General features: G+C 49.9%; 113 protein-coding genes, 1 other RNA gene, 2 pseudogenes and 1 other annotated feature (1 of these 117 running past the window's edge). Of the genes and pseudogenes, 47 read left to right on the forward strand and 69 right to left on the reverse strand.

The genetic code is table 11. From position 1 onward, the window contains the following. The 7 genes and pseudogenes from D9738_RS06895 to fumD form a co-directional block, all read right to left on the reverse strand. Positions 1–265: pseudogene (locus tag D9738_RS06895) on the reverse strand (hypothetical protein); the annotation flags it as partial. 3 nt (positions 266–268) lie between these two features. Next, positions 269–1,054, reverse strand: a complete 786-nt coding sequence (phsC, locus tag D9738_RS06900) for a thiosulfate reductase cytochrome B subunit (RefSeq protein ID WP_130259825.1) — start codon at positions 1,052–1,054, stop codon at positions 269–271. Continuing rightward, a complete protein-coding gene (locus D9738_RS06905; RefSeq protein ID WP_130259826.1) occupies positions 1,051–1,719 on the reverse strand; it encodes a 4Fe-4S dicluster domain-containing protein in 669 nt (222 codons plus the stop codon). Before D9738_RS06905 ends, phsC begins: the two co-directional genes overlap by 4 nt. Positions 1,720–1,782: 63 nt before the next feature. Further along, complete coding sequence (locus D9738_RS06910; RefSeq protein WP_130259827.1) at positions 1,783–2,433, reverse strand: YdhW family putative oxidoreductase system protein; 651 nt, start codon at positions 2,431–2,433, stop codon at positions 1,783–1,785. Between the two features lie 12 nt (positions 2,434–2,445). Beyond that, positions 2,446–4,632, reverse strand: a complete 2,187-nt coding sequence (locus D9738_RS06915) for an aldehyde ferredoxin oxidoreductase (protein ID WP_240730967.1) — start codon at positions 4,630–4,632, stop codon at positions 2,446–2,448. Beyond that, entirely contained in the window at positions 4,569–5,195 is a 627-nt protein-coding gene (locus D9738_RS06920; RefSeq protein WP_130208224.1) for a ferredoxin-like protein, read from the reverse strand. The genes D9738_RS06915 and D9738_RS06920 overlap by 64 nt, the downstream gene beginning before the upstream one ends. Before the next feature lie 459 nt (positions 5,196–5,654). Continuing rightward, complete coding sequence (gene fumD / locus D9738_RS06925) at positions 5,655–5,864, reverse strand: fumarate hydratase FumD (RefSeq protein ID WP_000528337.1); 210 nt, start codon at positions 5,862–5,864, stop codon at positions 5,655–5,657. A gap of 350 nt (positions 5,865–6,214) precedes the next feature. Between fumD and D9738_RS25395 the strand changes: the two genes are divergently transcribed. The 3 genes from D9738_RS25395 (at position 6,215) to lpp (ending at position 8,376) form a co-directional block, all read left to right on the forward strand. Continuing rightward, on the forward strand, positions 6,215–6,409 hold the full coding sequence (locus D9738_RS25395) for a hypothetical protein (protein WP_242664678.1): 195 nt from the start codon (positions 6,215–6,217) through the stop codon (positions 6,407–6,409). Positions 6,410–6,416: 7 nt separating this feature from the next. Next, positions 6,417–7,829 carry a pyruvate kinase PykF gene (gene pykF, locus D9738_RS06930; protein WP_064530058.1) on the forward strand — a complete coding sequence of 471 codons (1,413 nt, stop codon included), beginning with the start codon at positions 6,417–6,419 and terminating at the stop codon, positions 7,827–7,829. A gap of 310 nt (positions 7,830–8,139) precedes the next feature. Continuing rightward, positions 8,140–8,376 (forward strand): murein lipoprotein Lpp, encoded by a 237-nt coding sequence (lpp, locus tag D9738_RS06935; protein ID WP_000648420.1) that lies wholly within the window; start codon positions 8,140–8,142, stop codon positions 8,374–8,376. A 64-nt stretch (positions 8,377–8,440) separates the two neighbouring features. Here the strand turns inward: lpp and ldtE are convergent, their stop codons facing one another. From ldtE to D9738_RS06985, 10 genes are all read right to left on the reverse strand, one after another. Further along, the gene (ldtE, locus tag D9738_RS06940) at positions 8,441–9,445 is read right to left on the reverse strand and encodes a L,D-transpeptidase LdtE (protein ID WP_130259828.1); all 1,005 of its coding nucleotides are present in this window, start codon (positions 9,443–9,445) and stop codon (positions 8,441–8,443) included. A gap of 148 nt (positions 9,446–9,593) precedes the next feature. After that, positions 9,594–10,010, reverse strand: coding sequence for a cysteine desulfuration protein SufE (gene sufE, locus D9738_RS06945; RefSeq protein ID WP_130208228.1), 417 nt, complete (start codon positions 10,008–10,010; stop codon positions 9,594–9,596). Positions 10,011–10,022: 12 nt separating this feature from the next. Further along, positions 10,023–11,243 (reverse strand): cysteine desulfurase SufS, encoded by a 1,221-nt coding sequence (gene sufS, locus D9738_RS06950; protein WP_130259829.1) that lies wholly within the window; start codon positions 11,241–11,243, stop codon positions 10,023–10,025. After that, positions 11,240–12,511 (reverse strand): Fe-S cluster assembly protein SufD, encoded by a 1,272-nt coding sequence (gene sufD / locus D9738_RS06955; protein ID WP_130259830.1) that lies wholly within the window; start codon positions 12,509–12,511, stop codon positions 11,240–11,242. Before sufD ends, sufS begins: the two co-directional genes overlap by 4 nt. Further along, a complete protein-coding gene (sufC, locus tag D9738_RS06960; RefSeq protein WP_000948872.1) occupies positions 12,486–13,232 on the reverse strand; it encodes a Fe-S cluster assembly ATPase SufC in 747 nt (248 codons plus the stop codon). Before sufC ends, sufD begins: the two co-directional genes overlap by 26 nt. Before the next feature lie 9 nt (positions 13,233–13,241). Further along, positions 13,242–14,729, reverse strand: coding sequence for a Fe-S cluster assembly protein SufB (sufB, locus tag D9738_RS06965; protein WP_044191421.1), 1,488 nt, complete (start codon positions 14,727–14,729; stop codon positions 13,242–13,244). 8 nt (positions 14,730–14,737) lie between these two features. Continuing rightward, on the reverse strand, positions 14,738–15,106 hold the full coding sequence (gene sufA / locus D9738_RS06970) for a Fe-S cluster assembly scaffold SufA (RefSeq protein WP_130208234.1): 369 nt from the start codon (positions 15,104–15,106) through the stop codon (positions 14,738–14,740). Between the two features lie 553 nt (positions 15,107–15,659). Then, positions 15,660–15,848, reverse strand: a complete 189-nt coding sequence (locus D9738_RS06975; protein WP_088376204.1) for a YdiH family protein — start codon at positions 15,846–15,848, stop codon at positions 15,660–15,662. Between the two features lie 98 nt (positions 15,849–15,946). Further along, positions 15,947–16,357, reverse strand: coding sequence for a 1,4-dihydroxy-2-naphthoyl-CoA hydrolase (gene menI, locus D9738_RS06980; protein WP_130208236.1), 411 nt, complete (start codon positions 16,355–16,357; stop codon positions 15,947–15,949). Continuing rightward, complete coding sequence (locus tag D9738_RS06985) at positions 16,354–19,410, reverse strand: FAD-binding and (Fe-S)-binding domain-containing protein (protein WP_130259831.1); 3,057 nt, start codon at positions 19,408–19,410, stop codon at positions 16,354–16,356. Before D9738_RS06985 ends, menI begins: the two co-directional genes overlap by 4 nt. A 388-nt stretch (positions 19,411–19,798) precedes the next feature. Here D9738_RS06985 and ydiK point away from each other — a divergent pair, with 388 nt between their 5' ends. The 9 genes and pseudogenes from ydiK to D9738_RS07030 all read left to right on the forward strand — a co-directional run bounded on the left by ydiK (position 19,799) and on the right by D9738_RS07030 (position 29,073). Beyond that, positions 19,799–20,911, forward strand: coding sequence for an AI-2E family transporter YdiK (gene ydiK, locus D9738_RS06990; RefSeq protein WP_000248636.1), 1,113 nt, complete (start codon positions 19,799–19,801; stop codon positions 20,909–20,911). A 186-nt stretch (positions 20,912–21,097) separates the two neighbouring features. Continuing rightward, an RNA gene (gene rprA, locus D9738_RS06995) (antisense sRNA RprA) lies at positions 21,098–21,205 on the forward strand. 134 nt (positions 21,206–21,339) lie between these two features. Continuing rightward, complete coding sequence (locus tag D9738_RS07000) at positions 21,340–21,696, forward strand: YdiL family protein (protein WP_130208240.1); 357 nt, start codon at positions 21,340–21,342, stop codon at positions 21,694–21,696. 97 nt (positions 21,697–21,793) lie between these two features. Beyond that, positions 21,794–23,008: an MFS transporter gene (locus tag D9738_RS07005; RefSeq protein WP_130259832.1), complete on the forward strand. Its 1,215-nt coding sequence runs from the start codon at positions 21,794–21,796 to the stop codon at positions 23,006–23,008. A 226-nt stretch (positions 23,009–23,234) separates the two neighbouring features. Then, positions 23,235–24,501 (forward strand): annotated as a pseudogene (locus D9738_RS07010) (MFS transporter). 11 nt (positions 24,502–24,512) lie between these two features. Continuing rightward, positions 24,513–25,379, forward strand: coding sequence for a quinate/shikimate dehydrogenase (gene ydiB / locus D9738_RS07015; protein ID WP_130208246.1), 867 nt, complete (start codon positions 24,513–24,515; stop codon positions 25,377–25,379). A gap of 30 nt (positions 25,380–25,409) precedes the next feature. Beyond that, positions 25,410–26,168 (forward strand): type I 3-dehydroquinate dehydratase, encoded by a 759-nt coding sequence (gene aroD / locus D9738_RS07020; RefSeq protein ID WP_130218927.1) that lies wholly within the window; start codon positions 25,410–25,412, stop codon positions 26,166–26,168. A 144-nt stretch (positions 26,169–26,312) separates the two neighbouring features. Beyond that, on the forward strand, positions 26,313–27,908 hold the full coding sequence (locus D9738_RS07025) for an acyl CoA:acetate/3-ketoacid CoA transferase (protein ID WP_130259833.1): 1,596 nt from the start codon (positions 26,313–26,315) through the stop codon (positions 27,906–27,908). Between the two features lie 13 nt (positions 27,909–27,921). Next, a complete protein-coding gene (locus tag D9738_RS07030; RefSeq protein WP_000347861.1) occupies positions 27,922–29,073 on the forward strand; it encodes an acyl-CoA dehydrogenase in 1,152 nt (383 codons plus the stop codon). 43 nt (positions 29,074–29,116) lie between these two features. Here the strand turns inward: D9738_RS07030 and D9738_RS07035 are convergent, their stop codons facing one another. Then, positions 29,117–30,028, reverse strand: a complete 912-nt coding sequence (locus tag D9738_RS07035; protein WP_130208252.1) for an AraC family transcriptional regulator — start codon at positions 30,026–30,028, stop codon at positions 29,117–29,119. A gap of 315 nt (positions 30,029–30,343) precedes the next feature. On the opposite strand from D9738_RS07035, the gene D9738_RS07040 reads away from it, so the two are divergent. From D9738_RS07040 to fadK, 5 genes are read left to right on the forward strand one after another with little or no spacing between them, the layout of a single operon-like run. After that, positions 30,344–31,108, forward strand: coding sequence for an electron transfer flavoprotein (locus tag D9738_RS07040; protein ID WP_130259834.1), 765 nt, complete (start codon positions 30,344–30,346; stop codon positions 31,106–31,108). Positions 31,109–31,127: 19 nt separating this feature from the next. Beyond that, a complete protein-coding gene (locus tag D9738_RS07045) occupies positions 31,128–32,066 on the forward strand; it encodes an electron transfer flavoprotein subunit alpha (RefSeq protein WP_130259835.1) in 939 nt (312 codons plus the stop codon). 54 nt (positions 32,067–32,120) lie between these two features. After that, positions 32,121–33,410, forward strand: coding sequence for an FAD-dependent oxidoreductase (locus tag D9738_RS07050; protein WP_130259836.1), 1,290 nt, complete (start codon positions 32,121–32,123; stop codon positions 33,408–33,410). Next, the gene (locus D9738_RS07055) at positions 33,407–33,700 is read left to right on the forward strand and encodes a ferredoxin family protein (protein ID WP_000081086.1); all 294 of its coding nucleotides are present in this window, start codon (positions 33,407–33,409) and stop codon (positions 33,698–33,700) included. Before D9738_RS07050 ends, D9738_RS07055 begins: the two co-directional genes overlap by 4 nt. Positions 33,701–33,756: 56 nt before the next feature. Beyond that, positions 33,757–35,397: a medium-chain fatty-acid--CoA ligase gene (fadK, locus tag D9738_RS07060; RefSeq protein ID WP_130259837.1), complete on the forward strand. Its 1,641-nt coding sequence runs from the start codon at positions 33,757–33,759 to the stop codon at positions 35,395–35,397. Positions 35,398–35,447: 50 nt separating this feature from the next. Here the strand turns inward: fadK and D9738_RS07065 are convergent, their stop codons facing one another. The 5 genes from D9738_RS07065 to ppsA form a co-directional block, all read right to left on the reverse strand. Further along, positions 35,448–36,191, reverse strand: a complete 744-nt coding sequence (locus D9738_RS07065; protein ID WP_130208262.1) for an SDR family oxidoreductase — start codon at positions 36,189–36,191, stop codon at positions 35,448–35,450. A gap of 12 nt (positions 36,192–36,203) precedes the next feature. Further along, a complete protein-coding gene (locus D9738_RS07070) occupies positions 36,204–36,683 on the reverse strand; it encodes a YhcH/YjgK/YiaL family protein (RefSeq protein ID WP_130259838.1) in 480 nt (159 codons plus the stop codon). 10 nt (positions 36,684–36,693) lie between these two features. After that, positions 36,694–37,653 carry a 2-hydroxyacid dehydrogenase gene (locus D9738_RS07075; protein ID WP_130208266.1) on the reverse strand — a complete coding sequence of 320 codons (960 nt, stop codon included), beginning with the start codon at positions 37,651–37,653 and terminating at the stop codon, positions 36,694–36,696. Positions 37,654–37,688: 35 nt separating this feature from the next. Beyond that, on the reverse strand, positions 37,689–39,089 hold the full coding sequence (locus D9738_RS07080) for an anion permease (protein ID WP_130259839.1): 1,401 nt from the start codon (positions 39,087–39,089) through the stop codon (positions 37,689–37,691). 488 nt (positions 39,090–39,577) lie between these two features. Then, complete coding sequence (gene ppsA / locus D9738_RS07085) at positions 39,578–41,956, reverse strand: phosphoenolpyruvate synthase (protein ID WP_130208268.1); 2,379 nt, start codon at positions 41,954–41,956, stop codon at positions 39,578–39,580. 332 nt (positions 41,957–42,288) lie between these two features. Here ppsA and ppsR point away from each other — a divergent pair, with 332 nt between their 5' ends. From ppsR to hemP, 3 genes are all read left to right on the forward strand, one after another. Beyond that, positions 42,289–43,122 carry a posphoenolpyruvate synthetase regulatory kinase/phosphorylase PpsR gene (gene ppsR, locus D9738_RS07090; RefSeq protein WP_000368046.1) on the forward strand — a complete coding sequence of 278 codons (834 nt, stop codon included), beginning with the start codon at positions 42,289–42,291 and terminating at the stop codon, positions 43,120–43,122. Positions 43,123–43,277: 155 nt separating this feature from the next. After that, positions 43,278–44,324, forward strand: coding sequence for a 3-deoxy-7-phosphoheptulonate synthase AroH (gene aroH / locus D9738_RS07095; RefSeq protein ID WP_130259840.1), 1,047 nt, complete (start codon positions 43,278–43,280; stop codon positions 44,322–44,324). 131 nt (positions 44,325–44,455) lie between these two features. After that, positions 44,456–44,647: a hemin uptake protein HemP gene (gene hemP / locus D9738_RS07100; protein WP_130208717.1), complete on the forward strand. Its 192-nt coding sequence runs from the start codon at positions 44,456–44,458 to the stop codon at positions 44,645–44,647. Positions 44,648–44,650: 3 nt separating this feature from the next. Here the strand turns inward: hemP and selO are convergent, their stop codons facing one another. From selO to thrS, 14 genes are all read right to left on the reverse strand, one after another. Beyond that, positions 44,651–46,087, reverse strand: a complete 1,437-nt coding sequence (selO, locus tag D9738_RS07105) for a protein adenylyltransferase SelO (RefSeq protein WP_130259841.1) — start codon at positions 46,085–46,087, stop codon at positions 44,651–44,653. Positions 46,088–46,149: 62 nt separating this feature from the next. Continuing rightward, on the reverse strand, positions 46,150–46,863 hold the full coding sequence (locus tag D9738_RS07110) for an EAL domain-containing protein (RefSeq protein ID WP_130259842.1): 714 nt from the start codon (positions 46,861–46,863) through the stop codon (positions 46,150–46,152). 246 nt (positions 46,864–47,109) lie between these two features. Then, entirely contained in the window at positions 47,110–47,574 is a 465-nt protein-coding gene (locus D9738_RS07115; RefSeq protein ID WP_130259843.1) for an NlpC/P60 family protein, read from the reverse strand. Positions 47,575–47,651: 77 nt separating this feature from the next. Next, positions 47,652–48,401, reverse strand: coding sequence for a vitamin B12 ABC transporter ATP-binding protein BtuD (gene btuD / locus D9738_RS07120; protein WP_130259844.1), 750 nt, complete (start codon positions 48,399–48,401; stop codon positions 47,652–47,654). Continuing rightward, positions 48,401–48,952 (reverse strand): bifunctional thioredoxin/glutathione peroxidase, encoded by a 552-nt coding sequence (gene btuE, locus D9738_RS07125; protein ID WP_130208280.1) that lies wholly within the window; start codon positions 48,950–48,952, stop codon positions 48,401–48,403. Before btuE ends, btuD begins: the two co-directional genes overlap by 1 nt. A 62-nt stretch (positions 48,953–49,014) precedes the next feature. Continuing rightward, complete coding sequence (btuC, locus tag D9738_RS07130) at positions 49,015–49,995, reverse strand: vitamin B12 ABC transporter permease BtuC (protein WP_130259845.1); 981 nt, start codon at positions 49,993–49,995, stop codon at positions 49,015–49,017. A gap of 100 nt (positions 49,996–50,095) precedes the next feature. Further along, on the reverse strand, positions 50,096–50,395 hold the full coding sequence (gene ihfA / locus D9738_RS07135; RefSeq protein ID WP_002440155.1) for an integration host factor subunit alpha: 300 nt from the start codon (positions 50,393–50,395) through the stop codon (positions 50,096–50,098). Between the two features lie 4 nt (positions 50,396–50,399). Continuing rightward, positions 50,400–52,787, reverse strand: a complete 2,388-nt coding sequence (gene pheT / locus D9738_RS07140; RefSeq protein WP_130259846.1) for a phenylalanine--tRNA ligase subunit beta — start codon at positions 52,785–52,787, stop codon at positions 50,400–50,402. A gap of 14 nt (positions 52,788–52,801) precedes the next feature. Beyond that, positions 52,802–53,785, reverse strand: a complete 984-nt coding sequence (gene pheS / locus D9738_RS07145; RefSeq protein ID WP_000018588.1) for a phenylalanine--tRNA ligase subunit alpha — start codon at positions 53,783–53,785, stop codon at positions 52,802–52,804. A gap of 209 nt (positions 53,786–53,994) precedes the next feature. Beyond that, positions 53,995–54,119, reverse strand: a sequence feature (Phe leader region). Then, positions 54,069–54,113, reverse strand: coding sequence for a pheST operon leader peptide PheM (gene pheM, locus D9738_RS07150; protein ID WP_001386830.1), 45 nt, complete (start codon positions 54,111–54,113; stop codon positions 54,069–54,071). Its footprint overlaps the feature before it by 45 nt. 116 nt (positions 54,120–54,235) lie before the next feature. After that, a complete protein-coding gene (gene rplT / locus D9738_RS07155) occupies positions 54,236–54,592 on the reverse strand; it encodes a 50S ribosomal protein L20 (protein WP_000124850.1) in 357 nt (118 codons plus the stop codon). 53 nt (positions 54,593–54,645) lie between these two features. Then, on the reverse strand, positions 54,646–54,843 hold the full coding sequence (gene rpmI, locus D9738_RS07160) for a 50S ribosomal protein L35 (RefSeq protein WP_001124225.1): 198 nt from the start codon (positions 54,841–54,843) through the stop codon (positions 54,646–54,648). Between the two features lie 92 nt (positions 54,844–54,935). Continuing rightward, the gene (infC, locus tag D9738_RS07165) at positions 54,936–55,478 is read right to left on the reverse strand and encodes a translation initiation factor IF-3 (RefSeq protein ID WP_001700733.1); all 543 of its coding nucleotides are present in this window, start codon (positions 55,476–55,478) and stop codon (positions 54,936–54,938) included. A 3-nt stretch (positions 55,479–55,481) separates the two neighbouring features. After that, on the reverse strand, positions 55,482–57,410 hold the full coding sequence (thrS, locus tag D9738_RS07170) for a threonine--tRNA ligase (protein ID WP_130208286.1): 1,929 nt from the start codon (positions 57,408–57,410) through the stop codon (positions 55,482–55,484). A gap of 301 nt (positions 57,411–57,711) precedes the next feature. On the opposite strand from thrS, the gene yniD reads away from it, so the two are divergent. Further along, positions 57,712–57,819 (forward strand): small membrane protein YniD, encoded by a 108-nt coding sequence (gene yniD, locus D9738_RS07175; protein ID WP_064529152.1) that lies wholly within the window; start codon positions 57,712–57,714, stop codon positions 57,817–57,819. A gap of 60 nt (positions 57,820–57,879) precedes the next feature. Here yniD and D9738_RS07180 read toward each other — a convergent pair whose 3' ends face one another. Beyond that, positions 57,880–58,638 (reverse strand): YdiY family protein, encoded by a 759-nt coding sequence (locus tag D9738_RS07180; protein ID WP_130208288.1) that lies wholly within the window; start codon positions 58,636–58,638, stop codon positions 57,880–57,882. Between the two features lie 286 nt (positions 58,639–58,924). Here D9738_RS07180 and pfkB point away from each other — a divergent pair, with 286 nt between their 5' ends. The 3 genes from pfkB to D9738_RS07195 all read left to right on the forward strand — a co-directional run bounded on the left by pfkB (position 58,925) and on the right by D9738_RS07195 (position 61,208). Next, on the forward strand, positions 58,925–59,854 hold the full coding sequence (gene pfkB / locus D9738_RS07185) for a 6-phosphofructokinase II (RefSeq protein ID WP_130208719.1): 930 nt from the start codon (positions 58,925–58,927) through the stop codon (positions 59,852–59,854). Positions 59,855–59,955: 101 nt separating this feature from the next. Then, positions 59,956–60,243: a type V toxin-antitoxin system endoribonuclease antitoxin GhoS gene (ghoS, locus tag D9738_RS07190; RefSeq protein ID WP_130218889.1), complete on the forward strand. Its 288-nt coding sequence runs from the start codon at positions 59,956–59,958 to the stop codon at positions 60,241–60,243. A 104-nt stretch (positions 60,244–60,347) separates the two neighbouring features. Continuing rightward, on the forward strand, positions 60,348–61,208 hold the full coding sequence (locus D9738_RS07195; protein ID WP_130208292.1) for a fructosamine kinase family protein: 861 nt from the start codon (positions 60,348–60,350) through the stop codon (positions 61,206–61,208). A gap of 40 nt (positions 61,209–61,248) precedes the next feature. On the opposite strand, the gene D9738_RS07200 is transcribed toward D9738_RS07195, so the two are convergent. Further along, entirely contained in the window at positions 61,249–61,785 is a 537-nt protein-coding gene (locus D9738_RS07200) for a YniB family protein (protein ID WP_130208294.1), read from the reverse strand. A 146-nt stretch (positions 61,786–61,931) separates the two neighbouring features. Here D9738_RS07200 and hxpB point away from each other — a divergent pair, with 146 nt between their 5' ends. The 3 genes from hxpB to tcyP all read left to right on the forward strand — a co-directional run bounded on the left by hxpB (position 61,932) and on the right by tcyP (position 64,876). Next, positions 61,932–62,600: a hexitol phosphatase HxpB gene (gene hxpB / locus D9738_RS07205; protein ID WP_130259847.1), complete on the forward strand. Its 669-nt coding sequence runs from the start codon at positions 61,932–61,934 to the stop codon at positions 62,598–62,600. 161 nt (positions 62,601–62,761) lie between these two features. Further along, on the forward strand, positions 62,762–63,352 hold the full coding sequence (locus tag D9738_RS07210; protein WP_064529159.1) for a metal-dependent hydrolase: 591 nt from the start codon (positions 62,762–62,764) through the stop codon (positions 63,350–63,352). Positions 63,353–63,484: 132 nt separating this feature from the next. After that, positions 63,485–64,876 (forward strand): cystine/sulfocysteine:cation symporter, encoded by a 1,392-nt coding sequence (gene tcyP / locus D9738_RS07215; RefSeq protein ID WP_064529160.1) that lies wholly within the window; start codon positions 63,485–63,487, stop codon positions 64,874–64,876. Positions 64,877–64,922: 46 nt separating this feature from the next. Here tcyP and cedA read toward each other — a convergent pair whose 3' ends face one another. Beyond that, entirely contained in the window at positions 64,923–65,186 is a 264-nt protein-coding gene (gene cedA, locus D9738_RS07220) for a cell division activator CedA (protein ID WP_130208300.1), read from the reverse strand. 182 nt (positions 65,187–65,368) lie between these two features. On the opposite strand from cedA, the gene katE reads away from it, so the two are divergent. Further along, positions 65,369–67,630 carry a catalase HPII gene (gene katE / locus D9738_RS07225; RefSeq protein ID WP_130259848.1) on the forward strand — a complete coding sequence of 754 codons (2,262 nt, stop codon included), beginning with the start codon at positions 65,369–65,371 and terminating at the stop codon, positions 67,628–67,630. Positions 67,631–67,769: 139 nt separating this feature from the next. Here katE and chbG read toward each other — a convergent pair whose 3' ends face one another. The 7 genes from chbG to osmE all read right to left on the reverse strand — a co-directional run bounded on the left by chbG (position 67,770) and on the right by osmE (position 73,665). Continuing rightward, positions 67,770–68,528 carry a chitin disaccharide deacetylase gene (gene chbG, locus D9738_RS07230; protein ID WP_130259849.1) on the reverse strand — a complete coding sequence of 253 codons (759 nt, stop codon included), beginning with the start codon at positions 68,526–68,528 and terminating at the stop codon, positions 67,770–67,772. 12 nt (positions 68,529–68,540) lie between these two features. Beyond that, positions 68,541–69,893: a 6-phospho-beta-glucosidase gene (celF, locus tag D9738_RS07235; RefSeq protein ID WP_130259850.1), complete on the reverse strand. Its 1,353-nt coding sequence runs from the start codon at positions 69,891–69,893 to the stop codon at positions 68,541–68,543. 119 nt (positions 69,894–70,012) lie between these two features. Continuing rightward, entirely contained in the window at positions 70,013–70,855 is an 843-nt protein-coding gene (chbR, locus tag D9738_RS07240; RefSeq protein WP_171021378.1) for a transcriptional regulator ChbR, read from the reverse strand. Positions 70,856–70,862: 7 nt separating this feature from the next. Then, positions 70,863–71,213, reverse strand: a complete 351-nt coding sequence (chbA, locus tag D9738_RS07245; protein ID WP_064529165.1) for a PTS N,N'-diacetylchitobiose transporter subunit IIA — start codon at positions 71,211–71,213, stop codon at positions 70,863–70,865. A 53-nt stretch (positions 71,214–71,266) separates the two neighbouring features. Continuing rightward, positions 71,267–72,625, reverse strand: coding sequence for a PTS N,N'-diacetylchitobiose transporter subunit IIC (gene chbC, locus D9738_RS07250; RefSeq protein ID WP_130208308.1), 1,359 nt, complete (start codon positions 72,623–72,625; stop codon positions 71,267–71,269). An 81-nt stretch (positions 72,626–72,706) separates the two neighbouring features. Then, positions 72,707–73,027: a PTS N,N'-diacetylchitobiose transporter subunit IIB gene (gene chbB, locus D9738_RS07255; RefSeq protein ID WP_000412160.1), complete on the reverse strand. Its 321-nt coding sequence runs from the start codon at positions 73,025–73,027 to the stop codon at positions 72,707–72,709. Between the two features lie 299 nt (positions 73,028–73,326). Next, on the reverse strand, positions 73,327–73,665 hold the full coding sequence (gene osmE, locus D9738_RS07265; RefSeq protein WP_064529167.1) for an osmotically-inducible lipoprotein OsmE: 339 nt from the start codon (positions 73,663–73,665) through the stop codon (positions 73,327–73,329). Positions 73,666–73,865: 200 nt separating this feature from the next. Here osmE and nadE point away from each other — a divergent pair, with 200 nt between their 5' ends. Further along, positions 73,866–74,693 carry an ammonia-dependent NAD(+) synthetase gene (gene nadE, locus D9738_RS07270; protein ID WP_130259851.1) on the forward strand — a complete coding sequence of 276 codons (828 nt, stop codon included), beginning with the start codon at positions 73,866–73,868 and terminating at the stop codon, positions 74,691–74,693. Between the two features lie 234 nt (positions 74,694–74,927). After that, a complete protein-coding gene (cho, locus tag D9738_RS07275) occupies positions 74,928–75,815 on the forward strand; it encodes an excinuclease Cho (protein WP_130259852.1) in 888 nt (295 codons plus the stop codon). On the opposite strand, the gene ves is transcribed toward cho, so the two are convergent. The 7 genes from ves to astC form a co-directional block, all read right to left on the reverse strand. After that, positions 75,775–76,350 (reverse strand): environmental stress-induced protein Ves, encoded by a 576-nt coding sequence (ves, locus tag D9738_RS07280; protein ID WP_130259853.1) that lies wholly within the window; start codon positions 76,348–76,350, stop codon positions 75,775–75,777. The two genes, cho and ves, sit on opposite strands and share 41 nt — an antisense overlap. A gap of 197 nt (positions 76,351–76,547) precedes the next feature. After that, complete coding sequence (gene spy, locus D9738_RS07285; protein WP_130208314.1) at positions 76,548–77,033, reverse strand: ATP-independent periplasmic protein-refolding chaperone Spy; 486 nt, start codon at positions 77,031–77,033, stop codon at positions 76,548–76,550. A gap of 328 nt (positions 77,034–77,361) precedes the next feature. Next, a complete protein-coding gene (astE, locus tag D9738_RS07290) occupies positions 77,362–78,330 on the reverse strand; it encodes a succinylglutamate desuccinylase (protein ID WP_130259854.1) in 969 nt (322 codons plus the stop codon). Continuing rightward, positions 78,323–79,666: an N-succinylarginine dihydrolase gene (gene astB, locus D9738_RS07295; protein ID WP_130208318.1), complete on the reverse strand. Its 1,344-nt coding sequence runs from the start codon at positions 79,664–79,666 to the stop codon at positions 78,323–78,325. The genes astE and astB overlap by 8 nt, the downstream gene beginning before the upstream one ends. Then, positions 79,663–81,141, reverse strand: a complete 1,479-nt coding sequence (gene astD / locus D9738_RS07300; protein WP_130259855.1) for a succinylglutamate-semialdehyde dehydrogenase — start codon at positions 81,139–81,141, stop codon at positions 79,663–79,665. Before astD ends, astB begins: the two co-directional genes overlap by 4 nt. Beyond that, positions 81,138–82,172, reverse strand: coding sequence for an arginine N-succinyltransferase (astA, locus tag D9738_RS07305; RefSeq protein WP_130259856.1), 1,035 nt, complete (start codon positions 82,170–82,172; stop codon positions 81,138–81,140). The genes astD and astA overlap by 4 nt, the downstream gene beginning before the upstream one ends. Beyond that, the gene (gene astC / locus D9738_RS07310; RefSeq protein ID WP_130259857.1) at positions 82,169–83,389 is read right to left on the reverse strand and encodes a succinylornithine/acetylornithine transaminase; all 1,221 of its coding nucleotides are present in this window, start codon (positions 83,387–83,389) and stop codon (positions 82,169–82,171) included. Before astC ends, astA begins: the two co-directional genes overlap by 4 nt. A gap of 445 nt (positions 83,390–83,834) precedes the next feature. On the opposite strand from astC, the gene xthA reads away from it, so the two are divergent. The 9 genes from xthA (at position 83,835) to ynjE (ending at position 92,181) form a co-directional block, all read left to right on the forward strand. Then, a complete protein-coding gene (xthA, locus tag D9738_RS07320; protein WP_130259859.1) occupies positions 83,835–84,641 on the forward strand; it encodes an exodeoxyribonuclease III in 807 nt (268 codons plus the stop codon). A 167-nt stretch (positions 84,642–84,808) separates the two neighbouring features. Continuing rightward, the gene (locus D9738_RS07325) at positions 84,809–85,519 is read left to right on the forward strand and encodes a TVP38/TMEM64 family protein (protein WP_130259860.1); all 711 of its coding nucleotides are present in this window, start codon (positions 84,809–84,811) and stop codon (positions 85,517–85,519) included. Positions 85,520–85,523: 4 nt separating this feature from the next. Beyond that, entirely contained in the window at positions 85,524–86,201 is a 678-nt protein-coding gene (ydjY, locus tag D9738_RS07330; RefSeq protein ID WP_130259861.1) for a lipoprotein YdjY, read from the forward strand. Between the two features lie 13 nt (positions 86,202–86,214). Further along, positions 86,215–86,922 (forward strand): TVP38/TMEM64 family protein, encoded by a 708-nt coding sequence (locus D9738_RS07335; protein ID WP_130259862.1) that lies wholly within the window; start codon positions 86,215–86,217, stop codon positions 86,920–86,922. Next, positions 86,922–87,470: a carboxymuconolactone decarboxylase family protein gene (locus D9738_RS07340; protein WP_130259863.1), complete on the forward strand. Its 549-nt coding sequence runs from the start codon at positions 86,922–86,924 to the stop codon at positions 87,468–87,470. Before D9738_RS07335 ends, D9738_RS07340 begins: the two co-directional genes overlap by 1 nt. A 9-nt stretch (positions 87,471–87,479) precedes the next feature. Next, positions 87,480–88,646: an ABC transporter substrate-binding protein gene (locus D9738_RS07345; protein WP_130260041.1), complete on the forward strand. Its 1,167-nt coding sequence runs from the start codon at positions 87,480–87,482 to the stop codon at positions 88,644–88,646. Beyond that, entirely contained in the window at positions 88,619–90,154 is a 1,536-nt protein-coding gene (locus D9738_RS07350) for an ABC transporter permease subunit (RefSeq protein WP_130259864.1), read from the forward strand. The genes D9738_RS07345 and D9738_RS07350 overlap by 28 nt, the downstream gene beginning before the upstream one ends. Beyond that, positions 90,154–90,807, forward strand: coding sequence for an ATP-binding cassette domain-containing protein (locus tag D9738_RS07355; RefSeq protein WP_130259865.1), 654 nt, complete (start codon positions 90,154–90,156; stop codon positions 90,805–90,807). The genes D9738_RS07350 and D9738_RS07355 overlap by 1 nt, the downstream gene beginning before the upstream one ends. Positions 90,808–90,873: 66 nt before the next feature. After that, complete coding sequence (ynjE, locus tag D9738_RS07360) at positions 90,874–92,181, forward strand: thiosulfate sulfurtransferase YnjE (protein ID WP_130259866.1); 1,308 nt, start codon at positions 90,874–90,876, stop codon at positions 92,179–92,181. An 8-nt stretch (positions 92,182–92,189) separates the two neighbouring features. Here ynjE and D9738_RS07365 read toward each other — a convergent pair whose 3' ends face one another. Next, the gene (locus D9738_RS07365) at positions 92,190–92,810 is read right to left on the reverse strand and encodes a CDP-alcohol phosphatidyltransferase family protein (RefSeq protein WP_130208343.1); all 621 of its coding nucleotides are present in this window, start codon (positions 92,808–92,810) and stop codon (positions 92,190–92,192) included. A gap of 87 nt (positions 92,811–92,897) precedes the next feature. Between D9738_RS07365 and D9738_RS07370 the strand changes: the two genes are divergently transcribed. After that, the gene (locus D9738_RS07370; protein ID WP_130259867.1) at positions 92,898–93,305 is read left to right on the forward strand and encodes a pyrimidine (deoxy)nucleoside triphosphate diphosphatase; all 408 of its coding nucleotides are present in this window, start codon (positions 92,898–92,900) and stop codon (positions 93,303–93,305) included. Here the strand turns inward: D9738_RS07370 and D9738_RS07375 are convergent. Beyond that, on the reverse strand, positions 93,271–93,543 hold the full coding sequence (locus tag D9738_RS07375) for a YnjH family protein (protein ID WP_130259868.1): 273 nt from the start codon (positions 93,541–93,543) through the stop codon (positions 93,271–93,273). The two genes, D9738_RS07370 and D9738_RS07375, sit on opposite strands and share 35 nt — an antisense overlap. 296 nt (positions 93,544–93,839) lie before the next feature. On the opposite strand from D9738_RS07375, the gene gdhA reads away from it, so the two are divergent. Next, the gene (gene gdhA / locus D9738_RS07380) at positions 93,840–95,183 is read left to right on the forward strand and encodes an NADP-specific glutamate dehydrogenase (RefSeq protein ID WP_130259869.1); all 1,344 of its coding nucleotides are present in this window, start codon (positions 93,840–93,842) and stop codon (positions 95,181–95,183) included. Positions 95,184–95,285: 102 nt separating this feature from the next. Here the strand turns inward: gdhA and topB are convergent, their stop codons facing one another. The 3 genes from topB to D9738_RS07395 form a co-directional block, all read right to left on the reverse strand. Continuing rightward, positions 95,286–97,247 (reverse strand): DNA topoisomerase III, encoded by a 1,962-nt coding sequence (gene topB, locus D9738_RS07385; RefSeq protein WP_130259870.1) that lies wholly within the window; start codon positions 97,245–97,247, stop codon positions 95,286–95,288. A gap of 4 nt (positions 97,248–97,251) precedes the next feature. After that, the gene (gene selD, locus D9738_RS07390; RefSeq protein WP_001295485.1) at positions 97,252–98,295 is read right to left on the reverse strand and encodes a selenide, water dikinase SelD; all 1,044 of its coding nucleotides are present in this window, start codon (positions 98,293–98,295) and stop codon (positions 97,252–97,254) included. A gap of 116 nt (positions 98,296–98,411) precedes the next feature. Continuing rightward, positions 98,412–98,963 (reverse strand): NAD(P)H nitroreductase, encoded by a 552-nt coding sequence (locus D9738_RS07395; RefSeq protein ID WP_130259871.1) that lies wholly within the window; start codon positions 98,961–98,963, stop codon positions 98,412–98,414. Between the two features lie 161 nt (positions 98,964–99,124). On the opposite strand from D9738_RS07395, the gene sppA reads away from it, so the two are divergent. From sppA to pncA, 4 genes are all read left to right on the forward strand, one after another. After that, entirely contained in the window at positions 99,125–100,981 is a 1,857-nt protein-coding gene (gene sppA, locus D9738_RS07400; protein ID WP_130259872.1) for a signal peptide peptidase SppA, read from the forward strand. A gap of 115 nt (positions 100,982–101,096) precedes the next feature. Then, positions 101,097–101,807, forward strand: coding sequence for an SIMPL domain-containing protein (locus tag D9738_RS07405; RefSeq protein ID WP_130208358.1), 711 nt, complete (start codon positions 101,097–101,099; stop codon positions 101,805–101,807). A gap of 131 nt (positions 101,808–101,938) precedes the next feature. After that, entirely contained in the window at positions 101,939–102,955 is a 1,017-nt protein-coding gene (ansA, locus tag D9738_RS07410) for an asparaginase (protein WP_130208360.1), read from the forward strand. A gap of 10 nt (positions 102,956–102,965) precedes the next feature. After that, positions 102,966–103,607: a bifunctional nicotinamidase/pyrazinamidase gene (pncA, locus tag D9738_RS07415; RefSeq protein WP_130259873.1), complete on the forward strand. Its 642-nt coding sequence runs from the start codon at positions 102,966–102,968 to the stop codon at positions 103,605–103,607. Between the two features lie 99 nt (positions 103,608–103,706). On the opposite strand, the gene D9738_RS07420 is transcribed toward pncA, so the two are convergent. The 10 genes from D9738_RS07420 to msrB form a co-directional block, all read right to left on the reverse strand. Continuing rightward, positions 103,707–105,065 carry an MFS transporter gene (locus D9738_RS07420; RefSeq protein ID WP_130259874.1) on the reverse strand — a complete coding sequence of 453 codons (1,359 nt, stop codon included), beginning with the start codon at positions 105,063–105,065 and terminating at the stop codon, positions 103,707–103,709. A 119-nt stretch (positions 105,066–105,184) separates the two neighbouring features. After that, on the reverse strand, positions 105,185–105,943 hold the full coding sequence (locus D9738_RS07425; RefSeq protein WP_130257697.1) for a DeoR/GlpR family DNA-binding transcription regulator: 759 nt from the start codon (positions 105,941–105,943) through the stop codon (positions 105,185–105,187). Positions 105,944–106,079: 136 nt separating this feature from the next. After that, complete coding sequence (gene ydjG / locus D9738_RS07430; RefSeq protein WP_130259875.1) at positions 106,080–107,060, reverse strand: NADH-dependent methylglyoxal reductase; 981 nt, start codon at positions 107,058–107,060, stop codon at positions 106,080–106,082. 9 nt (positions 107,061–107,069) lie between these two features. Next, positions 107,070–108,017: a sugar kinase gene (locus D9738_RS07435; RefSeq protein ID WP_130259876.1), complete on the reverse strand. Its 948-nt coding sequence runs from the start codon at positions 108,015–108,017 to the stop codon at positions 107,070–107,072. Between the two features lie 4 nt (positions 108,018–108,021). After that, complete coding sequence (locus tag D9738_RS07440) at positions 108,022–108,858, reverse strand: ketose-bisphosphate aldolase (protein ID WP_130223455.1); 837 nt, start codon at positions 108,856–108,858, stop codon at positions 108,022–108,024. Between the two features lie 20 nt (positions 108,859–108,878). Further along, the gene (locus tag D9738_RS07445; RefSeq protein ID WP_130259877.1) at positions 108,879–109,922 is read right to left on the reverse strand and encodes an NAD(P)-dependent alcohol dehydrogenase; all 1,044 of its coding nucleotides are present in this window, start codon (positions 109,920–109,922) and stop codon (positions 108,879–108,881) included. 16 nt (positions 109,923–109,938) lie between these two features. Beyond that, entirely contained in the window at positions 109,939–111,318 is a 1,380-nt protein-coding gene (locus D9738_RS07450) for an MFS transporter (protein WP_130259878.1), read from the reverse strand. A 26-nt stretch (positions 111,319–111,344) separates the two neighbouring features. Then, positions 111,345–112,421 carry a zinc-binding dehydrogenase gene (locus D9738_RS07455; RefSeq protein WP_130259879.1) on the reverse strand — a complete coding sequence of 359 codons (1,077 nt, stop codon included), beginning with the start codon at positions 112,419–112,421 and terminating at the stop codon, positions 111,345–111,347. Positions 112,422–112,780: 359 nt separating this feature from the next. After that, positions 112,781–113,053, reverse strand: a complete 273-nt coding sequence (locus tag D9738_RS07460) for a YeaC family protein (RefSeq protein WP_130208380.1) — start codon at positions 113,051–113,053, stop codon at positions 112,781–112,783. A 41-nt stretch (positions 113,054–113,094) separates the two neighbouring features. Then, positions 113,095–113,508 carry a peptide-methionine (R)-S-oxide reductase MsrB gene (gene msrB / locus D9738_RS07465; RefSeq protein ID WP_130259880.1) on the reverse strand — a complete coding sequence of 138 codons (414 nt, stop codon included), beginning with the start codon at positions 113,506–113,508 and terminating at the stop codon, positions 113,095–113,097. A 341-nt stretch (positions 113,509–113,849) separates the two neighbouring features. Between msrB and gapA the strand changes: the two genes are divergently transcribed. Beyond that, on the forward strand, positions 113,850–114,845 hold the full coding sequence (gene gapA / locus D9738_RS07470) for a glyceraldehyde-3-phosphate dehydrogenase (RefSeq protein ID WP_000153502.1): 996 nt from the start codon (positions 113,850–113,852) through the stop codon (positions 114,843–114,845). An 83-nt stretch (positions 114,846–114,928) separates the two neighbouring features. Next, positions 114,929–115,343, forward strand: the start of a protein-coding gene (locus D9738_RS07475) for a D-hexose-6-phosphate mutarotase (RefSeq protein ID WP_130259881.1). It continues 470 nt past the right edge of the window; 415 of the gene's 885 nt are visible here — the first part of the coding sequence; its start codon is at positions 114,929–114,931; its stop codon lies beyond the right edge, outside the window.

Raw genomic sequence — 115,343 nt, forward strand, 5'->3', positions numbered from 1 at the left:
TCCTTAACTGATCGGCATTGATCTCTACGGGGCCTTTGGCCAGTTTTTGCATTGAGGAAACTTCCTGACGGGCGAAATTTTCGTCTGCCAGCCATTTTTTCCAGGCGTACTCAACCAGACTTTCCGCCCAGTCAGTAAATCCTTCGCCAATCAGGGCGTGGTGAATATCGGCATAAATTCCACCTTGCGGAAAACGGCGCAGAAACCAGCGGTACATAACCGCGCCTACACGCCACTCTCGCAGATCAGCTCGTGTAATGATCATTCGTTAATGCCGGTGATAGCCATCGACCATACATTTAAAAGTTTCGTGCGGAGTACGCCCCGTGGTGCAAAGATAGAGATGGCCGAAGATAAAAAAGAGGCTTATAACTGCCAGAGCAAAATGCGCCTGCAATAACCAGTATCTTACGCCAGGGAACACGTCCCCCACGGTTTGCGGGTAAAGGCATAGCAGCCCCGTCAACAATAACAGCGGCAGCAATCCATACATCACACCAACATAGGCGGCCTGCTGCAATGGATTGAATTTAGACTGTGTTGTTGCAGGAAATGGATGATCTTCCCCTTGCATAATTCCAAGCAGATAAAACCGCGTTTGTTTAGCCGCTCGCCCCAGCCAGCCCTGACGACGGATAATGTAGTGATGACCATTACCCCCAACGGCATTAATGAGAACAAAGCCAAGCCAGCATGCCAGTAGCAGGAATCCACAAACTTCATGTACGGCAACCAGACTTTTGACTGCAGCAACGCCCACCAGCGCAAAGTGATTGATTAGCCCACTTGCCAGCAACAAGACAAAGAGTAACGCATTCGACCAGTGCCATAATCTCACCGCCTTGCTGTAGAGATAAACCTTCTCGCCATGACCAGTGGAGGATTTCTTTTTACCACGAGCGCGAAGTAAGGCGTGAAGCCCCAACACTAACCACATCCCGACCAGCAGCAGCCCGGCAATGACCAACCACACAGGCCAAAATTCGGGAGAAAACTGCGGTACATAGTTTGCCAACTGGTTATGAAATTGTTCAGCATTTTGCGACGGGTTCATACATTTTCCTTTTTAATCAAATGTTGACCGAACCGGCGATACAGATGCGGTTTCCCGGCACCAGTCAGCTGATATTGATAGTATTTATTTTCCTGTAACCACGCCTGAATTTCTGGGCTATCTTCGCGACCAAAGATCAACGCATGTTCCGGACAGGCGCTAACGCAGATGGGCGGAAAACCTTTTGCCAGCCGTGACTCAGCACAGAAATCACATTTATCCGCCACTTTGGTAAGTGGATTAAGGTAACGAACCTGATACGGGCATGCGCCGATGCAGTAGCTACAGCCAATGCATTGTGATTTTTCTACCCGCACGATCCCCTGTTCATCACGCCACGATGCCCCTGTGGGGCAAACGTCGATGCAAGGAGCATCTTCACAGTGCTGGCATGACTGGCGAAAAAAGTGATACAGCGTTTCGTTATTGTTATCGGTGACCGGGATATGCGCGATAGACAAACGACTTCCCTGTGCCGGTACATGGTTAGTTTTACGGCATGCTCTGGCGCAAATATTACAGCCATTGCACCGTGATTCATCGTGAATCATGGCATATCGAACTTCCTTTCCTTGTCTGGTGTTCGCTAACAAAGAAGGTGCTGAACCGGTAAAAAAGATTACCGTTCCCATCCCCAGAACAAATTTGCGTCGAGTGAAGGACATCTTATTATCCTCTAATGCTGTGGCTGCGACTGTCCACCCTATCCATGATATCTCCCTGAAACTTCAGGGATTCTGAAACTGCTCAACCTCGAACCATTCACATAAGCCATAAGCTTTGCCATAGCTCATAAAACGCTCGCTAAACAGGTACAACACAGCCGTCGATGACGTCACCTGGCGTATATCGGCATACTCAGGAGCGATATCCATCGCGGCGAGCGCGGCTTCAATCTGCGCTTCCTGGTAGTAATATGGCGCTTGCGTCAGCATGGCGACCTTATAAGGCCGGGGATACGTCTGGCATTCAAAGCGAACGGCGTGTGCAATAGCCCGACAGATGTCCTGCTCAACAACCTGCAAAGACATAGCGGCATAGTTTTCGCTCATGGTTTGCGTTGAGTAGTAATAATCATCTTTACTGCCCGTCATACAGGCGATATCTGCGAAATCTGAACTCTGCCGTATGCTTTCCAGCAATGCAGAAAGATCCTCTTCAGCAACCGTATATGGCGGCGACAGGAACACGGCGCGTGCAACCAGTTGACCCGCCGTCGAATGCTGGCGGATAAACTCCGCCAGAATTTCAGCCGGTTCAGGCCCTGTAACCGCATCGTTCGCAGTGTCATCGGGCTGACGCATACTGTGCAACCATTGACGCTTAGTCACGTCAATATCAGGTGCTTCCAGTTGTGTCATTTCCTCCTGCTGGCTCATTACGCCGGTTCCTTATGCTGGTAGCAGGTTATGTGTCGCCAGATCGGCGGCAATATCTTCCAGCCCGAGTCGATGAAGCGTTTCTCGCGTTGGACAACCAAGCTGTGGGTCCCAGCCCATTTCCTTGTAGAAAAGCGTGAGTGACTGGTGCATATCATCGCGATCCATTTTGTCAGTACCTTCACTGAAGACCGGAATCTGCGGATCTTTATCAAATACCCAAGAGCAGATCAGGTCATGCTCATTGCGCATATCTTTTGTTTGCATCAGTTTTACCGTGTAGGCACGATGTAACGTAAAGATACGCTCAGCAGCTAAATCTAATTTTTCCTGCGTCATATCTTCGCCAGTGATTGCTTTAAAGAATTTGGCTTCTAGCGCAAGGTCGCCACGATAATTGCGGCTTTTCAGTGGCGAAACGGTCATTGGCCAGACCCAGTTGCACAGGGTGACGGCGTTATGCAAACAAACCCGCAACAGCGACCATTTGGCATATTTAATTTTTGCGTCATTGATCGGCGTGTAGTTTTTGGTTTCATCGTAAGCATCTTCAGAGCCAAAAAGCTCTTTTGCCACTTCACGCTGCAGTTTCAACGGCAAACCGGAGCCGATAAAGTTGATGTGCGTATGCGTCATACAGTCACGGTTGAACATGCAGTTAACGATAGAGCCGACCTGTGCCGATGCTTCATTGGCATGGTGAACCGGATAACCAAACGGCGACCAGAGTTTATTTTTTGCGTAGCCCCAGTACTCTTCACCCAAATTCCAGCGTTCAGCAATGGCATACGAGCCATCAGCCAGGTGACTCAACTCACCCACGCGGTGCGCCAGACGATAGTAAAAATCTTTAATGAAATTAACGTCACCAGCTTCCAGTTGATCCCAGCGAATTTCCGCATACTCTTCAGCAGGCAGAACGCGCTTAAACACGCCTTTGCTGTAACAATAGGTAAAGTCGCGATGCAACTGCCCGTAGTTACACCACAGCCCGTAGTCATCGAACAGATTCAGACCGACCAGATTACCAATTACCCGGCCATCATCTTTATCTTCAAAATCTTTCGGCCCGTTCGGGAAGATAGTGGTATGGACAAAGTTAGCGACACAGGTGTTACCACCTGTACTGGGTACACCAAACTCTTTAACCCGAGGAATGTTCATCTGGGTCATACAACGAATTGGACATGAGTGGCAGCCACTCATTTTGACGGTGTATTTCTCTGCTGCCGGACCTAAATCAAAGACAGATTTATAGGTGCGGAAACCGACCGTGTTTTGATTGCCAGGCGGGATTTCTCCTGTTTCAATCGGGCCGCCTTCCGCTGCGCCCCAAAACAGCCCTTTACGAGCTGTCCAGCGCGACTTGGGATCAGAGTACTCTGCCCACGATTGCGGCGTACTTGGCACGACATGATTGTTATTAGCGCCAATAAGTTCGGTCATCATATAGTCATTGAGTCGTTTCATCTCCTGGCGATCGGCAATGTTGACTCCTTTTGTCCCTTCAACCGCAATCGCTTTCAGGTTTTTGGAGCCCATTATTGCGCCAGTTCCCGCGCCGCCACTGTGGTTACGACTATTCAGCATGCCAGAGAGAGGCACAAGATTTTCACCCGCCTGACCAATAGCCGCTACACAGGTTTCAGGGCTGGTTAAACGGCAAATTTCTTCCGTGGTTGCACGCGTCCCTTTTCCCCACAAGAAATCGGCTTTCTCCAGGCTAACTTTGTCATCTTTTATATTTAGCCAGACCGGTGATTTCGCTTTACCCTCGATAATAATGACGTCGTATCCGGCGAATTTCATTTGTGCAGCAAAAAAACCGCCCATATGGGCGTCGACGACTAAATTTCCTTTGGTAAATGTGGAAAGTGATGTGATATTTACGCGAGAACTACAGGGTGCACCAGACCCTGTCAACGGCCCCGTAGCAAAAACTAATTTATTTGCTTCATCGAAAGGTTTGGTGCCTGGAGGTACTTCGTCATACATAATTTTGTAGCCAAAGCCCATACCGCCGACAAAATCTTTAAACTTACTGGAATCTTCGAGGGTAATATTTCCTGTCGTAAGATTGACTCTTAATATATTACCAGTCCAACCGTTAGCCATGATTTTTTCCTTTGCAAGATTCACACAGTAATATCTTTCCACTCGATAATTTTTAACGCCCCTGTCGGGCAGGCGTTTGCGCATTCACCGCACAACACACATTTCGAGGATTTTTTAGTTTCAGTATTTACGGTGGCCATCATCCACGGACACGCAGTGGTACAGGCGCTACAACCAATGCAACGTTTATGATCGACGGTTATACATCCCTCTTCCTGCTGCCAGGTAATCGCGCCAATCGGGCAGACCTTCAGGCATTGAGGATCTTTACACTGGCGGCAGGTGTCGGCGGTATAATTCAGATCGCCGTATAAGCCGCCACCGGAACCTACGCCCTTGTCGCCAAAGAAATAATTACGATGGATTTTGATGCGGGAAAAAAAAGTACCAACGGCGCCATCGTTATAGTTGGTACAGGAGATTTCACAGCGGTGGCAGCCGGTGCAACGCGCACGCTGGGTAACTAACACTCCTTTGGGCGTGTTTATTAGCCCCACCGTGCCGCTATCGACATCTTCCTGTTTACAGCCCAAAAGTGACAATAACGCAGGGGCTATTGTTAAACCAGCAAGACCTTTTCCTGATATACGCAAGAACTCTAATCGCGTTAAGCCAATATCTAATAGTGGACGTTCAACCGGGTTCATTTATTTCGCATCCTCTTCGCAAACACAGTGCTGACAATTCAGCAGCCTGATATTAAGCATTCAACTAATACGCTGCTGACTATGCCTCCAACACCAGATATTTTTGTCCTAACCCGATAGCGTATGAGACATGATTTAACGCAAGCAAACTAATCCTTTATGGTTAGGAGAAAAAATAATGTGATTATTCCTAGCCCTTAACATTGATCGTTATCAATTAAAAATGGAAAGCAGAAGATTAAAAGCGGAGTGATATTTGTTATCATTTGAAATGAATTTCATTTACTCTGCAATAATTTGTGATATACATTCCAGAATATAGAAATAGTTAATTCGCTATAAAATTAAATACATATCGCAATTAATATAGTTGGCTTACATCAATTTATAAAAATAAACTTACATGTGACAATATAATAAAACAGAGGGGATAAGGCGTTACGCGCTATCCCCGAACAATTATTTCACCAGTGCATTAATGACTGTTTCCATCGCCTGCTTTTCTAATTCGCTGCGTTGGATACGTTTATTTGCTAATGCTGTACGCAGCACACCAGCGATGACGATGTGTTTTGGCTCCTGGCCCAGGTCACGCATCTCCAACACCACTTTCCCTACCACTCTGCACATTTCGCGGTACAGTTCATCATCTTTTGTCCGGTTGCCCATTATTCACACCCATTTATCATGCCAGTTATCAGCATATATCAATCTCATTACTTAAACAAAAAACAAATAAAATCAAACAAATAACTCGATAAATTATTATATTTGCATCTGTTGTGTAACGCGGGTATGCACTCTGTTTTTACTCCAGTCATCCTCCACATTCCAGCCATCGCCTTCCCGTTGCGCAAGCAGCGATGATTTTGCGTAATCTGCTATCGAGGACGTTAAATCTTTGATAACAGTTTATTGTGTATATGCATGAATGTTTTTGAAACGGTGTTTTTGTTTTCCTTTTTGATTAAATTCAGCGTATAATCCGCGCCAATTGACTCTTGAATGGTTTCAGCACTTTGGACTGTAGAACTCAACGACTCAAAAACAGGCACTCACGTTGGGCTGAGACACAAGCACACATTCCTCTGCACGCTTTTTCGATGTCACCTATCCTTAGAGCGAGGCACCATCACTTTCGTAATACCGGATTCGCTTTCCGGCAGTGCGCCCAGAAAGCAAGTTTCTCCTATCCTTCTCAACTTAAAGACTAAGACTGTCATGAAAAAGACCAAAATTGTTTGCACCATCGGCCCAAAAACCGAATCTGAAGAGATGTTAGCTAAAATGCTGGACGCGGGCATGAACGTCATGCGTCTGAACTTCTCTCATGGTGACTATGCAGAACACGGTCAGCGCATTCAGAACCTGCGCAACGTGATGAGCAAAACCGGTAAAACTGCCGCTATCCTGCTCGATACCAAAGGTCCGGAAATCCGCACCATGAAACTGGAAGGCGGTAACGACGTTTCTCTGAAAGCAGGCCAGACCTTTACTTTCACCACTGACAAATCTGTTATCGGCAACAGCGAAATGGTTGCGGTAACTTATGAAGGTTTCACCACCGACCTGTCCGTCGGCAACACCGTACTGGTTGACGATGGTCTGATCGGTATGGAAGTTACCGCTATCGAAGGTAACAAAGTTATCTGTAAAGTACTGAACAACGGTGACCTGGGCGAGAACAAAGGTGTGAACCTGCCAGGCGTTTCCATCGCCCTGCCGGCACTGGCAGAAAAAGACAAACAGGACCTGATCTTCGGTTGCGAACAAGGTGTAGACTTTGTTGCTGCTTCCTTTATCCGTAAACGTTCTGACGTTGTCGAAATCCGTGAGCACCTGAAAGCGCACGGCGGCGAAAACATCCAAATCATCTCCAAAATCGAAAACCAGGAAGGCCTCAATAACTTCGACGAAATCCTCGAGGCATCTGATGGCATCATGGTTGCACGTGGCGACCTGGGTGTAGAAATTCCGGTTGAAGAAGTTATCTTCGCCCAGAAGATGATGATCGAAAAATGTATCCGTGCACGTAAAGTCGTTATCACTGCGACCCAGATGCTGGATTCTATGATCAAAAACCCACGTCCGACTCGCGCAGAAGCTGGTGACGTAGCCAACGCCATCCTCGACGGCACCGACGCAGTAATGCTGTCTGGTGAATCCGCAAAAGGTAAATATCCGCTGGAAGCTGTTTCTATCATGGCGACCATCTGTGAACGTACCGACCGCGTGATGAACAGCCGTCTCGAGTTCAACAACGACAACCGTAAACTGCGTATCACCGAAGCGGTTTGCCGTGGCGCAGTTGAAACTGCTGAAAAACTGGATGCTCCGCTGATCGTCGTAGCGACCCAGGGCGGTAAATCTGCTCGTGCAGTACGTAAATACTTCCCGGATGCAACCATTCTGGCGCTGACCACCAACGAAAAAACAGCTCATCAGCTGGTACTGAGCAAAGGCGTTGTACCGCAGCTGGTTAAAGAAATTACCTCTACTGATGATTTCTATCGTCTGGGTAAAGAACTGGCGCTGCAGAGCGGTCTGGCGCACAAAGGCGACGTCGTAGTCATGGTTTCTGGCGCGCTGGTACCGAGCGGCACGACTAACACCGCATCTGTTCACGTCCTGTAATATTGCTTTTGTGAATTAATTTGTATATCGAAGCGCCCTGATGGGCGCTTTTTTTATTTAATCGATAACCAGAAGCAATAAAAAATCAAATCGGATTTCACTATATAATCTCACTTTATCTAAGATGAATCCGATGGAACCATCCTGTTTTCTCTCATTTTTTTTATCTAAAACCAAGCGTTCGATGTTTCTTTGAGCGAACGATCAAAAATAAGTGCCTTCCCATCAAAAAAATATTCTCAACATAAAAAACTTTGTGTAATACTTGTAACGCTACATGGAGATTAACTCAATCTAGAGGGTATTAATAATGAAAGCTACTAAACTGGTACTGGGCGCGGTAATCCTGGGTTCTACTCTGCTGGCAGGTTGCTCCAGCAACGCTAAAATCGATCAGCTGTCTTCTGACGTTCAGACTCTGAACGCTAAAGTTGACCAGCTGAGCAACGACGTGAACGCAATGCGTTCCGACGTTCAGGCTGCTAAAGATGACGCAGCTCGTGCTAACCAGCGTCTGGACAACATGGCTACTAAATACCGCAAGTAATAGTACCTGTGAAGTGAAAAATGGCGCACATTGTGCGCCATTTTTTTTTGCCTGCTCATTACGCCTATTGCGTCGCTCGTAACATATTTCCTTGCTCTGGTTCACCATTCTGCGCTGACTCTACTGCAGACGCATTGCTGGCTACTGGAGTTGCTCCACGGCTTACCGCAACCGGATACCCTGCCCGACGATACAATGCTTTATCGACTAACTTCTGATCTACAGCCTTATTGTCTTTAAATTGCGTGAAGCCTGCAGGCAGTGCGTACGGCATTGTCTGAACGTTCTGCTGTTCTTCTGCCGATAGCGGTCGATGCACTTCAACATAACGCATCCCGTTCGGTTCTACAGAGTATTTTACCGGTTCGTTGATCACTCTTACCGGCGTTCCCGTTCTCACACTGGAGAACAGTGCTTTAATGTCCGGCGCGTTCATACGCATACAGCCTGAACTGACGCGCAAACCGACGCTGTCCGGCGCACTGGTGCCATGAATGAGGTATTCGCCGTTGCCGTGCGCCAGGCGCAGTGCGTAGCGTCCCAGAGGGTTATTCGGCCCGGCTGGAACAACTGGCGGTAATTTGATGCCTCGCTCCAGTGAACGCTGACGAATACCCGCCGTGGGCGTCCAGGTAGGATTGGGGATTTTCTGCCCTACCCGTGTTTCCATCACTGGTGTTTCCAGCCCCTGCAAGCCAATACCTATCGGGTAGACCTGCACGATATTTTCTCCCGGCGGATAATAATAAAGACGCAGTTCCGCAAGGTTCACAATTATCCCCTGGCGCGGTGCATCAGGTAATAACAGTTGCGAAGGAATGGTTATTGTCGTGCCTGGTTTTGGCACCGGAGCAATTGTGTTATTGGCTTCAAGGATCAACATTGCCGCAGTATCAAAACGACGGGCAATAGCCTGAAGGTTTTTATCCCCCTCTTGCACCGTATAGGTTTGATTTTGCCCAACCAGTCGGCTTCCGGTTGGTGGGAGCAGGTAATCTACCGCCCAGGCTGCCTGAATGGCGCTGAAAGCGCCGATAAGAGTCAGTGTTAGTAAAGACGCGCGTTTCATTGTAAACCTCCTGTATTTGCCGGTGGCTCACGCTGAAACGACGGATGGCGCTTATGTTTACCTGAAGCCGAAACACTCCTGTGCAGGCCAGTGTAAACATCGACCACCCGGCAAAGTGAGCCTACCGGATGAAAGCTGTTCCTTTAGTTTAGCTAAGTGCAGCGGCTTTGGCGCGAATTGCGCGAATCATCGCTTCCAGACCTTGTGAACGAGATGGGGTGAGATGTTGGGTGAGCGCCATTTTTTCAAACCACGGACGCACATCGAAATTGACAATATCCTGCGGCGTCATTTGATCGTAGAGAATAAAAACGACCGCAATAAGCCCTTTCACAATGGCCGCATCGCTGTCGCCCTGCAATTCAATAATTCCCTGCGCATTCTGACGCATCACAATCCACACCTGACTCTGACAGCCCTGAATGCTATTTTGCGGACTTCTTTCTTCATCGCCTAATTCCGGCAGACGCTGTCCCAGTTCAATAATGTAGAGATATTTCTCTTCCCAGTTGGTACAGCGTAAAAAGTTACGCAGCAATTTTTCTTTATCCGGCAATACAGCCATAGAGCCTCCCTTTTACCCCAGTAGACGATGAATACGTTGCAATCCAGTTACCAGACGATCCACTTCTTCATGGGTGTTGTACATTGCCAGCGACGCCCGACACATCGCGGGGACGTTGTAATAGGCCATTAATGGCATTGCGCAGTGATGTCCGGTACGCACAGCAATACCGTAGTTATCAAGAAAACTGCCGACGTCATAGGCGTGGTGTTTACCGAGATTAAAGGCAATAACGCCAAGTCTGTCCGGCGGACCATAGAGCGTAAGATCCGGCACCGCTGCCAACTGCGACAATGCGTAATGCATCAGATTTTGTTCATACTCGGCAATGTTGTTAAGCCCAAGCGCCGAAACATACTCCAGCGCCGCGCCAAGGCCAATAATACCGCCCGTATTGGGCGTACCGGCTTCAAACCGCCACGGCGCTTTAGTCCAGGTAGTGCCTTCACTCAGGCTGACGGTGGCGATCATTGAACCGCCGCCTTCCCACGGCGGCATCTCCTGCAACAAGGCTTCTTTGACATAAAGCACGCCAATGCCGGTGGGACCATACAGTTTATGCCCGGAGAAAACGTAGAAATCGCAATCCAATGCCTGAACATCTACCGGATGATGCATCACTGCCTGAGCGCCATCCACCAGCACTTTTGCGCCATGCTGGTGCGCAAGCGTGATCATTTCCGCCAGCGGATTTTCTGTCCCAAGCACGTTGGAGACATGAGTAATTGCCAGCAAACGAGTTTTCTCATCAAACAGCGTAGGCAGCGTATCCAGTTGCAGCGTACCGTCGGGATTGAGAGGGATCACACGCAGCTCTGCACCAACGCGTGCACAAAGCATTTGCCAGGGAACAATGTTAGCGTGGTGTTCCATTTGACTAATGATGATATTGTCGCCTGATCTCACGTTGCTGCTGCCCCAGCTATTGGCGACCAGATTGATTCCTTCCGTCGTGCCGCGGACGAACACCAGCTCTTCCGCCGAACGGGCGTTGATAAACAACGATGCCCGCTTGCGCACGTTCTCCATTTTCTCGGTCGCCTGGGCGCTTAAGGTATGAATACCGCGATGCACCGCCGCGTAGCCGTGACGATAAAACTCAGCCTCGGCGTCAATCACCTGGCTCGGTTTCTGCGCGCTGGCGGCGCTGTCGAGATAAGCCAGTGGCAGACCGTTCACTTCACGCGAAAGCACCGGAAAATCGGCCCGCACTTTGTCGACGGAAAAAGTCATCTTGCACCTCCCGGCAGTCGTTGACCGATTCTGGCCAGCACCTGCTGTTTGAGCCCATCATCACGCAGTGCTTCCGTCAGTTCGGCGGCAAAGGCGTAAATGATCATCTGCTGGGCATCCTGTTGATTGATCCCGCGCGAACGCAGATAGAACATCTGTTCGTTATCAATACGCCCCACCGTCGCACCGTGGCTGCATTTCACATCATCAGCATAGATTTCCAGCTGTGGTTTGGTATCCACTTCCGCCAGTTTACCCATCAGCAGATTATTGTTGGTCATCTGGCCGTCAGTCTTGATGGCATGCTGCGCGACGTTGATCAAACCGTTAAACACCGCGCGACCTTTGTCGCTGACGATAGTTTTGTGCAACTGGCGGCTATTACAAAAACCTTTATTGTGTTCCAGCCAGGTACGGGTATCACACACCTCGTTTTTCACCGGCATCGCCAGGCTATTGATCCGTAGCGTGCTGTTTTCGCCATTGAGTTGCGTACTGGTGTTGTGGCGTAACACGGCGCCGCCAAGCAGGAAACTGTGGCTAAATGCCGTGGCATCGTCTGCCAGCAACAAATCGTTATGGGCAAAGTGGTGACTGACCGGGTTTTCAAACGCCAGCTTGATATGCTGCAAGTGGGCGTTCGCTGCGACGTTGATGGTGAACCGCGCGCCGGTGAAATGACGAGCATCATTAAGACTGACAAAATGTTCAATCACCGTTGCTTCGGCACCTTCAGCCAGATCCAGATGATGCCGGTAATGGGCAGTGTTCACCTCTTCACCTGTCACGCCCTGGGTAATATGCATTAACAGCAATGGCTTTGCAGGCCGTTGACCGCGCTTGACGGCAATATGCGTAACGCTTTGCGCCAGACTTTCCGTCAAATGCAAAAAGACTTCTGCCTGAATGGCATCGGGCAATCCCTGACGGTCGTCGTTAATGCTCACTTCATATCCGCTGCCTTCAGTTGCATCGCTAAGCGCTGGCATGTAACGTCCATCGACAAACACCAGCCGCACGGCGTCTAACGTTAACGCTAAGGCATCGCGTTGTTGCGGAGATATCTCACCCGCAATGCTGACAAACTGGCTATTGGTCAGCCCTTCCAGCGGCGTATATTTCCAGTGCTCATGTTTACGTGTCGGCAGGCCGGTACGCAGCAATTGTTGTAAATGCTGCTGTGCTTCTGGAGAACGTTTCGCCCCTTCAGCTTCAAACAAGTGATGCCACTGTTGCAGCGCGTTACTGCTGTTCGGTAAGCCAGCCATAACCCTGCTCCTCCAGTTGTTTGACCAACGTGAAATCACCGGATTTCACAATTCGCCCCTGATACAGAACATGGACGTAATCAGGCTTGATGTAGTCAAGAATGCGTTGGTAGTGCGTAACAATGATGAATGAACGCTTGCCGTCACGCAGCGAGTTCACGCCATCGGCGACCACTTTTAATGCGTCAATATCCAGCCCGGAGTCCGACTCATCAAGAATGCATAACTCCGGTTCCAGCACCGCCATTTGCAAAATATCGTTGCGCTTTTTCTCACCACCAGAAAAACCAACGTTTACCGAACGGGTTAGTAAATCTTCCGGCATCTTCAGAAGAGCAATTTTTTCTTCCATCAAATCCTGAAAATCAAAGCGGTCGAGCGTTTCCTGGCCGCGATAGCTGCGCACCGCATTAAGTGCCGTTTGCAGGAAAAACTGGTTACTGACGCCGGGAATTTCCACCGGATACTGGAAGGCCATAAAAATGCCTTCGCCTGCACGATCTTCCGGCGACAGCGCAAGTAAATCTTTGCCTTTAAACTCAACCGTGCCGCCCGTCACTTCATAATCTTCGCGCCCGGCAAGCGTTGCCGATAAGGTACTTTTGCCAGAACCGTTTGGCCCCATAATGGCGTGAACTTCGCCGGGACGAACGTCGAGGCTTAATCCACGCAGGATAGCTTTATCTTCCACGCTGACGTGTAAATCTTTAATACTTAACATGTTTATTCCTTATCCGACGCTGTGTTCAAGGCTGATGGCGAGGAGTTTTTGTGCTTCAACGGCAAATTCCAGCGGCAGTTCTGAGAACACGTCTTTACAGAAACCGTTAACAATCATCGAGATGGCGTCTTCTTCGCTGATCCCGCGTTGCAGGCAGTAAAATAGTTGATCTTCACCAATACGTGATGTCGTTGCCTCGTGCTCCAGTTGTGCGCTGTTATTGCGACATTCGACATACGGGAAGGTATGCGCCCCACAATTAGCGCCAATCAGCATTGAGTCGCACTGAGTGAAATTGCGCGCATTGGTTGCCGTCGGCATGATTTTCACTAAGCCGCGATAACTGTTCTGACTATGTCCGGCAGAGATCCCTTTCGAGATAATGGTTGATTTGGTGTTTTTACCGATGTGGATCATCTTCGTGCCGGTATCCGCTTGCTGATGACCGCTGGTCAGTGCCACTGAGTAAAACTCACCAATGGAGTTATCGCCGCGCAGAATGCAGCTGGGATATTTCCACGTAATGGCTGAACCGGTTTCTGATTGCGTCCATGACATTTTGCTGTTTTCGCCTTCGCACAAAGCACGCTTGGTGACGAAATTGAGAATACCGCCGGTGTTGTTATCGCCAGGGAACCAGTTTTGTACCGTGGAATATTTCACCTCGGCGTTCTTATGGATGATGACTTCCACCACTGCAGCGTGTAGCTGATAGCTGTCACGCACCGGAGCGGAGCAGCCTTCAATGTAGCTGACGTAGCTGTCTTCATCGGCCACCAGAATGGTGCGCTCAAACTGCCCGGTTTTTTCCGCGTTAATGCGGAAATAGGTGGAGAGTTCCATCGGGCAGCGCACGCCTTTAGGCACATAAATAAACGTACCGTCAGAGGCCACTGCCGCATTAAGCGCGGCAAAGAAGTTGTCATTCCCCGGCACCACGGTGCCGAGATATTTACGCACCAGTTCCGGGTGATCGTGAATCGCCTCGCCAAAGGAACAGAAGATAATTCCCTGCTCCGCCAGCTTTTCGCGATAAGTGGTGGCAACCGAAACAGAGTCGAAAATGGCATCCACCGCCACCTCTTTGCCTTCCCGCACGGGAACGCCCAACTGCTCAAACGCCGCCTCCACCTCTTTACTTAAAAAGGCGTTCGCGCCAGTTTGCTGCACCGCGCCGGGTTCAGACGCACAGGTATCGTCACAATTACCGCACGACGGTGCCGAATAATAGCTGTAATCCTGATAATTCAGCTTGTCGTAGTGCGCTTTCAGCCAGTGCGGTTCTTCCATCTCCAGCCATGCGTGATAGGCGTTAAGACGAAACTCCAGCATCCACTCCGGCTCATTACGCTTCGCCGAAATTGCGCGCACCACCTCTTCGTTTATCCCCTTTGCCAGCTCATCGGTGGCTAACTGGGTGAAGAATCCTTCTTTATAATTCAGCGGGCCGCCGGTCCATGTTTTGACATCGTCAGTTGCTTCAGTATTACGAGACATAGTACCGCCTATACCCCAAAGCTTTCGCCACAGCCACATTCATTCTGGGCTTTCGGGTTGTGAAATTTGAATATCTGATTGAGTCCTTCGCGAACGAAATCGACTTCCGTGCCATCAATAAACGGCATCGCTTGCAGCGGGACGAACAGCTTCGCGCCGTCGAGTTCAAACTGCAGATCATCTTTCTCTGGCTCGCTGACGCTGTCGAGCACATAGCCAAAGCCCGCGCAGCCTGTTTGTTTGACGCCTAAACGCACGCCAACCATGCCCGACTGCTTCGCGACTAACTCACGTATATGCGCCGCGGCTGCGGGTGTTAACGTTAAGCCTTGCCAGGCGAAATCCTGTGGATTAAACGTTCCTGAATGCATGTCCATCGACTTACCTCACTTCATCGCTTTCAGCGGATAACAGCATGTTAGTGATAATGATTATCAGTTCAACCCAGCAAACGCAGGGGCTTTAGCGTAAAACATGCTTTTTGCCTGTATTTAATAAGCATAGACCCTGATGAGAGGGTTAACAGGCATGCTAAGAATTAGGTATCTCATTGTTAGATAATGATTATTATCGAGTGGGTGTTAAGGCTGTGATGGAAAAGAAAAAGTTGTATCGAAAATGACTATTTAAGAGATAGGTAAAAAAGTGGCGAGTTCTGAAATAAGAAAACCCTTAAGTCTGTGCATCACAGGCTTAAGGGTTTCTACCCCATCCGGCGCTTATCTCCGGCACTCAAAGTGGCTTAGCTCTTGAAGGGGCGATAAGAATAATCTCATAAGACTGCATCGCCGTTTTAACACAAACTGCGATTTGTATTATTTTTGAGCAAAATCAGGCAGGTAACAACAGGAGGACGGTCAGAAAATAATCGCCAGACCTGGACAGATGTTAATCCAGGTCGATGGGCGTTCAGACTATGTTCAGTAGAGATTAATGCACGCCCAGACGCCAGGCGAAGTAGATTTCTTCTTTCAGCTCCGTAGAAGAGAGGGTAAGCAGGTCAGCAAATTCAAGTTCGAGTTGTTTCAGACGCTTGAGATATTGAGCGGGTGAAAGATTGCTTTGGTCACGGCGTAAAAATTCGATGGCCAGCTGGGTGGGATTAAGTTGAGTAGACATAGCATCCTCGCTTTAGACAAGACCTGCACAGTATACCACCGTTTACTGTGCAGATAATAACCAAAAGCAATATGCATCACACTTTTCTGGTGACAACGTCACAAAATGGCGGTCGTCAATCGTGATGAACAACACAAACGCCCTTTTTCATCGAATATTTCGATCTGCCAGACCTGATGCCGTGAACCGAGATGTAGCGGTTTACAAACGCCGCGTACTCGGCCTTCTCGTGCTGAGCGAACATGGTTAGCATTGACTTCCAGGCCAACCACTTTTTGCTCGCCTTCGGTACATAAATACCCGGCAACGGAGCCAATACTTTCAGCCAGCACCACGGACGCCCCGCCATGTAGCAGCCCAAAAGGCTGCTTTGTCCGCGAGTCTACCGGCATTGTTGCTTCCAGCGTTTCATCACCAATATGTTCAAAACGAATATCCAGCAGCCCCACCATGTTTCCTTCACCCATGGCATTCAGTGCTTCAAGGGTGATTTTACGTTTCCATATCATTTAATAATCTCCAGTAATGCCTGCACGGGATGGCGTACCCCTGTCCCTTCAACCCGTTTAACCTGGCTACGGCAGGAATATCCGGTCGCCAGACAGCGATTACGCGGCAGACGCTGCATTGCCTGATGCCAGGATAACTCATAGATCCCGAGCGAGTGTTTATGGTTTTTCGCCTCATGTCCGTAAGTTCCTGCCATGCCGCAGCAACCCACGCTGACATTTTCCAGTTTCGCGCCAAAACGGGCAAATATCGCGGCCCATTGTGCTGGCGCGCCCGGCAGAGCAGTGACCTCAGTACAGTGACCAAAGAAATACCATGATTCACCGCTGACTGCTGTCACTGGCTGTGACTGAAGCGCGCTTGCCAGCCATTCATTCGCCAGTAAGACGTTAAACTCGCCACGCGCCTCGCCCAGAGCCAGTTTATATTCATCGCGATAACAAAGTACCAGCGCCGGATCGACACCCACCATTGGCATCCCCAGTTTCGCCATGCGGTTAAGGAAATCCGCCGTCTTTTTCGCCGTCTTCGCAAACCGATTAAGAAAGCCTTTGATATGCTGCGCTTTACCATTCGGTGAGAATGGCAACAGCACCGGCTGGAAACCTAATTTTTCGACCAGACGAACAAAATCCGCCACCACGTGCGCATCGTAATAACTGGTGAAAGGATCCTGCACTACCAGCACCGTGCGTGCTTTCTGCTCTGAACTGAGCGCTTCAAGCTGTTCCAGCGTCATGTTTGCCGAGCGATGCCCCACCATTTGTTGTTGCAGCGACGGCACTGAAAGCAGCGGCAAATCGACCATACCGATGTGTTTTTCCGAGAGTTTTCGCACCAGCGGCTGGTTAATGAAGAAGTTAAAAGTCTTTGGCGCACGCGCCATCAGCGGTGCGTAACTTTCGACCGTTGCCACCAGATGATCGCGCAATGGGCGTAGATAACGCGTGTGATAGAGTTGCAAGAAACGAGAGCGAAACTCCGGTACGTCAATTTTGATCGGACACTGAGTCGAACACGCTTTACAGGCCAGGCAGCCCGACATAGCCTCTTTGACTTCGTGCGAGAAGTCATATTCGCCTTTATTTGCATGCCAGCTATTGCGCATACGGGCAATTAACGTGCGCAAGCTGACGCCAGACTCTGGTAGCTCTTGCTCCAGTTTTAGAGGATCAACGCCGCGATCCGCCAGCAAACGTAACCATTCACGCACCAGCGTTGCACGCCCTTTCGGTGAATGAATCCGGTTCTGAGTAATCTTCATTGACGGACACATCGGGCTGCGGGCATCAAAGTTGAAGCACAAACCGTTGCCATTACATTCCATAGCGCCGCGCCACTGCTGGCGTACCGCGATGGGGATTTGTCGGTCATACGTGCCACGCTTTACCGCGTCCACTTTCATCATTGGCGCGTCAATACCTTCTGGCGGGCAGATTTTCCCAGGGTTTAGTCGGTTATGCGGATCAAACGCCGCTTTAACCTTGCGTAGCTCTGCGAAAAGCTCTTCACCGAAAAACGCCGGACTGTATTCGGCACGAAAACCTTTACCGTGCTCGCCCCACAACAAGCCACCGTATTTTGCAGTCAGCGCCACTACGTCATCAGAGATTTGCTTCATCAACATCTCTTGTTGCGGATCGCACATATCCAGTGCCGGACGGACGTGCAAAACACCAGCGTCGACGTGGCCAAACATGCCATAACTTAAACCGTGGCTGTCGAGCAGTGCGCGAAATTCAGCAATATAATCTGCCAGATGTTCCGGCGGCACGCAGGTATCTTCGGCAAATGGAATCGGTTTGGCTGCACCTTTGGCATTGCCGAGCAGGCCGACGGCTTTTTTGCGCATTGCATAAATACGTTCAACACCTGCCAGCTCACTGCACACCTGCCAGCCGATCACCCCTGCCTGCTGGCTGGCAATCAGTTCATCTAGCCGCGCACAGAGTGAATTTACCCGCTCGTCAATCAGCGCCTCATCATCTCCGGCAAATTCAACAATGTTCAGCCCGAGCATCTCTTTGTCTGGCACATTGGTAATCAGTTCGCTGACGGAATGCCAGACAATATCTTCCCGCGCCAGATTCAGCACTTTTGAGTCCACCGTCTCTACCGAAAGCGCACGCGCCTCAACCATAAACGGCGCATTACGCAGCGCGGAGTCAAAAGAGTCATATTTGACGTTCACCAGACGGCGCACTTTAGGCAAGCGCGTAATATCCAGCCGCGCTTCGGTAATAAAGGCCAGCGTCCCTTCTGATCCGGTCAGAATGCGCGTCAGGTCGAACTCGGTCATCTCATCGTTAAAGACATGACGCAGATCGTAACCGGTAAGAAAACGGTTAAGTTTGGGAAATTTGTCGATGATTAACTGGCGTTGCTGACGGCAACGTTGATAGACAGTGTTGTAGATCCGCCCAATCGTGGTATTGGTTTTACCCAGCGTTTCAGCAAGTTCGACGGGTAAAGGTTGCGTATCGAGAATATCGCCCCCCAACAACACCGCCCGCACGCCCAACACGTGATCTGACGTTTTGCCATAGACCAGCGATCCCTGACCTGATGCATCGGTATTGATCATCCCGCCGAGCGTTGCCCGGTTGCTGGTCGAAAGTTCTGGTGCAAAAAAGTAGCCGAACGGTTTCAGGTACTGATTGAGTTGGTCTTTTATCACCCCGGCCTCAACGCGCACCCAGCCCTCTTCAGGGTTAATTTCGATGATGCGGTTCATATGGCGGGACATATCAACAATAATCCCCTGGTTGAGCGCCTGACCGTTAGTGCCGGTGCCGCCGCCGCGGGGGGTAAAGATCAGCGATGTATAGCGTTCCTGCGCGGCCAGACGAGCAATTAACGCCACATCTGCGGTTGAACGCGGAAATACCACCGCATCGGGGAGAAGTTGATAAATACTGTTGTCAGTCGACATTGTCAGACGATCGGCATAACTTGTCGCCGTATCGCCGGTAAAACCCTGTTGCTCCAGCTCTTGCAAAAAATTAAGCACCAGTTGAACGACGCCGGGTGCCTGGGAAATCTGTGGAATCATTATATTGACCCTTTCCTGCGGTCTGTGATGTAGGTCGATACACTGTTCTTTCAGGCTGCTGCAATAGCGCACTGAAAGGTGATGTTTGTTTACTCTATGGATTTCGAGTTGCAGGAAGGCGGCAAGCGAGTGAACTCCAGGAGCTTACAAAAGTAAGTGACTGGGGTGAACGAACGTAGCCGCAGCATATGCAACTTGAAATACGACGAGTAAATCGTTTGCGTGTTGCCTGAGTTGTTGTACCACATTTTTTTCTAACACGCCCATCAGAATTAAGGGCAGAATCGGCCTGTTAAAAACCGCTGAAATTGCTCATCATTATGCAGGTGAGTTTCGCGTGTTCACGTCGCGTCGACGATTTGACGCACAAAAAAGGTGAAAAGTAGTTATGGTAAATGTTCGTCAGCCCAGGGATGTCGCACAAATTCTGCTTTCGGTGCTGTTTTTAGCCATCATGATTGTGGCATGTCTGTGGATCGTTCAACCCTTTATTCTCGGCTTCGCATGGGCCGGTACGGTGGTTATCGCCACCTGGCCGGTATTGTTACGTTTGCAAAAGATCATGTTTGGCCGCCGCTCTCTCGCCGTTCTGGTAATGACGTTGCTCCTGGTGATGGTGTTTATCATCCCTATCGCCTTACTGGTTAACAGTATCGTCGACGGCAGTGGCCCGTTAATTAAGGCCATCTCCAGTGGCGATATGACATTACCGGATTTAGCGTGGCTTAATACCATTCCGGTGATTGGCGCGAAGCTGTACGCAGGCTGGCACAATTTGCTGGATATGGGCGGCACGGCAATTATGGCGAAAGTCCGTCCTTATATTGGCACCACTACCACCTGGTTCGTCGGGCAAGCCGCGCATATCGGGCGCTTTATGGTGCATTGTGCCTTGATGCTGCTCTTCAGTGCCCTGTTGTACTGGCGCGGTGAACAGGTGGCGCAAGGCATCCGCCATTTTGCGACCCGTCTGGCGGGCGTTCGCGGTGATGCTGCTGTACTGCTGGCGGCACAAGCTATCCGCGCAGTGGCCCTGGGCGTTGTGGTGACTGCATTAGTGCAGGCAGTGCTTGGCGGTATCGGTCTGGCCGTTTCTGGTGTGCCTTACGCAACGCTGCTAACGGTATTAATGATCCTCTCCTGCCTTGTTCAGCTAGGCCCGCTGCCAGTGTTGATTCCGGCGATTATCTGGCTCTACTGGACCGGCGATACCACCTGGGGAACGGTATTGTTAGTGTGGAGTGGTGTGGTTGGCACTCTGGATAACGTCATCCGCCCAATGCTAATTCGCATGGGCGCAGATTTACCGCTGATCCTGATCCTCTCCGGGGTTATTGGTGGTTTGATTGCTTTCGGTATGATCGGTCTGTTTATTGGTCCGGTACTACTGGCTGTTTCCTGGCGTCTGTTTGCCGCGTGGGTTGAAGAAGTCCCGCCGCCGACTGACCAGCCGGAGGAAATTCTCGAAGAGCTTGGCGAAATCGAGAAACCGAATAAGTAAATCACTTATCAGGCGGCTTTGCCGCCTGATTGTTAATCACTGCTAATTGATATTTCATTCCTCCAGTCCGTATTTTCCTGCTTACCGCCATTCAGCTGGTAGTTCCTGTCGCAAATCCTTTACAGTTTTTAAACTAATGAGACGAATCTGATCGACGCAAAAAGTCCGTATGCCTACTATTAGCACACGGTTATAAATCAACATATTGATTTATAAGCATAGAAATCCCCTGAGTGAAACAACGAATTGCTGTGTGTAGTCTTTGCCCATCTCCCACGATGGGCTTTTTTTTAACATTTTTTGCTTCATTACCCCGCCTCTCGTTCTTTCCAATAATGTTGCACAAGATACTGTGACTCTCTTCAAGCCGTAAGCAGGCTGATAATGTTATTTATATTTTATTCTTTTTTTCATGCAGCCATTACACGATGAACGCTTATGAACTCCAGGCACTACGCCATATTTTTGCTATGACCATTGATGAATGCGCGACCTGGATTGCCCTGACGGGCGACAGTGAAAGCTGGCAACAATGGGAGAAAGGCAAAACGGATATTCCTGACGAGATAGTTGAAAAACTTCTGGCAATGCGCCAGCAAAGAAAAAGGCATCTTCACGCCATCATAGAAAAAATAAACAACCGCATCGGCAACAACACCATGCGTTTTTTCCCCAATTTAATCGCATTTCAACATATCTACCCTGAAGGTAATTTTATTGACTGGAAGATTTACCAGTCTGTCGCAGCTGAATTATATGCGCACGATCTGGAACGCCTGTGTTGATATTTTAACGGGATACAACGGACGTCATGACAAAAATAATAAACGGATGCTGACATAACAACAGCAACTTTTTAAGCAATATTGCTAAGTAGATCTTATGAAAAATCCCTACCTCCCTACCGCGCTTGGGTTGTATCTCAATTACCTGGTGCATGGTATGGGTGTCATTTTGATGACTTTAAATATGGCCTCGCTGGAGACGCTCTGGCAGACCAATGCTGCGGGCGTCTCAATTGTCATATCATCATTAGGCATTGGTCGATTAAGTGTCTTATTTTTTGCAGGATTGCTATCCGATCGTTTTGGCCGACGTCCTTTTATCATCATGGGGATATGCTGCTATCTGATGTTCTTTTTCGGCATTCTGCATGCAAATAACATTATCATCGCGTATGTATTTGGTTTTCTCGCCGGTATGGCAAATAGTTTTCTTGATGCAGGCACCTACCCCAGCCTGATGGAAGCTTTTCCTCGCTCGCCTGGCACAGCCAATATTTTAATTAAAGCCTTTGTCTCCAGCGGACAATTTTTATTGCCGCTAATTATCAGCCTGTTAGTGTGGGCTGAACTGTGGTTCGGTTGGTCTTTTATGATTGCCGCAGCAATTATGATCGTTAACGGTCTGTTTTTATATCGCTGTACCTTTCCACCACATCCGGGACGTCGCTTACCTGAAGTAAAGAAACCCACCACCGCCGCGAAGCATCGTTGCTCAATTATCGATTTAGCCAGCTATACCTTATATGGCTATATCTCAATGGCAACCTTTTATCTGGTAAGTCAGTGGCTGGCACAATACGGACAATTTGTCGCCGGTATGTCTTACACAATGTCGATCAAATTACTCAGTATCTATACCGTAGGGTCGCTACTTTGTGTATTTATTACCGCGCCACTCATTAGCAAAGCGGTTCGTTCAACAACATTGTTGATGCTGTACACTTTTATCTCATTTATCGCCCTGCTCACCGTCTGCCTGCATCCCACATTTTATGTGGTGATAATATTTGCTTTTGTCATCGGTTTTACCTCCGCAGGTGGTGTTGTACAAATTGGCCTGACGTTAATGGCGGAACGTTTTCCCCATGCCAAAGGAAAAGCAACGGGGATCTATTACAGTGCGGGCAGCATTGCAACATTTACCATTCCGTTGATTACGGCTCATCTTTCGCAAAGAAGTATTGCCGATATTATGTGGTTCGATACCGCCATCGCTGCTATCGGCTTTTTACTGGCGCTGTTTATTGGCGTACGCAGTCGAAAAGAAGCACAACATCCATCATTAACGGAAAATGTCGCTACTGGCGGGTAATGCAATATTCTTATAAGGTCATGCAAGATATTACGGATAAATTATTCTTCCTGCGCTAATTAAGGAAAATCGCGATCAAAAACAAACTATTACATGCAATATTCCTGGAAACATAAACTTTATGCCATGTACCCAGAGAAAATCATCTTCAGTATAGTGATTATGAAAACCGTCGAAATACAACACGGACGGTAACAAAATTATCTTTCAGCAAGGAGCTGTGAAAATGTCTCAAAATAAGGCTTTCAGCACGCCATTTATCCTGGCTGTCCTTTGTGTATACTTCAGCTATTTCCTACATGGCATTAGTGTTATTACGCTTGCACAAAACATGTCATCTCTGGCAGAAAAGTTTTCTACCGATAACGCCGGTATCGCCTATTTAATTTCTGGTATCGGTCTGGGCCGTCTGATAAGTATTTTATTCTTCGGTGTAATCTCCGATAAATTTGGTCGACGAGCAGTAATATTCATGGCCGTTGCCATGTATATGCTGTTTTTCTTTGGTATTCCGGCCTGCCCAAGTTTAGCTCTCGCTTACGGTCTGGCAGTGTGCGTTGGTATCGCCAACTCAGCCCTGGATACCGGTGGATATCCGGCATTGATGGAATGCTTCCCGAAAGCCTCGGGTTCAGCCGTAATATTGGTTAAGGCGATGATATCGTTCGGGCAAATGCTCTATCCGATGCTGGTGAGTTATATGCTGTTGAATAACATCTGGTACGGTTATGGGCTGATTATCCCAGGCATCGTATTTGTGCTGATCACGCTGATGCTATTGAAAAGTAAATTCCCAGGCCAGTTGGTGGATGCCAGCGTAGCTGGTGAACTACCGCAAATGAACAGTAAGCCGTTAGTCTGGCTGGAAGGTGTTTCATCGGTGTTGTTCGGTGTTGCCGCATTCTCGACCTTTTATGTAATTGTCGTGTGGATGCCCAAATATGCGATGGCGTTTGCCGGTATGTCGGAAGCTGAGGCATTAAAAACCATCTCTTATTACAGTATGGGTTCGCTGGTCTGTGTCTTTATTTTTGCCGCACTATTGAAAAAAATGGTGCGTCCCATCTGGGCTAACGTGTTTAACTCAGCACTGGCAACGGTAACCGCCGCTATCATTTATCTGTACCCTTCTCCACTGGTGTGTAATGCAGGGGCTTTTGTCATCGGTTTCTCTGCTGCTGGCGGTATTTTACAGCTTGGCGTTTCAGTCATGTCTGAGTTTTTCCCCAAAAGCAAAGCCAAAGTCACCAGTATTTATATGATGATGGGTGGTCTGGCCAACTTTGTTATTCCGTTGATTACCGGTTATCTGTCGAATATCGGCCTGCAATACATCATCGTTCTCGATTTTACTTTCGCGCTTCTGGCCCTGATTACCGCAATTATTGTTTTCATCCGCTATTACCGCGTTTTCATTATTCCTGAAAATGATGTCCGGTTTGGCGAACGCAATCTTAGCACCCCGGTTAAACACAATTAAGCAAAGAAATTAGAGGAGTTAATTATGGATGTTACCGCTAAATACGAATTGATTGGCCTGATGGCCTATCCTATCCGCCACAGTTTATCGCCTGAAATGCAAAACAAAGCCTTAGAAAAAGCGGGATTGCCATTTACCTATATGGCCTTTGAAGTGGATAACGATAGCTTTGCCGGAGCAATTGAAGGCTTAAAAGCCTTAAAAATGCGCGGAACCGGTGTGTCGATGCCTAACAAACAACTGGCGTGTGAATATGTTGATGAATTAACACCAGCGGCCAAACTGGTTGGCGCTATCAATACCATCGTCAATGATGACGGCTACCTGCGCGGCTATAACACCGACGGCACGGGCCATATTCGCGCCATTAAAGAGAGCGGTTTTGATATCAAAGGCAAAACGATGGTGCTGCTAGGTGCCGGTGGTGCCTCAACGGCGATTGGCGCGCAAGGCGCGATTGAAGGTTTAAAAGAGATTAAAATCTTCAACCGTCGGGATGAATTCTTCGACAAAGCCCTCGCCTTCGCACAACGGGTCAACGAAAACACCGATTGTGTCGTCACCGTGACCGATCTCGCCGATCAGCAAGCCTTTGCTGAAGCCCTGGCTTCCGCCGACATTTTAACCAACGGCACAAAAGTGGGTATGAAGCCTCTTGAAAATGAATCATTAGTTAACGATATCAGTTTGTTACATCCAGGACTGCTGGTCACTGAATGCGTGTATAACCCGCATATGACGAAGTTATTGCAGCAGGCGCAACAAGCAGGTTGCAAAACGATTGATGGATACGGCATGTTGTTGTGGCAAGGGGCTGAACAGTTCACGTTATGGACTGGCAAAGATTTCCCTCTGGAATACGTTAAACAGGTCATGGGGTTCGGCGCCTGACAGGCTGACCGCGTGCAGAAAGGGTAAAAAATGAAAACCGTAACTGTAAAAGATCTCGTCATTGGTACGGGCGCACCAAAAATCATCGTCTCGCTGATGGCGAAAGATATCGCCAGCGTGAAATCCGAAGCTCTCGCCTATCGTGAAGCGGACTTTGATATTCTGGAATGGCGTGTGGACCACTTTGCCGACCTCTCCAGCGTGGAGTCTGTCATGGCCGCGGCAAAAATCCTCCGTGAGGTAATGCCAGAAAAACCGCTGCTGTTTACCTTCCGTAGCGCTAAAGAAGGCGGCGAGCAGGCGATTTCTACTGAGGCTTATATTGCACTCAATCGCGCAGCCATCGACAGCGGTCTGGTCGATATGATCGATCTGGAGTTATTTACCGGCGACGATCAGGTTAAAGAAACCGTCGCCTATGCACATGCGCATGATGTGAAGGTTGTCATGTCCAACCATGACTTCCACAAAACGCCGGAAGCCGAAGAGATTATTGCCCGTTTGCGTAAAATGCAGTCCTTCGACGCTGATATTCCTAAAATTGCGTTGATGCCGCAAAGCACCAGTGATGTCCTGACGTTGCTTGCCGCTACCCTGGAGATGCAGGAGCAGTATGCCGATCGTCCAATCATCACGATGTCGATGGCAAAAACTGGCGTAATTTCCCGTTTGGCTGGTGAAGTATTTGGTTCAGCCGCAACGTTTGGTGCAGTAAAAAAAGCCTCTGCGCCTGGGCAAATATCGGTGAATGATTTGCGCACAGTATTAACTATTTTGCACCAGGCGTAATAAATAACGTACCGGCGGGAGCAACCTTCCCCGCCGTATAAAAAAATATTTTCAAAGAGTATTTGATAAAAATATTCTGTGGGTATCTGTGCGCTATTTTTAATGCTTGCACAGAGAAATCCATACCTGAATCAGGAAAAAATAATGAAACCTGTAAAACCACCTCGTATTAATGGACGAGTGCCGGTCCTGTCGGCACAGGAAGCGGTAAGTTATATTCCCGACGAAGCAACGCTTTGTGTATTAGGTGCAGGTGGCGGTATTCTGGAAGCCACCACATTAATTACCGCTCTTGCTGACAAATATAAACAAACCCAGACACCGCGTAATTTAGCGATTATTAGCCCTACAGGGCTTGGCGATCGCGCCGATCGTGGTATTAGTCCGCTGGCGCAAGAAGGTCTGGTGAAATGGGCATTATGCGGCCATTGGGGACAATCACCGCGTATTTCTGAACTCGCAGAACAAAATAAAATTGTTGCCTATAACTATCCACAAGGTGTGCTCACTCAAACATTGCGCGCTGCTGCTGCCCACCAGCCAGGAATTATTAGCGATATTGGTATCGGAACGTTTGTCGACCCTCGCCAACAAGGCGGCAAACTGAATGAAGTGACTACAGAAGACCTGATTAAACTGGTCGAGTTTGATAATAAAGAATATCTCTATTACAAAGCGATCGCGCCAGATATTGCTTTTATTCGCGCTACAACCTGCGACAGCGAAGGCTACGCAACCTTTGAAGATGAAGTGATGTATCTCGACGCATTGGTTATTGCCCAGGCGGTGCACAATAACGGCGGTATCGTGATGATGCAGGTGCAGAAGATGGTTAAGAAAGCCACGCTGCATCCTAAAGCTGTCCGTATTCCAGGTTATCTTATCGATATTGTGGTGGTCGATCCGGACCAAACCCAACTCTATGGCGGTGCGCCAGTTAATCGTTTTATTTCTGGTGACTTCACCCTGGATGACAGTACCCAACTTAGCTTGCCTCTTAATCAGCGTAAATTAGTCGCGCGGCGCGCATTGTTTGAAATGCGCAAAGGTGCAGTGGGTAATGTCGGTGTCGGTATTGCCGACGGTATTGGTCTGGTCGCCCGGGAAGAAGGTTGTGCTGATGACTTTATTCTGACGGTGGAAACAGGCCCAATTGGCGGTATTACTTCGCAAGGTATCGCCTTTGGCGCGAACGTGAATACCCGCGCCATTCTGGATATGACTTCCCAGTTCGATTTTTACCACGGCGGTGGTCTGGATGTCTGTTATTTGAGTTTTGCCGAAGTAGACCAGCACGGTAACGTCGGGGTGCATAAATTCAATGGCAAAATCATGGGTACAGGTGGATTTATTGATATCAGTGCCACCTCGAAGAAAATCATTTTCTGCGGCACGTTAACTGCGGGCAGTTTAAAAACAGAAATTACCGATGGTAAATTAAATATCGTCCAGGAAGGACGGGTAAATAAATTTATCCGTGAACTTCCGGAAATTACTTTTAGCGGAAAAATCGCGCTCGAACGGGGACTGGATGTTCGTTACATCACCGAACGCGCTGTATTCACCCTGAAAGAAGACGGCCTGCATTTAATCGAAATTGCCCCTGGCGTCGATTTGCAAAAAGATATTCTCGACAAAATGGATTTCACCCCAGTTATTTCACCAGAACTGAGAATGATGGACGAAAGATTATTTATCGATGCGGCGATGGGTTTTGTCCTGCCTGAAGCGGCTCATTAACAGGAGTATCACGATGGATTTTTCTTTAACTGAAGAACAAGAACTGCTGCTGGCCAGTATTCGCGAACTGATTACGACTAACTTTCCGGAAGAGTATTTCCGCACCTGCGATCAAAACGGTACATATCCGCGTGAGTTTATGCGGGCGCTGGCAGATAACGGCATTTCTATGCTTGGCGTGCCGGAAGAGTTCGGCGGCATCCCTGCGGATTACGTCACCCAGATGCTGGCGCTGATGGAAGTGTCAAAATGCGGTGCTCCGGCGTTTTTGATTACCAACGGTCAGTGTATTCACAGCATGCGCCGTTTTGGTTCTGAGGAGCAGCTACGTAAAACGGCAGAAAGCACCCTGGAAACCGGCGACCCCGCCTATGCCCTGGCGTTGACGGAACCAGGCGCTGGCTCAGATAACAACAGCGCCACCACCACTTACACGCGTAAAAATGGCAAGGTTTACATCAACGGACAGAAAACCTTCATCACTGGCGCGAAAGAGTACCCGTATATGCTGGTGTTGGCGCGCGATCCGGAACCGAAAGATCCGAAAAAAGCCTTCACCCTGTGGTGGGTTGAGTCCAGTAAGCCCGGCATTAAGATCAATCCGCTGCATAAAATCGGCTGGCATATGCTTAGCACCTGCGAAGTTTATCTCGACAACGTGGAAGTTGAAGAGAGCGACATGGTAGGCGAAGAAGGAATGGGTTTCCTCAATGTGATGTACAACTTTGAGATGGAGCGCCTGATCAACGCCGCGCGCAGCACTGGCTTTGCCGAATGCGCATTCGAAGATGCCGCCCGCTATGCCAACCAGCGTATCGCTTTTGGTAAGCCAATTGGTCATAACCAGATGATCCAGGAAAAACTGGCGCTGATGGCGATTAAGATCGACAACATGCGCAACATGGTGTTGAAAGTGGCATGGCAAGCCGATCAGCATCAGTCACTGCGCACCAGCGCGGCGCTGGCAAAACTGTACTGCGCACGCACTGCAATGGAAGTCATTGATGATGCAATTCAAATCATGGGCGGGTTGGGCTACACCGATGAGGCACGCGTCTCCCGCTTCTGGCGTGATGTCCGCTGTGAACGGATTGGCGGTGGTACTGACGAGATTATGATTTACGTTGCAGGTCGGCAGATCCTGAAAGATTACCAGAATAAATAATCTCCAGGCGGCGCAGCTTCTGACAAAAACTGCGCCGTCAGATTTATCCGGCAAGACTTACAGGTTCAGAAAATTCAGATAAGATTTCTTGTTCAGCAAAACAATTTTTAAATTGTTTGCGGTAATCACTGGGAGAACAGCCAACATGGCGCAAAAACAGTTTGGCAAAATGATCGACATTTTCATAACCCACGCGCCAGGAGATTTCTGCCTGCGACAAATCGGTATTGGTCAGCAACCATTTCGCTTCCGTCATACGCCGTTGAATGACGTAGTTAATGGGAGAAATTCGATACTCTTTAGTAAATTCATGACAAATATAACTGACGCTGGCACGAAATTTTTTCGATAACTGTTCTAAAGTGATTTTTTCGCGGTAATTATTATTAAGATAAAAGAGAATATCTTTTATCAGGACATCTTTTTTAATATATCCCTGCTCCGAACGATAGGCATTTTTAAAGTTTTCGTAATAGAGAATCGCTAACGTATAGGAAAATGCATCCCACACTGAAGATGTGTTGCCATTTTTACTTTGCGGTAAAATCACACTTAATTCATTAAAAAGCGTTTTGATGACCTCTTTTCCCTGCCCTGCGGCAATTACCGGACAAGAATGCGGTTGCAGTAACTGATTTTCTTCTGCGCCCTGAAACTGAAAACCGTAAAGCGCACAGGTACAAGTCGTTGCCGGGTCGTTAGCATCTGAGGCCACCGCGTGCAGTCTGCCACGCTCTATCACCACAATGTCATCGGCATGTGCCACATATAACGAAGAATCAATGGTAAACCTTGCCACCCCTTTCTTAACATAAATCAGCTCGGTTTCATTATCATGAACGTGATGTCCCGACTCCCATTTAGGATCGTCACTAAACGCAAAGCGCGAAAGTCGTGGCGTTTTACCGGCGACAAACAGCGTTTCGCTGGCATTATCAAAACAGCGTTGATACATGACAACCTCCCTATTCCATGAGCAAGCAAAAACAATATATGCCGGATAAAATACGGCGTGTATTGCGGTTATACAACCGCATTTAGCGAGAGCTAAACAAGATTATTTACATTGAATGCAAGATAGTACGTAAACGATGGCATAATATTGCCACTTATTGTGCTTTTGTTTTAACGATCTCATTTTTTTTGCAAGATTGTTTGCAAGGAAAACAGATTGCTCCGTCGAAAACCCCGCCCTGCTATCGCACACTATTTTCAGACCATTTTTACCTTCCATCGGAGATGGTTCCGTATGCGACCCACAGGAGAAATCATGAAAATAATAACCTGCTTTAAGCTGGTGCCTGAAGAACAGGACATTGTTGTCACTCCCGAGTACACCCTCAATTTCGACAATGCCGACGCCAAAATTAGCCAGTTCGATCTCAATGCCATTGAAGCCGCAAGCCAGCTTGCAACGGATGATGATGAGATAGCCGCGCTGACCGTTGGCGGTTCATTGTTGCAGAACTCAAAAGTGCGTAAAGACGTGTTATCCCGCGGACCGAACTGTCTGTACATGGTGCAGGATGCCCAGCTTGAGCATGCACTGCCTATCGATACCGCAAAGGCGCTGGCGGCAGCAGTTGAAAAAATCGGCTTCGATTTACTGATCTTTGGTGAAGGTTCCGGCGACCTTTATGCCCAGCAGGTTGGCTTGCTGGTCGGAGAAATTCTGCAACTTCCGGTGATTAATGCTGTGAGTGCTATTCAGCGTCAGGGCAATACACTGGTGATTGAACGCACGCTTGAAGATGAAGTTGAAGTGATCGAACTCTCTGTTCCAGCCGTGCTGTGCGTCACGTCAGATATTAACGTGCCACGCATTCCATCGATGAAAGCCATTCTCGGCGCGGGCAAAAAAACGGTACATCAGTGGCAGGCGAGTGATATCGGCTGGAGCCAGGCCACGCCGCTTGCTGAACTGATCGGCGTTCGCGTACCGCCGCAAACAGAACGCAAACACATCATTCTCGATAACGATTCGCCGGAAGCCATTGCCGAGCTGGCGGAACATCTGAAGAAAGCCCTGAACTAAAGCCAACGGAGAAGAAACGATGAGTCAATTAAACAACGTCTGGGTCTTTAGCGATAATCCTGAACGTTATGCCGAACTGTTTGGCGGCGCGCAGCAATGGGGCCAACAGGTGTATGCCATTGTACAAAATACCGACCAGGCACAGGCCGTTATGCCTTATGGTCCAAAATGTATTTATGTTCTTGAGCAAAACGCTGCACTGCAACGCACTGAAAATTACGCTGAAAGCATTGCTGTCCTGCTGAAAGATAAACACCCCTCTATGTTGCTGCTGGCCGCGACAAAACGCGGTAAAGCGCTGGCTGCACGGTTAAGTGTGCAACTGAATGCGGCGCTGGTGAACGATACCACGGCGGTGGATATTGTCGATGGTCACATTTGCGCCGAACACCGCATGTATGGTGGATTAGCGTTCGCCCAGGAAAAGATCAACAGCCCGCTGGCGATCATTACCCTTGCGCCCGGTGTTCAGGAACCTTGCACCAGTGACGCCTCGCATCAGTGTCCGATTGAGAATGTGCCTTACGTTGCTCCGCGTCATGAAATTCTTAGTCGCGAACGCCGTGCGAAAGCGGCAAGCAGCGTGGACCTGAGCAAAGCAAAACGCGTGGTCGGCGTCGGTCGTGGTCTGGCAGCACAGGATGACCTGAAAATGGTCCACGAACTGGCAGCGGCACTCAATGCTGAAGTCGGTTGTTCACGCCCGATTGCCGAAGGCGAGAACTGGATGGAGCGTGAACGTTATATCGGTGTCTCCGGCGTGTTGCTGAAATCCGACCTCTATCTGACGCTGGGGATCTCCGGGCAGATCCAACATATGGTTGGCGGCAATGGCGCAAAAGTGATTGTCGCCATCAATAAAGATAAAAATGCGCCAATCTTCAACTATGCCGACTACGGTCTGGTGGGCGATATCTACAAAGTCGTCCCTGCCCTGATTAGCCAGTTGAGTCGCTAATTCCCTTTCAACCACATCTCCCGCTGTGAAGACAGCGGGAAGGGAGCATAACGCATGTCGGATGACAAATTTGATGCCATTGTGGTCGGTGCGGGCGTTGCCGGTAGCGTTGCCGCATTGGTCATGGCGCGAGCCGGACTGGATGTCCTGGTGATCGAACGCGGCGACAGTGCCGGATGTAAAAATATGACCGGCGGGCGTCTTTATGCCCACACGCTTGAAGCGATCATTCCAGGCTTTGCTGCATCAGCGCCGGTAGAACGCAAAGTCACACGCGAGAAAATCTCCTTCTTAACCGAAGAGAGCGCCGTTACCCTCGATTTTCACCACGAGCAGCCAGATGTTCCGCAACACGCTTCTTATACCGTATTGCGCAATCGTCTCGACCCGTGGTTGATGGAACAAGCCGAACAGGCGGGTGCGCAGTTTATCCCGGGCGTTCGCGTCGATGCGCTGGTTCGTGAAGGTAACAAGGTCACTGGCGTCCAGGCCGGGGATGATATTCTCGAAGCCAATGTGGTGATTCTGGCTGATGGCGTTAATTCAATGCTTGGCCGTTCGCTGGGAATGGTTCCCGCCTCCGATCCGCATCATTACGCTGTTGGCGTTAAAGAGGTCATTGGCCTCACGCCGGAGCAAATCAACGATCGCTTTAACGTCACTGACGATGAAGGTGCCGCCTGGCTGTTTGCCGGTTCCCCCTCTGACGGTCTGATGGGTGGCGGATTCATCTACACCAATCACGATTCCGTATCGTTGGGTCTGGTTTGTGGATTGGGTGATATCGCTCATGCGCAAAAAAGCGTGCCGCAAATGCTGGAGGATTTTAAACAGCACCCCGCCATTCGCCCACTGATTAGCGGTGGCAAACTGCTTGAATATTCCGCGCATATGGTGCCGGAAGGCGGTCTGGCAATGGTGCCGCAACTGGTTAACGATGGTGTGATGATCGTCGGTGATGCCGCAGGTTTCTGCCTCAATCTGGGCTTTACGGTTCGCGGAATGGATTTAGCCATCGCATCGGCCCAGGCGGCTGCCACAACGGTGATTGCCGCCAAAGAACGCGCGGATTTCTCCACCAGCAGCCTGGCGCAATACAAGCACGAGCTGGAACAAAGCTGTGTTATGCGTGATATGCAGCATTTTCGCAAGATCCCAGCGCTGATGGAAAACCCGCGCCTGTTTAGTCAGTATCCGCGCATGGTCGCCGATATCATGAACGATATGTTCACTATTGACGGCAAACCAAACCAGCCGGTACGAAAAATGATTCTCGGACATGCGAAGAAAATCGGGCTGATTAATCTGCTGAAAGATGGCATTAAGGGAGCAACCGCGCTATGAGCCAGAACGCTACGGTCAACGTTGACGTCAAATTAGGCGTCAACAAATTCCATGTTGATGAGGGCCACCCACATATCATTCTGGCGGCAAATCCCGACATCAATGAATTTCAAAAATTAATGAAAGCCTGCCCTGCCGGACTGTATAAGCAGGATGACGCGGGAAACATTCATTTTGATTCCGCCGGTTGTCTGGAGTGCGGCACCTGTCGGGTGCTGTGCGGCAACACTATTCTCGAACAATGGCAATACCCCGCAGGCACCTTCGGTATTGATTTCCGTTACGGCTAATTACGCTTCCCACAGGCCCGCACATCGGGCCTGACGTTCTGTTTCGAGAGTTCAAAATGAAAGTGACATTAACGTTTAACGCGCAGCGTCGTGCAGCCTATCGACAACAAGGATTGTGGGGCGATGCTTCGCTGGCCGACTACTGGCGGCAGACTGCATGCGCGATGCCAGACAAAATAGCCGTTGTCGATAATCATGGCGAATCGTACACCTATAGCGCACTCGATCACGCTGCGAACTGTCTGGCAAGCTGGTTACTGGCTAACGGTATTGAATCGGGCGATCGTATCGCTTTTCAATTGCCTGGCTGGTGTGAATTTACCGTTATCTATCTTGCCTGCCTGAAAACCGGTGCAGTTTCCGTGCCGTTGTTGCCTTCCTGGCGAGAAGCTGAACTGGTGTGGGTGCTCAATAAGTGTCAGGCAAAAATGTTTTTTGCACCGACATTGTTTAAACAAACGCGTCCGGTAGATTTAATCCTGCCACTGCAAAATCAGCTTCCACAACTACAACAGACCGTCGGCGTGGATAAGCTGGCCCCCGCCACCTCGTCTCTCTCGTTAAGTCAGATTATTGCCGACAATCCCCCGCTGGTCGCCGCAACATCGGTCCACGGCGATGAATTAGCGGCGGTGCTATTTACCTCCGGAACTGAGGGCATGCCAAAGGGCGTGATGCTAACGCATAATAATATTCTCGCCAGCGAGCGGGCTTATTGCGCGCGGCTGAATCTGACCTGGCTGGATGTCTTTATGATGCCTGCACCACTCGGTCACGCGACGGGGTTTCTGCATGGTGTAACAGCGCCGTTTTTGATTGGCGCCCGCAGCGTGTTGTTAGATATTTTTACCCCGGAAGCCTGTCTCTCGCTGCTTGAGCAACAACGTTGTACCTGTATGCTCGGAGCAACGCCGTTTGTTTATGACCTTTTGAATCTACTTGAGAAACAGCCTGCCGACCTTTCTGCGCTGCGTTTCTTTCTTTGCGGCGGCACCACGATCCCCAAAAAAGTGGCGCGTGAATGCCAGCAACGCGGCATTAAATTATTAAGCGTTTATGGTTCCACGGAAAGCTCGCCACATGCAGTGGTGAATCTCGACGATCCTTTGTCGCGCTTTATGCACACCGATGGTTACGCTGCCGCTGGGGTGGAAATTAAAGTGGTCGATGATGCACGCAAGACCTTACCGCCAGGTTGCGAAGGTGAAGAGGCTTCGCGTGGCCCTAATGTGTTTATGGGTTATTTTGATGAACCTGAATTAACCGCTCGTGCGCTGGATGAAGAGGGCTGGTATTACAGTGGCGATCTCTGCCGCATGGATGAGGCTGGCTATATAAAAATTACCGGACGCAAGAAAGATATTATTGTTCGCGGCGGCGAAAATATTAGCAGCCGTGAGGTGGAAGATATTCTATTGCAGCATCCTAAAATTCACGATGCCTGTGTGGTTGCGATGCCCGATGAACGTTTAGGTGAACGTTCATGCGCTTATGTCGTGCTGAAAGCGCCGCATCATTCATTATCGCTGGAAGATGTAGTGGCATTTTTTAGCCGTAAACGGGTCGCGAAATATAAATACCCTGAACATATCGTGGTGATCGAAAAACTGCCGCGCACGGCCTCCGGTAAAATACAAAAATTTTTGTTACGCAAAGATATTCTTCAACGACTCGAACAAACATACGTTGAGGCATAATTCATAAATAATAAAGCACCTTATACGCAAGGTGCTTTATTCAATCCCGATTAACCACGTCCGACATATGGCATATTATTTGCCATAATCGTTATTTCCAGCACATTCGTGGTTACTGGCAACTGGGCCATCATCTGAATGGCTGCTGCAACATCAGCAACATTCATCATATCTTCCGCTTTAATAGCGCCATCTGCCTGATAAACGCCCTTACGCATCCGATTCGATAATGTCGTTTCCGCATTGCCGATATTAATTTGCCCGCAAGCGATATTAAATTTGCGACAATCAAGGGAAATGGCCTTGGTCAACCCGGTAACAGCATGTTTCGACGCCGTGTATGCCGCAGTATAAAGGCGCGGTGTCAGTGCGGAAATCGACGCATTGTTAATAATGCGTCCTCCCATTGGCTGCTGCGCCTTCATGATTTTAATCGCTTCTTTCGAACACAAAAATGTCGAGTGAATATTGGCGTTAAACACGCGTGTCCACTCAGTAAACTCAACCTCTTCAATACTTTTTGCCGGACTATTATTGCCCGCATTATTGAACAAGAGATCCAGTCGACCAAAACGAGCCTTAATCTCGGCAAATAGTGCAACGACAGCGGACTCATCCGTGACATCAGCAACCAGAGGAATAAAGCGTTCCTTGGCTAATCCTTGTGCACATTGCTGTAAGGTTTCTTCGTTACGCGCGGCAACAATAACAGTATATCCAATGTCATAGAGTGCCTTTGCTGCCGCGTAGCCGATACCTTTACTTCCCCCTGTCACCAGGGCAATTTTTGTCATAGCCAGCTCCGCCTATAATAAACTCATGTCGATTTTCACGACTGTTTTTTTGATTTTCTCCACGTTATCGACTTTATAACATGCCCGATGTACATCTTCCGGGAAGACCACCACAAACTGTCCTGGTGTCAACGTGATTATCCGATCATTAATACGTTCATCAGCATAAAAAATAACGTCACGGTCGCCCAGGTGGCTTTCTACAACCGAGTTTTTTCCATCATCAAAATCCACACAAATCCGCTCTTCTCCGGCAATTAAGAAATGGACATCAAGATATTTACGATGAACTTCTGGTCGGCATTCATGTAGTGGTTTAGTCATCGGTTCAACCACGGTATAAAAAATTGAGTCATCCTGAATAAAAACCTTCTCCCCCACAGGAACACTATTCAGATCATGTTGTGAAAGATACTCAATGACACGAGCGATGACAGGATGAAATGTCCGCTTTTGTTGTTCACTAAGATACGCGATATCACCATAAATCATATTTTCCGCCTTATTGAGTAACAGGGGTAATAACTGGCTGTCCGCTAAAGAAAGCCTGTAAGTTATCAAAAACCAAATCTGCCATTGCATTAAACGTTTCGCTCGTACCACTGGCGATATGTGGCGTCAGGACAACGTTATCCAGCGACATTAATTGTTCTGGCACATGTGGTTCGTTGGCATAAACGTCCAGTGCCGCACCAGCAATGATGTTATTTTGCAGAGCATCAATCAGATCGGTTTCGTTCACCACTGATCCCCGGGAAATACTGATCAAATGTCCGGTTTTCCCCAGAGCCTGCAGCACAGTTTTGTCGATAACGCCGCGTGTACTTACCCCGCCTGGCAGCGTCAGAACGAGGAAGTCCACCGCTTGCGCCAGAGAAACCAGCGAATCATGCGCCGTCCATTCAGGTTTGTTATGCGGTTTTGGGTCGAAATAGTGAATTTCCATTTCAAATGCTGCTGCACGGCGGGCTACAGCATTACCAATGTTCCCCAGACCAACAATTCCGCAACGTTTACCACTCACTTTCGTCGCCATCGGGAAACGCCCTTCGTTTGGCCAACGACCGTCACGAACATAACGATCGGCAATGTTAATACGTCGGGCAACATTGAGTAACAACGCCATGCCAATGTCTGCAACACAGTCATTAAGCACGCCAGGTGTGTTGGTGACGATAACGCCATGCTCCCTGGCTGCCACGATATCAATAGGGTCATAGCCCACACCATTGCTGGCAATAATCTTCAGATTCGGAAATTTTTCAATTAGCGCCCGAGAAGCTCCCATTACCGGATTACCACTGGTCACCAGCGCCTTAATATCCGGCGCGATCTGCGTGTAAAAAGCGTCTGCGTCGGTCAGTTCCCACAGGCGATATGCGGTGAAGGTAGATTCAACTTTAGCCATTAAGCGGTCGCTTAATTTGCCGACGATCGCCACCTGAATATCTTTTAAGTTCATACACTATTCCTTGATTGATGTTTGCCGCAGGCCACTTACCATAGGCCAAGAATTTTCCACCACACCGCCCCCAGTCCGAACCAGATGACAATGTTCAACAACATGACGATAAAGCCCAGCCGCCACCATTCTCGTTGCGAGACATAGCCAGCGCCGTAATAGATGACTGCGGGTCCGTTGCCATAATGCGAAATGCCGCTCATCAGGTTAGTGACGAACGCCAGTGACAGAGCAGCCATCATCGGCGGCGCGCCTGCAGCAACCGAGACGCTGCCAAAAGCGGCATACATCGCCACTACATGCGGCGTACTTCCGGCAAAGAAATAGTGGGAATAGCAGTAAACTATCAGCAAAACCGTCAGTGTTATTTCCCAGGGAATGCCGGTGAACAGAGCCGAGGTTGTGACGGCGAACCATTTGAACAGGCCAAGCTGATTGAGCTTATCTGCCATACAAATCATGACGCCCAGCCAGACCAGAATGTCCCAGGCCCCCTTCTCTGACTGCACATCCTGCCAGGTGATAATCCGGGTCATCAACATTAAACAGACGCCGGAAAGCGCGACAGCGGTCGCATCCAGACCAGTCCATTTCGATGTACTCCAGGCCAATAATGAAAGCAGGAAAATGCCAATCGTCACGCGCTCATCTCGGGTTACCGGCCCCATTTTGATAAGTTCTTCCTGTGCCAACGCTTTGGCTTCTGGTGTCTTTTTGATCTCTGGCGGGTAGAGTTTGTAAATGACCAACGGCATAGTGATAAAAGCGATAATGCCCGGCACCAGTGCGCTTAGCGTCCACATCCCCCATGAGATATCGACAAATAAGGTGCTGGCCGCCAGAGATACAATGAGTGCATTTGGCGCGCTGGCCGTCATAAACATCGAGGATGAGAGACAGTTGGAATGGAACACCGTCTGCATCAGATAAGCGCCAATTTTACGCGGCCCTTGATCCGGTTCAGATCCAAAGCTGTTAGAGACACTGCGAACAATCGGGAACAAAATTCCCCCTGCTCGCGCTGTGTTTGATGGCGTTGCGGGCGCGATAATCATATCGCTTAGCGCCAATGTATAACCCAGACGTAACGAGCTGCCGCCAAATCCGCGAATCAGCAAATAGGCGATACGCCGCCCCAACCCCGTTTTGATGAATTCTTTCGCGTACAGGAATGCGGCGACAATAAGCCATACCGTGGTGCTGCTGAAACCTTTTAAGGCTTCGCTGGTTTTCATCATGCCGGTCAGCATAATAAAACTGATGGCTATTAACGCGATAGCGCCTACCGGCAACGGTTGCAGAATAAATGCCACCACAGTGGTGATGAATATGGCCAGAATGTGCCAGGTTAAGGGTGTTAATCCGTCAGGGACGGGGGAAAACCATATAGCGAGTGCGACAATCGCACAAATCAGGACTTTCAAATAGCAACTCATATGCAATCCCTGTAGCTGTTTCCCTCCGCTCGCGGAGGGAATTTATCCTGTTTTCTGTACAGCCAGACAAATCAGAAAATCGGTTTTAGTTCGAATAAATTCTCTGAATTACATAATCTGCGCTTATGTCTGAATAACGGTGCGGTAATTTTTCATATCCATATCCCTTTTTATGCTGTGGTTGAAGACAGTATAAAAACGGGACTCGCCAGTGACTTCGTGCAATCCAACGAACTCTGGACGAAAAAATTACGCATATGCTTAAGGAAATTGACGAGTGGTCACATTCGGCTTTGAAAAAAACAGTATCGAGAATTATTCTGTGGAGAGGATCGCAAACGAATTAAAATCAGAAAGAACACCAGCCAATTATTCAGATGATGCCCGGAAGCTTTTTATATTGCACGAGCGCGTTTGCCCGAAGTAGGTTGATAAAAGGTGGGGATATAGAAATGGACCCGGCGACAAAACGCCGCCGGGTATTTATTTTATTTCTTCAGTTCAGCCAGGCTTAACCAGGTTTGCACCACGGTGTCCGGGTTCAGAGACAGGCTATCGATCCCCTCTTCCATCAGCCATGCAGCAAAGTCTTCGTGGTCAGACGGTCCCTGACCGCAAATGCCGACATATTTGCCCTGTTTCTTCGCAGCACGGATCGCCATCGACAGCAGTGCTTTCACGGCGTCGTTGCGCTCATCGAACAGTTCAGACACCACGCCGGAGTCGCGGTCCAGACCGAGCGCCAGCTGTGTCATGTCGTTTGAGCCGATAGAGAAACCGTCGAAATATTCGAGGAACTGTTCAGCCAGCAAGGCGTTGGACGGAATTTCGCACATCATGATGATTTTCAGCCCGTTCTCGCCACGTTTCAGCCCCTGACGCGCCAGCTCTTCAACCACTGCTTTCGCCTGGTCTACGGTACGCACGAACGGGATCATGATCTCTACGTTGGTCAGTCCCATGTCGTTGCGCACACGTTTCACCGCTTCACACTCCAGTGCGAAGCAGTCGCGGAAGCTGTCAGAAACGTAGCGGCCCGCGCCACGGAAGCCCAGCATCGGGTTCTCCTCATGCGGCTCGTAACGCTCACCACCCACCAGATTGGCGTATTCATTGGATTTAAAATCAGAAAGACGGACAATCACGCGTTTCGGATAAAACGCGGCGCCCAGCGTCGCGATCCCTTCGGTCAGACGGCCAACGTAAAATTCGCGCGGAGAATCGAAGCCTTTCATCATCTCGCGAATTTCATTTTGTAACTGTGGTTCCTGGTCATCAAACTCAAGCAGTGCGCGGGGGTGAACGCCAATCATGCGGTTGATGATAAATTCCAGACGCGCAAGGCCCACACCTTCGTTCGGCAGGCAGGCAAAGTCAAACGCACGGTCAGGGTTACCGACGTTCATCATCACTTTCAGTGGCAGGTCCGGCATGGTTTCCACGCTGGAGCTTTTCACACTGAATTCAAGCAACTCCGCATAGACGTAACCGGTATCGCCTTCGGCACAAGAAACGGTGACGTTCTCACCGTCTTTCATACGTTCGGTCGCATCACCGCAGCCCACTACCGCCGGAATACCCAGTTCACGAGCGATAATTGCCGCGTGACAGGTACGACCGCCACGGTTGGTGACGATGGCAGACGCTTTCTTCATGATCGGTTCCCAGTCCGGGTCGGTCATGTCAGTAACCAGCACGTCGCCAGGTTCGATGCGGTTCATTTCGCTGATGTCATGAATGACTTTCACCGGACCCGCGCCGATACGATGACCGATAGCGCGGCCTTCGGCGATAATCTTGCCCTGTGAATGCAACGTATAACGTTCCATCACCTGACCGCGAGAACGTACAGTTTCTGGACGCGCCTGCACGATAAACAATTTACCGGTGTGGCCATCTTTCGCCCACTCAATATCCATCGGGCGACCGTAGTGTTTCTCAATTTGTACGGCCTGTTTTGCCAGTTCCTGCACTTCTTCGTTGGTCAGCGAGAAGATGTCACGCTGTTCCTGCGGTACATCTTCAATTTTAACCTGCTTGCCGTGCTCCTGGGTCGGCGCGTAGACCATGCGGATTTTTTTCGACCCCATGGTGCGGCGCACGATAGCCGGGCGATTCGCTGCCAGTGTCGGTTTATGCACGTAAAACTCATCCGGGTTAACCGCGCCCTGCACGACCATTTCACCCAGGCCCCATGCGGAAGTGATAAACACCACCTGGTCAAAGCCGGATTCGGTATCAATGGAGAACATCACCCCAGAAGATGCGAGGTCGGAGCGCACCATCCGCTGAACACCGGCGGAGAGTGCCACGCCACGGTGATCGTAACCCTGATGCACACGATAAGAGATGGCGCGATCGTTAAACAGAGAAGCAAAGACATGTTTCACTGCCACGAGAACGGCGTCAAAACCCTGAACGTTGAGGAAGGTTTCCTGCTGACCGGCAAAAGAGGCGTCCGGCATATCTTCTGCGGTGGCGGAGGAACGCACCGCAAAAGAGGCATTTTCGTCATCGGCGGAAAGCTGTGCATAGGCTTCGCGGATGGCGTTTTCCAGCTCAGGCTGGAAGGGAGTGTCGATAATCCACTGGCGGATTTGCGCGCCCGCTTTCGCAAGCTGGGTAACATCGTCAATATCCGTTTTATCCAGCAGTTCATAGATGCGCTGGTTTACGCCGCTTTGGTCCAGAAACTGGTTAAACGCGTCGGCGGTTGTGGCGAAACCATTCGGAACGGAAACGCCCATTCCGGAAAGGTTAGTAATCATTTCACCCAGGGAGGCATTTTTGCCCCCAACCCTGTCTACATCATTCATGCCGAGTTGGTTATACCAAAGCACCAGCGGTGACGAGCCATTGTTGGACATCGAACAATCCTTTTGTGATAAATGAACGGTTTGAGAAACACATTTCTGCGTATTTATCTTTGCATATTTAACCGGATGAAAAAAACGGTGAATCGTTCAAGCAAATATATTTTTTTACTTTTTAAGACTGATCCCAGCGTTGCGCAAATCCGCTATCTTCAGTAATTTCCACATAAACCATCGGTATAAACGAAAGCGTAAAAATGAAATACTGTTTTCATAAAATATAAAATTGAAGGTTCATTTTATAAACCAGGCATAACCTTCTACGCTTCTGTACGTTTTTAATTTATGCTTTCATAGAATTATGTCTGCATCACGGGAAGAACAAAATGGATAATGCTGTTGATCGCCACGTTTTTTATATTTCTGATGGTACGGCTATAACTGCGGAGGTATTAGGACACGCAGTGATGTCACAATTTCCCGTTACTATCAGCAGCATTACGCTGCCGTTTGTCGAAAATGAGAGCCGTGCTCGGGCGGTGAAAGATCAGATTGACGCAATTTATCACCAGACAGGTGTGCGCCCGCTGGTTTTTTACTCCATTGTGCTACCGGAAATCCGCGCCATCATTTTGCAAAGCGAAGGTTTTTGCCAGGATATTGTGCAGGCGCTGGTTGCCCCGCTACAACAAGAGATGAAACTGGACCCGACGCCGATTGCTCATCGTACCCATGGCCTGAACCCTAATAATCTCAATAAATATGATGCGCGCATTGCGGCGATTGATTACACCCTCGCCCATGACGACGGCATTTCGTTGCGCAATCTGGACCAGGCTCAGGTGATCCTGCTCGGCGTCTCTCGCTGTGGTAAAACCCCCACCAGCCTGTATCTGGCGATGCAGTTTGGTATCCGCGCGGCAAACTATCCCTTTATTGCCGATGACATGGATAATCTGGTGCTGCCCGCGTCGCTCAAACCGCTTCAGCATAAATTGTTCGGACTGACTATCGACCCTGAGCGTCTGGCGGCGATTCGCGAAGAGCGTCGGGAGAACAGTCGCTATGCCTCGCTTCGCCAGTGCCGGATGGAGGTTGCGGAAGTGGAAGCGTTGTACCGTAAAAATCAGATCCCGTGGATTAACAGTACCAATTATTCGGTAGAAGAGATTGCCACCAAGATCCTCGATATCATGGGCCTAAGCCGTCGAATGTACTAGAGAACTAGTGCATTAGCCTATTTTTTGTTATCATGCTAACCACCCGGCGAGGTGTGACACACCTCGCACTTGAAATCAGCTGCGATTGGTTTATCGTGATGCGCATCACTTCCCGGTAGTCCTGCCGTTGAAGCAACAAATTTCTGAGACTTGTAATGAACAGAACTGACGAACTCCGTACTGCGCGTATCGAGAGCCTGGTAACGCCCGCCGAACTCGCGCTACGGTATCCCGTAACGCCTGGCGTCGCCAACCATGTCATTGATTCCCGCCGCAGAATTGAAAAAATACTGAACGGTGAAGACAAGCGGCTATTGGTCATTATTGGACCCTGCTCGATCCACGATCTGACCGCTGCCATGGAGTATGCCACCCGTCTGCAGGCGTTGCGCAACCAGTACCAGTCACGACTGGAAATTGTTATGCGCACCTATTTTGAAAAACCGCGTACCGTTGTTGGCTGGAAAGGACTCATCTCCGATCCGGATTTAAACGGCAGCTATCGCGTTAATCACGGCATTGAAATGGCACGTAAGTTGCTGTTGCAGGTAAATGAACTGGGCGTTCCCACCGCGACCGAGTTCCTCGATATGGTGACCGGTCAGTTTATTGCTGACTTAATTAGCTGGGGCGCAATTGGCGCACGTACCACCGAGAGCCAAATCCACCGTGAAATGGCGTCAGCGCTCTCCTGTCCGGTAGGTTTTAAAAATGGTACCGATGGCAACACGCGGATTGCCGTGGATGCTATCCGCGCAGCCCGTGCCAGCCATATGTTCCTCTCGCCAGACAAAAACGGTCAGATGACCATCTATCAGACCAGCGGCAACCCATACGGCCATATTATTATGCGTGGCGGCAAAAAACCGAACTACCATGCCGATGATATCGCCGCAGCCTGCGATACGCTGCACGAGTTTGATTTACCTGAACATCTGGTGGTTGATTTCAGCCACGGTAACTGCCAGAAGCAGCACCGCCGTCAGTTAGAAGTCTGTGAAGATGTTTGCCAGCAAATCCGCAATGGCTCCACGGCAATTGCCGGAATTATGGCAGAAAGTTTCCTGCGCGAAGGTACACAAAAAATCGTCAGCGGTCAGCCGCTCACCTACGGTCAGTCGATTACCGATCCTTGTTTAGGTTGGGAAGATACTGAACGCCTGGTCGAAAAACTCGCCTCTGCGGTAGATTCCCGCTTCTGAATGCGTGCCCATTCCTGACGGAATGGGCATTTCTGCGCAACTTGTTGTCTTCTCAACAAATTACTGCTTGCTCTGGTTTGCCATAATATTGATAATAAGAATCATTGTTATATCAATTATTATTAATTTTTATGCGTTATACGGATAGCAGAAAACTCACGCCTGAAACGGATGCCAATCACAAGACCGCTTCCCCGCAGCCCATTCGGCGAATTACCAGCCAGACACTGTTAGGTCCTAATGGCAAACTGATTATCGATCATGACGGGCAAGAATATCTGCTCCGTAAAACTCAGGCTGGCAAGCTGCTGTTGACCAAGTAGCCTTTAACTCGAGCAGCTGACTTCAAGCCATTTACCCCAGTCAGGTGGACGACTGACATAGTCATCATCCCTGTCGCTGAAAGGATTTCGCAACGCTTCATGCAGACGTTGTAATTCTGTCATATCGCCCTTTTCTGCCGCCTCAATAGCGCGTTGTGCCAGCCAGTTTCGCAATACCAGCGTAGGATTGACGCTCTGCATCAGTTGCTGACGTTCACTATCGGCAACTCCGTCTTGTTGCAAGCGCGCCCGATAACGCGTAAACCAGTCATCAAACGCCGCGCGGTCAATAAACTCATCGCGCAGCGGTGAAGCCGCACTGTGCTGCTCGGTCAGGCTTAACATGCGGAATGTGCGAGTATAATCACTGCGCTCTTGCGCCATCAGACTGAACAATTCATTCAGTAGCGCATTATCCTCTTTTTGCTCCGTCATAAAGCCCAGCTTCTGCCGCATACGTTTTCCATAATGCGTCAACAAAACCTGTTGATAGCTTTCCAGTGCCTCGTTTAACGCGTCGACAGTGATAAACGGCGACAATGTCTGCGCCAGACGCTGTAAATTCCACAACGCAACGGCAGGTTGATTATCAAAGCTGTAACGTCCCTGATGATCAGAGTGATTACAAATAAAGCCCGGTTCATAATCATCGAGGAAAGCAAATGGACCATAATCCAGCGTCAGCCCGAGAATCGACATGTTATCCGTGTTCATCACCCCGTGAGCAAAACCGACTGTCTGCCAGCTGGCGATTAACGAAGCCGTACGTGCGACAATATCGGTAAACCAGAGGTGGTATTTATCCTCTTCATCCTGAAGATGCGGCCAGTAATAGCGAATGGCGAAGTCAGCCAGCTGGCGAACTTTTTCCGGTTCCCGACGATAGTAAAAGTGTTCAAAGTGGCCAAATCGCAAATGACTCTGCGCTACGCGCATCAGCATCGCTCCTGATTCGACCGTCTCCCGGTAAACCGGCGTATCGCTGGTAACAATGCTTAAGGCGCGTGTCGTCGGAATGCCAAGGTGATGCATTGCCTCACTGGCAAGACTTTCGCGAATTGTTGAACGTAAAACCGCACGTCCGTCGCCCATCCGCGAATAAGGCGTCAGCCCCGCACCTTTCAGATGCCAGTCCATGGTGGTACCGTCGGCAAACTGTTGCTCGCCGAGTAAAATACCGCGTCCGTCGCCAAGCTGCCCCGCCCAGACACCAAACTGGTGGCCACTGTAGACCTGGGCCAGTGGCGACATGCCTGGCAGTAAAGTTTCGCCGCCCCAGACACCCGCGCCACTTTCAAACAGCGACGATGGAACACCCAGCGTATTAGCCAGTTCGGCGTTATACCAAATCAACCGGGCATTATTTAAAGGCGTAGGGGAAAGCGATGTATATGTTGCCGGCAATTCATCACGCCAGCGGGTAATAAAAGACAGGGTCATAGATCCTCCTGTTTGATAGTGTAGACGGTTACTCTCGTCTTAAACACCAGCAAACAAGAGGGTTATCGCTGGACCAGCGTTGTTATCTGGCTTACGGGAACTGCGGGCCACAAGCATCCCTGAAAAGCATGGAAACCAAACGGCACCATCTGCGCCAACATCTCCGGTGTATTAATACCAGCAGCAATAATACAATTGCAACAAGGTGAAATTTGCGCATGGAGCGCACGAATAAAAGGCGCGAAAGATTTATGGACTATTTGTTGCTGAATAAAACCTTTATCCAGCATGACGCGAGTGAAAAGCCCATCAAAAACAGCCTTCATTGTACTGTTGCCCGCACCCAAATTTCCCAAAACCAATGGAAAAATTTTGGATAAGTGTAAAAGTTCATAATTATCTTTTCCCTCATTAAGATGAGGATAATTTTCATTAATCATCAATTCAGCAAAGGGAACTTTTAATAGTTTGCTTGCGTAATTATCCCTATCTAATAATAACTTTGCTACTTGTGGCGTTAAATTAATCCAGGCAAAGAGTTTATGTTGAATGAAAAAATGTTGGCATGATTTTAGTAATTCCAACTTTTCGGCAAATAATTGCCAATGCTGCTCCTCTGAAAGTTGTGCAATAACCCGTGTCGTCGGGATGCGCACCGTACCGTCGTCACTGGAGAAATGGGTTATTAACTCAACCCCAACAAGATTTTGTTGGCTGTCTCTTATCGGTAGAAAATAGTAATCAGAATGATAAAGATTCTCCAGTAAGACCTTCATGGTAACAGCCCCTCTCTTCGGATTTTTTTCAACATCCAGATAAAAAGTTTGAGGCCATAAGGCATAACAAATACAGAGGGAATAACTTTCATTTGTTCCATGTTAACCACTTTTTCAGGGGTCCTTTTTTTAGATTATCCTGAGTATAAACGAATATTCCATTTGCGGTATTTTTGTCTGCAAAATACTACTGTATTCAGGAGTTAACAGACGGTGCGGTATCAGCACCGTCCATTTATTGAGATACTAGATTCGTCTCGCCTGCCAGAAATTTTTCTGCCAGTAGACATTATCGAGGGAAGAACGCATCACCCCCTTGCTGGTAGAGGCGTGAATGAATTGATTGTTGGTATCGTAAATACCCACGTGTAAACCATTTTGCCCGGAATCTGTTTTGAAAAAGACCAGATCGCCTGGCAGCAATTCTTCTTTATCAATTTGGGTACCGATAGCGGCCTGTTGTTTTGTTTCGCGTGGCAACTGTAAGTCGAAACGGTCACGCATCGTCACAACCACGAAACCCGAACAGTCCACTCCACGTCGAGTCATGCCGCCATAACGATACGGCGTACCATGCCAGCTCTGTAGTTGATCGTTCAAACCGGCAATGACAGTAATGGAGTCAGAAAGCCTGGCGTTTGGCGGCGGCGCTTTATGATGGCTACACCCGGCCAGAAACAGTGCTGTAATTAAAATTAGGCAGAAACGCATTCCGTACGAATCCTCTGTTTTTTATTCTTGCATTAATTTAGCGTCGAAATTACCCGTTTTTCAAGATGCTAATGAAATCAGGTGGTCGAAATCAGCATTCGGTGACCTTCAATGTCCAGACGACGGAAGCTCATGCCATAAGCCTGGGCCAGATTCGGCGGCGTTAGTACTTCATCTCTCCGCCCACTGGCAAGCAGTTTTCCTTGTTTAAGTAACCACGCCCGATGCGCGTGACGCAATGTGTGGTTAAGATCGTGACTGCTCATCACAATCGCCACGCCTTGCTGACAGAGCGCGCTCAAAATTTTATCTAACGCGCTTTGCTGGGCAACATCAAGGCTGTTCATGGGTTCATCAAGGAGAAGCAATTGACCTGCCGGATTCGCTTGCGGCGTGATTTGTAGCACCACAGCAGCAAGACGGACACGTTGCCATTCACCACCGGATAGTTGATTGGTGCTTCGACCGAGTTTGTCATCAAGGGCCAACGCCCCTGCGACATCATTTAGCAGATCGGTTCGCGTTTTATCGTGCTGGTGCATGGTCAGGTAATGCCAGACTGGCATAGCAAACGGCGGCGTCTGTTGTTGTGCAAGATAGGCGCGATGCAGGGCGAGTGTTGTTGCGGGCCAGGTATCCAGTGGTTTACCTGCAAACTGAATGCTTCCCTGACCACTGGTCATCCCCGCCATTCGCGCCAGCAAGGTGCTCTTGCCCGCGCCGTTCGGCCCCACCAGATGCAGGATCTCCCCTGCCCGGACCTCGCCAGAAAGCGGCCCCAGGCGGGTTGATTCCGCTACATCCTGTAACTGCATCACAATAGACATTATTTTGCCAACGCCAGTTTAATGCTTTCCATTACAATAGGATCTTCCGGCGTCATATCCGGGGAAAAACGCTGGATGACCTTTCCGTCTCTACCCACCAGAAACTTTTCAAAATTCCACAAAATATCATCAGGGTACAGTGGCGCACGGCCTTTGCTGGCCATTCGCGCGTAGAAACCGCTCTCTTCCGGTGCCACCGCCGTCGGCGCTGCGGCAATCAATTTTTGATATAGCGGATGACGACCTTCGCCATTGACCTCAATTTTACTGAACATTGGGAACGTCACGCCCCAAGTGGTGGTGCAATAAGTTTTAATTTCTTCATCACTACCTGGTTCTTGTTCAAGGAACTGGTTGCACGGAAATCCCAGCACGACGAAACCACGATCGGCCCAGGCTTTCTGGATATTCTCCAACTGTTCATATTGCGGCGTTAAGCCACACTTTGAAGCAACATTGACAATCAGCAGCACATTACCGGCATATTTCTCCAGCGTGGTCACTTCCCCGTCAATCGTCTTCACTACGGTGGTCAGAATGGGATCTTGCATCGTGTCTCCTGGATAAGGTCAGTAAAAATCTTAGCTTTTAATCATAGACCGTCTTTATGCGGCTAACGTCCTGCTTTTAACAATAACCAGATAAACACCGGCGCACCCAGGGTGGCGGTGACCACACCAATCGGTAACTCTGCGGAAGCCAGCGCCAGTCGAGCAACAATATCGGCAAGCAGCAACGCAGTAGCACCTGCCAGCGCGCAGCCGGAAAGTAATACCCGGTGATCGGTTAATCCGCACAGCCGCAGAATATGCGGGATAACCAGGCCAATAAACCCAATAGCGCCAGCCAACGCCACACTGACACCGACCATCCAACCGGTAGCCGCGACCAGCACATTGCGCCAGAGCCACAGTGGTAACCCCAGTTGTCGCGCCGAGATTTCACCCAGCGCTAACATATTCATTGGGCGGGACTGACAGCAAATCCACAACAACACCGGAATCAAGGCCACCATCAGCCAACTTTGCCGCCAGTCTACACCACCAAAGCCGCCCATCATCCAGTACATCAGTTGGCGTAAATCAACAGACGTGGAAAAGTAGATGGCCCACGTCATTAACGCGCTACAGATGATACCCAGCGCAACACCAGCCAGCAGTAATCGGCTGGTTGAAAGATGACGGCGGGCAAAACGCAAGAGAATTAAGGTGATAATAAGCGCGCCAGCAATCGCACACAGCCCCAGCGCCCAGTTCGGTAACTGCCCTTGTCCGAGCAATACAGCGGCGATAAGCCCCACTCCAGCGCCGTTAGAGACGCCAAGCAGCCCCGGCTCCGCAAGAGGGTTTTCAAACAGCGCCTGCATGACCGCGCCTGATAACGCCAGCGCCGCGCCAACCAGCAATACAGCCAGGGTACGTGGCAGGCGAATTTGCCAGACGAACAGTTCGCCACGAGGAGTGAACCAGTCGGCAGGTGAAATCCATTGTTCACCAGCGCAAAGGCTTAAGAGAAGCGCCAGCAGCATCAAAACTGACAGGCATAATAACCAGCGAATATTTTGTCGCTGTTGTTGGCGGGCAAGTGTCAGCATGGTATCCGTTCTGCTGAAGTGTCATTCCGTTGATTTTACGGTGACTCTTCGACAGTGAAAAGAAAAAAGGCCGCAGAGCGGCCTTTTTAGTTAGATCAGATTACTCGTCTTTGGGTGTGGCGTTTTCGACCCGGCTTTTTAACTTCTGCCCGGGTCTGAAGGTCACCACGCGCCGTGCTGTAATGGGAATATCCTCGCCCGTTTTCGGGTTACGTCCCGGGCGTTGATTCTTATCACGCAGATCGAAGTTACCAAAACCAGAGAGTTTCACCTGCTCGCCGTTTTCCAGAGCGCGACGGATCTCTTCGAAAAACAGTTCAACCAGTTCTTTGGCATCCCGCTTGCTAAGCCCAAGCTTATCAAACAGATATTCTGACATTTCAGCTTTTGTAAGCGCCATAGGTTCAATCCCTCAATGATGCCTGGAATCGCTCTTTTAATGCCTCTACACATTTGGCGACGGTAGCGGCAATCTCCTCTTCTTCGAGTGTACGGCTGGTATCTTGCAGGATCAGGCTTATGGCGAGGCTCTTATACCCCTCCGCAACACCCTTACCGCGGTACACGTCAAACAAGTTTACGCCAACTACCTGATTTACGCCAACTTTCTTACATTCGGATAAAATATCCGCTGCGGGAACGTTTTCTGCAACCACAACCGCGATGTCACGACGGTTCGCCGGGAAGCGCGAAATCTCGCGCGCTTGAGGCACCACGCGGTCTGCGAGCTTGTTCCACTCCAGTTCAAACACCAGAGTGCGACCGTTAAGATCCAGTTTACGTTCCAGTTCAGGATGAACAACCCCAACAAAACCAATACGTTCACCTTTCAGATAAATCGCTGCGGATTGTCCCGGATGCAGTGCCGGATTTGCTTCTGCACGGAACTCAACATCAGCCAGTTTACCGGTCAGGTCGAGAACGGATTCAAGATCGCCTTTCAAATCATAGAAATCAACAGTCTCTTTTGCCAGGTTCCAGTGCTCTTCGTAACGGTTACCGCAAATCACACCGGCTAACATCAGATCCTGACGAATGCCCAATGGCGCCTGCGTATCTGGCACGAAGCGCAGACCGCTTTCAAAAATGCGCACACGGTTTTGCTGACGGTTCTGGTTGTACACTACAGTTGCCAGCAGACCGGTCCACAGAGAAAGACGCATTGCCGACATTTCAACGGAAATCGGGCTTGGCAGCAGTAAGGCTTCAACGCCCGGGTGGATCATCTGCTGCACTTTCGGATCAACGAAGCTATAGGTGATCACTTCCTGATAGCCTTTGTCGTTGAGCAGCGTTTTCACGCGCTTGAGTGACAAATCGGCTTCACGGTGAGTCCCCATAATCAGGCTCGCCTGCACCGGTTCATCCGGGATGTTGTTGTAGCCGTAAACACGCGCCACTTCTTCGACCAGATCTTCTTCAATCTCCATGTCGAAACGCCAGCTCGGTGCAACAGCCTGCCACTCGTCCTTGCCTTCGGTAACTTCACAGCCGAGACGACGCAGAATGTCAGTCACCTGTGCATCGGCAATATGATGGCCGATCAGACGATCCAATTTGCTACGACGCAGAGTGATGGTCGCACGCTTCGGCAACGTTGCTTCGTTAGTGATATCGATAACCGGGCCAGCTTCACCGCCGCAGATATCGATCAGCAGACGGGTCGCACGTTCCATTGCTTTGTGCTGCAGTGCCGGATCAACACCACGCTCATAACGGTGAGAAGCATCAGTATGCAGGCCATGACGACGAGCACGACCGGTGATAGACAGCGGGCTGAAGAACGCGCATTCCAGCAGGACGTTTTGCGTTTCGTCATTCACTCCAGAGTGTTCGCCACCGAAGATACCGCCCATCGCCAGCGCCTTGTTGTGGTCGGCGATGACCAGGGTGTCAGCGTTCAGCTTCGCTTCGGTACCGTCGAGCAGTACCAGCGTTTCGCCCTCTTTCGCCATCCGCACCACAATGCCGCCTTCAATGCGATCTTTGTCGAAAGCGTGCATCGGCTGACCCAGTTCGAGCAGCACGTAGTTGGTGACGTCAACCACTGCATCGATAGAACGAATCCCGCAACGACGCAGTTTTTCTTTCATCCACAGCGGAGTTGGCGCTTTAACGTTAATGCCTTTTACTACGCGGCCAAGATAACGCGGGCAGGCTTCCGGCGCTTCTACCGCAATCGGCAGCGTGTCATCGATGGTTGCACCAACCGGGACAATTTCCGGTTCAACCAGCGGAAGCTGGTTCAGCACGGCAACATCACGCGCTACGCCGATAATGCCTAAGCAGTCTGCACGGTTTGGCGTCACACTGATTTCGATGGTGTTGTCATCAAGTTTCAGGTATTCACGGATGTCGGTGCCAATTGGCGCATCCGCAGGCAGTTCGATAATACCGTTATGATCGTCAGAAATACCCAGCTCAGAGAAGGAGCACAGCATCCCTTCAGACGGTTCACCGCGCAGTTTCGCGGCTTTAATTTTGAAATCGCCCGGCAGTACAGCACCAATAGTTGCTACCGCCACACGCAGGCCCTGACGACAGTTTGGCGCGCCGCAGACGATGTCCAGCAGGCGATCGCCACCGACATTGACTTTGGTCACTCGCAGTTTGTCAGCATTCGGATGCTGCGCACATTCAACCACTTCACCAACGACCACGCCGTGGAAGCTACCGGCAACCGGTTCTACACCGTCAACTTCCAGGCCCGCCATCGTGATTTGATTCGCCAGCGCATCACTATCGATCGCCGGGTTCACCCATTCGCGTAACCACAGTTCACTGAATTTCATAATCTATTCCTGCCTTATTTAAACTGTTTGAGGAAACGCAGATCGTTTTCGAAGAATGAACGCAGGTCGGTGACGCCGTAACGCAACATGGTCAGACGCTCCATCCCCATACCGAAGGCGAAACCGGAGTAAACTTCCGGATCGATGCCAACATTACGCAGCACGTTCGGATGCACCATCCCGCAGCCCAGTACTTCCAGCCATTTACCGTTTTTACCCATGACGTCCACTTCTGCAGAAGGTTCGGTGAACGGGAAGTAGGAAGGACGGAAGCGAATCTGCAAATCTTCTTCAAAGAAGTTACGCAGGAAGTCGTGCAGCGTGCCTTTCAGGTTGGTAAAGCTGATGTTGGTATCAACAATCAGACCTTCCATCTGATGGAACATCGGCGTGTGAGTCTGGTCGTAGTCGTTACGGTAAACGCGGCCAGGCGCGATAATACGAATCGGCGGCTGCTGGGCTTTCATGGTGCGGATCTGTACGCCAGAGGTCTGGGTACGCAGCAGGCGGGTAGCGTCAAACCAGAAAGTGTCGTGGTCAGCGCGCGCCGGGTGGTGACCAGGAATGTTCAGAGCATCGAAGTTATGATAATCGTCTTCGATTTCCGGCCCGGTTGCCACGGTAAAGCCAAGCTCACCGAAGAAACTTTCGATACGGTCGATAGTGCGGGTAACCGGGTGCAGGCCACCGTTTTCGATACGACGACCAGGGAGGGAAACATCGATAGTTTCCGCAGCCAGACGCGCATTCAGCGCTGCGCTTTCCAGTTCAGCTTTACGCGCATTCAGCGCCTGCTGAACTTGCTCTTTCGCTTCGTTGATAACCGCACCAGCTGCCGGACGCTCTTCTGGCGGCAGCTCACGCAGGGTCGTCATCTGAAGGGTTAAGTGCCCTTTTTTACCCAAATATTCGACGCGCACATTGTCTAACGCGGCAACATCTGACGCCTGGCTAATGGCCGCCTTCGCACTGGCAACCAGTTCTGCGAGATGTGACATGGTTTTCCTCATTGTGTCAGTGGTGACACTGGTTCGTTGGACTTAGAGCCTATCCCATCAGGCTATTTTACTTGCCATTTTGGTCCCGGGCAGTGCTCGAAATCCTCACGTACTTAAGTACGCTCCGGTTTCTCCGCGCTGGCCGTGTCCAGACTGGCTGCGACAATTACGCCTGATGAGACAGGCTTTTTATTTTTCAAAACGCGCATACAAAAAAAGCCTCCACTGGGAGGCTTTCAGGCGCTGTTTTCCGTTTCTCTTCTCACGCGCTAGCCTCCTGGAGTCAGGTGCTAAAGTAAAAAAAGAAGCGGAAAATAGCAGCATTCATTGCTTGCGTTACCTTTTGGTACTTTTCAAAAGACCTTTATTGAAAAGGCTACGGCGATAAAAGTCAATGTTTTGATGGTGTTGAAACGAAAAGAGGGAGACTGGCTCCCTCTTTCAACTGGCTTATGCCAGAGCTGCTTTCGCTTTTTCAACCAGAGCGGTGAACGCTACTTTGTCGAATACTGCGATATCAGCCAGGATCTTACGGTCGATTTCAACAGAGGCTTTTTTCAGACCATTGATGAATTTGCTGTAAGAAATACCGTTCTGACGTGCTGCTGCGTTGATACGCGCGATCCACAGTTGACGGAACTGACGCTTACGTTGACGACGGTCACGGTAAGCATACTGACCAGCTTTGATAACAGCCTGGAAGGCAACGCGGTATACGCGAGAACGCGCACCGTAGTAGCCTTTAGCTTGTTTCAAAATTTTCTTGTGACGTGCGCGTGCAATAACACCACGTTTTACGCGAGCCATATGTGCTCTCCTGTATCTATATTCTAATTAAAAAGTTAAAAAACGTTAACGGCTTATGCGTACGGCAGGCACGCGATTACCAGGCCCAGATCGCCTTTGGAAACCATGGCTTTCGGACGCAGGTGACGTTTACGTTTGGTCGCTTTTTTGGTCAGAATGTGACGCAGGTTAGCGTGCTTGTGCTTAAAACCACCTTTACCGGTTTTTTTGAAGCGCTTAGCAGCACCGCGTACGGTCTTAATTTTTGGCATTTTAATAACTTCCACTTCGCATTGTTGATAAACAGAAACAAAGGCGAATCACCCTGTGAGCCGAGGCCCACAGGAATGATTACTTGATGGCCTTACTGTTTCTTCTTAGGAGCGAGCACCATGATCATCTGGCGGCCTTCGATCTTCGTTGGGAAGGATTCGACCACTGCCAGTTCTTGCAAATCGTCTTTCACGCGATTAAGCACTTCCATACCGATTTGCTGGTGCGCCATCTCACGACCGCGGAAACGCAGCGTGATTTTGGCTTTATCACCCTCTTCGAGAAAGCGAATCAGGCTGCGGAGTTTTACCTGATAGTCGCCTTCATCTGTACCAGGACGGAATTTAATTTCCTTAACCTGGATAACTTTTTGCTTTTTCTTCTGTTCCTTAGAAGACTTGCTCTTTTCATAGAGGAATTTGCCGTAATCCATTATACGACAAACCGGCGGCTCGGCGTTAGGGCTGATCTCGACTAAGTCTACTCCGGCTTCTTCAGCTTTCTCCAGAGCTTCTCTCAGACTCACAATACCAAGCTGCTCGCCTTCCAAACCTGTTAAGCGAACTTCCTGGGCGCGAATTTCGCCATTGATACGGTTAGGACGCGCCGTTTGAACTCGTTTTCCGCCTTTAATACCTTATTCCTCCAATTGTTTAAGACTGCGGCTGCGAATCTCTTGTTGCAGCTTCTCGATCACTTCATTTACGTCCATGCTTCCCAGGTCTTTACCACGGCGGGTGCGAACGGCAACTTTGCCAGATTCCACCTCTTTATCACCACAGACCAGCATATATGGGACGCGACGCAAAGTGTGCTCGCGGATTTTAAAGCCAATCTTCTCATTTCTCAAGTCTGCTTTAACACGAATGCCCGCATTTGATAGTTTTTGCGTCAATTCGTTAACGTATTCAGACTGTGAATCCGTAATGTTCATGATAACAACCTGAACCGGCGCAAGCCAGGTCGGGAAGAAACCAGCGAACTCTTCGGTCAGGATACCGATGAAACGTTCCATCGACCCAAGAATTGCACGGTGAATCATTACCGGAACCTTACGCTCGTTGTCTTCGCCTACATAGGAAGCGCTCAGACGAGACGGTAAGGAGAAGTCCAGCTGTACTGTACCGCACTGCCATGCACGATCGAGGCAGTCATACAGGGTAAATTCAATTTTCGGACCGTAGAACGCGCCTTCACCCAGTTGATACTCAAACGGGATGTTGTTTTCTTCCAGCGCAACTGCCAGGTCCGCCTCAGCACGATCCCACATTTCGTCACTGCCAATACGTTTTTCAGGACGAGTGGAAAGCTTGACCACGATCTTCTCGAAGCCAAAAGTGCTGTACATATCATAGACTAAACGGATACATCCGTTAACTTCATCGCGAATTTGTTCTTCAGTACAGAAGATATGCGCGTCATCCTGGGTAAAACCACGCACGCGCATCAGGCCGTGCAGGGATCCTGACGGCTCGTTACGGTGGCAGCTACCGAACTCGGCCATACGCAGCGGCAGATCGCGATACGACTTCAGCCCCTGGTTAAAGATTTGTACGTGACCCGGACAGTTCATCGGCTTAATGCAGTATTCACGGTTCTCAGAAGAGGTGGTGAACATTGCATCTTTATAGTTTTCCCAGTGACCGGTTTTTTCCCACAGGACGCGGTCCATCATAAACGGGCCCTTAACTTCCTGATACTGGTACTCTTTCAGTTTAGAGCGAACGAACACTTCCAGTTCACGGAAGATGGTCCAGCCGTCATTGTGCCAGAACACCATACCCGGCGCTTCTTCCTGCATATGGTACAGGTCGAGCTGTTTACCGATTTTACGGTGGTCGCGTTTAGCGGCTTCTTCCAGACGCTGCAGATACGCGTTGAGGGCTTTTTTATCTGCCCACGCAGTACCATAAATACGTTGCAACATTTTGTTGTTGCTGTCGCCGCGCCAGTAGGCCCCTGCCGTTTTCATCAGTTTGAAATGGTGGCAGAAACGCATATTCGGTACGTGCGGACCGCGGCACATATCGACATATTCTTCGTGGAAATAGAGGCCAGGCTGGTCATCATGGGCGATGTTTTCGTCCAGGATGGAGACTTTATAGCTCTCGCCGCGTTTAACGAACGTTTCACGCGCTTCGTGCCAGCTGACTTTCTTCTTAATGACGTCGTAGTTTTTCTCAGCAAGCTCATGCATCCGCTTCTCGAGTGCTTCGACATCTTCCTGGGTTAACGTGCGGTCAAGATCAACGTCGTAATAGAAACCGTTGTCAATAACCGGGCCGATTGCCATTTTGGTATGCGGCCAAAGTTGTTTAATTGCGTGCCCTAACAGGTGCGCGCAGGAGTGACGAATGATCTCCAGACCTTCTTCGTCTTTAGCGGTAATGATCGCCAGTTTAGCGTCGTTTTCAATCAAATCGCACGCATCTACCAGTTCGCCATTAACGCGCCCTGCGATACAGGCTTTCGCCAGACCTGGACCAATGTCCAGCGCAACATCCATGGGGCTTACAGCGTGGTCGTAATGGCGTTGGCTGCCATCAGGAAGAGTAATAACAGGCATGTTATATCCTTATTTGCAGTGGTGACCCACACGAAAGATCACATACAAAGATTCATATGAAATTTATCAAAAAGGTTTGGGCTGATTCCCGCTTCACTCTGCGAAATATGTCACAGCATGCTGATTGGCGATGCCAGACCTACACCCACTTTCTGATAATACCGCTTGGCAGTTTACACGGTAATTGTTATCGGGCAAAGCGACAATCATCATGTTTGATATGATATAAATCAATACAGGCAACACCTGACCCTTTTGTTACACTCGATTATTGAAGACTGGAAATCCCCTGGAAAAACGCATGCCGACAAAACGTTTCAACAAAAAACACTGGAAGATGGTGGTCGTCCTGCTGTCTATTTGCGGCGCGATGCTGTTGCTGCGCTGGGCAGCGATGATTTGGGGCTGAACGGTGAGGCGCTATCAACAAACAATGCAGCCAGACCGCAGAACACGGCCCGGCACATTATTACATCCTGTAGCCCAGCGATAACGTGGTGCGGCGATCGGTATGTTCCGGCGCAGACTCAGGCGGTTCAGAGTTCCATGTAACGTTGTAGGCCACCTTCAGACCGAAATGTTCATTGATGGCAACATTTAATGCACTTTCCGAGTTCAGCGTAGTGTCTTCAGCACCAAAAACCGATACACCCTGGGTAAATTTAGCGTTGTCGGTCAACTGCCACGCATAAGCTCCGGAGGCATACCCCAGCGGCTGCGTTTCACTGGCATTATCGGTATATTTGTCGTAACGCACGCCAGGACCGAATTCAAAGCGGAAGCTGTGTACCGGGCCATTTAAAAACTGGCGACCATAACCCGCAGTCAATACATCTCGTTCCCGATAGCCGTTATAACGGTCTGTCAGCCAACTTGCCTGACCAAACAGATAATCATAATCAGTTAAATTAAAACGGCTACGCCCACCAACTGCATATTTTTCCGAAGAACGCTCATCATTAGAAGAAGTATTGCTGGCATTTCCCCACAGCGACCAGGCAGTCGTCTGCCCATACCAAGTCATAGTGGTATCAGCCGTCAGTGAGGAACTTTTCGTGTTGCCTGATTGTGCAAGGTAACCTGCATTCAGATTACCTTCGAAAGGTTTTTTTGCGCTGGCAGGATCGTCCATGACAGTAAAAACGGAATCATCGGCAGTTGCAGTCAGAGACGCAAACATACCCCCCGCCAACATAACGATGGCAGGAACTGTCTTCAAAAGCTTCATTTATTAAAAGTCCGTACAACAAAAAAAGAGACCATCGCGGTCCCGGAAACTTTCTTAAGGATCAAAGAGTAGCGTCCCTGGAAAGGTGACAAATTATAAAAAGGAGTGAAAAACTTAGCAATGACTTCTTATTTCATTTTTTGAATAAGCGCGTTGCGAAAACAGATATTTATTTATATATCTTTACCTTATTAATTTTATATAAATATCTAATAAATCATATTGTTAATTCCTTCACTTTCCACTGATTCAGTGCCAGACTGAAATCAGCCTATAGGAGGAAATGATGGTACGTATCTATACGTTGACACTTGCGCCCTCTCTCGATAGCGCAACAATAACCCCGCAAATTTACCCCGAAGGAAAACTGCGCTGTACTGCCCCCGTGTTTGAACCTGGTGGCGGTGGTATTAATGTCGCTCGCGCTATTGCTCATCTGGGCGGGAGCGCGACGGCTATATTCCCGGCCGGCGGCGCGACCGGCGAACATCTCGTCGCTCTGCTGGCCGATGAAAATGTCCCTGTTGCCACTGTCGAAGCGAAGGACTGGACCCGCCAGAATCTGCATGTACATGTGGAATCCAGCGGTGAGCAGTATCGCTTTGTCATGCCCGGCGCAGCTTTAAGCGAAGATGAATTTCGTCAACTTGAAGAACAAGTTCTGGAAATCGAGTCTGGGGCTATTCTGGTTATTAGTGGAAGCCTGCCACCAGGCGTGAAACTGGAAAAGTTAACGCAGCTTATTTCTGCTGCGCAAAAACAAGGAATACGCTGCATCGTCGATAGTTCCGGCGAAGCCTTAAGCGCAGCACTGGCAATTGGCAATATCGAGTTAGTTAAACCTAACCAAAAAGAACTCAGCGCACTGGTAGGTCGCGAACTCACTCAACCCGATGATGTGCGTAAAGCCGCGCAGGAAATTGTTAATAGTGGTAAGGCCAAACGGGTCGTCGTTTCCCTTGGTCCACAAGGAGCGTTGGGGGTAGATAGCGAAAACTGCATTCAGGTTGTGCCACCGCCGCTAAAAAGCCAAAGTACCGTCGGTGCTGGCGACAGTATGGTTGGGGCTATGACGCTGAAGCTGGCAGAAAATGCCTCGCTTGATGAAATGGTTCGTTTTGGCGTGGCTGCCGGTAGTGCCGCAACACTCAATCAAGGAACACGCCTGTGCTCCCATGACGATACACAAAAAATTTACGCTTACCTTTCCCGCTAATCGAGACATTCCCCCCTCGGTTGGGGGAATCACCACAAACCTGTCAGCAATGCGTTTCTGCGACTATGCTAAAAAATCACGTGATAACAAAGAGGTGAATTATGGCTGGTGGCGATCTTGTCCGTTATGTCATTACCGTCATGTTGCATGAAGATACATTAACTGAAATTAATGAGTTAAATAACTTTCTGACACGCGATGGCTTTTCACTGACCATGACAGACGATGATGGGAATATCCATGAACTCGGGACGAATACCTTTGGACTTATCAGTACGCAAAACGAAGATGAGATAAGAGAACTCGTTGCCGGACTCGCCCAGAGTGCTACAGGCAAAGACCCCGAGATAAGGATCACAACCTGGGAGGAATGGAATAGCAACAAATAAAGATTTTTGGGCAATAATCAGTCTGTGGTGTGCGTTAGCTCGTGTTTTTACACCTTATTCTTGCGCTAACCTTATGATCTGGCAGACAGCATGGGAGAGACATCATGTGGCAGGTAATCAGTCGTCTTTTGAGCGAGCAGTTAGGTGAAGGCGAAATCGAACTGCGTAATGAACTGCCTGGCGGGGAAGTCCATGCCGCATGGCATTTGCGCTATGCAGGACGTGACTTTTTCGTCAAATGTGATGAAAGAGAATTGCTTCCCGGTTTTACCGCCGAAGCCGACCAACTGGAGTTATTGTCTCGCAGTAAAACCGTCACCGTACCCCGGGTGTGGGCAGTTGGCGCTGACCGTGACTACAGTTTTCTGGTGATGGATTATCTCCCTCCTCGGCCGTTGGATGCACATAACGCCTTTATTTTAGGGCAGCAAATTGCGCATCTACATCAATGGAGCGACCAGCCACAATTTGGCCTCGATTTCGATAACGCCCTTTCTACTACCCCTCAACCCAATACCTGGCAACGCCGTTGGTCAACGTTTTTTGCTGAACAACGGATTGGTTGGCAACTGGAGCTGGCAGCAGAAAAAGGGATCGCCTTCGGCAATATCGACGCCATCGTCGAGCATATCCAGCAGCGCCTGGCCTCACATCAGCCGCAACCATCACTGTTACACGGCGATCTATGGTCAGGGAATTGTGCGCTAGGTCCGAATGGTCCGTATATTTTCGACCCTGCTTGTTACTGGGGCGACAGAGAGTGCGATCTGGCGATGTTGCCGCTACATACCGAACAGCCTCCGCAAATCTATGATGGTTATCAATCAGTGTCACCGCTACCGACCGATTTCCTCGAACGCCAACCGATTTACCAGCTTTACACTTTGCTAAACCGTGCAAGGTTGTTTGGTGGTCAACATCTGGTTATTGCTCAACAATCATTGGATAGATTGTTAGCCGCGTGACGGGAGTCGATGATAATGGCCGCACCGCGCGGCCTTTGTATTAAATGAAACCGAGCAGAGAAAAGAACACGTATCCCGCAGCAATACAAATGACCGGCAGGATATAGAGTGAAAAAAACTGCGTAAAGATAGTATGGCGTGGAACGACAATGCGCGACTCGATCTGTTCACGCGTTAACCCCTCTTCCCCTTTAGCCTTCTCCAGAATGAGCTGATCTTCAACGCCTTCGCGCAAGAAGCGCACCTGACGACTCATGCGTGCTCCAGAGTCTTGCAACGCCAGACCGACAAAAATCAGGATAAAGATCACCCAGAACATAACGTTCACACCACCATTAAAATTGGGCGTCGGCGAGTTATACCAGAACAGATTCAAAAAAGGCGTATTCGCTTGCATCATATCGATCATGACATGGGCAAAGTCGAGCATTACCGCATTAATGCCTTCCTGGGTTTCTTGCCGGATATTCATAAACTTCAGCAAGGAAATCAACGTGGAAACAAGTGTTGGTATAAAAATCACCCAACCGAAAATCCTTTTCAAAATAGCAATGCGTCCAGCTTGTTGATACGTCATGAGTTCTCCTTGATTAAGACGCGTCGATTCACTTAGTTTACCTGTAGATATCTGTTTTCGCCCATTCTTTAAAGGCGATATGATAGGCGCTTAATCATAAGCACTGCTTAATACCTTACACATAATGCTCTAAAGGAGAGGTTGTAATGTCACCCCCACGACAGATTCTTGCTGCAATTTTTGATATGGATGGATTACTTATCGATTCCGAACCATTATGGGATCGGGCCGAACTGGATGTGATGGCAAGCCTGGGGGTGGACATCTCCCGTCGTAATGAGCTACCGGACACCTTAGGTTTACGCATCGATATGGTGGTTGATCTGTGGTATGCCCGGCAACCGTGGAATGGACCGAGTCGTCAGGAAGTGGTCGATCGGGTAATTGCCCGTGCCATTTCGCTGGTTGAAGAGACGCGTCCATTACTGCCTGGCGTGCGTGAAGCCGTTGCTTTATGTAAAGCGCAGGGCTTATTGGTTGGCCTGGCTTCAGCGTCACCGCTGCATATGCTTGAAAAAGTGCTGGCCATGTTTGACCTACGTGACAGTTTCGATGCCCTCGCCTCCGCCGAAAAATTGCCTTATAGCAAGCCACATCCGCAGGTTTATCTCGACTGCGCAGCAAAACTGGGCGTTGACCCAATCGCCTGCGTGGCGCTGGAAGACTCTGTTAATGGCATGATCGCCTCGAAGGCAGCACGAATGCGCTCCATCGTCGTTCCTGCACCAGAAGCGCAAAATGATCCACGTTTTGTGTTGGCGAATGTAAAACTTTCATCCTTGACAGAACTCACCACGAAAGACCTCCTCGGCTAATAAAAAGGGGCGTGGTGACACGGCCCCTGGTTGCTTATCTGAAATCACGTTTAACTGATGATTTTATCATCATATTATGATGAAGAGTTACACCGTCACCACTTCCGCGCACTGTATAAAAACCCTATACTGTACGTATCGACAGTTTAGTGAGTTTTATCATGACGGCGGAAGGTCACCTCCTCTTTTCTATTGCTTGTGCGGTGTTTGCTAAAAATGCCGAGCTTACACCCGTGCTGGCACAGGGTGACTGGTGGCATATTGTCCCTTCTGCAATATTAACTTGTCTGTTACCGGATATTGACCATCCAAAGTCGTTTCTTGGGCAGCGATTAAAGTGGATATCAAAACCCATTGCCCGCGCTTTTGGTCACCGTGGCTTCACCCACAGTCTGCTGGCGGTGTTTGCTCTACTGGCGACCTTTTATCTGAAAGTTCCGGAAAGCTGGTTTATTCCAGCTGATGCTCTGCAAGGTATGGTTCTCGGTTATTTGAGTCATATTCTTGCTGATATGCTGACCCCTGCTGGTGTTCCCCTACTCTGGCCGTGCCGATGGCGTTTCCGTCTGCCAATTCTGGTTCCACAAAAAGGCAACCAGTTAGAACGTTTTCTCTGCATGGCGTTGTTTGTCTGGTCAGTGTGGATGCCCCATTCACTGCCCGAAAACAGTGCCGTGCGTTGGTCATCGCAAATGATTAATACCTTGCAGATCGAGTTTCATCGCCTTATTAAGCATCAGGTTGAATACTAAAAAAACAAAAATCGCTTTTCTGGAATAAGCCATTCCATTTGAATATAAGAGCCAGCTCACAGTTCTGTTAATCTTGCTTCAACACTATGGCTACTGCGTAGCGATAGAAATAATAAGATCAGGAGAACGGGGATGAACTTTCCATTAATTGCGAACATCATAGTGTTCGTTGTGCTGCTGTTTGCGCTGGCCCAAACCCGCCACAAACAGTGGAGTCTGGCCAAAAAAGTGCTGGTAGGTCTGGTGATGGGTGTGGTTTTTGGCCTTGCCCTGCATACCATTTATGGTTCTGACAGCCAGGTACTTAAAGATTCTGTTCAGTGGTTTAACATTGTCGGTAACGGCTATGTTCAGCTACTGCAAATGATCGTCATGCCGCTGGTATTTGCCTCCATTTTAAGTGCGGTTGCCCGTCTGCATAACGCGTCTCAACTAGGCAAAATCAGTTTTCTGACTATTGGTACGCTACTGTTTACCACGCTGATTGCGGCGCTGGTCGGTGTACTGGTCACTAATCTGTTTGGTCTGACAGCTGAGGGGCTGGTTCAGGGTGGCGCTGAAACTGCGCGTCTGAACGCTATCGAAAGCAACTATGTCGGTAAAGTCTCTGACCTGAGCGTTCCGCAGCTTGTCTTGTCCTTTATCCCGAAAAACCCGTTTGCCGATCTGACCGGTGCCAATCCGACGTCAATTATCAGCGTGGTAATTTTTGCGGCTTTCCTGGGCGTTGCAGCACTGAAACTGCTGAAAGATGATGCGCCGAAAGGTGAACGAGTCTTAACCGCTATCGATACGCTGCAAAGCTGGGTGATGAAACTGGTTCGCTTGGTCATGCAACTGACGCCATACGGCGTTCTGGCACTGATGACCAAAGTCGTTGCTGGCTCCAACCTGCAAGACATCATTAAACTGGGTAGCTTCGTTGTCGCGTCCTACCTCGGTCTTATCATTATGTTTGCAGTGCATGGCATTCTGCTGGGTATTAATGGCGTAAGCCCACTGAAATACTTCCGTAAAGTCTGGCCAGTGCTGACGTTTGCCTTCACCAGTCGCTCCAGTGCTGCGTCTATTCCGCTGAATGTAGAAGCACAAACGCGTCGTCTGGGTGTTCCTGAATCCATCGCCAGTTTCGCCGCTTCTTTCGGCGCGACCATTGGTCAAAACGGCTGTGCCGGGCTGTATCCGGCAATGCTGGCAGTGATGGTTGCGCCTACGGTTGGCATTAATCCGCTAGACCCAATGTGGATTGCGACACTCGTTGGTATCGTCACTGTGAGTTCAGCAGGTGTTGCAGGCGTTGGTGGCGGTGCAACATTCGCCGCACTGATTGTACTCCCTGCAATGGGCTTGCCGGTAACGCTGGTGGCATTGTTAATTTCCGTTGAACCACTTATCGATATGGGCCGTACGGCACTGAACGTCAGCGGTTCTATGACCGCAGGTACACTGACCAGCCAGTGGCTGAAGCAGACCGATAAATCCATTCTGGATAGCGAAGATGACGCCGAACTGGCTCACCGTTAACCCTGGCTTATAACGCAAAACGCCTGTCATCCCGACAGGCGTTTTTTTACTCTTCGACCTCATTCTCTTGTCGAATCTGATTCGCCCAGCGCTGGGCCGCCTCCGGCACACTAAACGCCGGTGAGCGCAAGAATGACTCCCCCACCAGAACAAACGCTACATATTTGCCACGTAATATCCAGACATCACGAAACGAATCCATTTTAATCGCATGCTCCGGCGGCGCAGGTTCCGTGCGCGGGACATAGCTAATAATCGGGCGGTTTTGCTGACGTAGCGGTTTCTTCATTACTGGCTTCACTAAACGCATATTAAAAATCAGAAAAAATGTAGTTTAGCCGATTTAGCCCACGTCCGTCCTGCTTTGCGTACATCTTCAAATACTTTCGCCGACACCACCTCCAGAGCGAGACATCCCCGATGGTCTATAGTTAGAGGGTTTTTTGACCAAAAAAGCGGCCCTTTCAGCAATGAAATAAGGAGACGAGTTCAATGTCGCAACATAACGAAAAGACCCCACATCAGCACCAGTCCCCCCTGCACGACTCGAACGAAGCGAAACCAGGAATGGACTCACTGGCACCTGAGGACGGCTCTCATCGCCCAGCGGCTGAACCGACCCCGCCAGGCGCGCAGCCTACCGCGCCAGGCAGTCTGAAAGCCCCTGATACGCGTAATGAAAAACTCAATTCCCTGCAAGATGTACGTAAAGGTAGTGAAAATTATGCGCTGACCACCAATCAGGGCGTGCGCATCGCTGACGATCAAAACTCACTGCGTGCCGGTAGCCGTGGTCCAACGCTGCTGGAAGATTTTATTCTGCGCGAGAAGATCACTCACTTTGACCATGAGCGTATCCCGGAGCGTATTGTTCATGCGCGAGGATCTGCGGCTCATGGTTATTTCCAGCCGTATAAAAACTTAAGCGATATTACCAAAGCCGACTTCCTGTCTGACCCGAACAAAATCACCCCAGTATTTGTCCGTTTCTCGACCGTTCAGGGTGGTGCTGGCTCGGCAGATACCGTGCGTGATATTCGCGGTTTTGCCACCAAATTCTATACTGAAGAGGGTATTTTTGACCTTGTCGGCAACAACACGCCGATCTTCTTTATTCAGGATGCGCATAAATTCCCCGATTTTGTTCATGCGGTAAAACCGGAACCGCACTGGGCGATCCCACAGGGAGGTAGCGCCCACGACACATTCTGGGATTATGTTTCCCTGCAACCGGAAACGCTGCATAACGTGATATGGGCGATGTCGGATCGCGGGATCCCGCGCAGCTACCGTACGATGGAAGGTTTCGGCATCCACACTTTCCGCCTGATTAACGCCGAAGGGAAAGCGACGTTTGTGCGTTTCCACTGGAAACCACTGGCAGGTAAAGCCTCGCTGGTATGGGATGAAGCGCAGAAACTCACCGGACGTGACCCGGACTTCCACCGCCGTGAGCTGTGGGAAGCCATTGAAGCAGGCAATTTCCCGGAATACGAACTGGGCTTCCAGTTAATCCCGGAAGAAGACGAATTCAAGTTTGATTTCGACCTTCTCGATCCAACCAAACTTATTCCGGAAGAACTGGTGCCAGTACAGCGCGTCGGCAAAATGGTGCTTAACCGCAACCCGGATAACTTCTTTGCCGAAAACGAACAGGTAGCTTTCCATCCAGGGCATATTGTCCCCGGTCTGGATTTCACCAACGACCCGTTATTGCAGGGGCGTTTGTTCTCTTATACCGATACACAAATTAGTCGTCTTGGTGGGCCAAATTTCCATGAAATTCCGATTAACCGCCCGATCTGCCCTTACCATAATTTCCAGCGTGACGGCATGCACCGCATGGGAATCGACACCAATCCGGCAAACTACGAACCAAACTCGATCAACGACAACTGGCCGCGCGAAACACCGCCGGGGCCGAAACGCGGCGGATTTGAATCATACCAGGAACGTGTTGAAGGCAACAAAGTCCGCGAACGCAGCCCATCGTTTGGCGAATATTATTCCCATCCGCGTCTGTTCTGGCTAAGCCAGACGCCGTTTGAACAGCGCCACATTATCGACGCCTTCAGCTTTGAATTGAGCAAAGTTGCTCGTCCGTATATTCGTGAACGCGTCGTTGATCAACTGGCACATATCGATCTCGCTCTGGCGCAGGCTGTGGCGGAAAATCTCGGTATCGAACTTACTGATGAACAACTGAATATTACCCCGCCACCAGACATCAACGGTCTGAAAAATGCCCCAACATTAAGCCTGTATGCCATTCCTGACGGTGATGTCAAAGGCCGTGTGGTAGCGATTTTGCTTAATGATGAAGTGAGATCGGCAGACCTGCTGGCCATTCTCAAGGCGCTGAAAGCCAGAGGCGTTCATGCCAAGCTGCTTTATTCACGGATGGGCGAAGTAACCGCCGATGACGGCACGGTATTGCCAATTGCTGCTACCTTTGCCGGAGCGCCTTCGCTGACGGTGGATGCGGTCATTGTCCCTTGCGGTAATATTGCGGATATCGCAGACAACGGCGATGCGAACTATTACCTGATGGAAGCCTACAAACACCTTAAACCGATTGCGCTGGCGGGAGACGCCCGCAAGTTCAAAGCGACAATTAAGGTGGATGACAAAAGTGAAGAAGGGGTTGTGGAAGCCGACAGCGCCGACGGTAGTTTTATGGATGAACTGTTAACGCTAATGGCGGCGCACCGCGTCTGGTCACGTATGCCTAAGATTGACAAAATTCCGGCGTAAATATGGGTGGCGAAATTGCGCCACCTTTGCCTGATGCGCTGCGCTTATCAGGCTTACCGGATGCTCATAATGCTTTGAAATTTAAATATATTGTATGCCGAACAAGGTGTTTACGCCGCATCCGGCAAAACAGCCTTACCTACACATCCAGATAACTACCCAACCGATAACCACGCTCGGCAATGGCATACTTCAACGACGCCGATGTTAACACATCCAGTTCCGCTAACCGTGGGAAACAGTAAGCACTCTGGCGAATTGTATTATCGACAAACGCAGGATGGCACATCACTTCCAGTGAGCGTTCACCGCGATGACTGGAATCATCCAACACTTGCAGGAACAGTGATTCACTGATCTCTTCACCATAGAATGCACTACTGAAGCCCTGTGAACTGCGCAGATTTGCGGGTAAATCACCGTCGTTAAATACTGGCTGGCGATCAATACGCAACGCAATCTCCTCTTCAGCCGCAAACTTCGCCACAATCGGGAAAATCTGCGGGAACATATGCACATGATGATGACTATCAAGATGTGTTGGTTTGCGGCCAAACAATTCAATGAATCGCAGATACTGGCTGGCGAGTTCCTGGGAAATTTCTTCCAGTGGTAAGGCATCATCTTCTGCCAGCTGCCAGATCCATTTCCCCAACACACCTTGCCGGGTAAGCCCAGGCATCTCAGTCAGCGGCTTACCCAGTGTAAGGACAAAGTGCATCCCAACTGCCAGACTCGGCTCATCACGACTTAACCGCACCGCATGGTCGATAGCTTCCCCATTTACCAGCGCCGTCGTTGAGGTGACAATACCATTACGACAGGCCTCGATAATGCCGTAGTTCTGGCCTCTACTTAAGCCAAAGTCATCAGCATTAACAATCAGTAAGCGTTCCATAATCAGCCTCAGTTAATGTGCTTTTTTGAGTTCTGCAATGCAGTCAGCAAAGTTTGGCAACCACTTCTCATGCGCCAGAATCATCTCTCTTGCCAGCAGTTCCGCGTCACGATCGGAATGCACCAGCGGGCTAAGGTTGAGCGCCAGTAACACATCGTTAAATTCACCGCTAAGGGCTGCGTGACTGGCGGCAATCTCAAAACCTTTGATGGTATGAATCAAGCCCATCACTTTGTCATCGAAGTGTGTAATGCGTGGATGTGGCGTCGCGCCATCGCGCCCCAGTGTACAGGTCATTTCTACCGCCCAGTCTGCCGGAATATTATCAATATGCCCATGATGTGGGATATTAACGTAATGTTCCGCTTGCTTGTCGTTGTAGATAGCATTAATCACTTCACACGCCGCATCTGAGTAATATGCCCCGCCGCGCTGTTCCAGTTCTTTCGGCTTAACTTTCAGGTCCGGATTTTTATACAGGTCAAAGAGTTGTTTCTCGACTTTCTGTACCACCTGTGCACGTGCACCGCCTTTATAATACTCACCCATTTCAATCGCCAGCATCTCTTTTTGCTTGAAGTAATAAAGCAGATACGAGCACGGCAACAGATTCAGTGAGCGAATTAAGCCTTCGCTAAACGGCAGATCGAAAATATTTTTTACGCCAGACGCTTTTAACTGCCCGGATGCCACACCATCAAGCAATTCGGCAAAGCGAGACTTGCCATTTACCAGAACATCTTTAATAAACACCATGTGGTTCAGCCCGAACAGATCGATAGATAAATCATCGTTCTCATTCAACGCTAAAACATCGCTGATAAACATCTTCATGCCAATCGGAATATTACACACGCCGATAAAGCGTTTAAATCCGGTATGACGATAAACGGCTTCGGTGACCATTCCCGCTGGGTTCGTAAAGTTAATCACCCAGGCATTGGGGCAGAGTTCTTCAACATCTTTGACTATGTCAAAAATCACCGGAATAGTACGCAGACCTTTAAACAGGCCACCTGCACCGTTGGTTTCCTGGCCGAGATAACCATGACTTAACGGAATACGTTCATCGAGTTCGCGTGCTGGTAATTGACCTACGCGCAGCTGGGTGGTGACGAAATCGGCATCTTTCAATGCTTCGCGGCGATCAAGCGTTTTATAAAGCTTCATTGGTACACCAGCGTTATCAATCATCCGCTGGCAGAGATCGAAAATAATATCCAGCTTCGCTTTACCCTCTTCGATGTCCACCAGCCATAATTCACTCACCGGCAATTCGTGATAACGTTTAATAAACCCTTCCAGTAATTCCGGGGTATAGCTGCTCCCGCCACCAATAGTGACGACTTTTAATTTCTGGCTCATAATTTCTCCCTTCATTAGGAAATACTGATATTCGTCGTGCCTGCCGCTAAGTCAGGAATAACCCGGAAACACCAGGTTATACAGAGCAAGCATGTAAATTTAGTGTTCTGATACAATGGCTACTGATTAAATTCAGTCAATTTTTTACGATAGCTATTGGGTGTAAACGAGGTCAATTTCTTAAACGTTTTAATAAACAGACTGGGGCTACTATAACCGGCTTCAAATGCAATATCTGTTACCGAATAGTTGGTCATTTCCAGTTGTTTTTTGGCAAAATTAATGCGAATTTCATTAATAATTTGCATTGGCGTTTTGCCATAATATCGCTGGGTCGCACGCGTCAAATATTCCTGCGATTTCGCCGACAGTATCACCATATTTTCCAACGCATTTTCACTAAACTGCTCTTTATCATGCATCTTTTCAACCGTGCTTTTCAGCCACTGAGGCACATCATCAATTACCTGTTCTTCACGGTAATGACGTAAGCGGTTGATAACATAAAAAGTCACTGTCTCAACAAACTCTTCCAGCCCGGTTTCACGGAAATTCAGTGAAGAGATGACCGTTTCCACATAGGTGAGAAAAGCGCTATTGGTCCGGTATACCTGTGATGCGACAAAGCAATAAGGCAACAACGGCAGATAATGCTGCTCAAAAAAACGTTTGCTGATCCCAACATTTAATATACGCGTGGCGCCAAACTCATAAAAACTTTGATGGTGCGAGCCCAACGGAATAAAGACAAAATCGCCCCGCTCCAGCAACACGCGTTTACCGTTTATCTCTTGGTAATAACGACCAGTTAACACCAGGGTGAATTCATAATAGTCGTGTTGATGCAGCCCACTGATACTCTCAGTTTTGTTGTAGATAAACACATGGAAGTTTTTGCCATTAAACAGTTGTTGTTCACGGGCTGTGGCAATTTCCGGCGCGTTAATCACTGACTGCATCATCAACTCCTTATGCCTTCAATTTTTCATGAAGCTCAATTAATTCGCTAATCAGTTCACGTGCAAGCATTGAGGTCATTAAATGATCCTGAGCGTGGACCAGCACCAGACTCACTTTCATCTTACCTTCGCCCGCATCGCCTTCAATCAGTTTCGTCTGTACCAGATGCGCTTCATTCAACGCCATTCGTGACTGATCCATCATCGCTTTTGCTGCCGCAAAATCGCCCTGCTTTGCCTGTTTCAGCGCCGCATACGCCAGACTGCGCGCCTGCCCGGAGTTGATGATAAGCCCCATCACCACTTCTTCCAGTTCTTCGGCTTCGGTTTGCGTATCCGGGATATTGTCGAGATCCATCATACTCAGTTCCTCACTTTCCTTACCCGGCACAGCGTTACCTGTGCCGATATCGATTAAAATTTCAGCGCGTTAGCAATATCTTCTTCACTCTCTTCTTTATCAATCACGTTTTGTGCTTTGTTAGCCACCACAACAAATGGCAGATAAATCAGCGTGGCGATACCGAGGTTAAAGAGTGCGACCAGTAAGGCGGCGACGCTACCGTTGGTGTTAAAGAAGGCTCCCAGACCGGTTGGCATGGTCCACGGCGCAATGTTGGTCACTGGTGGAATAATGCCCATGTAATATGCCGCCAGGGTGATTGCCGCCAGAATCGGTTGTACCAGCACAAACGGGATAAACATCACCGGGTTCATAATAATCGGCAGACCAAACAGAATCGGTTCGTTAATCTGGAAGATGCCTGACGGCAGAGCCAGTTTTGCCACCTGACGATAATCAGCACGGCGAGAAGCAATAAAGATAGCCAAAATCAGGCCCAGGGTCGCGCCACTACCACCGAGGAAAATAAAGGAGTCCAGCATCGGCTTGGCCCAGATATGGAAGGTCTTACCGGCAGCTAATGCCGCTTCGACGGAACCATATTGCTGGTAGGTCGCGATGTTTTCCAACGCCCACGGCGTCATGATGCCGTTGTCCAGTGCAGTCAGCGCCAGCGCGCCGTGAATACCGAAGAACCACAGCAGTGGAACAAAAATCACATACGCCCAGCCGACCACGCTACCCAACGATGCCAGCGGCGTCGAGATGGTATCCATGATGATCTGATGGAAGTTTGTGCCCCAGGTCGTCAGCGCCCAGGCAATAATCCCCATCACGGAAAGAATAATAAAGCCGGGAATCAATGCAGAGAAAGAACGCGATACCGACGCAGGTACGCTATCGGGCAGTCTAATTACCCAGTTGCGGCGGACAATAAAGGTAAACATTTCTGCCACCACCAGGCCGATAATAATCCCGGAGATGATATTCGCGCCGCCTAACCAATTAGCGCCGACGGCATAAGCCTCGCCGACGCTATAAGGCGTGACGGTCATAAACGCCGCAACGGATAACAATCCCGCTGCCAGCGCATCGACTTTACGCTCTTCTGCCAGCGCCATGCCGATAAAGAACGGTGCCATTAAAGACATAATCCCCAATGTTCCGTTATAAACATTTCCGCCAATACCTTTCAGACCATTGAGTGTTTCAATGGTCGAGGCGTCGAGGCGAATACCTAAGGAATAAAAAAACGACCCCTCCCCAAAGCTAAGGAAAACGTTATTAATTAATACAAACATCGCCCCTGCGAGGGTTAACGGCATTAAGCGAATAAAACCGTTTTTGATTGCATTAACGTGCGGCTGCTTTCCTATTTTAACTGCAAAAGGGAGGAGTACCTTTTCAAGCGATGCAATAACATTACTCATAGAAAAATACCCTTAAAAACCGCAACTTAAATATCGCGGTATAGATTTATGAAATAACTCTTTGACGGGAAAATTTAAAAATTAATTTGCTGCGGCTTTTTTAATTGCTGCAACTGCAGCCTTAAGCACGCCTAAACCATCGACTTTGCCATATAACAGCGAGTCAATTACTTCCACCGGTTTATTGGGTAACAAACGCTGAATTTCGGGCAACATATAAGCAATCTGTGGCCCTAATAAAACGACATCGGCATTCAGCCCTTTTTCACCAGCCAGCGTTTCTGGAAATGCTTCAATAATGACCGGAACTTCATATTTTTCTGCCTGAGCGCGCATTTTTGATACCAGTAAAGAGGTAGACATGCCCGCAGAACAAAACAGATAAATGTGTTTCTTTTCCATAAAACTGCCCTCATCAACGATTATCTGTCAGCCAGACACTCCGCAAGCCTTCACCTGCTTCCATGCTCTGGGTAACTTGCGAAACCAACATGACTTTTTTTGGTGGCTGAAAAGAGTATACGGTATTGACCTGAGCAATAGTATTTCTTTGACTATACAAATTGTCTCTCCTTGACCTGCTGTTATGACCACCTTCACATTTCGGTTAAATAATTCGCGTCAACAAATAAGAACACGCGCATAAAAAAACCGGCACAATGGCCGGTTTTCGTTGTGACTCAAGCTTTCAGATGAAGGAATTACTTCGCAGCCTGCGGATCAGTGTCGTATTCGGCACAGGTCTGATAGCCGGTATTGATCACATGCCCGGTATCATCTAACGCGACAAAATAGGTTTCTGCTTTACCATCACGTTGACCCAGAATGTAGGTCTGGCAAGTACCACGAGCATGGATCATGCTCACTTCAGACGAAGGTTTACCCGCAATTTGTGCAACCTGCGCCCGGCTCATGCCTTTTTTGACGTCTTTCACCACAGGCTGTACAAACTGGTCTTTGGTACGATCATACGCCGTACAACCTGCCAGCATGGTTAATACCGCCGCTGCACCCAGAATTCCTGCCATATTCTTGTTCATATTCCGTCCTCTTGTTTATCAGCGTGTTAGATAAGCCTGGAATACATCGGGGGCTTTTTCAAGCCTGAGAGCGAAACGGTTTCGCTTTCAGAGGATTCCTGTATGACGTTTTAACCACCATTCAACCTGCTGTCGCTTGTCGTTTCTGTAGCAACGGGTTAGCTTTAAGGAAGTTTTATTTTTCTGTCTGGAGGGGTTCAATGACATTGCAGCAACAAATAATAAAGGCGCTGGGCGCAAAACCGCAGATTAATGCTGAAGAGGAAATTCGTCGTAGCGTCGATTTTCTGAAAAGCTATCTACAAACCTACCCGTTCATTAAATCACTGGTACTCGGCATTAGCGGTGGTCAGGACTCTACCCTTGCCGGTAAGTTGTGTCAGATGGCAATTAATGAACTGCGCCAGGAAACCGGTAATGAATCACTGCAATTTATCGCCGTGCGCCTGCCCTACGGTGTTCAGGCCGACGAACAAGATTGCCAGGACGCCATTGCCTTTATTCAGCCGGATCGCGTATTAACCGTCAATATCAAGGGCGCGGTACTCGCCAGTGAACAGGCATTGCGGGAAGCGGGTATCGAACTGAGCGATTTTGTGCGTGGCAATGAGAAAGCACGTGAGCGGATGAAAGCGCAATACAGCATTGCGGGTATGACTAATGGCGTCGTAGTTGGCACCGATCATGCGGCAGAAGCCATTACTGGATTCTTCACTAAATATGGTGATGGTGGCACAGACATTAACCCTCTGTATCGTCTGAACAAACGTCAGGGTAAACAGTTACTGGCGGCGTTAGGTTGCCCTGAGCATCTCTATAAGAAGGCCCCAACAGCCGACCTGGAAGATGACCGCCCGTCACTGCCAGATGAAGTCGCGCTCGGCGTAACGTATGAAAATATCGATGACTATCTGGAAGGGAAAAATGTCCCGGAACAGGTCGCCAGAACGATTGAGAATTGGTATCTGAAAACCGAGCATAAACGCCGCCCACCCATTACGGTTTTCGAGGATTTCTGGAAAAAATAAACAGTGCGGCCTCCCCGCCTGAGATTGTCGACACCAAACACTTTATTCATGCCGGATGTGGCGTAAACGTCTTATCCGGCCTGCAAAACTTTGCAAATTAAATACATTGCAGGAATCGAGTAGGCCTGATAAGCGTAGCGCATCTGGCAGTTTACATTTGTCATCGGCCTTGCCTCTTTTTTAATCGCCACCCACTCGCTATACTGGATAAATGACCAGCACTCGGAGTAAACAGTGGTACGGCGTTTAACTTCCCCGCGGCTCGAATTTGAAGCGGCGGCAATTTATGAATATCCCGAACATTTACGTTCATTTCTTACTGACTTACCCACCCGACCCGGTGTGTATCTGTTTCATGGCGAAAGTAACACTATGCCGCTCTATATCGGCAAAAGCGTTAACATCCGCAGCCGCGTCCTTTCCCATTTACGTACCCCGGATGAAGCGGCCATGCTGCGACAATCCCGACGCATTAGCTGGATATGTACCGCGGGCGAAATCGGCGCTCTGCTCCTTGAAGCGCGTCTAATCAAAGAGCAACAGCCTTTGTTTAATAAACGGTTGCGCCGCAATCGTCAGCTCTGCGCCCTGCAACTGAATGAAAAACGCGTAGATGTGGTGTACGCCAAAGACGTGGATTTTTCTACTGCGCCAAACCTGTTTGGCCTGTTTGCCAATCGCCGCTCGGCATTACAGGCATTACAGACAATCGCCGATGAACAAAAGCTCTGTTATGGCCTGCTCGGGCTGGAACCGTTAAGCCGCGGTCGTGCTTGCTTTCGGTCGGCGCTAAAACGTTGCGCCGGAGCGTGCTGCGGAAAAGAGAGCCATGAAGATCATGCTCAACGTCTGCTCCAGTCGCTGGAACGTTTGCGGGTGATCTGCTGGCCGTGGCAAGGTGCGGTTGCGTTGAAAGAACAGCACCCGGAAATGACCCAATACCATATTATTCATAACTGGCTGTGGCTGGGGGCAGTTAATTCGCTGGAAGAGGCGGCAACGTTGATCCGTACGCCTGCCGGATTCGATCACGATGGTTATAAAATTCTTTGTAAACCACTACTTTCCAGTCGCTATGAAATTACTGAACTTGATCCGGTGAATGGTCTGCAAGCCAGTTAATTTCACTGAACAGCAGTTTGCCTTGCGGTTGCAAAAGCCGCAGGGTGTGTTTGCCATCGTACCAGCACGCGCCCTGGTCGGTGGTTAACAATTTTTCGCCCAGTTGCCATGCCCCGCTAATCACAAACACCACCCCGCCGCGTGAGCCAAAAGTGGTGAACGTGCGATCGGCAATTCTGACTTTCGCCTTACAGGCATCCAGGCGCGTCATAATGTTGAAATCCATCGACATCTGCCCTTCCGTCAGTTTCGCTTTTACCACCTGGTCCGCCGCAAAAGCAAAAGGCTGTAACGGCTTTAAGGTATGGCTAAAACGGTCTGCGCTTTCAAGAAGCATCTCACCGCCTTCCAGCAGCGTCACACTTCTTTCCATCCCAGGAAATAAAGAAAATTCACCATTGGCCGCAATGGACGCAATGCTGGCACGCCAGTAAAAATCACGTTTCGCAGGGGGAAAACTACAGATCTCACGAGTTTCACCGGCAGCGTTTCGCCACAGGTTCACCGACATTTTACGCATATCAAAGTATTCCATACTCGCTCCGGGCATGCTCTTTTCATTGTTATCGCTCAGGCAACCGTGGATTGTTATCGGCAACTCGTATGATTTACCTTAACGTTTTCGCAAAAATGACAGACACAGGCGCATAAAAGAAAACCGCCGATCCTGTCCACCGCCTTACTGCAAGGTAGTGGACAAGACCGGCGGTCTTAAGTTTTTTGGCTGAAAGATTATTCAGCAGTTGCAGGCATTTTACCTTTTCCCGCTGGGCGTTCTGTCAGACGCTTCTCAAAATTAGCATTAAATTGCTTTTTCTGCTCCGGCGTCAGGATGTTGTAAATCTTGTTCTGGGTTTCCATATGCGCCAGCATGTTAGCTTTGCGCTGTTCTTCCATTTTAGCAATCTGCGCTTCAGCTTTTGCTTTGTCGAAAGTATCGCTGGCGATGATGTCATGCATTGCGCGGCGTTCTTCCAGCGGCGGACGTTTCATCTGGTCACGCTGGCCTTTCATGATTTCACGAATCTGCTGTTTCTGCGCGTCGGTCAGGTTCAGGTCTTTGAACATCATGTCCTGATGCGGACCGAACTTGCCTTTATGGTGCATCATCGGCTTCGCGTCAGCCGGTGCTGCGGTAGTGGTGTCAGCGGCGTGGGCCAGGTTAGCCGCGCCAAGAGCCAGGGTAGAGGCAACAAACAGTGCAGTTAATTTACGCATATTCTATATCCTTCCTTTCAGTTATTTGTTACGGCTTTCTTAAGTAACGTGCCGTGTTGACGAGATTAACTTTACTGAGTTTAGCGTCAATTAATCAGAGCAACGGTAAATCAATGAAAGTATAAAAAACATTTTTTCGCCAATTATGGAGAAAAAAAGAAAAATTGAAGGAAAGTGATGAATAAATATTACAAGACAATGATTTTGCAGAAATTATGAAGGACTATACCTGATAAATGGCGATAAATAAAGCAAACATCCAGGATTAATCCGTATTATTCCGAAAGTCGTTATTAAATACCCGCAGAAACCTTTCTGCGGGCAAGTGCTAGGTTATTTTTTCCAGCATTAATCCCGCGCGTAATCCCAACGCCACCAATGGATTGGGGAATAGCACATATTCAATATCATGAGTCACGGTAAAACGTTCCTCATCATCCTGCGCCAATAACGTTCCTTTCTTAAACGGCGTGAAATTCAGCGTCTCGCTCGCCATATGCAACTCGAAGGCAGCAGTGTGACGGGTAATCTGCGAAACCACCCGGTAACGCTGGGGCAGTTTTCTCTCTATACCGACACTTGCCCCTGCTAACAGCGCAGCAATTGCATTGGTGGTTGGCGCAAACTGACGAAGATCGTTTTGCCCAAACGGCAGTGCTTTGCCTAGCTCCAGCGTACACGCCAGTGCGCCAAAATGTTGGCAGCTGAAATGGGTAAACGTGCCGCCGGGCGCCTGATGAAATACCAACGCCTCTAGCCCTGCCGCGCCCAGCCATATCAGAAAACTTTCGTCCCAGGGAATTTCTCGTTGCGGTAAAACACCAAACCGCTGGTGGTACGAGCCGCGGATGGCTGTATGCAGATCAAGATGCCAGCGAAATGACTCCTTCCCCTGCTGATAAAAATCTTCCAGGCACTGTTCCAGCTCGCGGGCGCGGCAGGTTTCGCCGCTTTCGGCAAATTGCTGCCAGCGTCCGCCAAACATCCGGTTTATATCGCTATGGCAATAGCGCTTTCCTTGCTTGAGCGCAGGGGGATTTCCGAGGATTGCCAACAAGCGCCAGCGTAACTTAATTTCACCGTGATAAATTGCGCCAAGTAAGGCGTCCAGCATTTCTACGGGCGCCGTTTCATTACCGTGGATCCCCGCCGAAATTACCAACGCGCCTTGCGGTGGGATTAATGGCGTCAGTTCCAGCACGCCATCCCCCAGCCAGCGCCAGCGAATACCGTTGATTTCTCTCTCGGTGATGACAGGTTTTTTACCCTCTAATGTCAGAGTGAGAAAATTATCCATTCTCCCCTCCCTCACGCTGGAACGGATAAACCGAACCGAGATTCAATAATTGAGTCAACGCATCCAGTGCTTCCCGCCCTTCGCGCAGCAATTGCGGGTCGGCCAGATCGGCAGCACTCAGACGATCGCGGTAGTAACGATCCACCCAGTCATTGAGCGCATTAAACAGCGTATCGTTCATCATCACCGCCGGATTCACCGCCTGACGTTCTTCATCCGTCAACACAACGCGCAAACGCAGGCACGCAGGGCCTCCGCCGTTCGCCATGCTTTCGCGCAAATCAAAAACTTTTAGTGAGCTTATCGGGTTATCCGCAGCAAGGAGTTCATTGAGATAACGCCATACTCCGGCGTGTTCCCGACACTCCTGTGGCAGCACCAGCATCATCGAACCATCATCGCGACTCAACAACTGGCTGTTAAACAGATAGGTCGAGACAGCATCCGGAACGGAAACCTGCGACGTCGGTACTTCTATCGCCATAAAGCCGTTGACCCGCGAACGCAGGTTTGCCAGTAATTGCGCCTGGCGAGCGAACGCCTGTTGATGGCAAAACAGCACCTGACGGTTACTCACGGCAATCACGTCATTATGAAAAACGCCCTGGTCGATAACGTCCGGGTTTTGCTGGGCGAAAATCACCTGCTGCGGATTAACCTGATTCAGCCTGGCTACCGCCTCGCTGGCTTCACGGGTCTGCCGCGCCGGATATCGGGAAGGCCGCGTACCGTTACCCTCTTCTCGCCCGTAAACAAAAATCTGCATGCCCGGTTCGCCGTAATGACCGCCGAGGCGATTGTGGTTTGCCGCCCCTTCGTCACCGAGCATCGCCACCTGTGGCAACGCCGAATGGATGGTGAATTTCTCTTTATCGTTAAAAATGGCGTTTAACAGCGATTCGGTGACGGGGGCTTCCAGCGAACGGTGAAATTTATTGTTCAGGTTGGCGACCGTGAAATGTACTTTGCCATCCAGCGTATCGGCGGATGGCGCTACCGTGGCCGCATTAGCTACCCACATTGGCGATGCTGAACTGACGCTGGAAAGCCAGTGTGGTGCCTGGCGGGCAACCTTTTCCAGTACCTGCTCATCGCTGCCGCTGAATCCCAACTGACGCAGCACCGGAATAAACGGACGCTCGTGCGGCGGGATCACCGCCTGGGGAAATCCCGCATCGGCAAGGGCTTTCATTTTCAGTAAGCCTTGCTTCGCCGCCAGTCGTGGATTCGATACCTGAAAACGATGACTGGTGGAGGCTTCATTACCAAACGACAGGCCAGCGTAATGGTGCGTCAGCCCCACCAATCCATCGAAATTGACTTCCCAGGCATTCATCGCGCCACCTCATCAGAAAAATCAAGCCCGGGGTTAAGCATTGTGGGCAACGTTAACGAGTCCGACTCCAGGCTCGCCATCGGCCAGGCACAATAATCCGCCGCATACCAGGCGCTGGGGCGATGGTTGCCGGAAGCGCCAATGCCGCCGAATGGTGCTGTACTGGCGGCTCCGGTAAGCGGTTTGTTCCAGTTAACAATTCCTGCCCGCGCTTCCAGTAATAGTTGCTCGAACTTTTCCCGTTTTGGGGAAACCAGCCCACAAGAGAGGCCAAAGCGGGTGTTATTCGCCATCTTTATCGCCCCATCAAAAGTGTCATAACGCCATACGCGAAGTAGCGGCCCAAACACTTCTTCATCCGGCACGCCTGAAACGCCCGTCATTTCAACGATCCCCGGCGTCAGCAGCGATGTTCCCGCTTGTAGCAAACGTGGCGCAAGCAGCGTTTGCCCGCCCAATGCTTCCAGTTCCTGCCTGGCAGTAACAACCTGCTGTGCGGCCTGTTCAGAAATCAGCCCACCAATAAACGGCTGCGGTTCGTCATCCCATTTCCCCGGCGTTAACCGCTGGCTGACGGCAACAAGGCGAGCAAGAAACGCATCGCCCTGCGCCCCGCTTTTCACCAATAAACGGCGGGCGCAGGTGCAGCGTTGCCCGGCAGTGACAAATGCCGACTGGATAGTCAGATGGACAGCGGCGTCGATATCCACCACGTCATCAATAATCAGCGGGTTATTGCCGCCCATTTCGAGGGCAAGAATTTTTTCCGGCTGACCGGAAAGCTGGCGATGTAACTGGTAGCCGGTATTGGCGCTGCCGGTAAACAGCAAGCCGTCGAGATCCTCCAGCGCACTGAGCGCCTGACCGGTTTCGCGCCCACCTTGCACCAGGTTCAGCACGCCCGACGGCAAGCCTGCCTGCTGCCATAAACGCATGACTGCCTCGCCGCTCCAGGGGGTTAGTTCGCTGGGTTTAAAGATTATCGTGTTACCTGCCAGCAGCGCCGGAACGATATGCCCGTTAGGCAGATGCCCGGGGAAATTGTACGGTCCAAACACCGCCAGCACGCCATGTGGACGATGCCGCAAGCTCTCCGCTCCATCCGGCATTTCACTACGCTGCTCTCCCGTGCGAGCGTGATACGCCTTGATTGATATCGCGATCTTATTGATCATCGCCGTCACTTCGGTTGCCGCCTCCCAACGCGGTTTGCCGGTTTCTCTGGCAATAATCGCCGTTAATTCGGCTTTGTTGCTTTCCAGCAGTGCAGCAAATCGTTCAACTCTTACCTGACGATCGCCAAAAGAGAGCCGCGCCCAACGCGGAAACGCTGCGCGAGCGGCCCGACAAGCCTGCTCAACCTGAGCCGCATCGGCATCATTGCCCTGCCATAACACCTCGCCCGATACCGGATTACGCTTCACGCGCTGTGCGCCCTGGCCCGTCACCCAGTCACCGTTGATCCATAAAGTCATGCTGTTTTCTCCTCTGCACACAGGCGCACCAGACGAACGCGATCCCCGGCGTGGCATTTGAGGGCATCCAGTTGTGCGGCGGTTAAAATCAAACGTTCGGTCGCCGGATCGGCTCGCACCAGCAACACGCGGAAATGGTGATAATTTTCATTGGCGACCAGGCAAGCCGGAAAATCTCCCTGTGCAGGTTGTCCTTCCGCTACTCCCACCAGCCGACTTTTGCGGATAGCGCGAACGCGGTCAATGTCACACTCCAGCGTCGGCCCGCCGTCGAAAATGTCGATATAGTTGCGGTAGCGAAAGCCCTCTTTTTCCAGCACCGCCCGCGCGGGCGCAGTTTGCGGATGAACCTGACCGATGACGTCCTGGGCTTCCTGGGATAAAAAGTCCGTATAGATCGGATGTTTCGGCATCAGTTCTGCAATAAATGCCTTTTGCCCGGTGCCGCAGAGAAAATCGGCGCGGCTAAAATCCATCGAAAAGAAGCGTTTACCGAGGCTTTGCCAGAACGGTGAATAGCCGTGTTCGTCAATCACCCCGCGCATTTCCGCGACCACTTTGTCATTAAACTTGTCGCGAAAAGCCGCCATAAACATAAAGCGCGATTTCGACAACAAATAGCCGTTGCCCTCTTTGCGCCAGTCCGGGTCGAGAAACAGCGTGCACAGCTCGCTGCTGCCGGTGTGATCGTTACTGAGAAACAGCGTCGGCAACGCGTTATAGACATTCAGCTCTTTTGAGGCGTGGACCAGCGTGCCGACGCGATAGTTGTACCAGGGATCGTTCAGCCCAACTGCCACCTCTATGGCGCAAATTCCCGCCACAGTACCTGTTTCACTCTCTTCCAGCACAAACACATAGCCCTGCTCGCTTTTGGGCAGTTCGCCCTGCCAGGTTTTGATTGCCCTTTCGATACGTGCCGAAAGCGTGGCTTCATTGGCGGGAAGCGACGTCAGGCCGCCGCCCGTTTTGCTGGCAAGCTGCATCAGCGCTGAGACATCTGATCGCTCAACGGGACGGATGACCATCATGATGAACCTCGGCTAACAAAGTGTTCGCAAGCAGCTGCAAAGCGATCCAGTCCGGTCGTCACCTCTTCTTCGCTGACATTCAGTGCAGGCGCAAAACGCACCACGTTGCCACCCGCAATCAGTACCATCACGCCCGCTTTCGCCGCTTCCTGAGAAATTTGTTTCGCTTGCCCGGCGTAATCGGCATTCAGCACACAGCCAATCAGCAGACCTAAGCCGCGAACTTCACTGAACAAACCGCAGCGGTGATTAATGGTATTAAGACGTTCAACAAACCAGTCATGACGCTGTTTAACGCCATTAAGCACCTCTGGCGTGTTGATGAGATCCAGCACTTTGCCTGCCACCGCCGAGGCCAGCGGATTGCCGCCATAGGTGGTGCCATGAGTGCCAACGGTCATCACGCTGGCGCATTCTTCGGTTGCCAACAGAGCGCCAACGGGGAAACCGCCGCCCAGCGCTTTGGCGGTAGTTAACAGATCTGGCGTCACGCCGTAGTGCATATAGGCATACAGTTCCCCGGTGCGCCCGACGCCCGTTTGTACTTCATCAAAAATCAGCAAAGCATTGTGGCGGTCACACAATTCACGCAGACCTTGTAAAAACGCGTTGCTGGCGGGTACCACACCGCCTTCCCCCTGGATGGGCTCGACAATCACCGCACAGGTGGAGTCATCAATCCGCGCGCTGGCAGAGTTAATATCGTTATACGCAGCATGACGGATATCCGGCGGCAGTGGCGCAAAATCCTGTGAATAGGCTGGCTGCCCGCCTGCGCTGACGGTAAACAGCGTGCGCCCGTGAAACGCATTTTTAAACGCCACGATGCCGCTCTTATGGCTGCCGTAGCGGTCGTGGGCGAATTTACGCGCCAGTTTTAGCGCCGCTTCGTTGGCTTCCGCGCCGGAGTTACAAAAGAAGACGCGATCGGCAAACGTGGCGTCGATCAATTTTTTCGCCAGTCGCAGTACCGGTTCGTTGGTGTAACCGTTGCCGGTATGCCAGAACTTACTCGCCTGTTCGTTCAGCGCCTCGCGCAGTTCCGGATGCGCATGACCCAATGCGTTTACCGCAATGCCACCCGCGAAGTCGATATACTCTTTCCCCTGCTGATCCCACAAGCGCGAACCTTCGCCACGTACCGGTATAAACGGTGCCGGAGCGTAAACAGGTATCATCCATTCATCAAAGTTTTCACGCGTAATTGGCTGAGACATAGCGACCTCTACAGTAAATAATTCGTTATTTATATGTTAATAATGAGTAATGTTTGCGCTGTAAATGTAGATTGCAGGGTTCATGCCAGCCAGGGGGAAAAGTGCATAAATGACGGTCACCAACTGGAAATCAATGAGTTACAACCGAACAATATGCACCTTAAGTGCATATAAAGTGAATATGTTTGCCATGTAGATGAATAATTAGAATAAAAAACGCAATGTTATGCAGAAGTAAAATATAATTCTGGAATTGTGATCTTTGACGAAATTTACTGGAAATTACTGCGCCATTCTGACGCAACTCGCACCAAAAGCGGGCATTTTCTGCGCCATCGTTGACATCATTAACAACCATCGATCAAATCACTTAACAACAGGCAGTAAGTCAGACGAATTTCTGCTAACATCCACGCACTCATTATCAGAATAAATGGCAGCGACTATGAAATTTGTCTCTTTTAATATCAACGGCCTGCGCGCCAGACCACACCAGCTTGAAGCTATCGTCGACAAGCACCAGCCTGATGTGATTGGCCTGCAGGAGACAAAAGTTCATGATGATATGTTTCCGCTCGAAGATGTGGCAAAGCTCGGCTACAACGTGTTTTATCACGGGCAGAAAGGCCATTACGGCGTGGCGCTGTTGACCAAAGAGACGCCGATTGCCGTGCGTCGTGGCTTCCCAGGCGACGGCGAAGAGGCACAACGGCGGATTATTATGGCGGAAATCCCCTCACCGCTAGGCAATGTCACCGTGATCAACGGCTACTTCCCGCAGGGCGAAAGCCGCGACCATCCCATAAAATTCCCGGCTAAAGCACAGTTTTACCAGAACCTGCAAAACTACCTGGAAACCGAACTCAAACGTGATAATCCGGTGCTGATTATGGGCGATATGAATATCAGCCCCACCGACCTGGATATCGGCATTGGCGAAGAGAACCGCAAACGCTGGCTGCGTACTGGTAAATGTTCTTTCCTGCCGGAAGAACGCGAATGGATGGACAGGCTGATAAGCTGGGGGCTGGTCGATACCTTCCGCCATGCGAACCCAGAAACGGCAGATCGCTTCTCGTGGTTTGATTACCGCTCAAAAGGTTTTGACGATAACCGTGGTCTGCGTATCGACCTGCTGCTTGCCAGCCAGCCACTGGCCGAATGCTGCGTAGAAACCGGCATCGACTATGAAATCCGCAGTATGGAAAAACCGTCAGATCACGCACCTGTCTGGGCCACCTTCCGCCGCTAATTTCTCCGTTCTCCTGGCTCGCACTGGGTCAGGAGAATTAACCTTGAGAAAAATCAACAAACTGTCAGTAATGATTTGTTGCCCGCCGTCCTTTGTTATACCGTCACTGCGTTTTTTAGTTGTCTGACCACTTCTCTATTATCAAGTTTGATATAGGAAACTCCACGATGAACGCTGAGCGTAAATTTCTTTTTGCCTGTCTGTTTTTTGCGCTGATAATTTACGCTATCCATGCTTTCGGTTTATTCGATCTACTCACCGATTTACCCCACTTACAGACACTCATTCGCCAGAGCGGATTGTTCGGTTATAGCCTCTATATTCTGTTATTCATCATCGCCACCCTCTTTCTGCTACCGGGCAGCGTACTGGTGATCGCTGGAGGAATAGTTTTTGGCCCGCTAACAGGAACGCTACTTTCGTTAATTGCCGCCACGCTGGCCTCGTCGTGCTCATTCCTGTTGGCGCGCTTTCTGGGGCGTGATTTACTGTTGAAATACGTCGGTCATTGCCACACTTTTCAGGCTATTGAAAAAGGCATTACGCGTAACGGTATCGATTTTCTTATTCTGACCCGCTTAATCCCGCTATTTCCATACAATATTCAAAATTACGCTTACGGATTAACCGCCATCGCCTTCTGGCCTTATACCCTTATTTCGGCATTAACCACTCTGCCTGGAATAGTGATTTATACCGTGATGGCCAGCGATCTTGCCAGTGAAGGCATTACGCTGCGCTTTATTTTACAACTCTGTCTGGCGGGCCTGGCGCTGTTTATTCTCGTCCAGCTCGCCAAACTCTACGCCCGACACAAACATGTGGATCTGTCTGCTTCGCGCCGCAGCCCACTTACTCACCCTAAAAATGAAGGATAGAACGATGTTGCAACATTATTCAGTGTCATGGAGAAAAGGACTGGCTGCGCTGTGTTTACTGGCCGTTGCGGGGCTTAGTGGCTGCGATCAAAAAGAGAATACGGCGGCAAAAGTGGAATACGACGGGCTTTCGGACAGCCAGCCGCTGCGTGTCGATGCAAATAACCATACGGTAACCATGCTGGTACAAATTAATGGGCGTTTCCTCACAGACGATACCCGCCACGGTATTGTGTTTAAAGATGGCTCCAACGGACATAAATCGCTGTTTATGGGTTATGCCACGCCGAAAGCATTTTATGAAGCCCTGAAAGAGGCAGGTGGTATGCCGGGCGAAAACATGACGATGGATAATAAAGAAACGACTCATGTCACAGGCAGCAAACTGGATATTTCAGTTAACTGGCAAGGGGCGGCAAAAGCGTATTCCTTCGATGACGTGATTGTTGACAGTAATGGCAAGAAACTGGACATGCGCTTTGGCGGTAATTTAACGGCAGCTGAAGAGAAAAAAACGGGCTGCCTGGTATGTCTGGATAGTTGCCCGGTCGGTATTGTCAGCAATGCGACATACACTTATGGTGCGGTGGAAAAACGCGGCGAAGTGAAATTTACCGGCAATGCGCAGGTATTACCGCCAGATAACACGCTGGCAACGGTGACCTTTAAAATCGCTGAATAAACCTGGATAAAGGATGATGAAAATGCCATCACGCAAAATCTGGTACTACCGTGCCGCCCTCATCATCCTGTTGTTTGCCACGCTGCTGGCCTGGGCGCTGCTTCCCGGCGTCCATGATTTTATCAATCGCAGCCTGGCGGCGTTTGCCGCCGTGGACCAACAGGGTATAGAACGCTTTATTCAGTCTTATGGCGCTCAGGCGGCAGTGGTCTCGTTCTTCCTGATGATCTTACAGGCCATTGTCGCGCCGCTGCCTGCGTTTTTAATTACCTTTGCCAATGCGTCGCTTTTTGGCGCGTTCTGGGGCGGTTTGCTGTCGTGGACCAGTTCGATGGTAGGCGCGGCGCAGTGCTTTTTTATCGCCAGAGTGATGGGCCGCGAAGTGGTGGAAAAATTAACCGGCAAAACCGTACTCGACAGCATGGACGGCTTTTTTACCCGCTACGGTAAACACACCATCCTGGTATGCCGGTTATTGCCTTTTGTCCCTTTTGATCCAATCAGCTATGCTGCCGGTTTGACTTCAATACGTTTTCGCTCGTTTTTTATCGCCACCGGGCTCGGTCAGTTACCAGCGACTATTGTTTATTCCTGGGCGGGCAGCATGTTAACAGGCGGTACTTTCTGGTTTGTCACCGGACTGTTTATTCTGTTTGCCCTGACCGTGGTGATTTTTATGGCGAAAAAAATATGGCTTGAGCGCCAGAAGAGGAATGCCTGATGGGGTTACCACCGCTTAGCAAAATCCCTTTAATTTTACGTCCACAGGCGTGGCTGCATCGTCGCCATTACGGCGAGGTGCTAAGCCCCATCCGCTGGTGGGGGCGGATCCCGTTTATCTTTTATCTGGTGTCGATTTTTGTTGGCTGGCTGGAGCGCAAACGCTCACCGCTCGATCCAGTGGTACGATCGCTTGTCAGCGCGCGTATCGCGCAAATGTGTCTGTGTGAGTTTTGCGTGGATATCACCAGTATGAAAGTCGCCGAGCGTACCGGCAGCACCGATAAATTGCTGGCGGTAGCTGACTGGCGACAAAGCCCGCTCTTCAGCGACGAAGAACGGCTGGCGCTGGAATACGCCGAAGCGGCAAGCGTTACGCCGCCAACGGTCGATGATGCCCTGCGCACCCGACTGACTACGCATTTTGACGCCCAGGCGCTCACCGAGCTGACGGCATTGATCGGCTTGCAAAATCTGTCAGCCCGTTTTAATTCTGCCATGGACATTCCCGCTCAGGGGCTGTGCCGTATTCCTGACAAACGTTCTTAAGGAGAGATGATGCGCCATTGTGTATGGTTGCTGGGGTTGTTATCGCTGTTTTCTTTGGCAACACATGCCAGTGACTGGCAGGAAATTAAAAATGAGGCCAAAGGGCAAACCGTCTGGTTTAACGCCTGGGGCGGCGACACCGCGATTAACCGCTTTCTCGACTGGGTTAGCGGCGAGATGAAAACCCATTACGCTATAAACCTGAAGATTGTTCGTCTGGCGGATGCCGCAGACGCGGTGACGCGCATTCAGACCGAAGCTGCTGCCGGACGTAAAACGGGCGGCTCGGTGGATCTGCTCTGGGTGAACGGCGAAAACTTCCGTACCTTAAAAGAGGCTAATTTACTGCAAACTGACTGGGCGGAAACGCTACCCAACTGGCGCTATATCGACACACAGCTGCCAGTGCGGGAAGATTTTTCTGTGCCGACACAAGGTGCGGAATCGCCCTGGGGCGGCGCACAGCTGACATTTATCGCCCGACGCGATCAGACACCACAGCCACCGAAAACGCCACAATCCTTGCTGGAATTTGCCAAAGCCACCCCTGGTACGGTTACCTATCCGCGCCCACCGGACTTTACCGGCACCGCGTTTCTTGAACAGCTGCTGATTATGCTGACGCCCGATCCCGCTGCATTAAAAAAAGCGCCGGACGATGCCACTTTCGCCCGCGTCACTGCGCCATTGTGGCAATATCTTGATGCACTGCATCCGTATTTGTGGCGCGAAGGAAAGGATTTCCCGCCTTCGCCCGCGCGGATGGATGCTCTGCTGAAAGCCGGCATATTGCGCCTGTCGCTGACCTTTAACCCCGCACATGCGCAGCAAAAAATATCCAGCGGCGATTTACCCACCAGCAGTTACAGCTTTGGCTTTAGCGAGGGAATGATTGGCAACGTGCATTTCGTCACCATTCCAGCCAACGCAACTGCCAGTGCTGCGGCAAAAGTCGTCGCCAACTTCCTGTTGTCACCTGAAGCACAACTGCGTAAAGCGGATCCCGCTGTCTGGGGCGATCCTTCGGTTCTCGATCCGCAAAAACTACCTGCCGGGCAGCGTGAAACATTGCAATCAAGAATGCCGCAGAATCTGCCGCCGGTACTGGCGGAACCGCATGCTGGTTGGGTAAATGCGCTGGAACAAGAATGGCTACGCCGTTACGGTACGCATTAATTTTTTTGCTGTGGGTGGTGATGGCGGTGATTTACGCACCGCTGGTTCCGTCGGCTTTCACGCTGATAACACCTGCCATGTCGCTGACGCACTGGCAGATGTTATTTGCCGATCCGCAGCTACCACAGGCATTACTGGCAACGCTGGTGTCGACAACCATCGCGGCGGTCGGCGCTTTGTTTATTGCCCTGCTGGTGATAGTAGCGCTATGGCCTGGGCCGAAATGGCAGCGTATGTGCGCCCGTCTGCCGTGGCTACTCGCCATCCCCCACGTGGCTTTTGCCACCAGCGCCCTGCTGCTGTTTGCTGACGGCGGCCTGGTTTATCAGTTTTTCCCTTTTCTCATTCCGCCGATGGACAAATTGGGTATCGGTCTGGGCCTCACCCTTGCGGTGAAAGAAGGCGCATTTCTGCTGTGGATCTTATCGGCAGCACTGAGTGAAAAACGCCTGGTGCAGCAAGTTATTGTACTGGATTCGCTGGGCTACAGCCGCTGGCAATGTCTGAACTGGTTGTTGTTGCCCTTCGTCGCGCCTGCGCTGGCAATGGCGATGCTGGCGATTGTCGCCTGGTCGCTTTCGGTCGTGGATGTAGCGATTATTCTTGGGCCTGGTAATCCACCGACGCTGGCGGTAATTAGCTGGCAGTGGTTAACCCAGGGCGACGCCGATCAACAAACGAAAGGCGCACTTGCCAGCCTGCTGCTGATGCTGTTACTCGCCGCCTACGTTTTGCTTGGTTATCTGTTATGGCGCGCCTGGCGATGCACGCTCCCCCGGGAAGATGGCATTCGCATGCCATCCACGCCTTTATTGCCAGGGAAGATGCTGGCGAAGTTGTTACCCTTAACTGGCGTGCTGTGTGTGATTCTGCTGGCGATCCTCGCGGATCAATCAACGATCAATCACGAGGCGCTGCTCAATAGCCTGACAATGGGACTGGTGGCGACACTCATCGCTTTGGTTCTGTTGCTGCTGTGGCTGGAATGGGGGCCACAACGTCGCCAGTTGTGGCTATGGTTGCCCATATTATTACCCGCCTTGCCACTGGTGGCAGGCCAGTACACGCTGGTGCTATGGCTCAACCTGGATAGTAGCTGGACGGCGGTGGTGTGGGGGCATCTGCTGTGGGTAATTCCGTGGATGTTGTTTATCCTGCAACCCGCCTGGCAGCGCATTGATTCACGGTTAATTTTGATTGCGCAAACACTGGGCTGGTCGCGTGTCAAAATCTTCTTTTACGTGAAATGTCCGCTGATGTTACGCCCTGCGCTGATTGCCTTCGCTGTCGGATTTTCAGTCAGTATTGCGCAGTATATGCCAACGCTGTGGCTGGGAGCCGGACGTTTCTCGACGCTCACCACCGAAGCGGTGGCACTAAGCAGCGGCGGCAGCAACGGTATTCTCGCCGCCCAGGCTTTATGGCAACTGCTATTGCCGCTTATTATTTTTGCCCTGACCGCGTTAGTCGCAAAATGGGTAGGTTATGTCAGACAAGGACTCCGCTAATGCTCTGCGTGAAAAATGTTTCGCTACGTTTACCAGAAAGCCGCTTGCTGACAAACGTTAACTTTACAGTCAATAAAGGTGACATTGTCACGTTAATGGGTCCCTCAGGCTGCGGTAAATCTACGCTGTTTTCATGGATGATTGGTGCGCTGGCCGGGCAATTTTCTTGTACAGGTGAGCTATGGCTCAATGATCAACGTATCGATACCCTGCCCACCGCCCGGCGTCAGATTGGCATTCTTTTCCAGGATGCACTGTTATTTGACCAGTTCAGCGTCGGACAAAATTTACTGCTGGCGCTACCGTCGACGCTCAAGGGGACTGACAGGCGCAATGCCGTGAAAGACGCGCTTGAGCGAGCGGGACTGGCTGAAACTTATCACCAGGACCCTGCGACATTATCAGGCGGTCAGCGAGCGCGGGTGGCCCTGCTGCGCGCCCTTCTCGCACAGCCAAAGGCATTATTGCTTGATGAACCGTTCAGCCGTCTTGACGTAGCTCTGCGCGATAATTTTCGTCAGTGGGTATTCAATGAAGTTCGCGAGCTGGCGATCCCCGTCGTTCAGGTAACCCACGATCTTCAGGATGTTCCTGCCGATAGTCCCGTTCTGGATATGACGCAGTGGTCAGAAAATTACAACAAACTGCGATAACGCAAAGTTTTTCCCGATGTGTCAGTTCAGAATGGCGCACTCAAAACTACAATGTCGGGATTTTCGATGAAACGTGTTTCTCAAATGACCGCGCTGGCAATGGCTTTAGGGCTGGCTTGCGCTTCTTCGTGGGCCGCTGAACTGGCGAAGCCTCTTACACTTGACCAGCTTCAACAACAAAATGGCAAAGCGATTGATACTCGCCCCAGCGCGTTTTATAACGGCTGGCCACAAGCCCTAAATGGCCCTTCCGGTCATGAACCTGCCGCCTTAAACCTTTCTGCAAGCTGGCTCGACAAAATGAGCACTGAGCAGCTCAACGAGTGGATCAAGCTACATAACCTGAAAACGGATGCCCCGGTGGCGCTGTACGGTAATGACAAAGATGTCGATACCGTCAAAACGCGACTACAAAAAGCAGGCTTTACGCATATCTCTATCTTGAGTGATGCACTGAGCGAACCTTCCCGACTGCAAAAACTGCCTCACTTTGAACAGCTGGTATATCCGCAGTGGCTGCATGACCTGCAACAAGGTAAAGAAGTTACGGCGAAACCTGCGGGTGACTGGAAAGTGATCGAAGCGGCCTGGGGCGCACCTAAGCTTTACCTTATCAGCCATATTCCCGGCGCTGACTACATCGATACCAACGAAGTGGAAAGCGAACCGCTGTGGAACAAAGTTTCTGATGAACAGCTTAAAGCAATGCTGGCGAAGCACGGCATTCGTCATGACACCACGGTCATTCTGTACGGGCGTGATGTTTACGCCGCAGCGCGCGTGGCGCAAATTATGCTCTACGCTGGCGTGAAAGATGTCCGCCTTCTGGACGGCGGTTGGCAAACCTGGTCCGACGCAGGTCTGCCCGTTGAGCGCGGTACGCCACCGAAAGTGAAAACGGAACCGGATTTCGGCGTGAAGATCCCGGCACAACCGCAACTGATGCTCGATATGGAACAGGCGCGCGGTCTGCTACATCGCCAGGATGCATCGCTGGTGAGCATTCGTTCGTGGCCAGAATTTATCGGTACGACCAGCGGTTACAGCTACATTAAACCAAAAGGTGAAATAGCCGGGGCACGTTGGGGACACGCAGGCAGCGACTCGACCCATATGGAAGATTTCCATAACCCGGATGGCACCATGCGCAGCGCCGATGATATTGCCGCTATGTGGAAAGCGTGGAATATCAAACCAGATCAGCAAGTTTCATTCTACTGCGGCACCGGCTGGCGCGCGTCTGAAACCTTTATGTACGCACGCGCCATGGGCTGGAATAACGTCTCCGTTTATGACGGTGGCTGGTACGAATGGAGCAGCGATCCAAAAAATCCGGTAGCAACCGGTGAACGCGGCCCGGACAGTAGCCAATAACACGGCAATTACTGACGCTGAAGCGACTTCAGCGTCAGATATCCACTCCAAATCCGCGTAAATGTTGTCATCCAACAAAGCGCGCCAAATATCCATGCAAACCACGGGAAATATTCCGGAAAGAGACAACTTAAAACAAACAGCAAAATCGTCTCGCTGCCTTCTGTTAACCCGCCCAGATAGTAAAACGATTTGTGCGCATAACCGGGATTATCAATCTGATGTTTCGCCGCCAGTGCAGCAAATGCGAGAAAACTGCTGCCCGTGCCGATAAACGCAAACAGCAGCCAGCCGCCCGCCAGCGCATTTTGTTCCGGTGCGGCGAGAATAAACCCGAACGGTACCAGCGCGTAAAAAAGAAAATCCAACGAAATATCGAGAAAGCCCCCCGCGTCGGTTAACCCTCTGCGCCGCGCCAGCGCACCGTCCAGACCATCAAGCAACCTGTTCAGTAAAATGGCAATCAGCGCCGCCAGATACCAGTCCAGTGCCAGAAACGGCAGTGCCAGCACGCCGATGGCAAATCCCACTAACGTTAAACCATCAGGTGTAATGCCAGGTTTATCCAGAACCCGCACGCACTGATGCAACAAAGGCTTAATTCGGGGATGAAGATGGCGGTCTAACACGGGTACTCCTTAAGAAATAAAACCCTTCAGCTCGGGCAACACTGCGGATATTATGGCATTTTTCCTGTATTCGACCGTGTGTAATTTATGGAAATGATTGATGTTGTTGCCGCCATTATCGAACGGGATGGCAAAATTTTAATCGCGCAACGCCCTGCGCATAGCGATCAGGCGGGGTTATGGGAGCTTGCTGGCGGTAAAGTCGAACCAGGAGAAAGCCAGCCGCAGGCGCTGATACGCGAGCTGCGTGAAGAGCTCGGTATCGATGCTATCATCGGGAAATATGTAGCCAGCCACCAACGGGAAGTTTCAGGGCGTATTATCAATCTTCATGCCTGGCACGTACCCGACTTCCACGGGACGTTACAGGCACATGAGCATCAGGCGTTGGTCTGGTGCTCACCTGAAGAGGCGATGCAATATCCGCTGGCCCCTGCTGACATTCCACTATTAAAGGCGTTTATGGCTTTACGCGCCGCCAGACCAGCGGATTAGTGCTAATGGTTTTATCATCCCGCTGGCATTGCAACAGTATTCCCTCTGCTTTAATCACTGCCCCTTCAGAATAGTTTTGATCCTGATAAACGCAGCACTGGCTACAAGGCTGCGCCGACTGGCCGCCAGAATTAAACACTTCCGGCGGCACATTTACCTGCACATCCGGACGATAATGCTGATTAGCCAGCGCAAAAAACGGGAATACCAACGCTACGGCGAGCAATACTCGATTCACAGGAAACTCCTTATATTTCGTTGTCTCTGCTACTGATAACGGTAACCTGGCGGGAAAACTTTAGCGTCTGGTTGCCGGATGCGACGTGAATGCCTTATCCACCAAATGTCCCCATTTTGGTAGGCCGAAGAAGATGTATCCGGCATTAGGCGGCGTTTATAAATTCCTCACATTATTAATTTGCTTTCCGGTGCCATTTTTTACTTGCTTACCGTCACATTCTTGATGGTATAGTCGAAAACTGCAAAACAAACAACATACGCACAATCGTCTTAATATATAAGGGTTTTATATCTATGGATCAGACATATTCTCTGGAGTCATTCCTCAACCATGTACAAAAGCGCGACCCGAATCAAACCGAGTTCGCGCAGGCCGTTCGTGAAGTAATGACTACTCTCTGGCCTTTTCTTGAACAAAATCCCCAATATCGCCAGATGTCATTACTGGAGCGCCTGGTTGAACCGGAGCGCGTGATCCAGTTTCGCGTGGTATGGGTTGACGATCGCAACCAGGTGCAGGTCAACCGCGCATGGCGCGTGCAGTTCAGCTCCGCCATCGGCCCGTACAAAGGCGGTATGCGATTCCATCCCTCAGTTAACCTCTCCATTCTTAAATTCCTTGGCTTCGAGCAAACCTTCAAAAATGCCCTGACTACCCTGCCGATGGGCGGTGGTAAAGGCGGCAGCGATTTCGACCCGAAAGGGAAAAGCGAAGGCGAAGTGATGCGTTTCTGCCAGGCACTGATGACCGAACTGTATCGCCACCTGGGCGCGGATACCGACGTTCCGGCAGGTGATATCGGCGTTGGTGGTCGTGAAGTGGGCTTTATGGCAGGGATGATGAAAAAGCTGTCTAACAATACCGCCTGCGTCTTCACCGGTAAGGGTCTTTCTTTTGGCGGCAGTCTTATTCGTCCGGAAGCCACCGGTTACGGTCTGGTTTATTTCACTGAAGCAATGCTGAAACGCCACGGTATGGGTTTTGAAGGAATGCGCGTTTCCGTTTCTGGCTCCGGCAACGTCGCCCAGTACGCTATCGAAAAAGCGATGGAATTTGGCGCTCGCGTGGTCACGGCATCAGACTCCAGCGGCACAGTGGTTGATGAAAGCGGATTCACAAAAGAGAAACTGGCGCGTCTTATCGAAATCAAAGCCAGCCGCGATGGTCGAGTGGCAGATTACGCCAAAGAATTTGGCTTGGTCTATCTCGAAGGCCAACAGCCGTGGTCCGTGCCGGTTGATATCGCCCTGCCTTGCGCCACCCAGAACGAACTGGACGTAGATGCCGCGCATCAGCTTATCGCCAATGGCGTTAAAGCCGTCGCCGAAGGGGCAAATATGCCAACCACCATCGAAGCGACTGAACTGTTCCAGCAGGCAGGCGTACTGTTTGCTCCGGGTAAAGCGGCTAATGCTGGCGGTGTAGCAACATCGGGCCTGGAAATGGCGCAAAACGCTGCGCGTCTGGGCTGGAAAGCCGAGAAAGTCGACGCCCGTTTGCATCACATTATGCTGGATATCCACCACGCTTGTGTTGAACACGGCGGTGAAGGTGAGCAAACCAACTACGTACAGGGCGCGAACATTGCCGGTTTTGTGAAGGTTGCCGATGCGATGCTGGCGCAAGGTGTGATTTAAATCATTAGCGCCGCATCAGGCATCTGCCGGATGCGGCGTGAACGCCTTATCCGGCCTAAGAAAGGTGCTGTATCAGTGAGTTGTGATTCAGGCATCCGACCTTTATGTTATCACTCCACTGCCCGCTTCTTCTGATGGCGGACTTTTTTTCGCACTACGTTTACGCGGAGCAGCCTTTTTCTTATCAGCACTGCCACCACTGCCCGGAGCCACTATGCCGCGAAACTGCCGTACCGGCGTACGTTTGGCTTGATCAATTAGCTGATATAGCGTCCCCACCAGCGGCTGCATAAAGTCCTGGTAGCGACACTGCTTTTCGCTGATTTGCGTCAGCACCGATTCCCAGTGCGCGGTCATGTCCGGTCGCGTAGCCATTTCTGGCAGCGAATGGAATAACGCTTTTCCGGCGTCGGTGGAGTGGATATAGCGCCCTTTTTTGCTCAGGAAACCACGCTTGAACAACAGTTCAATAATCCCGGCACGCGTTGCTTCTGTCCCCAGACCATCGGTCGCACGAAGGATCTTTTTCAGATCTTTGTCCTGCACAAAGCGCGCGATCCCGGTCATCGCGGAGAGCAAGGTCGCATCGGTGAAATGACGTGGCGGCTGGGTTTGCCGCTCTACCACTTCACCTTTTTCACACAGCAACTCATCGCCTTTCGCGACTACAGGCAGTGGTGTGCCGTCGTTTTCTTCATCGCGCTCTTTGCTGCCTAACAGCGTGCGCCAGCCTGCTTCGGCAAGAAAACGGGCTTTAGCGACAAATTTGCCTTTGGCTATTTCCAGTTCGATAACACACTTGCGGAACACCGCATCCGGGCAGAACTGCATCAGGTATTGACGAGCAATCAGGTTATAGACCTTCGATTCGTTCTCCGTCAGGTTGATGGCAGAACTACGCGCGGTCGGGATAATGGCGTGGTGAGCATCGACCTTTTTGTCATCCCAGCAGCGGTTGCGTAAATTCGGGTCAACCACCGGCTGCGGCAATAGCCCCGGTGCATGAACGCTGATGGCATTCATCACCGCGTGGCGTCCGGCAAAATGTTCTTCTGGCAAATAACGACAATCGGAACGCGGATAAGTGATTAGCTTGTGCGTTTCGTATAGCTTCTGGCAGATATCAAGCACGTTCTGCGCACTCAGACCAAAGCGTTTTGCCGCTTCAATCTGCAACGCCGAAAGCGAAAACGGCAGCGGCGCGGATTCTGATTCCCGTTTATCGTTATAGCTGGTGACAATAGCCGGTTGACCGCTGATGCGGTTAACCACATGCTCCGCCAGCGGGCGATGCAATAAACGCCCTTCTTCATCCTGGTACGGCTCGCACGCTTCGCTAGGCTGCCAGATGGCGGTAAATCGTTCATCGGCAGGCGTCACAATGTGCGCTTTGACTTCAAAGAAATCTTTTGCCACGAAGTTTTCTATTTCTTCATCGCGCCGCACCACCAGCCCAAGAACGGGAGTCTGTACGCGCCCAACAGAAAGCACACCCTGATAGCCAGCATTGCGACCGAGAATGGTATACGCGCGGGTCATATTGATACCGTATAGCCAATCGGCACGCGCTCGCGCCAGTGCAGAAACGCATAGCGGTACAAACTCGCTATTGGAGCGAAGACGATCGATCGCCCGCTCAACCGCCTGCGGGTTCAGGTCGTTGATCAAGCAACGCTGAACTTGCTGGCGCTTTTCCGGTGCCAGTTGCAGGTAGTCCAGCACTTCATCCACCAGCAATTGCCCTTCACGATCCGGGTCACCGGCATGAACAATTTCGCTGGCTTCATGCAGAAAGCGTTTAATGACGTTAAGTTGTTTGGTTACGGAGGGGCGCGGTTGCAGTTGCCACTTTTCCGGGACAATCGGCAAATCCGCCAGATTCCAGCGCGCATAGCGGCTGTCGTAGACGTCTGGTTGCGCCTGCTCAAGCAGGTGACCGATACACCAGGTCACCACCTGACCATTGCCGCACTCGATAAAGCCATCGCCTTTACGGTGCGGTTTGGGCAGGACATCAGCAATAGCGCGTGCCAGACTCGGTTTTTCGGCTATAAACAACCGCATTGAATTAACGGATCTCAACCATGGCACGACCGCCACGCGCAGGCACCAGCTCGCCAATCGCCGTCAGTTCAATGCCAAACTCGGCTGCGGTAGCTTTGACTTCATTTTCAGCTTCCGGCATAACCGCCAGCAGCAGACCACCAGAAGTTTGCGGATCGCACAACAGATCGCGTACTTCACGCGGCATTTCGCCCATCAAATGGCCGTAACTGGCAAAGTTGCGTTCGGTGCCACCCGGCACAGCGCCCAGTTTAATGTACTCTTCCACGCCCGGCAGTTTCGGGATCGCTTCATAATCGACGCGAGCCTGCACGCCTGCCCCCTGGCACATTTCACTCAAATGGCCCAGCAGACCAAAACCGGTGACGTCGGTCATCGCTTTTACGCCTTCAATGTTGGCAAATGACGCACCCGCGATATTCATCCGGCACATCACTTCCGTCGCCAGCCCCTGATGCTCTGGTTTGAGCAGTGATTTTTTCTCAGCCGTGGTGAGAACGCCAATCCCCAGAGGTTTCGTCAGGAACAGTTTGCATCCGGCTTGTGCGGTACTGTTTTTCTTCACTCGCTCGGTCGGTACGATCCCCGTAACCGCCAGACCAAAAATCGGCTCCGGCGCATCGATGGAGTGACCGCCAGCCAGCGCAATACCCGCCTGACGACATGCATAGCGTCCACCTTCCGTCACTTCGCGGGCAATTTCCGGGGAAAGTTTATTAATCGGCCAGCCAAGGATCGCAATGGCCATAATCGGTTTGCCGCCCATCGCGAAGATATCGCTGATGGCGTTAGTCGCCGCAATGCGACCAAAATCGAAAGGATTATCAACGATCGGCATAAAGAAATCGGTGGTGCTGATGACACTGGTGCCATTACCAAGATCATATACTGCCGCATCGTCGCGGGTTTCGTTACCCACGAGCAAATTCGGATCAACAAACTTCGCCTGCTCGCTGTGCAGAATGGTTTCCAACACTTTTGGGGAAATTTTACAGCCGCAACCTGCTCCGTGGCTGTATTGGGTCAAACGAATCGAGTTCTCGCTCATGGACATCTCCTGTCAATGCAATCCGGGTATGGTAACCTTCATTCCGTGAAGTGATAAGTGAGAGTGTCTGAATTCCTGCGCCTTTGCTCATAATCCAGACAGTTTTGCGAAAATTATCAAAAATAAGTCACAAACGGCGTCGGATCCGGAACGTTAATCGACGTTGACGCTTTCAATTGCGGCGTGCCGAGATAGAGAAAGCCGACAATTTTATCCTGCTCCCGGCAACCGAACGCCTCGCGCACCACCGGACTTTCGGTTAACCCGCCACTACGCCAGATGCCGCCAAAGCCCTGGGCAACCGCCGCCATTTGCATCGCCATAACCGCGCAACCTGCTGACATCTCCTGCTCCCAACGCGGGACTTTATGATTTTCTTCACATTTCGCCACCACGGTGATGATGAGCGGCGCACGGAACGGGGCATTACGGGCTTTGTCGATAGCTTTATCATCACTACCCGCAGCAATTGCACCCTGTTGCAGCACGATACTGAAACGTTCGCGGCCTTGCCCTTCAATCACAAAAAAATGCCACGGTTGCATGGACTTATGGTCCGGTGCACGCATTCCGGCACGCAGGATATTTTGCAGTTGTTCGCCAGTCGGCGCAGGTTCAGCCAGACGTGAGGCGCTTCGGCGGTTGATCAATAGTTCGAGTGCATCCATTTGATTAACTCCTGTCATGATGTTTATTCACAAAATTAACACGAGAGTGGATTTTGTTACAGCACAGTCCGCGATTCCTGCTGACAAGTGCCGGTTGGGTCATTACGATAACCACATCTATTGCACCTGCAACAGGTGTGACCTTTAGTCTGGGAGAATACATGCGAACCCTTTGGCGATTTATTGCCGGATTTTTTAAATGGACGTGGCGTCTGCTCAATTTTGTCCGTGAAATGGTACTTAACCTGTTCTTTATTTTCCTCGTGCTGGTTGGCGTGGGGATCTGGATGCAGGTCAGTAGTAGCGATACCAAAGAAACCGCCGGTCGTGGCGCACTACTGCTCGATATTTCAGGCGTGATCGTCGATAAGCCCGACAGTTCGCAGCGGTTTAGTAAGTTGAGCCGCCAGCTGCTTGGCGCCAGTTCCGATCGTCTGCAGGAAAATTCGCTGTTTGATATCGTGAACACGATTCGCCAGGCTAAAGATGACCGGAATATCACCGGTATCGTGATGGATCTGAAAAACTTTGCGGGCGGCGATCAACCTTCCATGCAATATATTGGTAAGGCTCTGAAAGAGTTTCGTGACAGCGGTAAACCGGTTTATGCCATTGGTGAGAACTATAGCCAGGGGCAATATTACCTCGCCAGTTTCGCCAACAAAATTTGGCTGTCCCCGCAAGGCGTGGTTGATCTGCACGGTTTTGCCACCAACGGTCTGTACTACAAATCGTTGCTGGATAAGCTGAAAGTTTCCACCCATGTGTTCCGCGTGGGTACGTATAAATCTGCCGTTGAACCGTTTATTCGTGATGATATGTCCCCGGCGGCTCGCGAAGCCGATAGCCGTTGGATTGGCGAACTGTGGCAAAACTATCTCAACACCGTTGCCGCTAACCGCCAGATCTCTGCCCAGCAGGTATTCCCTGGGGCGCAAGGGCTACTTGCTGGCTTAACCGAAACGGGCGGCGATACTGCGAAGTACGCGCTGGACAACAAACTGGTCGACGCGCTGGCAACGAATGCCGAAATTGAAAAAGCCCTGACCAAAGAGTTTGGCTGGAGCAAGGCTGATAAAAATTATCGCGCCATCAGTTATTACGATTACGCACTGAAAACTCCGGCAGATACCGGCGACAGCATCGGTGTCGTCTTCGCTAATGGCGCGATTATGGATGGCGAAGAAACTCAGGGGAATGTTGGCGGCGATACGACTGCGGCACAAATCCGTGACGCTCGCCTTGATCCGAAAGTGAAAGCGATCGTTCTGCGCGTAAACAGCCCTGGCGGAAGCGTAACGGCTTCTGAAGTGATTCGCTCTGAACTGGCAGCTGCCAGAGCCGCTGGCAAGCCTGTGGTTGTGTCAATGGGCGGTATGGCAGCATCCGGTGGTTACTGGATCTCCACGCCGGCCAATTACATTGTGGCTAACCCGAGCACCCTGACCGGTTCTATCGGGATCTTCGGCGTGATCACCACTGTAGAAAACAGCCTTGATTCGATTGGTGTACATACCGATGGCGTGTCTACATCACCATTGGCAGATGTTTCCATCACTAAATCACTGCCGCCAGAAGTGCAGCAGATGATGCAATTGAGCATTGAGAACGGCTATAAACGCTTTATCACGCTGGTTGCTGATTCGCGTAATTCGACGCCAGAGCAGATTGATAAAATCGCCCAGGGCCATGTCTGGACCGGTCAGGATGCAAAAGCGAATGGGCTGGTCGATAGTCTCGGTGATTTCGATGATGCGGTTGCCAAAGCGGCTGAACTGGCAAAACTGAAACAATGGCATCTGGAATATTACGTCGATGAACCGACCTTCTTCGACAAGGTGATGGACAATATGTCAGGTTCAGTACGGGCAATGCTGCCAGATACGCTCCAGGCCATGCTGCCTGCGCCGCTGGCCTCGGTCGCTTCAACCGTTAAAAGCGAAAGCGACAAGCTGGCGGCCTTTAACGATCCGCAAAACCGTTACGCGTTTTGCCTGACCTGCGCCAACGTGCGTTAATTCCTGCAAATATGTGGCCGATATGCTGTCGGCCACACTCCTGAACCGGACTGTCTTTCACTCCCTCTCTCCACTACATTCCCTTGCTCATTTAGCATCTGTTATGGAGTCATCAGTGAATAAGGCACCCTCTTTAATTGCCGCTATTGTCCTCGGACTGGGGATCAGCGCCTGTGGTTATTTTGTTGGCGATGGTGTTAAACATCTAAAAACCAACAACCGTTATGTGAACGTGCGGGGGCTTTCAGAAAAAGAAGTTCGCGCAGATACGGCTGAATTAACAATTGCTATCAACTTTAAGGGTAATGTTCCTGGCGAACTGTTCCCGAAACTTGAAGATGCGCAGAAAAAGATTGTTGCCGAATTCCACGCTCAGGGGATTAACGACAAAGAGATCAACGTGGGTCAATGGACAAGTAAGCGAACGGATGCCTTTTACCTCAAAGATGATCCGACGATGCCACGCTATAACGCTGACGGGTCTGTTACGATAAAAACGCATAACGTTGCTGCCGTCGAAAAAGTCGTCGCGAAACTAAACGACCTGCAAATCGCCACAGATGGCGCGATCGCTGATAGCAAAATCGCCTATCGCTTTAATGGTATTGGCGCAGTTCGCGCGGAGATGATTGCTGCCGCAACGAAAGACGCACGCAACGCAGCATTACAGTTTGCGACGGATTCAGGTAGTCAGGTGGGGTCCATTAGCGATGCGTCACAAGGCGTGTTCCAGATTTTCGCCAGTGGCAGTGATGAAGATGATCCCTCGGCGATAAACAAAACGGTGCGTGTAGTCACGACCGTAACCTATGCGTTGCAGGATTAACCATTTTTCTCCGGCGGAACGCTAATCCCTCTGTTCCGCCGGGCTTTTCTCATATCCACAGAGTATCCAGGTGCGCTTGCTGCCCCTCACGTATATACTTTTGCTCTTTCGGTATCATTCATATCAATATCATGCAAAAGAAATCAATTTACGTTGCCTACACGGGCGGGACCATCGGGATGCAGCGTTCCGAGCAGGGATATATTCCGGTGTCGGGCCATCTACAACGCCAGCTGGCGCTGATGCCAGAGTTCCATCGCCCGGAGATGCCGGATTTCACCATTCATGAATACACGCCGCTGATGGATTCTTCTGATATGACGCCAGAGGACTGGCAGCATATTGCTGAAGATATTAAAGCGCACTATGACGAGTACGATGGTTTTGTCATTCTGCACGGCACCGACACGATGGCGTATACCGCCTCTGCGCTGTCGTTCATGCTGGAGAACCTCGGAAAACCGGTTATTGTGACAGGGTCACAAATCCCATTAGCCGAGTTACGCTCTGACGGACAAATCAATTTGCTTAATGCGTTGTACGTTGCGGCGAACTATCCCATCAACGAAGTCACACTCTTTTTTAATAATCGCCTGTATCGCGGCAACCGCACCACCAAAGCCCATGCCGATGGTTTTGATGCCTTCGCGTCACCAAACCTTCCACCGTTACTGGAAGCGGGTATTCATATTCGCCGTTTAAATACACCGCCCGCCCCACACGGCACTGGTGAGCTGATCGTTCATCCGATTACACCACAGCCGATCGGCGTAGTGACGATTTATCCGGGGATTTCTGCCGACGTCGTACGTAACTTCCTGCGTCAACCGGTTAAGGCGTTGATTCTGCGCTCTTATGGCGTGGGTAATGCGCCGCAAAACAAAGCATTCCTGCAAGAATTACAAGAAGCCAGCGATCGCGGAATTGTGGTGGTTAACCTGACACAATGCATGTCCGGTAAAGTCAATATGGGCGGTTATGCCACCGGTAACGCCCTCGCCCATGCCGGTGTTATTGGCGGTGCGGATATGACCGTAGAAGCCACGCTAACCAAACTGCACTACCTGCTCAGCCAGGGACTGGATACCGAAACCATTCGCAAGGCCATGAGCCAAAACCTGCGCGGCGAACTGACGCCGGATGATTAAGGAGACTGTAATGCCCCAACGAGCTCTGTTACTGGTCGATTTACAAAATGATTTCTGCGCTGGCGGTGCGCTGGCTGTTGCCGAAGGCGATAGCACGGTTGATGTTGCTAATGCCCTGATAAGTTGGTGCAAAGCACGCGGTGAAGCGGTCGTCGCCAGTCAGGACTGGCATCCGGCCAATCACGGCAGCTTCGCCAGCCAGCAAGGTGTAGAGCCTTATACACAGGGTCAGCTTGATGGCCTACCGCAAACCTTCTGGCCCGATCACTGTGTGCAACACAGCGAAGGTGCAGCGTTGCACCCTCTGCTGGCGCAAAAGTCGATTGATGCCGTGTTTCACAAAGGCGAAAATCCTTTAGTCGACAGTTACAGTGCCTTTTTTGATAACGGGCGGCGGCAGAAAACCGAGCTCGATGGCTGGTTGCGCGACCATGAAATCAATGAACTGATCATTATGGGGCTGGCTACGGACTATTGCGTGAAGTTTACCGTCCTGGACGCGTTACAGTTAGGTTATAAGGTGAACGTGATTACCGATGGCTGTCGCGGTGTGAATATCCAGCCGCAGGACAGTGCGCACGCGTTTATGGAGATGTCAGTTGCCGGGGCAACATTGTACACGCTGGCAGACTGGGAAGAGACGCAGGGATAAAATTAGTCAGATCCATCTCTGGCCTACAATTCCTTAATTACATCGTAGGCCAGATAAACACGCCAGCTGCGTCTGGCAATTGACACAATCAGCGAAAATTCAATTCACACCAGAAATTCGTTCCAGCGACACCTTTCGCGTTTCGATGCCAAAAATGGAGAGGACCAGCGCACATAACACCAACATGACACCAAGCACCATAAAGACCGTTATCGAACCATAATGCGTTAATAACGCCGCGACGCCATACGGAGTGAAGACCGCGACGATTCGTCCTACTGCATTAACAAATCCCGAGCCGCGCAGGCGTAAATGGGTTGGCCAAAGTTCCGGGATATACACCGCCGACGCGAAACAAACATACATATAAAGAAAGAAGATCATCACCAGGCCATAGCCTAAAATAGCCCATTCTGTAGTTTGTATAGAATATATATATCCCAACACAGCAATAATTATAAGCAAAGACGAGCCAAATAATCGGCGAGGAAAGTGATCAATAACTAATGCAGCTATAAATATTCCAACCGGAGCACCAATCATAATAACAGCGGTCATTAATATCGATTTATCAACATCAATACCAGAGTTAACAAATATGGTCGGTATCCATACGGTGATAGTATAAAGCGAAATATTCATTGCAATTAAAACCGTAATCGCGACTAACGTGCGCCGCAACATCTCGCCTTTAAATAGCAACCAAAAAGTACCACTGATTTCATGACTCCGACTTTCGCTTTGCCTCAAAGCAAGTGGTGGTAGATGAATACCCTTCTCTTTTTCGATTTGCTGCTCTACTTCACGAAGTTGCCTTTCTGCTCCCGGTAATTGTCCAATACCCGCCAGCCAACGAGGCGACTCAATAAAATATTTACCAGAGAGTAACCATGCTAATATTATCCCAATACCGCCCAGCAGAAACATTATGCGCCAACTGAAGAAAGCGATAACGACAACGCCAATCGCCGCTGACAACATGGGCGACCAGTTGCCGACAAATGAGAGTCGCGCGGACCATTTTCCACGAACCAGAGCGGGAATAAACTCAGTAAATGAAGCATAGCCAACCATAATCAGCGCCCCCATTCCTGTCCCCATAAGGAAGCGAAAGAAGATGAGCCAGTACATATCAGGGACGAAAGAAGCGCCTGTCGCCGCAATACCGACAATCAGAAGGTTCATGCGAAATGCCCGACGCCGTCCACAGTAATCACCAATGAATCCACCGGCAAGCGAACCGATGAAATAACCAAACATCAATGCCGACGTAAAAGCAGCATTGAGGAAATTATTTGACCATCCATTGCTTACCAGCTTTGCTAAAACAACATTGCCTGAATAACTTAAAAACCCCGTTAATAACAGACTAAAGCTGATTATGCCAAATATACGATAATGAAACCGGGCCAAAGGCAAGCGGTCCAGTCTTGCGCCAATTTGATCATATTGTTCCATTTGGTGCCTCGAATTTTGCTAAAAAAGGTAGCAATTGCGGCAAACTCACTTGCCGCATTTTTATCATCATTTTATTTCACGGGCGCTGGAACAAATAACATTGACAACGTGTGTTTAAGCTACCACACAAGCTGGATATTATTGTCTTTGCAAAACTCTTCCCATTCTGCACCCGGTGATTTATCAGTTATTATGTAATTAATATGACTAAAGTCAGCTAACTGAACAAAAGCTTTGCGATCAAACTTGGAGTGATCGACTAATAACGCAACTTCTGTCGCCTGGCGGATCATTGTCTTTTTGATCTCCGCTTCCGCTTCGTTCGAGTCCAGCGCGCCACTGTTAATATCAAGACCTTTACAACTCATTACCATAATATCGACGTGATAACGACTGATGATCTCTTTAGTAATTCGTCCTTGCAGAGAAAGCGTGTTTTTGTTCAGTTCCCCACCGGTTGAAACAACTTTAATTTCTGACTGAGCCAGAACATGAATAGCTTCTGCCGAGTTGGTTAGCAACGTCAGATCACTACGGTCCTGCAACAATTTGAGCAATTCCATAACGGTACTACTGGAATCGGCTGCCATCGTCGTTTTATTGTCGATAAACGGCAGCGCCTTGCGAGCAATAAGCTGCTTCTCTTCATAAAACGACGAAGCTCGCTTATAGAAATGGATATTTTCCGTCAGCATCGCTGTATTTAAAACAGCGCCACCATAAGTTCTGGTCAAAAAGCCTTCATCTTCCAGCTTCTCAAGATCGCGGCGAATAGTTTCTTCGGTTACCTGAAAAATCGAGCTCAAATTCGAAACCGTTACTTTTTTATCGTTGGCAACCATCTGTTTAATTGCCTGAATCCTGTCTTTTGCCGCCACGATTACACCCCTGTCTCTTTTTACATCACATTAGCGCGATTATCGCATAAGCGATGTTTACTTTCAAAATAACCTGTTTGAATCACAGATTTTCATCACGGTTTTCACAGAAACAGAGGTGGATCGTGTGGGGTAGTTAACGCTCCAGGGCCTCTGCCATTTCCCTCATCAATGTTGCGTCTGCATCCGATAAGTTGATATTCAGCGCCGCCACATTTTCACGTACCTGTTCAGGCGCAGTTGCTCCGCTAAGAATGGAGATTAAATCGCTCTGTTTTAATATCCACGCCAGCGCCAGAGTAGGAATTGTGCACTGATAACGCGCACAAAGTGGCCGCCACTGTTCAAGCATATCAATCACTTTGAGCATGTTTTCACGCTGGAACCAAACTTTATTTGCCCGTGCGCCGCCTGGAATATAATCGCGAGTGATGGTACCTGTCAGCAGCCCCTGCTCTAACGGTGAATAGACCTGAACCACAATGCCGTTATCCCGACATAGCGGCAGCAGTTCGTTTTCCATTGCCCGATCGAGGATGCTATATTTCGCCTGAATAATATCCAGCTCACCATATCGCAGATATTCGCGTATATGATCAGCTTCGACATTAGCAGCGCCTATCGAACGAATCTTCCCCTCAGCCTTCAGCTCATTAAGTACTGCTACGGTTTCTGCAATCGGCGTAAAACAAGGTGGCACCGACTGCCAGTGCGTCATGTAAATATCGATGTAGTCAATGCCGAGACGTTGCAAGCTGGCATCGACTTCTTCGCGGATAGATTCAGGAGAGAGGTTTTTGTACAACTGACGATCGCCGACTTTGTTGAATAAACTGCCTTCTCGTTCCCAGACAATACCGCATTTCGTTTCGACGACAATTTGTTCGCGTGGCAATTGTTTTAACGCCTGGCCGACAATAACTTCACTATTGCCAAAGTTATATCCTGGCGCAGTATCAATCAGGTTAATACCGCAACGATGAGCTTCAATAATCGTATCAATACAAATTTGCCGATCGAGATCGCCATTCCATGCAGGACCACCGCCAATGGCCCATGTCCCCAACCCCATCCGTGAAAGCGTTATATCCGTTGTGCCTAAAGGTATCATTTTCATTTGCCTTCATTACCCTTCATATTCTTCCAGCAATTGTTCGACCAGCTTTCTGTTTTTCACACCGGTGGTGGCACCAACACTCAGTACCGATATAGCTGCCGTTGCATTGGCAAAGCGCGCGCATTCACGCAGCTCTTTACCTTCCAGCAGTGCCGCAATAAAACCAGAAGCAAAGTTATCGCCCGCGCCAATGGTGTCGATGGCCGTAATTCCCGCTACTGCTGGTACCGTCATCGTCATTTCACCACGCTTGATAAAGCAGCCGTTTTTACCCGTCTTAATTACTACCGTTTTTACACCGCACTCAAGAAAGCAGTCAGCAATTTCATCCAACGTCTCTTTTCCGGTGAGTAATTTTGCCTCGGCAAAATTTGGAAACAGATAATCGACATAACGCAATGCTTCGCGAATATCATCCAGTGTTTCATTCAGACGAGGCTTGATCATATCGGCACAAATGATCATCTGCCGGGCTTTCGCTTGCGTAAAAATTTCAGTTAGCGCTTTACCATCCAATAGTGGACTGTTGAATATACTTGCTAGCGATAATAACTTTGCCTGAGAAAACCGTACAAAGTCGACATCATTAATATTCAATTTCCACAAACTGCCGTTGCGATTAGTGACAAATGTCCGCTCGCCATCCTCCGTTACAAGTCCAACGTTAATAGAGGTATCTACGCTGACGTCCTGTTTCAGGCTTTGAATATCAATATTCTCTTTGCAACAATGGTCGAGAATAAATTGTCCTGCGGCATCTTTACCAATGCGGCTCATTAATGCCGTGCGATGCCCCAGGCGAGAAATAATCGTTGCTTCATTGATTGCGTCGCCTCCCGTGGTCATTGCTATTCTTTCAAGCGGATAAGAATCTACGTCAAAAATTTTTTTACTGACCGGCTGTAATGGAATATCAATGATAGCGCCACCTATACATATAACTTCAAGATTGTCCATTACATTATTCCGCCTTGCCGTCTGAACCAAATAATTTGATTTTTTCTAATGCCCTTTCTTTAACTGCTTTACGGACTTCTCGCTCCAGGTGCAAGAAAGGCTGATCCTGATTTTCTTTCACTGCCACCATTGCGGCCTGGCACAGTTCAGTATGAATATTGATTTTCGCTATACCCAATGAAATCGCGGTTTTAATATCAGCATCACTGATCCCCGATGCGCCATGTAAAACCAGCGGAACAGAAACGGCATCGCGCACGCGTTTGACGACCTCAAAGTTCAATTGTGGCTCTGACGTATAAACCCCATGCTGGTTGCCAATGGCGACAGCCAATGAGTCACAGCCCGTGCGTTCAACAAATTCTGCGGCCTGGTCAGGATCGGTATAGTGATAGCCCGCCAGCGCTTCCTCATAAACGGTTTCATTACCGACATGTCCTAATTCCGCCTCTACCGGAATACCCAGCGGATGGAAGAAATCAACAGCCTCTTTGGTTAAACGAATATTTTCTTCGAAATCAAACGCGGATGCATCACGCATTAAGGAGTTCATTCCATGAGTCCAGGCGTTATGGATAATTTCCATACTCCGGCCATGATCCCAGTGGGTAATTACCGGTACCGTTGCTTTTTGTGCCATTGATACCATCATATGCGAGAAATCTTCGAATGAGGTATTTCCGACAAATCCCGTACCAAAAGAAATAATAACCGGTGATTTTGCTTCTTCTGCTGCGTCGATAACCCCCATTAACATTTCAGCATTCCATACATTAAAATGGGCAATAGCATAATGTTTATTGGTGGCATCATTTTCCCAAAATCTGATATCTGCTAGCATATTCCGTTCTCCCGTAGTAATTAATCGCTAAGTTTAATAACGCCTTTAATAATGTCGCGTTTGTTGTTAACCGACTCTTCAAATGCCTGTTGTACATCCTGGTAATCGTAAATATGCGTTACCATCGATTTCACATCGAATCGCCCTGATGAAATAGCTTCAATCGTGACCGGATAACGGTTGGCATAGCGGAAAACCGTCTGGATGGTGACTTCCCGATTGATTTTGAGAAAATTGATGGCCGAATCGCCGGGTACTGTGCCGACAATCATAATTTTTCCACCGCGCATCACCAGATAGGGAGCTTGTTTTACCGTTACCGCAGAACCCGCAGTTTCAAAAACAATATCTGCGCCCATGTCTTCGGTAAATTGCTGACAGCACGCAATAGTGTCTTGTTTAGCGCCATTGATGACCATTGCCGCGCCAAGCTGTTCCGCCATTGCCAGACGTTTTTCCAGCACATCAACGACGGCAATTTCTGTTGCTCCCAGGCATTTGCACGCTTGCAACGTCATCAAACCAATACAACCTGCTCCCAGAATAATTATCTTCTTACCCGGTTTAACATCTGCCAGCATGGCGGCGTGCATCCCGACCGCCGCAGGCTCCACCAGCGCCCCTTCCATCGTGTCCATATTGTCGGGCAGTTTGTAAGTAAAGCTCTCCGGATGACACAGATAGTGCGTTAATGCGCCGCGGTAGTTGGGTTGTGTCGCCATAAAATCAACGTCCGGGCAGATGTTATATTTGCCTTCCAGACAGTAACGACAGTGACCGCAAGGAACGCCAGGTTCGATATTTACCCGATCCCCCGGTTTAAATTTGCGCACGCGGCTCCCCACAGCCACAACCGTCCCGGCGCATTCATGACCAAGGCCAATTTCTTGATTTGGGTCTTTAGGCGGAATAAACGGGCCTGATTCAAAACCATGTACATCTGAACCACAAATACCGACATATTCTACTTTAATCAAAACTTCATCTTCTTTAGGCACAGGTATTTCCGCTGAAATAATTTTCATTGTGCCCGGTACCTGCAATATTGCTTTTGAATTTTTCATTTTGAATCCACCAGTATTATTTATTGGCTACTGCATCAATACTTAAACTTTCAACGGAAACACCTTTGGTTTCAATTCCAATGGTGGCGATAGCAATTGCGACAATAATTGAAACCGCCCCCAGAAGAATAAAGACACCCGTTACGCCATAACTACTGAGCAGCACTGCGACGGCATAAGGTGCGGCAATACCACTGATTCGCCCTACCGCATTCGCCAGACCGGAGCCACGGAGTTTGGCCTCTGTCGGCCAGATCTCAGGGACATACACTGCCGAGGCATAGCAAACATACATATAGACGAAAGTAATCAGGAAGAAACCAATCAACGTTATGAGCAACATACTGGTTTGCAGTGAATAGATATACCCGAGCACCGCAATCAGAATTAACAGCCCAACACCCATTGTTTTGCGCGGAATTTTATCCATCACCAACATGGCAATAAAAATGCCAAACGGCGCGCCAAACATACTCATAGTATTTAAGACAATGGAGTCTTTTAAATTAATTCCCTGGGTCATGAATATCGTTGGCAACCAGTTAATTAACGTGTACTGCACAACGTTCATGGCAATAAGTACACAAGAACCTAAAATAACGCGTCTTAGTAATACTCCTGTCAGTAAGGCAGAATACGGCACCGCTTGTGGCGCTTTACCGTCATCAGCAATAACCACTGGCGGTAAGTGTTTACCCGTCTGGCGTATGACGCCTTCTTCTATACTCCGCATGACTTTCTCGGCTTCCTGATACCGTCCGCGCGATTCCAGCCAGCGCGGGGATTCAGGAAAGTAGCGCCAGGCCAGCGCCGTAGCGATAAGCGACAATATTGCAGGAATAAGCAGTTGTACCCGCCAGTTCCACTCTGCGCTAATCAACGGCGTGAGTCCCATCGCTATCAATGAACAGAGCGGATATGACCAGTTGCCAATAAAGGAAACCCGACTGGACCACGTTCCACGATTTCTACCGGGCATATATTCGGTGAAGCCGGCAAACAGAGTAACCAGTAATGCCCCCAGCCCGACACCCATCACAAAGCGGCAGGCAATCAAGAAATCCATATTCGGCGAGAAAGCGCCAATGACCATAGAGACAATATGAATGGCCTCATAGAGGATGAACGCGTTTCTGCGACCGGTTTTGTCACCGATGATGCCGCCCACCAGCGCACCGAGAAACATTCCGGCGGTCGTGATTGCCGAGAATGTGGCGGTGGTGGAATTATCTGTCCAGCCCAACTCTTTCAGCTGCGCGAGGATCAAGCCACCAACGGCATTACTCCAGCAGACAAGCAAGCCAAATGCAACGATGGCAAACATTGACGAATGCCAGCGGCAATCCGGTAAGCGATCCAGCCGTGCACCACAATGCGGTTTTGTTATCTGTTCCATGCGATAACGTTCCTTCAGGAGAGTAGTTATTCATCAAAGTCGTAAGTCATGATCACTTTGATTGCGGTTTTATCGACCATCGCATCAAACCCTTCGCGCCATTGCGAAAGGCCAATACGATGCGTGATCATCGGTTTGACGTTGATAGCACCGCTGGCTAATAGCCGGATAGCGTTACGCCAGGAGGTGGAGTCATAGGCCATATGCCCAATGATGCTTTTGTTCCATGCGGTAATGTCATTAATCGAGAAATCAAGAGGTTTGAAGCCCATTCCAACGCGTACCACTTCCCCATTCGGGCGGAGCATTTCGATGGCTTGTTTCAATGCGATATTGGCACCGGAGCATTCAATCACCAGTCCCAAATTGTCTTTGCCACAAATTTGCTGGCAGCGCGCCACCACATCTTCGGTAGAACCATTTACTACTGCCGTTGCCCCCAGTTCTTTTGCAACCGGGAAGCGGACCGCCACATCTTCTTGCAGACCAACGACGACGATATTTACCGCCCCCATAATCCGCGCCATTTGTACGGAGAACAGCCCGAGTGGGCCAGTGCCGATGACGACCACATCCTGACCAGGAAGGAATTTCGATTGCTGCGCGATGGATTTGTAGGCATTACAAATAGGGTCAAGTACGGCTGCGTCCTCATAATCAACACCATCAGGGATTTCCCACAACGCATGACGATGAATTTTGAGAATTTCACCAGGAACCAGACAATATTTGGAAAAACCACCGCCCCAGGTATTGTTATCCAGACCAAGGTTTACTTTTTCTGTACAACACAGAAAATCACCCTGCTCACAGGCCGGACAAACGCCGCAAACGTGACCGCTGTTATCCGACACGACGCGTTGCCCCACTTTCCAGTCTTTGACTTTTTCACCAACCTGCGCAATACAACCTGCAAACTCATGGCCGCGGATAGAGTTAAACTCATCAGAACCGCTATCAACGTTGTAGTGTTTCATGTCTGCGCCACAGATAGCTGCGGCTTTAATTTCAATCACCACATCTTCCGGGCCACAAACGGGCCGTGGGACATCAATCATCTTGTAGCCGCCAAAGGCCTTGCCAAACCGAGCCAGTGCTTTCATTGCGTCATCCTTTGTGTTTTGTTTTGCTTAGATGACCATCATACTTACCCACATGATTTTTGAGGTCAACATTAAATCTTCAAAACACAGATAATGATCTGCGATTTACAACTTAGATCACAAATACGCAGAAAACCTGAGAATGGGTTACAGATTGATGGAAGGCGGTACGCAAAAGAGGGAAATTCAGCAGTGATCCCTACTTACGAAAGAAAGGATTCAGGGATGAAAAATTCAGGGGGTTAATACAAACGTGAAGCTCCGGAAAGGTTTAAAGCTACAAACGAAATCGACGAGGGATTGGACAATTAATTTCAGGCAATCCCCTTTATTAATTACCTGTAAAGGGGATAACTCCATCACTTAAACATAGCAATTGGCTTCGCCGTAATACCAAAATCTTCTTTCAGTTGCTGCTTGCTCTTCATCACCATCTGACCGTTGGTGTCGATGGTCATATGCTGCGCGTCGGTATTGTTTCGAGCTTGCCAAAGCATGACCAGTTGCAGGCAGTTCTCTTTTTGTTGTTCGGTCAGCGCAACGCCATCTGGCCATTTTCCCAGTTCAACAGCGGTCGATAAACGCTGATAAACCTCAGGCGTCATGCTGTTGATCATTTCATCAAGATTCATGATTTTTCCGCTCCTGTGGAATAAGTTGCTGAATCGTTTTTTCAACCGTTGATTTCTTCGCCATTTTCACCATCAGTGAAACGTAAAGAGGCTGAGTTAACACAATAACGTTCGCCTGTGGGCTGCGGCCCATCAGGAAAGACATGTCCAAGATGGGCATCACAGTTACCGCAACGAATCTCGATGCGCTGCATTCCATGTGACAAGTCTTTGATATAACGAATTGAATCTTCACTCACCGGTTCGTAAAAGCTCGGCCAGCCACAACCTGAATCATATTTAGACTGGGAGTGAAACAGAGGGGCATCGCAGATCAAACAGTGGTAAAGGCCGTCACGCTTATTGTGCAGTAAACGGCCAGTAAATGGCGGCTCGGTCCCGTGATTCTGTGTCACGTAAAACTGCATCTCGGACAATTTCTTTTTCAGTTCGTCTGCCGAAGGTTTGTTAGCCATTTGCTCACATCTCACTTTAATCACGCTCACATTACGCGACCAATTCTAACAAAACATTAACACCAACTGGCAAAAATTTGTCCTAAACTTGATCTCAGCGAAATGGCAGCGCCCAAATCGTGATGAAAATCACATTTTTATCATAATTGCCCTTTAAAATTCTCGGCGCCGCCCTCATGTGGTTTCAGGCACAAAGGAAGAGTGAGGCAAGTCAGTCGCGTAATGCTTAGGCAGAGGATTGATTTGTCGCAATGATTGACACGATTCCGCTTGACGCTGCGTAAGGTTTTTGTAATTTTACAGGCAACCTTTTATTCACTAACAAATAGCTGGTGGAATATATGACTATCAAAGTAGGTATCAACGGTTTTGGCCGTATCGGTCGCATTGTTTTCCGTGCTGCTCAGAAACGTTCTGACATCGAGATCGTTGCAATCAACGACCTGTTAGACGCTGATTACATGGCATACATGCTGAAATATGACTCCACTCACGGTCGTTTCGACGGCACCGTTGAAGTGAAAGACGGTCATCTGATCGTTAACGGTAAAAAAATCCGTGTTACCGCTGAACGTGATCCGGCTAACCTGAAATGGGACGAAGTTGGTGTTGACGTTGTCGCTGAAGCAACTGGTCTGTTCCTGACTGACGAAACTGCTCGTAAACACATCACCGCTGGTGCGAAAAAAGTGGTTATGACTGGTCCGTCTAAAGACAACACCCCGATGTTCGTTAAAGGCGCTAACTTCGACAAATATGCTGGCCAGGACATCGTTTCCAACGCTTCCTGCACCACCAACTGCCTGGCTCCGCTGGCTAAAGTTATCAACGATAACTTCGGCATCATCGAAGGTCTGATGACCACCGTTCACGCTACCACCGCTACTCAGAAAACCGTTGACGGCCCGTCTCACAAAGACTGGCGCGGCGGCCGTGGCGCTTCTCAGAACATCATCCCGTCCTCTACCGGTGCTGCTAAAGCTGTAGGTAAAGTACTGCCAGAACTGAATGGCAAACTGACTGGTATGGCGTTCCGCGTTCCGACTCCGAACGTATCCGTAGTTGACCTGACCGTTCGTCTGGAAAAAGCTGCAACTTACGAGCAGATCAAAGCTGCCGTTAAAGCTGCTGCTGAAGGCGAAATGAAAGGCGTTCTGGGCTACACCGAAGATGACGTAGTATCTACCGATTTCAACGGCGAAGTTTGCACTTCCGTGTTCGATGCTAAAGCAGGTATCGCTCTGAACGACAACTTCGTGAAACTGGTATCCTGGTACGACAACGAAACCGGTTACTCCAACAAAGTTCTGGACCTGATCGCTCACATCTCCAAATAAGTTGAGATGACACTGTGATCTATAAAGAGCGACTTCGGTCGCTCTTTTTTTTACCTGATGAAATGAAGTTAAAGGACTGCGTCATGATTAAGAAAATTTTTGCCCTTCCGGTCATCGAACAAATTACCCCTGTCCTCTCCCGTCGTAAACTGGATGAACTGGACCTTATTGTGGTCGATCATCCCCAGGTAAAAGCCTCTTTTGCATTACAGGGCGCTCATCTTCTCTCGTGGAAACCTGCGGCTGAGGAAGAAGTTCTGTGGTTGAGCAACAATACCCCGTTTAAAAATGGTGTCGCCATTCGCGGCGGCGTACCGGTTTGCTGGCCGTGGTTTGGTCCGGCTGCACAACAAGGTCTGCCTGCGCACGGTTTTGCCCGTAACCTGCCGTGGACGCTGAAATCACATAGTGAAGATACCGATGGCGTGGCGCTGACTTTCGAACTGACACAAAGCGAAGAGACGAAAAAATTCTGGCCGCACGACTTTACGCTATTAG

The sequence above is a fragment of the Escherichia sp. E10V5 genome (assembly GCF_004212315.1).
GTDB lineage: Bacteria > Pseudomonadota > Gammaproteobacteria > Enterobacterales > Enterobacteriaceae > Escherichia.

Excerpts from the sequence above, each read along its gene's own strand:
- phsC (WP_130259825.1), bottom strand. The coding sequence starts at position 1,054 with ATGAACCCGTCGCAAAATGCTGAACAATTTCATAACCAGTTGGCAAAC.
- D9738_RS06905 (WP_130259826.1), bottom strand. The coding sequence starts at position 1,719 with ATGTCCTTCACTCGACGCAAATTTGTTCTGGGGATGGGAACGGTAATC.
- D9738_RS06910 (WP_130259827.1), bottom strand. The coding sequence starts at position 2,433 with ATGAGCCAGCAGGAGGAAATGACACAACTGGAAGCACCTGATATTGAC.
- D9738_RS06915 (WP_240730967.1), bottom strand. The coding sequence starts at position 4,632 with ATGCGCAAACGCCTGCCCGACAGGGGCGTTAAAAATTATCGAGTGGAA.
- D9738_RS06920 (WP_130208224.1), bottom strand. The coding sequence starts at position 5,195 with ATGAACCCGGTTGAACGTCCACTATTAGATATTGGCTTAACGCGATTA.
- fumD (WP_000528337.1), bottom strand. The coding sequence starts at position 5,864 with ATGGGCAACCGGACAAAAGATGATGAACTGTACCGCGAAATGTGCAGA.
- pykF (WP_064530058.1), top strand. The coding sequence starts at position 6,417 with ATGAAAAAGACCAAAATTGTTTGCACCATCGGCCCAAAAACCGAATCT.
- lpp (WP_000648420.1), top strand. The coding sequence starts at position 8,140 with ATGAAAGCTACTAAACTGGTACTGGGCGCGGTAATCCTGGGTTCTACT.
- ldtE (WP_130259828.1), bottom strand. The coding sequence starts at position 9,445 with ATGAAACGCGCGTCTTTACTAACACTGACTCTTATCGGCGCTTTCAGC.
- sufE (WP_130208228.1), bottom strand. The coding sequence starts at position 10,010 with ATGGCTGTATTGCCGGATAAAGAAAAATTGCTGCGTAACTTTTTACGC.
- sufS (WP_130259829.1), bottom strand. The coding sequence starts at position 11,243 with ATGACTTTTTCCGTCGACAAAGTGCGGGCCGATTTTCCGGTGCTTTCG.
- sufD (WP_130259830.1), bottom strand. The coding sequence starts at position 12,511 with ATGGCTGGCTTACCGAACAGCAGTAACGCGCTGCAACAGTGGCATCAC.
- sufC (WP_000948872.1), bottom strand. The coding sequence starts at position 13,232 with ATGTTAAGTATTAAAGATTTACACGTCAGCGTGGAAGATAAAGCTATC.
- sufB (WP_044191421.1), bottom strand. The coding sequence starts at position 14,729 with ATGTCTCGTAATACTGAAGCAACTGACGATGTCAAAACATGGACCGGC.
- sufA (WP_130208234.1), bottom strand. The coding sequence starts at position 15,106 with ATGGACATGCATTCAGGAACGTTTAATCCACAGGATTTCGCCTGGCAA.
- D9738_RS06975 (WP_088376204.1), bottom strand. The coding sequence starts at position 15,848 with ATGTCTACTCAACTTAATCCCACCCAGCTGGCCATCGAATTTTTACGC.
- menI (WP_130208236.1), bottom strand. The coding sequence starts at position 16,357 with ATGATATGGAAACGTAAAATCACCCTTGAAGCACTGAATGCCATGGGT.
- D9738_RS06985 (WP_130259831.1), bottom strand. The coding sequence starts at position 19,410 with ATGATTCCACAGATTTCCCAGGCACCCGGCGTCGTTCAACTGGTGCTT.
- ydiK (WP_000248636.1), top strand. The coding sequence starts at position 19,799 with ATGGTAAATGTTCGTCAGCCCAGGGATGTCGCACAAATTCTGCTTTCG.
- D9738_RS07000 (WP_130208240.1), top strand. The coding sequence starts at position 21,340 with ATGAACGCTTATGAACTCCAGGCACTACGCCATATTTTTGCTATGACC.
- D9738_RS07005 (WP_130259832.1), top strand. The coding sequence starts at position 21,794 with ATGAAAAATCCCTACCTCCCTACCGCGCTTGGGTTGTATCTCAATTAC.
- ydiB (WP_130208246.1), top strand. The coding sequence starts at position 24,513 with ATGGATGTTACCGCTAAATACGAATTGATTGGCCTGATGGCCTATCCT.
- aroD (WP_130218927.1), top strand. The coding sequence starts at position 25,410 with ATGAAAACCGTAACTGTAAAAGATCTCGTCATTGGTACGGGCGCACCA.
- D9738_RS07025 (WP_130259833.1), top strand. The coding sequence starts at position 26,313 with ATGAAACCTGTAAAACCACCTCGTATTAATGGACGAGTGCCGGTCCTG.
- D9738_RS07030 (WP_000347861.1), top strand. The coding sequence starts at position 27,922 with ATGGATTTTTCTTTAACTGAAGAACAAGAACTGCTGCTGGCCAGTATT.
- D9738_RS07035 (WP_130208252.1), bottom strand. The coding sequence starts at position 30,028 with ATGTATCAACGCTGTTTTGATAATGCCAGCGAAACGCTGTTTGTCGCC.
- D9738_RS07040 (WP_130259834.1), top strand. The coding sequence starts at position 30,344 with ATGAAAATAATAACCTGCTTTAAGCTGGTGCCTGAAGAACAGGACATT.
- D9738_RS07045 (WP_130259835.1), top strand. The coding sequence starts at position 31,128 with ATGAGTCAATTAAACAACGTCTGGGTCTTTAGCGATAATCCTGAACGT.
- D9738_RS07050 (WP_130259836.1), top strand. The coding sequence starts at position 32,121 with ATGTCGGATGACAAATTTGATGCCATTGTGGTCGGTGCGGGCGTTGCC.
- D9738_RS07055 (WP_000081086.1), top strand. The coding sequence starts at position 33,407 with ATGAGCCAGAACGCTACGGTCAACGTTGACGTCAAATTAGGCGTCAAC.
- fadK (WP_130259837.1), top strand. The coding sequence starts at position 33,757 with ATGAAAGTGACATTAACGTTTAACGCGCAGCGTCGTGCAGCCTATCGA.
- D9738_RS07065 (WP_130208262.1), bottom strand. The coding sequence starts at position 36,191 with ATGACAAAAATTGCCCTGGTGACAGGGGGAAGTAAAGGTATCGGCTAC.
- D9738_RS07070 (WP_130259838.1), bottom strand. The coding sequence starts at position 36,683 with ATGATTTATGGTGATATCGCGTATCTTAGTGAACAACAAAAGCGGACA.
- D9738_RS07075 (WP_130208266.1), bottom strand. The coding sequence starts at position 37,653 with ATGAACTTAAAAGATATTCAGGTGGCGATCGTCGGCAAATTAAGCGAC.
- D9738_RS07080 (WP_130259839.1), bottom strand. The coding sequence starts at position 39,089 with ATGAGTTGCTATTTGAAAGTCCTGATTTGTGCGATTGTCGCACTCGCT.
- ppsA (WP_130208268.1), bottom strand. The coding sequence starts at position 41,956 with ATGTCCAACAATGGCTCGTCACCGCTGGTGCTTTGGTATAACCAACTC.
- ppsR (WP_000368046.1), top strand. The coding sequence starts at position 42,289 with ATGGATAATGCTGTTGATCGCCACGTTTTTTATATTTCTGATGGTACG.
- aroH (WP_130259840.1), top strand. The coding sequence starts at position 43,278 with ATGAACAGAACTGACGAACTCCGTACTGCGCGTATCGAGAGCCTGGTA.
- hemP (WP_130208717.1), top strand. The coding sequence starts at position 44,456 with ATGCGTTATACGGATAGCAGAAAACTCACGCCTGAAACGGATGCCAAT.
- selO (WP_130259841.1), bottom strand. The coding sequence starts at position 46,087 with ATGACCCTGTCTTTTATTACCCGCTGGCGTGATGAATTGCCGGCAACA.
- D9738_RS07110 (WP_130259842.1), bottom strand. The coding sequence starts at position 46,863 with ATGAAGGTCTTACTGGAGAATCTTTATCATTCTGATTACTATTTTCTA.
- D9738_RS07115 (WP_130259843.1), bottom strand. The coding sequence starts at position 47,574 with ATGCGTTTCTGCCTAATTTTAATTACAGCACTGTTTCTGGCCGGGTGT.
- btuD (WP_130259844.1), bottom strand. The coding sequence starts at position 48,401 with ATGTCTATTGTGATGCAGTTACAGGATGTAGCGGAATCAACCCGCCTG.
- btuE (WP_130208280.1), bottom strand. The coding sequence starts at position 48,952 with ATGCAAGATCCCATTCTGACCACCGTAGTGAAGACGATTGACGGGGAA.
- btuC (WP_130259845.1), bottom strand. The coding sequence starts at position 49,995 with ATGCTGACACTTGCCCGCCAACAACAGCGACAAAATATTCGCTGGTTA.
- ihfA (WP_002440155.1), bottom strand. The coding sequence starts at position 50,395 with ATGGCGCTTACAAAAGCTGAAATGTCAGAATATCTGTTTGATAAGCTT.
- pheT (WP_130259846.1), bottom strand. The coding sequence starts at position 52,787 with ATGAAATTCAGTGAACTGTGGTTACGCGAATGGGTGAACCCGGCGATC.
- pheS (WP_000018588.1), bottom strand. The coding sequence starts at position 53,785 with ATGTCACATCTCGCAGAACTGGTTGCCAGTGCGAAGGCGGCCATTAGC.
- rplT (WP_000124850.1), bottom strand. The coding sequence starts at position 54,592 with ATGGCTCGCGTAAAACGTGGTGTTATTGCACGCGCACGTCACAAGAAA.
- rpmI (WP_001124225.1), bottom strand. The coding sequence starts at position 54,843 with ATGCCAAAAATTAAGACCGTACGCGGTGCTGCTAAGCGCTTCAAAAAA.
- thrS (WP_130208286.1), bottom strand. The coding sequence starts at position 57,410 with ATGCCTGTTATTACTCTTCCTGATGGCAGCCAACGCCATTACGACCAC.
- yniD (WP_064529152.1), top strand. The coding sequence starts at position 57,712 with ATGCCGACAAAACGTTTCAACAAAAAACACTGGAAGATGGTGGTCGTC.
- D9738_RS07180 (WP_130208288.1), bottom strand. The coding sequence starts at position 58,638 with ATGAAGCTTTTGAAGACAGTTCCTGCCATCGTTATGTTGGCGGGGGGT.
- pfkB (WP_130208719.1), top strand. The coding sequence starts at position 58,925 with ATGGTACGTATCTATACGTTGACACTTGCGCCCTCTCTCGATAGCGCA.
- ghoS (WP_130218889.1), top strand. The coding sequence starts at position 59,956 with ATGGCTGGTGGCGATCTTGTCCGTTATGTCATTACCGTCATGTTGCAT.
- D9738_RS07195 (WP_130208292.1), top strand. The coding sequence starts at position 60,348 with ATGTGGCAGGTAATCAGTCGTCTTTTGAGCGAGCAGTTAGGTGAAGGC.
- D9738_RS07200 (WP_130208294.1), bottom strand. The coding sequence starts at position 61,785 with ATGACGTATCAACAAGCTGGACGCATTGCTATTTTGAAAAGGATTTTC.
- hxpB (WP_130259847.1), top strand. The coding sequence starts at position 61,932 with ATGTCACCCCCACGACAGATTCTTGCTGCAATTTTTGATATGGATGGA.
- D9738_RS07210 (WP_064529159.1), top strand. The coding sequence starts at position 62,762 with ATGACGGCGGAAGGTCACCTCCTCTTTTCTATTGCTTGTGCGGTGTTT.
- tcyP (WP_064529160.1), top strand. The coding sequence starts at position 63,485 with ATGAACTTTCCATTAATTGCGAACATCATAGTGTTCGTTGTGCTGCTG.
- cedA (WP_130208300.1), bottom strand. The coding sequence starts at position 65,186 with ATGCGTTTAGTGAAGCCAGTAATGAAGAAACCGCTACGTCAGCAAAAC.
- katE (WP_130259848.1), top strand. The coding sequence starts at position 65,369 with ATGTCGCAACATAACGAAAAGACCCCACATCAGCACCAGTCCCCCCTG.
- chbG (WP_130259849.1), bottom strand. The coding sequence starts at position 68,528 with ATGGAACGCTTACTGATTGTTAATGCTGATGACTTTGGCTTAAGTAGA.
- celF (WP_130259850.1), bottom strand. The coding sequence starts at position 69,893 with ATGAGCCAGAAATTAAAAGTCGTCACTATTGGTGGCGGGAGCAGCTAT.
- chbR (WP_171021378.1), bottom strand. The coding sequence starts at position 70,855 with ATGATGCAGTCAGTGATTAACGCGCCGGAAATTGCCACAGCCCGTGAA.
- chbA (WP_064529165.1), bottom strand. The coding sequence starts at position 71,213 with ATGATGGATCTCGACAATATCCCGGATACGCAAACCGAAGCCGAAGAA.
- chbC (WP_130208308.1), bottom strand. The coding sequence starts at position 72,625 with ATGAGTAATGTTATTGCATCGCTTGAAAAGGTACTCCTCCCTTTTGCA.
- chbB (WP_000412160.1), bottom strand. The coding sequence starts at position 73,027 with ATGGAAAAGAAACACATTTATCTGTTTTGTTCTGCGGGCATGTCTACC.
- osmE (WP_064529167.1), bottom strand. The coding sequence starts at position 73,665 with ATGAACAAGAATATGGCAGGAATTCTGGGTGCAGCGGCGGTATTAACC.
- nadE (WP_130259851.1), top strand. The coding sequence starts at position 73,866 with ATGACATTGCAGCAACAAATAATAAAGGCGCTGGGCGCAAAACCGCAG.
- ves (WP_130259853.1), bottom strand. The coding sequence starts at position 76,350 with ATGGAATACTTTGATATGCGTAAAATGTCGGTGAACCTGTGGCGAAAC.
- spy (WP_130208314.1), bottom strand. The coding sequence starts at position 77,033 with ATGCGTAAATTAACTGCACTGTTTGTTGCCTCTACCCTGGCTCTTGGC.
- astE (WP_130259854.1), bottom strand. The coding sequence starts at position 78,330 with ATGGATAATTTTCTCACTCTGACATTAGAGGGTAAAAAACCTGTCATC.
- astB (WP_130208318.1), bottom strand. The coding sequence starts at position 79,666 with ATGAATGCCTGGGAAGTCAATTTCGATGGATTGGTGGGGCTGACGCAC.
- astD (WP_130259855.1), bottom strand. The coding sequence starts at position 81,141 with ATGACTTTATGGATCAACGGTGACTGGGTGACGGGCCAGGGCGCACAG.
- astA (WP_130259856.1), bottom strand. The coding sequence starts at position 82,172 with ATGATGGTCATCCGTCCCGTTGAGCGATCAGATGTCTCAGCGCTGATG.
- astC (WP_130259857.1), bottom strand. The coding sequence starts at position 83,389 with ATGTCTCAGCCAATTACGCGTGAAAACTTTGATGAATGGATGATACCT.
- xthA (WP_130259859.1), top strand. The coding sequence starts at position 83,835 with ATGAAATTTGTCTCTTTTAATATCAACGGCCTGCGCGCCAGACCACAC.
- D9738_RS07325 (WP_130259860.1), top strand. The coding sequence starts at position 84,809 with ATGAACGCTGAGCGTAAATTTCTTTTTGCCTGTCTGTTTTTTGCGCTG.
- ydjY (WP_130259861.1), top strand. The coding sequence starts at position 85,524 with ATGTTGCAACATTATTCAGTGTCATGGAGAAAAGGACTGGCTGCGCTG.
- D9738_RS07335 (WP_130259862.1), top strand. The coding sequence starts at position 86,215 with ATGATGAAAATGCCATCACGCAAAATCTGGTACTACCGTGCCGCCCTC.
- D9738_RS07340 (WP_130259863.1), top strand. The coding sequence starts at position 86,922 with ATGGGGTTACCACCGCTTAGCAAAATCCCTTTAATTTTACGTCCACAG.
- D9738_RS07345 (WP_130260041.1), top strand. The coding sequence starts at position 87,480 with ATGCGCCATTGTGTATGGTTGCTGGGGTTGTTATCGCTGTTTTCTTTG.
- D9738_RS07350 (WP_130259864.1), top strand. The coding sequence starts at position 88,619 with ATGGCTACGCCGTTACGGTACGCATTAATTTTTTTGCTGTGGGTGGTG.
- D9738_RS07355 (WP_130259865.1), top strand. The coding sequence starts at position 90,154 with ATGCTCTGCGTGAAAAATGTTTCGCTACGTTTACCAGAAAGCCGCTTG.
- ynjE (WP_130259866.1), top strand. The coding sequence starts at position 90,874 with ATGAAACGTGTTTCTCAAATGACCGCGCTGGCAATGGCTTTAGGGCTG.
- D9738_RS07370 (WP_130259867.1), top strand. The coding sequence starts at position 92,898 with ATGGAAATGATTGATGTTGTTGCCGCCATTATCGAACGGGATGGCAAA.
- gdhA (WP_130259869.1), top strand. The coding sequence starts at position 93,840 with ATGGATCAGACATATTCTCTGGAGTCATTCCTCAACCATGTACAAAAG.
- topB (WP_130259870.1), bottom strand. The coding sequence starts at position 97,247 with ATGCGGTTGTTTATAGCCGAAAAACCGAGTCTGGCACGCGCTATTGCT.
- selD (WP_001295485.1), bottom strand. The coding sequence starts at position 98,295 with ATGAGCGAGAACTCGATTCGTTTGACCCAATACAGCCACGGAGCAGGT.
- D9738_RS07395 (WP_130259871.1), bottom strand. The coding sequence starts at position 98,963 with ATGGATGCACTCGAACTATTGATCAACCGCCGAAGCGCCTCACGTCTG.
- sppA (WP_130259872.1), top strand. The coding sequence starts at position 99,125 with ATGCGAACCCTTTGGCGATTTATTGCCGGATTTTTTAAATGGACGTGG.
- ansA (WP_130208360.1), top strand. The coding sequence starts at position 101,939 with ATGCAAAAGAAATCAATTTACGTTGCCTACACGGGCGGGACCATCGGG.
- pncA (WP_130259873.1), top strand. The coding sequence starts at position 102,966 with ATGCCCCAACGAGCTCTGTTACTGGTCGATTTACAAAATGATTTCTGC.
- D9738_RS07420 (WP_130259874.1), bottom strand. The coding sequence starts at position 105,065 with ATGGAACAATATGATCAAATTGGCGCAAGACTGGACCGCTTGCCTTTG.
- ydjG (WP_130259875.1), bottom strand. The coding sequence starts at position 107,060 with ATGAAAATGATACCTTTAGGCACAACGGATATAACGCTTTCACGGATG.
- D9738_RS07435 (WP_130259876.1), bottom strand. The coding sequence starts at position 108,017 with ATGGACAATCTTGAAGTTATATGTATAGGTGGCGCTATCATTGATATT.
- D9738_RS07440 (WP_130223455.1), bottom strand. The coding sequence starts at position 108,858 with ATGCTAGCAGATATCAGATTTTGGGAAAATGATGCCACCAATAAACAT.
- D9738_RS07445 (WP_130259877.1), bottom strand. The coding sequence starts at position 109,922 with ATGAAAAATTCAAAAGCAATATTGCAGGTACCGGGCACAATGAAAATT.
- D9738_RS07450 (WP_130259878.1), bottom strand. The coding sequence starts at position 111,318 with ATGGAACAGATAACAAAACCGCATTGTGGTGCACGGCTGGATCGCTTA.
- D9738_RS07455 (WP_130259879.1), bottom strand. The coding sequence starts at position 112,421 with ATGAAAGCACTGGCTCGGTTTGGCAAGGCCTTTGGCGGCTACAAGATG.
- D9738_RS07460 (WP_130208380.1), bottom strand. The coding sequence starts at position 113,053 with ATGAATCTTGATGAAATGATCAACAGCATGACGCCTGAGGTTTATCAG.
- msrB (WP_130259880.1), bottom strand. The coding sequence starts at position 113,508 with ATGGCTAACAAACCTTCGGCAGACGAACTGAAAAAGAAATTGTCCGAG.
- gapA (WP_000153502.1), top strand. The coding sequence starts at position 113,850 with ATGACTATCAAAGTAGGTATCAACGGTTTTGGCCGTATCGGTCGCATT.